General features: G+C 37.7%; 95 protein-coding genes and 4 pseudogenes (2 of these 99 cut by a window edge). 50 read left to right on the forward strand and 49 right to left on the reverse strand.

The genetic code is table 11. From position 1 onward, the window contains the following. Positions 1-561, forward strand: the end of a protein-coding gene (locus FJR11_RS18125) for a transglycosylase domain-containing protein (RefSeq protein WP_168506172.1). It extends 1,362 nt beyond the left edge of the window; 561 of the gene's 1,923 nt are visible here — the last part of the coding sequence; its start codon lies off the left edge, out of view; it ends in the stop codon at positions 559-561. A gap of 68 nt (positions 562-629) precedes the next feature. On the opposite strand, the gene FJR11_RS18130 is transcribed toward FJR11_RS18125, so the two are convergent. Next, a complete protein-coding gene (locus tag FJR11_RS18130) occupies positions 630-953 on the reverse strand; it encodes a DUF1825 family protein (protein ID WP_168506174.1) in 324 nt (107 codons plus the stop codon). A 218-nt stretch (positions 954-1,171) separates the two neighbouring features. Next, positions 1,172-2,086 (reverse strand): J domain-containing protein, encoded by a 915-nt coding sequence (locus FJR11_RS18135; RefSeq protein WP_168506176.1) that lies wholly within the window; start codon positions 2,084-2,086, stop codon positions 1,172-1,174. A gap of 492 nt (positions 2,087-2,578) precedes the next feature. Here FJR11_RS18135 and FJR11_RS18140 point away from each other — a divergent pair, with 492 nt between their 5' ends. Next, positions 2,579-2,950 (forward strand): NINE protein, encoded by a 372-nt coding sequence (locus FJR11_RS18140; protein ID WP_168506375.1) that lies wholly within the window; start codon positions 2,579-2,581, stop codon positions 2,948-2,950. Positions 2,951-2,976: 26 nt separating this feature from the next. Then, complete coding sequence (locus FJR11_RS18145) at positions 2,977-3,510, forward strand: ComEA family DNA-binding protein (RefSeq protein WP_168506178.1); 534 nt, start codon at positions 2,977-2,979, stop codon at positions 3,508-3,510. A gap of 40 nt (positions 3,511-3,550) precedes the next feature. On the opposite strand, the gene lepB is transcribed toward FJR11_RS18145, so the two are convergent. The 7 genes from lepB to FJR11_RS18180 form a co-directional block, all read right to left on the reverse strand. Further along, positions 3,551-4,123: a signal peptidase I gene (gene lepB, locus FJR11_RS18150; protein ID WP_168506180.1), complete on the reverse strand. Its 573-nt coding sequence runs from the start codon at positions 4,121-4,123 to the stop codon at positions 3,551-3,553. Positions 4,124-4,191: 68 nt separating this feature from the next. Further along, positions 4,192-4,686: a nucleotide exchange factor GrpE gene (locus FJR11_RS18155; RefSeq protein ID WP_168506182.1), complete on the reverse strand. Its 495-nt coding sequence runs from the start codon at positions 4,684-4,686 to the stop codon at positions 4,192-4,194. Between the two features lie 11 nt (positions 4,687-4,697). Continuing rightward, positions 4,698-4,883: a hypothetical protein gene (locus tag FJR11_RS18160; protein ID WP_168506184.1), complete on the reverse strand. Its 186-nt coding sequence runs from the start codon at positions 4,881-4,883 to the stop codon at positions 4,698-4,700. Then, positions 4,880-5,374 (reverse strand): LysM peptidoglycan-binding domain-containing protein, encoded by a 495-nt coding sequence (locus FJR11_RS18165; protein ID WP_168506186.1) that lies wholly within the window; start codon positions 5,372-5,374, stop codon positions 4,880-4,882. The genes FJR11_RS18160 and FJR11_RS18165 overlap by 4 nt, the downstream gene beginning before the upstream one ends. A 229-nt stretch (positions 5,375-5,603) precedes the next feature. Then, positions 5,604-5,768 carry a type II toxin-antitoxin system Phd/YefM family antitoxin gene (locus FJR11_RS18170; RefSeq protein WP_254444780.1) on the reverse strand — a complete coding sequence of 55 codons (165 nt, stop codon included), beginning with the start codon at positions 5,766-5,768 and terminating at the stop codon, positions 5,604-5,606. Between the two features lie 189 nt (positions 5,769-5,957). Then, positions 5,958-7,097, reverse strand: coding sequence for a hypothetical protein (locus FJR11_RS18175; RefSeq protein ID WP_168506188.1), 1,140 nt, complete (start codon positions 7,095-7,097; stop codon positions 5,958-5,960). Next, on the reverse strand, positions 7,090-8,028 hold the full coding sequence (locus FJR11_RS18180) for a hypothetical protein (RefSeq protein ID WP_168506190.1): 939 nt from the start codon (positions 8,026-8,028) through the stop codon (positions 7,090-7,092). The genes FJR11_RS18175 and FJR11_RS18180 overlap by 8 nt, the downstream gene beginning before the upstream one ends. 771 nt (positions 8,029-8,799) lie before the next feature. Between FJR11_RS18180 and psbB the strand changes: the two genes are divergently transcribed. The 5 genes from psbB (at position 8,800) to FJR11_RS18205 (ending at position 13,917) form a co-directional block, all read left to right on the forward strand. Beyond that, on the forward strand, positions 8,800-10,326 hold the full coding sequence (gene psbB / locus FJR11_RS18185; RefSeq protein WP_168506192.1) for a photosystem II chlorophyll-binding protein CP47: 1,527 nt from the start codon (positions 8,800-8,802) through the stop codon (positions 10,324-10,326). Between the two features lie 97 nt (positions 10,327-10,423). Beyond that, positions 10,424-10,537 (forward strand): photosystem II reaction center protein T, encoded by a 114-nt coding sequence (locus FJR11_RS18190; RefSeq protein WP_168506194.1) that lies wholly within the window; start codon positions 10,424-10,426, stop codon positions 10,535-10,537. Between the two features lie 270 nt (positions 10,538-10,807). Further along, the gene (locus FJR11_RS18195; protein WP_168506196.1) at positions 10,808-11,920 is read left to right on the forward strand and encodes a 30S ribosomal protein S1; all 1,113 of its coding nucleotides are present in this window, start codon (positions 10,808-10,810) and stop codon (positions 11,918-11,920) included. 129 nt (positions 11,921-12,049) lie between these two features. After that, the gene (locus FJR11_RS18200) at positions 12,050-12,784 is read left to right on the forward strand and encodes an HAD family hydrolase (RefSeq protein WP_168506199.1); all 735 of its coding nucleotides are present in this window, start codon (positions 12,050-12,052) and stop codon (positions 12,782-12,784) included. A gap of 125 nt (positions 12,785-12,909) precedes the next feature. Continuing rightward, positions 12,910-13,917 (forward strand): mechanosensitive ion channel family protein, encoded by a 1,008-nt coding sequence (locus tag FJR11_RS18205; RefSeq protein ID WP_168506201.1) that lies wholly within the window; start codon positions 12,910-12,912, stop codon positions 13,915-13,917. A 47-nt stretch (positions 13,918-13,964) separates the two neighbouring features. On the opposite strand, the gene FJR11_RS18210 is transcribed toward FJR11_RS18205, so the two are convergent. Further along, entirely contained in the window at positions 13,965-14,966 is a 1,002-nt protein-coding gene (locus FJR11_RS18210) for a hypothetical protein (protein ID WP_168506203.1), read from the reverse strand. Between the two features lie 39 nt (positions 14,967-15,005). Then, entirely contained in the window at positions 15,006-15,605 is a 600-nt protein-coding gene (locus FJR11_RS18215; RefSeq protein WP_168506205.1) for a glycosyltransferase family 39 protein, read from the reverse strand. Between the two features lie 104 nt (positions 15,606-15,709). Here FJR11_RS18215 and FJR11_RS18220 point away from each other — a divergent pair, with 104 nt between their 5' ends. Next, positions 15,710-16,465: a TspO/MBR family protein gene (locus tag FJR11_RS18220; protein ID WP_168506207.1), complete on the forward strand. Its 756-nt coding sequence runs from the start codon at positions 15,710-15,712 to the stop codon at positions 16,463-16,465. 148 nt (positions 16,466-16,613) lie between these two features. Here the strand turns inward: FJR11_RS18220 and FJR11_RS18225 are convergent, their stop codons facing one another. The 10 genes from FJR11_RS18225 to FJR11_RS18265 all read right to left on the reverse strand — a co-directional run bounded on the left by FJR11_RS18225 (position 16,614) and on the right by FJR11_RS18265 (position 29,071). Then, positions 16,614-17,675 carry an MAE_28990/MAE_18760 family HEPN-like nuclease gene (locus tag FJR11_RS18225; RefSeq protein WP_168506209.1) on the reverse strand — a complete coding sequence of 354 codons (1,062 nt, stop codon included), beginning with the start codon at positions 17,673-17,675 and terminating at the stop codon, positions 16,614-16,616. A gap of 19 nt (positions 17,676-17,694) precedes the next feature. After that, the gene (locus FJR11_RS18230) at positions 17,695-18,885 is read right to left on the reverse strand and encodes a DUF262 domain-containing protein (protein WP_168506211.1); all 1,191 of its coding nucleotides are present in this window, start codon (positions 18,883-18,885) and stop codon (positions 17,695-17,697) included. Positions 18,886-19,003: 118 nt separating this feature from the next. Beyond that, the gene (locus FJR11_RS18235; RefSeq protein WP_168506213.1) at positions 19,004-19,228 is read right to left on the reverse strand and encodes a hypothetical protein; all 225 of its coding nucleotides are present in this window, start codon (positions 19,226-19,228) and stop codon (positions 19,004-19,006) included. After that, positions 19,225-19,401 carry a hypothetical protein gene (locus FJR11_RS23915; protein ID WP_371416113.1) on the reverse strand — a complete coding sequence of 59 codons (177 nt, stop codon included), beginning with the start codon at positions 19,399-19,401 and terminating at the stop codon, positions 19,225-19,227. Before FJR11_RS23915 ends, FJR11_RS18235 begins: the two co-directional genes overlap by 4 nt. A gap of 150 nt (positions 19,402-19,551) precedes the next feature. Further along, on the reverse strand, positions 19,552-22,023 hold the full coding sequence (locus FJR11_RS18240) for an ATP-dependent Clp protease ATP-binding subunit (RefSeq protein WP_168506377.1): 2,472 nt from the start codon (positions 22,021-22,023) through the stop codon (positions 19,552-19,554). Positions 22,024-22,595: 572 nt separating this feature from the next. Next, positions 22,596-24,602, reverse strand: a complete 2,007-nt coding sequence (locus FJR11_RS18245) for a lipoxygenase family protein (RefSeq protein ID WP_174763108.1) — start codon at positions 24,600-24,602, stop codon at positions 22,596-22,598. Positions 24,603-24,665: 63 nt separating this feature from the next. Further along, entirely contained in the window at positions 24,666-26,036 is a 1,371-nt protein-coding gene (locus tag FJR11_RS18250; protein ID WP_168506215.1) for a cytochrome P450, read from the reverse strand. 122 nt (positions 26,037-26,158) lie between these two features. Continuing rightward, positions 26,159-26,557: a hypothetical protein gene (locus FJR11_RS18255; RefSeq protein WP_168506217.1), complete on the reverse strand. Its 399-nt coding sequence runs from the start codon at positions 26,555-26,557 to the stop codon at positions 26,159-26,161. Positions 26,558-27,094: 537 nt separating this feature from the next. Beyond that, on the reverse strand, positions 27,095-28,033 hold the full coding sequence (locus tag FJR11_RS18260) for a heme o synthase (RefSeq protein ID WP_168506219.1): 939 nt from the start codon (positions 28,031-28,033) through the stop codon (positions 27,095-27,097). A gap of 111 nt (positions 28,034-28,144) precedes the next feature. Beyond that, complete coding sequence (locus FJR11_RS18265; protein WP_168506221.1) at positions 28,145-29,071, reverse strand: heme A synthase; 927 nt, start codon at positions 29,069-29,071, stop codon at positions 28,145-28,147. A 416-nt stretch (positions 29,072-29,487) separates the two neighbouring features. Between FJR11_RS18265 and FJR11_RS18270 the strand changes: the two genes are divergently transcribed. From FJR11_RS18270 to FJR11_RS18285, 4 genes are all read left to right on the forward strand, one after another. Next, positions 29,488-30,459: a cytochrome c oxidase subunit II gene (locus FJR11_RS18270; protein ID WP_168506223.1), complete on the forward strand. Its 972-nt coding sequence runs from the start codon at positions 29,488-29,490 to the stop codon at positions 30,457-30,459. 199 nt (positions 30,460-30,658) lie between these two features. Further along, positions 30,659-32,332 (forward strand): cytochrome c oxidase subunit I, encoded by a 1,674-nt coding sequence (ctaD, locus tag FJR11_RS18275; protein WP_168506225.1) that lies wholly within the window; start codon positions 30,659-30,661, stop codon positions 32,330-32,332. 129 nt (positions 32,333-32,461) lie between these two features. Then, the gene (locus tag FJR11_RS18280; protein ID WP_168506381.1) at positions 32,462-33,076 is read left to right on the forward strand and encodes a heme-copper oxidase subunit III; all 615 of its coding nucleotides are present in this window, start codon (positions 32,462-32,464) and stop codon (positions 33,074-33,076) included. A gap of 205 nt (positions 33,077-33,281) precedes the next feature. Beyond that, entirely contained in the window at positions 33,282-36,953 is a 3,672-nt protein-coding gene (locus FJR11_RS18285) for an Eco57I restriction-modification methylase domain-containing protein (RefSeq protein WP_168506227.1), read from the forward strand. 139 nt (positions 36,954-37,092) lie between these two features. Here FJR11_RS18285 and FJR11_RS18290 read toward each other — a convergent pair whose 3' ends face one another. The 6 genes and pseudogenes from FJR11_RS18290 to FJR11_RS23920 form a co-directional block, all read right to left on the reverse strand. Then, positions 37,093-38,712, reverse strand: coding sequence for an HlyD family efflux transporter periplasmic adaptor subunit (locus FJR11_RS18290; RefSeq protein ID WP_168506230.1), 1,620 nt, complete (start codon positions 38,710-38,712; stop codon positions 37,093-37,095). Between the two features lie 106 nt (positions 38,713-38,818). Next, positions 38,819-41,812, reverse strand: coding sequence for a peptidase domain-containing ABC transporter (locus tag FJR11_RS18295; RefSeq protein WP_168506232.1), 2,994 nt, complete (start codon positions 41,810-41,812; stop codon positions 38,819-38,821). A 56-nt stretch (positions 41,813-41,868) separates the two neighbouring features. Next, complete coding sequence (locus FJR11_RS18300; RefSeq protein WP_168506233.1) at positions 41,869-42,573, reverse strand: peptidylprolyl isomerase; 705 nt, start codon at positions 42,571-42,573, stop codon at positions 41,869-41,871. A 648-nt stretch (positions 42,574-43,221) separates the two neighbouring features. Then, positions 43,222-44,004, reverse strand: coding sequence for a COP23 domain-containing protein (locus FJR11_RS18305; RefSeq protein WP_168506235.1), 783 nt, complete (start codon positions 44,002-44,004; stop codon positions 43,222-43,224). A 684-nt stretch (positions 44,005-44,688) separates the two neighbouring features. Continuing rightward, a pseudogene (locus FJR11_RS18310) lies at positions 44,689-44,889 on the reverse strand (Photosystem Q(B) protein 1); the annotation flags it as partial. Beyond that, entirely contained in the window at positions 44,864-45,025 is a 162-nt protein-coding gene (locus FJR11_RS23920; RefSeq protein WP_371417580.1) for a hypothetical protein, read from the reverse strand. The gene FJR11_RS23920 and the pseudogene FJR11_RS18310, both read right to left, overlap by 26 nt. A gap of 549 nt (positions 45,026-45,574) precedes the next feature. On the opposite strand from FJR11_RS23920, the gene petC reads away from it, so the two are divergent. The 7 genes from petC (at position 45,575) to FJR11_RS18345 (ending at position 51,792) form a co-directional block, all read left to right on the forward strand. After that, entirely contained in the window at positions 45,575-46,108 is a 534-nt protein-coding gene (gene petC / locus FJR11_RS18315) for a cytochrome b6-f complex iron-sulfur subunit (protein ID WP_168506237.1), read from the forward strand. Between the two features lie 225 nt (positions 46,109-46,333). Further along, the gene (locus FJR11_RS18320; RefSeq protein ID WP_168506240.1) at positions 46,334-46,702 is read left to right on the forward strand and encodes a DsrE family protein; all 369 of its coding nucleotides are present in this window, start codon (positions 46,334-46,336) and stop codon (positions 46,700-46,702) included. Between the two features lie 80 nt (positions 46,703-46,782). Then, positions 46,783-47,289, forward strand: a complete 507-nt coding sequence (locus FJR11_RS18325) for a rhodanese-like domain-containing protein (RefSeq protein ID WP_168506242.1) — start codon at positions 46,783-46,785, stop codon at positions 47,287-47,289. Positions 47,290-47,494: 205 nt separating this feature from the next. Beyond that, positions 47,495-48,295: a type 1 glutamine amidotransferase gene (locus tag FJR11_RS18330; protein WP_174763109.1), complete on the forward strand. Its 801-nt coding sequence runs from the start codon at positions 47,495-47,497 to the stop codon at positions 48,293-48,295. 179 nt (positions 48,296-48,474) lie between these two features. Continuing rightward, positions 48,475-49,014: a GAF domain-containing protein gene (locus FJR11_RS18335; RefSeq protein WP_168506244.1), complete on the forward strand. Its 540-nt coding sequence runs from the start codon at positions 48,475-48,477 to the stop codon at positions 49,012-49,014. Between the two features lie 18 nt (positions 49,015-49,032). Then, entirely contained in the window at positions 49,033-50,217 is a 1,185-nt protein-coding gene (locus FJR11_RS18340; protein ID WP_168506246.1) for a class I SAM-dependent methyltransferase, read from the forward strand. A gap of 696 nt (positions 50,218-50,913) precedes the next feature. Then, positions 50,914-51,792, forward strand: a complete 879-nt coding sequence (locus tag FJR11_RS18345) for an NAD(P)-dependent oxidoreductase (RefSeq protein ID WP_168506248.1) — start codon at positions 50,914-50,916, stop codon at positions 51,790-51,792. Positions 51,793-51,854: 62 nt separating this feature from the next. Here the strand turns inward: FJR11_RS18345 and FJR11_RS18350 are convergent, their stop codons facing one another. The 4 genes and pseudogenes from FJR11_RS18350 to nagA form a co-directional block, all read right to left on the reverse strand. Beyond that, positions 51,855-52,037 carry a hypothetical protein gene (locus FJR11_RS18350; RefSeq protein ID WP_174763110.1) on the reverse strand — a complete coding sequence of 61 codons (183 nt, stop codon included), beginning with the start codon at positions 52,035-52,037 and terminating at the stop codon, positions 51,855-51,857. A 177-nt stretch (positions 52,038-52,214) separates the two neighbouring features. Further along, positions 52,215-53,790: pseudogene (locus FJR11_RS18355) on the reverse strand (group II intron reverse transcriptase/maturase). A gap of 550 nt (positions 53,791-54,340) precedes the next feature. Then, positions 54,341-54,595 (reverse strand): annotated as a pseudogene (locus FJR11_RS18360) (single-stranded DNA-binding protein); the annotation flags it as partial. Between the two features lie 389 nt (positions 54,596-54,984). Beyond that, positions 54,985-56,148, reverse strand: coding sequence for an N-acetylglucosamine-6-phosphate deacetylase (nagA, locus tag FJR11_RS18365; protein WP_254444781.1), 1,164 nt, complete (start codon positions 56,146-56,148; stop codon positions 54,985-54,987). A gap of 153 nt (positions 56,149-56,301) precedes the next feature. On the opposite strand from nagA, the gene purE reads away from it, so the two are divergent. The 3 genes from purE to sppA are packed head-to-tail and all read left to right on the forward strand — an operon-like array spanning position 56,302 to position 59,748. Next, positions 56,302-56,814: a 5-(carboxyamino)imidazole ribonucleotide mutase gene (purE, locus tag FJR11_RS18375; protein WP_168506253.1), complete on the forward strand. Its 513-nt coding sequence runs from the start codon at positions 56,302-56,304 to the stop codon at positions 56,812-56,814. 27 nt (positions 56,815-56,841) lie between these two features. Continuing rightward, entirely contained in the window at positions 56,842-57,897 is a 1,056-nt protein-coding gene (fni, locus tag FJR11_RS18380) for a type 2 isopentenyl-diphosphate Delta-isomerase (RefSeq protein WP_168506255.1), read from the forward strand. Between the two features lie 33 nt (positions 57,898-57,930). After that, positions 57,931-59,748 (forward strand): signal peptide peptidase SppA, encoded by a 1,818-nt coding sequence (sppA, locus tag FJR11_RS18385; RefSeq protein WP_168506257.1) that lies wholly within the window; start codon positions 57,931-57,933, stop codon positions 59,746-59,748. Between the two features lie 352 nt (positions 59,749-60,100). Here sppA and FJR11_RS18390 read toward each other — a convergent pair whose 3' ends face one another. Both FJR11_RS18390 and FJR11_RS18395 read right to left on the reverse strand, forming a co-directional pair. After that, on the reverse strand, positions 60,101-60,835 hold the full coding sequence (locus FJR11_RS18390) for a GDYXXLXY domain-containing protein (RefSeq protein WP_168506260.1): 735 nt from the start codon (positions 60,833-60,835) through the stop codon (positions 60,101-60,103). A gap of 832 nt (positions 60,836-61,667) precedes the next feature. After that, positions 61,668-63,119 (reverse strand): annotated as a pseudogene (locus FJR11_RS18395) (DUF2157 domain-containing protein); the annotation flags it as partial. A gap of 232 nt (positions 63,120-63,351) precedes the next feature. Between FJR11_RS18395 and FJR11_RS18400 the strand changes: the two are divergent. Further along, a complete protein-coding gene (locus tag FJR11_RS18400; RefSeq protein WP_168506261.1) occupies positions 63,352-64,305 on the forward strand; it encodes an RsmB/NOP family class I SAM-dependent RNA methyltransferase in 954 nt (317 codons plus the stop codon). A 63-nt stretch (positions 64,306-64,368) separates the two neighbouring features. On the opposite strand, the gene FJR11_RS18405 is transcribed toward FJR11_RS18400, so the two are convergent. From FJR11_RS18405 to bchD, 4 genes are all read right to left on the reverse strand, one after another. Next, entirely contained in the window at positions 64,369-66,471 is a 2,103-nt protein-coding gene (locus tag FJR11_RS18405; RefSeq protein ID WP_217358243.1) for an RNA-directed DNA polymerase, read from the reverse strand. A 49-nt stretch (positions 66,472-66,520) separates the two neighbouring features. Beyond that, on the reverse strand, positions 66,521-66,883 hold the full coding sequence (locus FJR11_RS18410; protein ID WP_168506263.1) for an aspartyl protease: 363 nt from the start codon (positions 66,881-66,883) through the stop codon (positions 66,521-66,523). Beyond that, on the reverse strand, positions 66,880-67,197 hold the full coding sequence (locus FJR11_RS18415; RefSeq protein WP_168506265.1) for a hypothetical protein: 318 nt from the start codon (positions 67,195-67,197) through the stop codon (positions 66,880-66,882). The genes FJR11_RS18410 and FJR11_RS18415 overlap by 4 nt, the downstream gene beginning before the upstream one ends. Positions 67,198-67,358: 161 nt before the next feature. Continuing rightward, a complete protein-coding gene (gene bchD / locus FJR11_RS18420; RefSeq protein WP_168506267.1) occupies positions 67,359-69,383 on the reverse strand; it encodes a magnesium chelatase ATPase subunit D in 2,025 nt (674 codons plus the stop codon). Between the two features lie 222 nt (positions 69,384-69,605). On the opposite strand from bchD, the gene FJR11_RS18425 reads away from it, so the two are divergent. The 5 genes from FJR11_RS18425 to FJR11_RS18445 all read left to right on the forward strand — a co-directional run bounded on the left by FJR11_RS18425 (position 69,606) and on the right by FJR11_RS18445 (position 76,444). Then, on the forward strand, positions 69,606-71,450 hold the full coding sequence (locus FJR11_RS18425) for a CHASE2 domain-containing protein (RefSeq protein ID WP_168506269.1): 1,845 nt from the start codon (positions 69,606-69,608) through the stop codon (positions 71,448-71,450). A 74-nt stretch (positions 71,451-71,524) separates the two neighbouring features. Further along, the gene (locus tag FJR11_RS18430; RefSeq protein WP_168506271.1) at positions 71,525-72,145 is read left to right on the forward strand and encodes a DUF3859 domain-containing protein; all 621 of its coding nucleotides are present in this window, start codon (positions 71,525-71,527) and stop codon (positions 72,143-72,145) included. A 2-nt stretch (positions 72,146-72,147) separates the two neighbouring features. After that, a complete protein-coding gene (locus FJR11_RS18435; protein WP_168506273.1) occupies positions 72,148-73,851 on the forward strand; it encodes an asparagine synthetase B in 1,704 nt (567 codons plus the stop codon). Further along, the gene (locus tag FJR11_RS18440) at positions 73,821-75,029 is read left to right on the forward strand and encodes a decarboxylase (RefSeq protein ID WP_254444782.1); all 1,209 of its coding nucleotides are present in this window, start codon (positions 73,821-73,823) and stop codon (positions 75,027-75,029) included. The genes FJR11_RS18435 and FJR11_RS18440 overlap by 31 nt, the downstream gene beginning before the upstream one ends. A gap of 110 nt (positions 75,030-75,139) precedes the next feature. Beyond that, positions 75,140-76,444 carry a hypothetical protein gene (locus FJR11_RS18445; protein ID WP_168506277.1) on the forward strand — a complete coding sequence of 435 codons (1,305 nt, stop codon included), beginning with the start codon at positions 75,140-75,142 and terminating at the stop codon, positions 76,442-76,444. A gap of 5 nt (positions 76,445-76,449) precedes the next feature. Here the strand turns inward: FJR11_RS18445 and FJR11_RS18450 are convergent, their stop codons facing one another. From FJR11_RS18450 to FJR11_RS18465, 4 genes are all read right to left on the reverse strand, one after another. Then, positions 76,450-78,168, reverse strand: coding sequence for an asparagine synthetase B (locus tag FJR11_RS18450; RefSeq protein WP_168506279.1), 1,719 nt, complete (start codon positions 78,166-78,168; stop codon positions 76,450-76,452). Between the two features lie 80 nt (positions 78,169-78,248). Next, complete coding sequence (locus FJR11_RS18455; protein ID WP_168506281.1) at positions 78,249-78,848, reverse strand: superoxide dismutase; 600 nt, start codon at positions 78,846-78,848, stop codon at positions 78,249-78,251. Between the two features lie 382 nt (positions 78,849-79,230). Then, on the reverse strand, positions 79,231-80,850 hold the full coding sequence (locus tag FJR11_RS18460) for a bifunctional pantoate--beta-alanine ligase/(d)CMP kinase (protein ID WP_168506283.1): 1,620 nt from the start codon (positions 80,848-80,850) through the stop codon (positions 79,231-79,233). 148 nt (positions 80,851-80,998) lie between these two features. Continuing rightward, a complete protein-coding gene (locus FJR11_RS18465; RefSeq protein WP_168506285.1) occupies positions 80,999-82,114 on the reverse strand; it encodes a septal ring lytic transglycosylase RlpA family protein in 1,116 nt (371 codons plus the stop codon). A 766-nt stretch (positions 82,115-82,880) separates the two neighbouring features. On the opposite strand from FJR11_RS18465, the gene glsA reads away from it, so the two are divergent. Both glsA and FJR11_RS18475 read left to right on the forward strand, forming a co-directional pair. After that, positions 82,881-83,840, forward strand: a complete 960-nt coding sequence (gene glsA, locus FJR11_RS18470) for a glutaminase A (RefSeq protein WP_168506287.1) — start codon at positions 82,881-82,883, stop codon at positions 83,838-83,840. 37 nt (positions 83,841-83,877) lie between these two features. Then, positions 83,878-85,302: a WGR domain-containing protein gene (locus FJR11_RS18475; protein WP_168506289.1), complete on the forward strand. Its 1,425-nt coding sequence runs from the start codon at positions 83,878-83,880 to the stop codon at positions 85,300-85,302. 75 nt (positions 85,303-85,377) lie between these two features. On the opposite strand, the gene FJR11_RS18480 is transcribed toward FJR11_RS18475, so the two are convergent. Next, complete coding sequence (locus FJR11_RS18480; protein WP_168506291.1) at positions 85,378-86,262, reverse strand: ParA family protein; 885 nt, start codon at positions 86,260-86,262, stop codon at positions 85,378-85,380. A gap of 369 nt (positions 86,263-86,631) precedes the next feature. Between FJR11_RS18480 and FJR11_RS18485 the strand changes: the two genes are divergently transcribed. Both FJR11_RS18485 and FJR11_RS18490 read left to right on the forward strand, forming a co-directional pair. Next, positions 86,632-88,005 carry an AAA family ATPase gene (locus FJR11_RS18485; RefSeq protein WP_168506293.1) on the forward strand — a complete coding sequence of 458 codons (1,374 nt, stop codon included), beginning with the start codon at positions 86,632-86,634 and terminating at the stop codon, positions 88,003-88,005. Between the two features lie 2 nt (positions 88,006-88,007). Then, positions 88,008-88,745 (forward strand): hypothetical protein, encoded by a 738-nt coding sequence (locus FJR11_RS18490; protein WP_168506295.1) that lies wholly within the window; start codon positions 88,008-88,010, stop codon positions 88,743-88,745. An 80-nt stretch (positions 88,746-88,825) separates the two neighbouring features. Here FJR11_RS18490 and FJR11_RS18495 read toward each other — a convergent pair whose 3' ends face one another. Further along, positions 88,826-90,832 carry an ATP-binding protein gene (locus FJR11_RS18495; RefSeq protein WP_168506297.1) on the reverse strand — a complete coding sequence of 669 codons (2,007 nt, stop codon included), beginning with the start codon at positions 90,830-90,832 and terminating at the stop codon, positions 88,826-88,828. A gap of 419 nt (positions 90,833-91,251) precedes the next feature. Here FJR11_RS18495 and FJR11_RS18500 point away from each other — a divergent pair, with 419 nt between their 5' ends. Continuing rightward, entirely contained in the window at positions 91,252-92,469 is a 1,218-nt protein-coding gene (locus FJR11_RS18500) for a glycosyltransferase family 4 protein (RefSeq protein WP_168506299.1), read from the forward strand. A gap of 337 nt (positions 92,470-92,806) precedes the next feature. Here FJR11_RS18500 and FJR11_RS18505 read toward each other — a convergent pair whose 3' ends face one another. Both FJR11_RS18505 and FJR11_RS18510 read right to left on the reverse strand, forming a co-directional pair. Beyond that, entirely contained in the window at positions 92,807-93,532 is a 726-nt protein-coding gene (locus FJR11_RS18505; RefSeq protein WP_174763111.1) for a biotin/lipoate A/B protein ligase family protein, read from the reverse strand. 17 nt (positions 93,533-93,549) lie between these two features. Continuing rightward, entirely contained in the window at positions 93,550-94,029 is a 480-nt protein-coding gene (locus FJR11_RS18510) for a YbjN domain-containing protein (protein WP_168506301.1), read from the reverse strand. Between the two features lie 665 nt (positions 94,030-94,694). Here FJR11_RS18510 and FJR11_RS18515 point away from each other — a divergent pair. Next, entirely contained in the window at positions 94,695-95,075 is a 381-nt protein-coding gene (locus FJR11_RS18515) for a hypothetical protein (protein WP_168506303.1), read from the forward strand. A 792-nt stretch (positions 95,076-95,867) separates the two neighbouring features. Here the strand turns inward: FJR11_RS18515 and purH are convergent. Then, a complete protein-coding gene (purH, locus tag FJR11_RS18520; RefSeq protein ID WP_168506305.1) occupies positions 95,868-97,391 on the reverse strand; it encodes a bifunctional phosphoribosylaminoimidazolecarboxamide formyltransferase/IMP cyclohydrolase in 1,524 nt (507 codons plus the stop codon). Positions 97,392-97,676: 285 nt separating this feature from the next. Here purH and FJR11_RS18525 point away from each other — a divergent pair, with 285 nt between their 5' ends. Continuing rightward, complete coding sequence (locus FJR11_RS18525; RefSeq protein ID WP_168506307.1) at positions 97,677-97,865, forward strand: hypothetical protein; 189 nt, start codon at positions 97,677-97,679, stop codon at positions 97,863-97,865. Positions 97,866-98,087: 222 nt separating this feature from the next. Here FJR11_RS18525 and FJR11_RS18530 read toward each other — a convergent pair whose 3' ends face one another. Next, complete coding sequence (locus FJR11_RS18530; protein WP_168506309.1) at positions 98,088-98,780, reverse strand: GUN4 domain-containing protein; 693 nt, start codon at positions 98,778-98,780, stop codon at positions 98,088-98,090. Positions 98,781-99,002: 222 nt separating this feature from the next. Here FJR11_RS18530 and FJR11_RS18535 point away from each other — a divergent pair, with 222 nt between their 5' ends. The 5 genes from FJR11_RS18535 (at position 99,003) to FJR11_RS18555 (ending at position 104,656) form a co-directional block, all read left to right on the forward strand. Further along, positions 99,003-100,622, forward strand: a complete 1,620-nt coding sequence (locus FJR11_RS18535) for an RluA family pseudouridine synthase (RefSeq protein WP_168506311.1) — start codon at positions 99,003-99,005, stop codon at positions 100,620-100,622. 102 nt (positions 100,623-100,724) lie between these two features. Next, positions 100,725-101,306 carry a TetR/AcrR family transcriptional regulator gene (locus FJR11_RS18540; RefSeq protein ID WP_168506313.1) on the forward strand — a complete coding sequence of 194 codons (582 nt, stop codon included), beginning with the start codon at positions 100,725-100,727 and terminating at the stop codon, positions 101,304-101,306. Positions 101,307-101,366: 60 nt separating this feature from the next. Next, positions 101,367-102,656 carry an ABC exporter membrane fusion protein gene (locus FJR11_RS18545; protein ID WP_168506315.1) on the forward strand — a complete coding sequence of 430 codons (1,290 nt, stop codon included), beginning with the start codon at positions 101,367-101,369 and terminating at the stop codon, positions 102,654-102,656. 34 nt (positions 102,657-102,690) lie between these two features. Next, positions 102,691-103,872 (forward strand): ABC transporter permease DevC, encoded by a 1,182-nt coding sequence (gene devC / locus FJR11_RS18550; RefSeq protein WP_168506317.1) that lies wholly within the window; start codon positions 102,691-102,693, stop codon positions 103,870-103,872. A gap of 34 nt (positions 103,873-103,906) precedes the next feature. After that, positions 103,907-104,656 carry a DevA family ABC transporter ATP-binding protein gene (locus tag FJR11_RS18555; protein WP_168506319.1) on the forward strand — a complete coding sequence of 250 codons (750 nt, stop codon included), beginning with the start codon at positions 103,907-103,909 and terminating at the stop codon, positions 104,654-104,656. Here FJR11_RS18555 and FJR11_RS18560 read toward each other — a convergent pair. After that, positions 104,653-104,895: a hypothetical protein gene (locus FJR11_RS18560; protein WP_254444783.1), complete on the reverse strand. Its 243-nt coding sequence runs from the start codon at positions 104,893-104,895 to the stop codon at positions 104,653-104,655. The genes FJR11_RS18555 and FJR11_RS18560 overlap by 4 nt on opposite strands. A gap of 428 nt (positions 104,896-105,323) precedes the next feature. On the opposite strand from FJR11_RS18560, the gene FJR11_RS18565 reads away from it, so the two are divergent. The 9 genes from FJR11_RS18565 (at position 105,324) to FJR11_RS18605 (ending at position 114,444) form a co-directional block, all read left to right on the forward strand. Next, positions 105,324-105,977 carry a MotA/TolQ/ExbB proton channel family protein gene (locus tag FJR11_RS18565; RefSeq protein ID WP_168506321.1) on the forward strand — a complete coding sequence of 218 codons (654 nt, stop codon included), beginning with the start codon at positions 105,324-105,326 and terminating at the stop codon, positions 105,975-105,977. Beyond that, on the forward strand, positions 105,961-106,365 hold the full coding sequence (locus tag FJR11_RS18570) for a biopolymer transporter ExbD (RefSeq protein ID WP_168506323.1): 405 nt from the start codon (positions 105,961-105,963) through the stop codon (positions 106,363-106,365). The genes FJR11_RS18565 and FJR11_RS18570 overlap by 17 nt, the downstream gene beginning before the upstream one ends. A 118-nt stretch (positions 106,366-106,483) precedes the next feature. Then, the gene (locus FJR11_RS18575; protein WP_168506325.1) at positions 106,484-106,690 is read left to right on the forward strand and encodes a glycogen debranching protein; all 207 of its coding nucleotides are present in this window, start codon (positions 106,484-106,486) and stop codon (positions 106,688-106,690) included. Positions 106,691-106,740: 50 nt separating this feature from the next. Further along, the gene (locus tag FJR11_RS18580; RefSeq protein ID WP_168506326.1) at positions 106,741-107,178 is read left to right on the forward strand and encodes an NADAR family protein; all 438 of its coding nucleotides are present in this window, start codon (positions 106,741-106,743) and stop codon (positions 107,176-107,178) included. Between the two features lie 288 nt (positions 107,179-107,466). Then, positions 107,467-108,555 carry a tetratricopeptide repeat protein gene (locus FJR11_RS18585; protein ID WP_168506328.1) on the forward strand — a complete coding sequence of 363 codons (1,089 nt, stop codon included), beginning with the start codon at positions 107,467-107,469 and terminating at the stop codon, positions 108,553-108,555. Between the two features lie 219 nt (positions 108,556-108,774). Beyond that, positions 108,775-109,461 (forward strand): uracil-DNA glycosylase family protein, encoded by a 687-nt coding sequence (locus FJR11_RS18590; protein WP_168506330.1) that lies wholly within the window; start codon positions 108,775-108,777, stop codon positions 109,459-109,461. A gap of 116 nt (positions 109,462-109,577) precedes the next feature. Beyond that, the gene (locus tag FJR11_RS18595) at positions 109,578-110,435 is read left to right on the forward strand and encodes a Tab2/Atab2 family RNA-binding protein (protein WP_371417583.1); all 858 of its coding nucleotides are present in this window, start codon (positions 109,578-109,580) and stop codon (positions 110,433-110,435) included. Positions 110,436-110,525: 90 nt separating this feature from the next. Beyond that, entirely contained in the window at positions 110,526-111,839 is a 1,314-nt protein-coding gene (locus tag FJR11_RS18600) for a TldD/PmbA family protein (RefSeq protein WP_168506334.1), read from the forward strand. A 7-nt stretch (positions 111,840-111,846) separates the two neighbouring features. Then, positions 111,847-114,444, forward strand: a complete 2,598-nt coding sequence (locus FJR11_RS18605) for a chloride channel protein (protein ID WP_168506336.1) — start codon at positions 111,847-111,849, stop codon at positions 114,442-114,444. A 92-nt stretch (positions 114,445-114,536) separates the two neighbouring features. Here the strand turns inward: FJR11_RS18605 and FJR11_RS18610 are convergent, their stop codons facing one another. Continuing rightward, positions 114,537-115,343 carry the 3' portion of a GAF domain-containing sensor histidine kinase gene (locus FJR11_RS18610; RefSeq protein ID WP_168506338.1) on the reverse strand. 699 nt of this gene lie beyond the right edge of the window, so the window shows 807 of its 1,506 coding nt (coding positions 700-1,506); its start codon lies off the right edge, out of view; it ends in the stop codon at positions 114,537-114,539.

The following is a 115,343-nucleotide window of genomic DNA, read 5'->3' on the forward strand; positions in this document are numbered from 1 at the left end:
GTGGGGATGAATAAGGTCATTGAAACCTGCCGGACTTTAGGAATTATGAGTCCTATGGAACCTGTTACCTCTTTACCTTTGGGCGCTATTGGTGTCACTCCCCTAGAAATGGCCAGTGCCTATGCTACCTTTGCTAATTATGGCTGGCAGTCACCATCTACTGTAATTGTGAGAATTACAGATAGCGCTGGTAATGTGATTTTGGACAATACACCCAAACCTAAACAAGTTCTTGACCCTTGGGCATCAGCAGCGACTATTGATATCATGACTTCAGTAATGACTGAAGGTACAGGAAAAGGTGCTGCCATAAATCGCCCCAGTGCGGGTAAAACAGGAACTACATCCTCAGAAAAGGATATTTGGTTTGTCGGTACTGTACCACAACTAACTACTGCTGTTTGGGTGGGCAGGGATGACAGTAAACAATTGGCTAGTGGGGCAACCGGTGGCGGCATGGTAGCTCCCGTTTGGCGAGATTTTATGACCAAAGCCCTCAAGGATGTACCTGTAGAAAAGTTTAAGTCACCTTCTCAGTTCCCACGTCCTAAATCAAATTAATTGGTTAGTTGTCCGTTGTCAGTGGGAAAATTATTTCTCCCACTGCCTCGCCTGTTCCCTGTTCCCTGTCATTTTGTTTTTTCCAATTCCGCTTTCATCCTTTCTAATGTCACATTCATTTGCTCAAACATTTGTTGTGGAGTTACACCAAACTGACCTAGTTGAGTTTTTAGTTGCTGTATGGTCATTTGCGCCATAAAATCCTCTGATAGCTCAAAACGCTTCATAAAGACGCGATATCTGTCCATCATGGATTCCATTTGCTCAATAAACAGTTTCTTGCCCTCGCGGTCAAATTTGCCGTAGTTGTTGCCAAGCTGAATCAGTGCTTGATAATCTTCAAACAACTGTTTAGCTTCTTGCTGCACTATTTCAGAGTCGAAGAATCCCATTTTGCTTCTCTTTAACTGAGTGCTATGACTTCAGTAGCTTCAAATTTTGCCTATATTCCTATTTTAGTGTAGAAGATTCATCTAAAAAAACTACTTCGGTTAAAGTAGGGTTTTTTACCGAAATTTCACCACTTGACCTCATGTATAGTAGCTAACGGGGAATAGGTAATAGTTCTTTATTAGTAATTGTTTTTGAATTATAAATTATTTAAGTCCGTTTATTTGGATAAAAACTTACTTAATAAGGAAGCAATATTTAATGCCTTTACCACTGATTGAGGAGTATTTGTTTCATTTACTTGAATTTGCAAGAGGGAAGCGTATTTTAAAGCCAGTGGTTGTTGAGGATTAATTTTTAATGCTTGACGAATATAAACTTTGGCCATACCTATAAATTTTTGTTGAAAATGTACTACTCCTAGTAGTGCATAGTAGTCACTGTTAGCTGAGTTTAGCTTAATAGCATCTCGTAATTCTTGTACGGCTAAGTTCCATTGTTCTTGATTAGAATATTCTACGGCTCTTTCATAATGACGTTGGGCATAGTTTATTGGGTCTGGGTTGAGAATTGTGTTTGAAGATAAGGTTTTTTCAACTGTTTTCGTTTCTTGTTGGGAAATGATAGGTTTAGGTTCATTAGTTAGTGGTCGTTTTGATTGTTGGGATGACAAGTAAACTATATTTAAGGCATTTAACTGCTGTGTTACCTGATATGATTGAGAGACTGATTGATATTGAGCAGTTGAGTATGATCTAACTGCGTCTTCATAAAATAATTCGGCTTCTTGAGCAGACATTGTTGCTATGACCTGAATTATAGATACTTGGATGCCAACAGCTTTATATGAATCTAAAATTTTTGCTTCTGAACGCAGTATTGCTATGGTATTCAGGCGTTTTTTTGTATGTTTGAGTTGTTCATAAGCTGGGTTAATTAATTGTGTAAATACTGCACTAGCTAATTCTTGATCTGGTTTATTATTATTGATATAGTTATCAGGATGTAGCTGCTTTGCTAAAACATAATATCGTTTACTGATTTGACGCTCATCAGCATTTACAGAAACCCCTAGCATAGCATAAGGATCAATAAGCAGGTTTAGCCATTCTGTTGGTAGGGAGTTCTGTGACATTGTAGTATTATTCGCAAGTAAAGCCTTTGTTGGTAGTGGAGATCAAAACAGGTTTGAGTATTGTGACGATATTTGTGAAGTATTGATAATGTCCTAATGTTGTTTATATACGTAAATAAACTAAGTTAGCAACTGGTGATTAAGATGTTTTAATTAATTCTACTGTATTAGTTATATATACGATATGAATTATATGTTTTACTGTGTTTACTTTTATGAAGTTGCTATAATGACTGTTTGGTATTAAAAACTGTCAAATTAGCAGGATGAAAATCATATTTGATTTCTGAGAAAAACAAATGTAAAAAAATTAGGAGTCACCGAGTCATAATAATTGTAAAATCAGGAATTAACAGATTGGAGATTTTCTCAAAATGATCAAACATGATAGTAAAAGTTTTATCTACCTCTTTTCTTTACCTGTTGACTGTTACATAGATTAACGAGTTAGTTTACGAATCAAATATTAGTCCTATAGCTATAGATAAAATGATGTTAACTAAGCGAAAAAGCCGCAGTATTGCTGCTATTTTAGCATTTTCTGGGACACTGACGATTTCAGGTTTACATAAATTTTACTTGGGGCAGCCACTTTGGGGAATCCTGTATGTTTTGTTATCTTGGACACCTATTCCCAAGGTAGCTAGTGCTATAGAAGGGGTTTGGTATTTAACTCAAGATGAAGAAACTTTTGATCGGTATTTTAATTTGGGTGAGTCAGTAGCTCAGGTATCTCCTCAAGTTGGCAATCAAGTAGAATCAGTAGCTAATGCCTTACGTGAGTTAGAAGCATTGCGTCAAGATGGATTAATTTCTGAATATGAATTTGAGCAAAAACGCCGTCAGATGTTAGATCGGATTTAGGCACAAGGTAAAAAATTGGTTTGAGTATGAATAAATGGCTACCTTTAAATCTGAAATTACAAAAGCTCCGCGCTAAGTTACTGAATGACCCTTATTATCGTTTACAATCGGGGGAAGAAGTGCAAATGGCGGCTGAATTGGGTTTGGGCATTGATGCTAATCAAGCGACTGTGGATGATTGGCTGCGTTTACCTGGCTTATCAATTCACCAAGGGCGATCGCTTGTGGAACTTTCCCGCGCGGGTCTGGTATTCTACTGTATTGAAGATGTAGCTGCGGCTTTAGGTTTGCCAGTACAGCGATTAGAACCCCTAAAACCCCTATTAAATTTTAATTATTATGACAATAACTCCCTGGATAAACCCCAGCCGATTAACCCTAATACAGCTTCGGTAGAGAGTTTGTCGAAAATTCCTTTTATAGATTTATCCCTGGCACAGACAGTTGTAGAAAATCGTTTGGCTGCTGGTCCTTACCGAAATTTGGCCGATTTCCAGCAACGGTTAAAATTACCAGGGGATGCGATCGCTCAATTAATGTATTATTTGCGGTTTTTGTAGGGGCGCAGTTTCTGCGCCCAGTTTCTGCGCCCAGTTTCTGCTAAATTAAGCCGATGCGGTCAAGAGGCCAGAAACGAAATGTGGCACGACCGATGAGATTTTCACTAGGGACAAAACCCCAATAGCGAGAGTCATTACTATCATTGCGGTTATCTCCCATGACGAAAAATGCGCCTTCTGGGACTTTGATTTCTGGAAATGGGCTATTTGGTTTTTCAGCGATATAGTCTTCTGTTAAGGCTTCACCGTTGAGGTAAACTTTGCCTTGGGTAATGCTAATTACTGCCCCTGGTTTACCAATTACCCGTTTAATAAAGGCTTGATTTTGAGGATATCCCCGCCGTTGTAATTCTGGTGGTGACTGAAAAACTACGATATCGCCAGTTTTGGGAGGATGAAGCCGATAAGAGACTTTTTCTATAACTAAGCGATCGCCTGTGTGTAAGGTAGGATACATTGATTCGGAAGGAATTAAGCGTGGTTCAGCAATAAAAGTCCGAATCAGGAGTGCTAAACAGAGGGCAATAGTTATTAAAACTAAATTTTCCTGCCAACCACTCCATATTTTTGTTTGTGGAGAAGTTTCTTTTATATCACTTTCGTGAGGAGTCATAGTCAAGAGTATAAGGGGTGTAGGGGTGTATGGGAAGAATTTACCAATTACCAATTACCAATTACCAATTACCCATTACCATCATCTGATTTAGCGGTAATCACTTCTGTGGGACGGAGGACTTTTTCACCCCAATGAAATCCGCGACGGACAATTTTAGTAATTGCTTGATCTGGGATATCTGTTCTTTCTTCCCGATCAATGACACGACATAAATTAAAATCTGGTTCTGTGCCTTCCTGTAATTCTATAGGTAAAAGTTGACGCTTTCCTAATACACTGAGAAATTTCCGATTAACTACAGATAAGGATCTGGGTAAACCTTCTATAAATTCTGGACTAGGATGGGGATTATTTTCTAGATAGTCTAATAAAGCTTCTAAGGCATCAGCAACCTCTAAAAGTTCTAAAAATAAATCTTCTGTTTGGGCTGTGCTTTGGGTTTGCTGTTCTTTCAAAGATTGCTGTAATACCAGATTATCTTTTTGAAGAACGCCGAGTTTTTGTACGAGCAATTCTCGTAATTCTAAGCTAATCAGATAGTTGGGGGATAAGTCAGACACGGGAAATCTCTTTAGATAACATAATTAATCAAGATTTTTTTAGCCCAAGTGTTGATTTGGGGATGAGGATAATTACTCAAAAGCTGACATAGACTGAGGGCTGTTTCCGCAGTGATTACCGCTTTCCTCAGTTGTGTTTTTTGGGCGAAATTTTCAGCTTTCTGACTAGCTTGCTTGAAGCTGTCAACTATGCTCATGGGGTTTTATTTTTACAGGTACTAGGAATTTTTAACACCTGATCTATATCTAACTTATTTTCCCGTTTTTGTAATTCAGAGTTAGCGGCAACTATTAATTGCCAATCAGTAGGTTTACTACAAAATTTTGCGGCAATACTACTGAGAGTATCTCCTGATTTAACAGTATAAGTAACTAGTGATGGGGCTGGTTTGGAGACGACAGGAGTAATTATCTGTGGAGTGGGGTTGGGATTAGTAGAAGCTGTAGGATTAGGGACAGTTGCGGTATATATAGCTGTTTGTAGAGCAAAAAAACTACCTCCCGCACCGATGGTAATGCCTATCATCAACATTAAGATAGCGATTCCTGTTGTCCAAGATTTTGGCCGCTGGGGTAATTCTTCTAAGGAGCGAATTAGATAAATATCTGTGTCACAATTAGGACAGGTATTACCCTCAATTCCTTGATACCCGCAAACAGGACAATCAATTTTAGTTTTGGTGTTCATCGTCTAAGTCCCGTGATCATTCTATACTGTGATACTCCATTCAGGAGATATTATTAGTATTAATAGCAAATTGTAATTCTTGACTCAAGTTTTGTAACCGTTCTTGCTAAAGTTGGGGAATCATCGAACCGCAACAATTGATCAAGCTCTCGCAGCTACGCAATAAATACTCTGCATCTAAGACCCAAGCACAAATAATCCTGCCATGCAGCTTCTGTAAATGTGAGTTTCATTCTTCAATTAAGGCTTGCCATGATGAAAATTCGTCTAGGGAAATTAAAATAGCCTTGTTGCCCTTATCATTACAAATAATAGTTGGTTCTACATCTGCAATCACGTGATCTATCAAACCATCTAAGTCATGACTTGCTTGTTGAGTAGTTATTGCATCCATTTTATCCTCCTTTATTTGTTAAGTAATTAGTTAAATTCTAACTTATAAATTTTATGATTAAAGTAAAATTAAGAAAGAGATATTTCGAGAATTTGTATCTCAACTTAATCTTTTATCTTAGAGGAATTGGTAGATCGTTTTACTCTACAGCTTATGTTAAATATTTATCAATAGATGGAATTTTAAATCCTACTCATTTTGAGCATCTTGAGTACACCCATAGTATTTAAAATTGGTGATTTTCTCATTTTCGATTTCCTTTAACAAAATTTGTTTTATCTCCGACTTGATAGTTCCTTTTGGAGAAATGTCAAAAGACATATTTCTAATATTTACTTCCATTTCTGCATCATCATTTTTTGTCCGTCCATAATCTGGAAATCCTACTGATATTACACATTCTCCAATGAGTCCTTTGACATTAAATTTAAATTTAGAATCTACGTTATAAAGATGAAGAAAATCATAATAGCTTTTATTGTCAAAAAAGAAAGTTTGATGTAAAGCATTACCATTTAATTTTAGGTCATCAATTTTTCGTTCCATCCACTCAATACCTTGTGGAAGAGGATTACTTGTATCTGGAGAAAATTCAATATCTACGATATCAACAAAATCAAGCATTATCGACTTAGAATTCTCCGTTAAGGAAAGAAGATATTTAATCCTACCCGAATTTGAAAATCTCGAAAAGAGAATTTTTTCAATTTTTTTTGATTGATCTATGTGACCTTTATCTTTGAAATGTTTTACTAAACTACTAGAAACCTTTGACGCAACATACTTAGTTTCATTTGCAGTGTGTGTCACGACTATTTTAATATCTCCTTCTTCTTCCATCCTCTTTAACTCTAAACTACCTGAAAATGTACTTTTATTAGTAGCCCAGTTTTTCGACATATCTTCCCGTTCAACTGAAAAATCCATCCTTATGCAGTCTGGATCACCATTAACTGGAACAAAAGTTGGACTTCCAACAACTTTATAGTTAGAAAATTCTAAATCCAAAACAGAATTAATATTCAGTCTTTCTGGAACGCTATCAAATAATGTATCTTTTGACTGCCACTCAATTGTTTGGGTAATAATTTTTGGGTTATCTTCTTTTGAATTTTGACATTCTCTTAGATAATCAAATTCACTTGGGCTGAGGATTGTAGATGACAAGATTGGTATAGTATCTTGTTTCTCTGTGTTATGCGTAAATACTCCACGATTTCTAAGCACGTCTTTAAGGTCACTTTTTCCTACAAATGACTGCTCCATAAACCCACGAAGAAGTTCTCCATAAGGCAAAATCTGATCTATATCTTCAGGTTCTTTATTCATTGCTCGTATTCCTAAAGTCTGTTCGATAACTAGAAACTCTAACTGTTTCAGTAAATTTTTTATCCCTAAAGCTAGATTTTGCCTCATTCACCTGATTTTCGTGCTGGATTCGATCATAATTTGGAAATAGAATCAGCGTGTCCTTTGCAAAATTTGATGTAATTTCATAAGATAGTCCCATCAACCTCTTTAAATGATCTTGTTGAAAATCATCTGTTACAGCTACAACAAACGTCTTGCTATCATCTTTATTACTAAGCTTCAGCGGCAGTACACCAGAATTAACAAACTCTACAGGAAGGATTTTACCTGACGATTGTTTATTAATAGGATTATAGTTTTTACCAGTATTAGGATAAAAGAATTCAATTTCTGAGTTCGGTTTATTGCTTGATAAATATTTAATAACATCATAAATAAAACTTATGCACTTGTTATCTACCACATAAATTGAATTATATTTATAATCTTCAATACCGCGGACACCGGCAACTCTTTGAAGTATATCCCCTGTTCCTGAGGCATCATTACTTAACCAAAAAAGGACTCCGATTTCTCTAGCATTATCTATGCCCGAAAATTGACTACTAGAGGACTGACGAATTTCTGATCCTTTGAAGCACTCCATTGTTTTAGCCAAATCTAAAAAATGCTCTTTAAATTTGCTGTTGGGATTTTTAGGGTATGGATCTAGTGTGTATTTGACCGAAATGACTAGGTGGTCAAGTGTTCTATTGGAAAGTTGAGATTCGTAGGAAAATAAATAATCTATACCATGAGTGGTTCGAGGTCTTTCTCCATTTTTATGACGCTGACCTTTCATACAGGGAAGGGTCAAGTTGCGTTGTGAGTCTCCCCAACCTATCAATTCAAGGAATTCTCTAACGATTTCTTCTCCTATTTCACCAATTCTTCTAGACCACTCTCCCATAATAATATATATTCCTTAATACACGTATGAAGTTCTAGTTAAGTAGCATAACCATTTATTGTCTTGCAACTCTCTGTTGATAAATTTAACGGATTTCGGTGATGAAAGAAAGTATCATAAACGATTTGACAGTACCATAATATCCAGACAATATCAATAAATTTTCTGGCTACCGTCAATATCTCAGTTATATATAGAATTTTCCAAATGACTACCTAACTTCATACCCAAATTAAAGGCTTTTGTGTCCATTCCTCCCCAATCGCCAGAATTTCTATGCGTAAACTCAGTCTCAAATAAAACCTGTAGTTTCTCTATAAGCGATAGCGTTCGCGGAGCGTTCCGGAGGGTACTAGCGCTGCTGCAAGCAGTTCGCCTGATAAAACCCCAATTTAGTTTTATCCTGGAATAGTGGACTTGAAAAAACTTCAGCTTTGCCGATAGATCAAGTTATAACCAGCATTTCTGGGGACTGATAGCGATATTCGAGCCACAAACTACGTAACCCCAGCGATGGAAACGCTTGCAAAGCGTTCCATCAATAGTTACACTTTTTAAAATATTCTCATTTTTGTTTAGCAATTACTCAAACACTCAAACAGCTAGTTCTTGACAAAAGAACTGAATCTATGGTAGTGCGTCGGTATTGCCAAACTCAAAATCAGCAATAAAAAAACTCAGAGATTGTTCAGATTGGCGGTTTCCGTCTTTTTTGAACCTCAGTAAGAAAATTGCTTTGTAAACATAACTATCTAGGAGGCTTGTTAGTCAATGGGACTACCTTGGTACCGAGTACATACAGTCGTACTGAATGATCCAGGTCGGCTGATTTCTGTACACTTAATGCACACAGCTTTAGTAGCTGGCTGGGCAGGTTCAATGGCACTGTACGAACTAGCCATTTATAACCCTAGTGATCCAGTTCTTAACCCCATGTGGCGACAAGGGATGTTCGTACTTCCCTTCATGGCACGTTTAGGCGTGACCGAATCTTGGGGCGGTTGGAGCGTAACTGGTGGCACAGCAGTAGACCCCGGTTTCTGGTCATTTGAAGGCGTTGCTGCTGCTCACATTGTTCTTTCTGGTTTATTATTCTTGGCTGCCGTTTGGCACTGGGTTTTCTGGGATTTGGAACTCTTTAGAGATCCTCGCACTGGTGAACCTGCACTAGACTTACCAAAAATGTTTGGTATTCACCTGTTCTTATCCGGTTTACTTTGTTTTGGTTTTGGTGCTTTCCACCAGACTGGACTATTTGGTCCAGGAATGTGGGTATCTGATGCCTATGGTATCACTGGCAGTATTCAGCCAGTAGCACCAGAATGGGGTCCGGCTGGGTTTAACCCCTTTAACCCCGGTGGTGTTGTTGCTCACCATATTGCGGCTGGTGTAGTCGGTATTATCGCGGGTTTATTCCACCTGACAGTTAGACCTCCAGAAAGGCTCTACAAAGCCCTCCGGATGGGGAATATTGAAACCGTACTTTCTAGCAGTATTGCTGCTGTCTTCTTCGCTGCTTTCGTAGTGGCTGGAACTATGTGGTACGGTAACGCTACGACCCCAATTGAACTCTTTGGCCCTACCCGCTACCAGTGGGATCAAGGCTACTTCCGTCAAGAAATTCAGCGTCGTGTGCAAACCAGTGTTGCCGAAGGTGCAACTCTTACTGAAGCCTGGGCGAAGATTCCTGAAAAGCTGGCTTTCTACGATTACGTTGGTAATAGCCCCGCTAAAGGTGGTCTATTCCGTACAGGTGCAATGGTGAATGGTGATGGTATTGCTGAATCTTGGCAAGGTCACGCTGTGTTCACAGATGCCGAAGGACGGGAATTAACAGTTCGTCGTCTGCCTAACTTCTTTGAAACCTTCCCAGTAATTTTGACCGATAAAGATGGTGTTGTTCGTGCTGACATCCCCTTCCGTCGGGCAGAATCTAAATATAGCTTTGAACAAACTGGCGTTACTGTCAGCTTCTACGGTGGTAATCTGAATGGTAAAACCTTTACAGATCCCGCTGATGTCAAGAAGTATGCCCGCAAAGCTCAAGGTGGGGAAATCTTTGAATTTGACAGAGAAACTTTGAAATCTGACGGTGTATTCCGGACTTCTCCCAGAGGTTGGTTTACCTTTGGTCATGCTGTATTCGCTTTATTATTCTTCTTTGGTCACCTGTGGCATGGTTCACGGACAATTTACCGTGATGTATTTGCCGGTGTGGAAATTGAAGAAGAACAAGTTGAATGGGGTCTGTTCCAGAAGCTGGGTGACAAGACAACTCGCCGGAGAACGGAAGCTTAAAACTTGGATGAGGTGTGAAGTAGATTTTTCTACTTCATGCTTTTTCCCCGGCTTGGTAAACTAAAATTACTGGCTCAATAGGCAGGATCTGAAAAATATGGAAAGTGTTGCTTACATCTTGATTTTAACCCTAGCAATAGGTGTTCTCTTTTTTGCGATCGCCTTCCGCGAACCCCCTCGGTTTGAGAAAAAAGAAGAAAAGAACAATTAGGTTGTTAAAACCAGAATTTTAAAGGGTGATCAACCCTATATCCGTTGCTACTAAATTAGTAGCAACGGATTAAAATTTTTGAATGGACAACTGACAATTGACTAAATTGTGCGATATAATTTTCTATCTGGAAGTTGATATGTGTTAAGACTAGCAATTCTAAGCTAGGATGAGACAGGAATATAAGTGTAGACTGAAGTTCAACTGCTTAGATATACACTGAATTTATGACAAAACCTTTACGGAGACTAGACCCAGGAATACATTAGCATGGTCAATCAGAACTTAACCGCTACAGAAATTGGATTTACCCACGAAGATTTCGCTGCTCTACTTGATAAGTACGACTATCACTTCAGCCCTGGTGATGTCGTACCGGGTACAGTTTTCAGTATAGAGCCGCGCGGCGCTCTGATTGACATAGGTGCGAAAACCGCAGCATATATACCCATACAAGAAATGTCTATTAACCGGGTCGATGCCCCGGAAGAAGTCTTACAATCAAACGAAACACGGGAATTTTTCATCCTTACCGATGAAAATGAAGATGGTCAGCTCACCCTTTCAATTCGTCGGATTGAGTATATGCGGGCTTGGGAGCGAGTGCGGCAGTTGCAAGCAGAAGATGCTACTGTCCGTTCTGGCGTTTTCGCAACCAACCGTGGTGGTGCATTAGTGCGAATTGAAGGATTACGCGGCTTTATCCCCGGTTCTCATATTAGCACTCGCAAACCCAAGGAAGATTTGGTAGGCGAAGAACTGCCTTTGAAATTCTTAGAAGTAGATGAAGAGCGTAACCGCTTAGTTCTCTCCCATCGTCGAGCGCTGGTTGAGCGCAAGATGAACCGTTTGGAAGTTGGCGAAGTGGTCATTGGTACTGTTCGCGGTATCAAACCTTATGGTGCTTTCATTGATATTGGTGGCGTGAGCGGACTGCTACACATTTCTGAGATTTCCCACGAGCATATTGACACTCCTCATAGTGTGTTCAATGTTAATGATGAAGTGAAAGTAATGATCATTGACTTGGATGCAGAAAGGGGACGGATTTCGCTGTCTACCAAACAGTTAGAACCCGAACCCGGTGACATGATCAAAAACCGTGATTTGGTTTACGATAAGGCCGAAGAAATGGCAGCTAAGTATCGGGAACAATTGCTTGCCAAACAGCAAGGTATTACTATACCTGCGGAAGTAGCACCTGTGGAAGCTGTAGATGAAGAAGCCATAGCTGAAGAAATTGCATCTGTGGAAGCTGTAGCTGAAGAAGTTGCATCAGTTGAAGCTGTAACTGAAGAAATTACACCTGTGGAAGCTGTAGCTGAGGAAGAAATTCCCGCAGCAACAGAGATTTCAGAAGAGATCCCAGCAGCTATTGAGTAATAGATTTATAGTTGTAATTACCGACAACTTAGATCATGAAAGTAATGAATTAAGAGGGTTTTCCCCTCTTTTTTTATGGCAGTTGGGTATTCAATTTGCCTATTCTCTGTTCCCTAACAACTGAAAAATATGGTAACTATTAAATGTAAAAACATTGCGTTTTCTCATATTAAAGCAATTTTATTTGATAAAAACGGTACTTTAGAAGATTCCGAGTCATATTTAAGAACTTTAGGACAAAAAGCAACGCGGATAATAGACGCGCAAATTCCCGGTATTGGTGAACCTTTATTAATGGCTTTTGGTATTAATGGTGACTTCTTAGATCCAGCGGGTTTAATATCAGTAGCGAGTCGTAAAGAAACGGAAGTTGCAGCAGCGGCCTATATTGCAGAAACCGGGAGAGGATGGTTTGAGTCTTTGAAAATTGCCCGTCAAGCTTTAGAAGAAGCTGATCAATATGTTAACAAAACCCCTTCACCTTTATTTGTGGGTAGTTTGGAGGTATTAAAGTCTTTGTCAGCAGCGGGATTAAAATTGGGGATTCTGTCAGCAGCAACTACTGAAGATGTCGAGAAATTTGTGATTAATCACCAATTAAGCGATTATTTGCAACTGGAAAAGGGAGTTGATGAGGGTCCAAGTAAACCAGATCCGGCACTATTTTTAGAAGCTTGTCAAGCTTTGGGAGTAGCACCAGGGGCAACTTTAATGGTAGGTGATTCTGTGGGTGATATGCAAATGGCACGTGATGCTAAAGCCGCTGGCTGTATTGGTATTACTTGGATTGGGAGGGCAGATAATGTTAAAGGTGCAGATGTGGTGATTAATCAACTTGATGACATTCAGATTGTTGAGAATTGAATGATTTTTTGCTTTTATTTATTGACGCACTAATTCAGAAACTTTTTGGCAATTAACAAGTTAAAATTTAGTAACTATAACTAAATTTGATATCCTAATTTGAAATCTTCAATTCTAAATTAACTATGATTCAATGGATTATACCGCTTGGATTTGTTCTAGCTGGCTTACTGGCTGGGATAATTGGTGAAAAAGTTATTTTCACAAAATTGAAAGTATTTGTTGCTAATAAACGAATTCCTGGTAGTGAAATTATATTTCAATCACTGCACAGAATGACCTTTATTTGGTTTCTTTTGGCAGGGTTTTTCTGGGCTATTCTCAGTTCCCCTATTCAGCCAAATATCACTTATGTGCTACAAAAAATTCTGACTGTAGTTTTACTGTATTCGGTAACGTTAGTCTTGGCTAGATTGACAGCCGGTTTTGTAAATTTATTCGTTCGCAGAACCGAAGGAGTTTCTACATCTCTAGTTTCTAATTTAGCTAAAGCTGCTGTTTTGGTTTTGGGAACATTAATTCTTCTCCAAACTGTGGGTATTGAAGTTACACCCATTGTGACAACTTTAGGAATTGGAGGTTTAGCAGTAGGTTTAGCACTGCAAGATACATTAGCTAATTTATTTTCTGGTTTTTATTTAATTATTTCTAAGCAGGTAAGAACTGGAGACTATATAAAATTAGATGATGGTTATCAAGGTTATGTCACAGATATTACCTGGCGTAATACTACTATCAAGGAAATTTCTAACAATGTAATTATTGTCCCTAATTCTAAGTTGGCTTCGTCAATTTTTACTAATTATCATCTCCCTGCTAAGGAAATTACCTTAACAATGAATGTGGGTGTCGGCTACGATAGTGATTTGGAATTAGTGGAAAAAGTAACTGTAGAAGTTGCAAAGGAAGTCATGCGGGAAATTGCACCAGAATTAATTGCAAATGAACCGTATATGAGATTTCATACTTTTAATGATTGCAGTATTGATTTTACTCTTTATATGCGTGTCAGTGAATTTTTTGACCAACGAATTGGTAAACATCTATTTGTGAAAAAATTACACAAACGCTTTCAGAGAGAAGGAATTCAAATTCCCTTTCCTATCAGAGATATTTATGTACACGAAAGCTAAATGAATTAGTCTGAACCTTTGTATCCTTAAGAGATAAGTAGAACTACTTATTTTCTTTCAATTACTTGAATCAATTTCCAGTCTCTAAAAGTACCAATTTGACGTTCATTAGTTAAGAAACCTATTTCTACTTCAGGGCTAACCCAAGCATAATTATTAATAGGAACATCTGCAAGTTTTTGAAATCTTTTTCCCAAACTAGGAGTTTCAAAAGTAAGTAACAAAAGAGCTTTATCACCACCTGTTGTCATTGTTTCAGTTTTCTGTACCACAAAATTAATAGATTGATTTTTGAGTACGTCAGCAATTTCTGATTTTTTTACAAACAATTTTACATCAGGACTGTAATTACTTAATAAACCATTACTACCAGCTACAGCTATAGCAAACCATGCAGGTAATAACCAACCTGCTAACCAATAATTAGCTGTTAAAAACTTCTGCCCAAAACGATGATAAGCAAGCCAAATTATTGGTAAACTTAACCAACCTAATCCTAAGAATAACCCGATTGATGAATAAGTTTTAATATCTGCACTAACACTAATCTGTATAATCCCTGTATTCAGAATTATACCTGCTAGAAAAACAACAGCACCTAAGCTGCCAAATATATAGCTTAAATTCCGAGGTAAGAAAAAATATTTTGTCTTCTGAAAATGTTGATTATAAATTTCACCTAACCAATCTAATCCTATTCCTGCTAAAATAGCCATCCAAGGACAAAGCATGAGTGAATAGTGAGGTAAACGAGTAGAAGTCATACTAATTTCTAGAAAGATAATTAGAGGACAAACAACTAATATCAAACCATTTTTAATAAAAGAACGACGACAAACTAACAGTAACCCAAAAATACTAAATAAAGGCCAAGGAAACGTCTTAATAGGTAGATTCCATAAATAATAAAAAGGTGAATTTCCATTTCGCTGTTCTGTGGCTATTTTAGTTACAAAACCAAAAAACTGTTCAAAAACTATTGAACCGTAACGTTGCCAACTTAGCCAAAACCATGTAATAACGGGGATAAAGCCGATAACAAAACCCATATACAACAGAGGATTATGAAGATGACGATGACGGGGATTTTACCCAATCAAATAAGGTAATAAACCAATAAATGGGACAAATATTAATTGACCTTTGATTAAAAATCCTATCCCAAAAGTTAAACCTGTTGCCAAACCCAAATAAGAACGATATTTAGGATATAATTCTGATTTCAGTAAACAGTAAATCCCAAAAAGAGCAATACAAATAGTAATAATATCTGGAGCAACTAACCTACTAACTTGTAACCACAGAAAAGATACAGATAAAATTGCCGAAGCTAACCAAGCTATGCGTTTATTTAATAACATTGCTGCTATTTCATAAACTAGGAAAATGCTGAGAATAGAAGCAAATTGGGAAGGGATTCGAGATGTTATCTCACTAATACCAAATATCTTGTAAATAGATGCTAAAATCCAATAGAACCCTGGTGTTTTTTCGTAAGCAAGTTCTGACCAAGATTGGGGAGTTAACCAATCTCCAGACTCTAGCATCCAGCGAGTGCGGATAGCATAGGTGGTTTCATCATGAGCAATGAGACTATGCTGACCATGATTAAATAATAGTAATGGTACTATCCAAATAATTAATCCTAAAACATACCATCTTTTTGGCAAATGAAGTAATTTTATCACTGTAAACTTTAGCTTCCTGTTATCAGAGTATTTGTTTTTTATGATGATAATATCATATAATAACTGATTATGACTAATTACAAACTACTCGCTATCTGTTAATTATGAATCAATCCAATAATAGTGGCATCCTTGAACAGTTTGTCAACACAGTGATGGGGGTAAAAACTGAGAATCAACAACATTCCCTAAATACATCAGCAGCGGATATACAAGAATTAGATATCAATGCAGTTTTAGTTTATAAATTAGGAACTATTCTGCAAATAGGAGTGATGATTCTTGTATTGCTGGGAATGGAAAAATTAATCATGTTGATTGATCAAAATTCTGCTTTTCCTAGTTGGTTTAGCACTTTAGTCACGGCATTATTTTTTGGTCTATTAAGTATCCGTTCCCGCATTTTTTCTCTTTTAGATAATACCCGTTCTCGGACAACGTATGATCAGGTAATTAGACCAAGATGGTCTCCTCCACCTTTAGCATTTCCCATTGTTTGGATGTTCATTGCTGTATTGCGGGTAATTTCTTCTGTGTTAGTTTGGCAAGAAATGAATCACCAATTTTTGGTATTGCCTTTAATTCTGTTTGTGGTACATCTGGCTTTAGGAGATACTTGGAATACGATCTTTACCGTAGAACGGAGATTAGGTGCTGCTGTTCCTGTGGTGATTTTAGGACCTTGGTTATCGGCTATAGTCGTAACGGCAATTTATTGGCAAACTGTTCCTTTAGCGGGAATGATTTTATCTTTTTCTTGTGTATGGTTAACTGTTGCTAGTGCATTGGTGTTCAGAATTTGGCAGTTAAATGGATCTGAGCCTTTGTATCCTTTGAAGTTGGCTGTTGTGGAGAAATAAATACTCAAAATTCACCTTAACAGGAAAGCAAAGACCGCATTTAATATCCATGAAAAACGGTAGGGAAAAATTAATTCTCTACCACTGAAATTCAGGAATTTAAACGCCTAATATAGTGCTGTAATATTCGGTAAGCTTCGCTAAAGCATTATTTCTTGATTATGTAAAATATTTGATTATCTTTGATTTTAGGCTCAACGCTTACAGCAATATTTGTTTTTTCTAAAACTGTAAGTTCTTGATATGATTCGTTCTTTAATTGAATTGTTAGAATAGGCTTTTTATAAAATTGCCCTTCTTTAGTTTCAACAATTAGCATATCTCCAACTTTTATCGTATAATTTTCAATTTCAAATGCTAATACTTTATTACTAAAAATTTTAATCACATTTTCTATTTTTTGAAAAGTATGTATTGATTCTTGCTTGATAAGTTGTTCAACTAATATTTCAAAAATGGCTTGACAATATTTCTCTAGAAATTGAATATAAGGTTCTAATGCAGAAATACCTAAAATATCTAAAACTTCCGAACCATGAGCGATTTGGTTTCTTCTTTCCACTAAGTCATTAATTTTATTATATAAATCATCCTTACTTGTTTGAGAAATAGTAGGTTTATCTAAACCAATTTCATTATTAAGGTCTTCATTTTTTGATAATTCATTGTTAAAATCTAAGGTTAAATATTTGAATAGCTCTGCAATTTTATTATGTTTTAAATTACCTGATAAAAGAACAAATGCTTCTGTGTTAATTTGATAGTTGCTAGGATTAACGATACATTCATTTAGCTTCTTTAATACCTCCTCTTTTGTAAGATGCTGATATTTAGCACTTTCCCTAGTTGTAATAGTATTAGTTAATTTTAAAGAAAGTTCAAAATGATTATCTCTAATCTTTTTATCCAGTTGATTATATTCAGGTACTACTCTAGACAGGGAATCAAGATATTCTTTAATCCATATTTCTACATATTTTTCTAGCAGTCCATAAAGTGAGATAATAGAAGCTTTATATTCAAATATTCGTTTATCTGTTCTAAAACTTCTGTCGTGATCTTTTAGAGTATTTAGTAATTTTCTGATTTGTTCCTTATCGGTTTCTAGAACAGAATAAGCAGCTACATCATTTACATATTGAATATGTTTTAAATATTCTTTTATTTGATTTAATTCTCTTTTGAAGTTTTCCAATGATTGTATATTCATAATTTCTATCAATAATTAATTAAATATAGTTCTGTAAGAAATTATGAAAATAGATCATGCGTGCTTCCACATCTTTTTTATTATTGTATCTACCATCAAATAGCAATCTATTATTTTCTTCTTTGATGTTTAGTGATTCTTGCTCTGAATATAAATTATTTTTAATAGCATCTTTATTTATCAGTAAACTCTCCTTATAAGCAATATTGTTTGCAAACACCTGCATTATTGGATCATATATAGTTTTTAATGGCTTTGTTCTCTCACGCTCTCCTTTTGGAGGTATAAAAGCTAAATCTCCTAATATAGTATATATCAACTGAATAGTTTCGTTAAACAGGGTTTCAAGATATTTAATTGTTTCATCTGAATAATTATTTGCTTGTTTTAAGTATTCATCTAAAAATTTATCCACAGGAGATTTTAAATTATCTATATGACGATAAGCAAAGAATCGCAAAACTAATTCTACATCTTCCATTTTGCGATAAGATTCACTTTTAAGTAATTTTTCTTCTCCTTCGCTTTCTAAAGGTAATTTCCACATTTTACGAAAATAGTCATTTTGAGCAAGTTTTATACATACTTGGTTGAATTTACCATTGTGTAAGGCATTTCTTGTTTCTTGTGGAGTTAATTTATCTCCTCCACTATTCAATCTTTCAAAAACTATATGTTTTACATATTCAGCTTCTCTTTCATTTTTAGCTGTTTCTTGTAATAAGACAATAGATGATAAATAGCGTCTATCTATTCCTCTTCTAACTTGCCCAGGCAAATTTTGATAATTTCGCCCATTAAGTTCCTGCCAATATTCTAGACCTTCTAGGTTAAATTTTCCTTTATAAAAATCATATATAGCCGTTAGTCTTTGTTCTCCATCTATTACTTCATAAGTAGAATAATCTATTTCATACAGAAATATAGGTGAAATTGGCACATTCATTATCAATGATTCTATTAAACGAGATTTCTGAGTATAATTCCATCTTTTCCTGCGCTGGTATTCAGGATTTAGGATATACCTTTTACTGTCAAGCATAGTTTCTATACTATCAATTGGATAACGAGCCTGTTCCGTTACAATTCTTATCTCTCCTTTATTGTATTTTTCGTTAATTTCATCATCGGAACGAGAGACTGGATAAATATCCAAGCTATTTTTATCAATAAATGTTTCACCTGAAATTAAGTGACTATTTGTGATCATATTTATTCTTCCTTATACTTTGTACTAATTAAATTTAGAACTTGAGAATTCTATAATTTTAGATTTTTTTGTAACCAAGTATCTCATATCCATCCACAAGTGCTTGGTTACTGAAGCATTATTCTTCACTTTCAATTAATCTTTTACCATTACTAAGACGCTGCAAAAACTCAGGAAAATTCATCAAATCATCAACAGATTCTGATGGTGGCATTTCTACCCAATTTGCTTCAGCATTTAACTTATCTACATAAATGTAGAATGCCTCTTGGTCATCTCGATGAGATAAAACATAAGCACGTAATTCCTTTGTACTCATACCTTGGAAGTTAGGCCGACTCATACCACATACCTCCATTTACCATTAGGATATATTTCTATCATATTTTCTTCACCCGCCAGGATAAATACATTACCTGTACGTTTATCAACTCGAACCAAGTTTATGGGTAAATATAGTTTAGTTAACCAACAACACAGAATAAATAACTGCGTTTTTTGCTCAGATGTAGGAATGACCCGTACTCCTCAATAAAACTCATTATAACGAATATATCACTCCTTCTCCTCTTTGCGCCTTTGCTCCTTAGCGTCTCTGCGCGAAACAAAAAAAACGGCAGAGAACCGAAATCCCCCACCGTTCAATTAACAATTACAAAAACCTAACTAAGACTCAACACCTTGGGGTAATAACTCCCGTGTTAGTTGAGAACTAACTTGAACAATGCCATTTTCATCAACATCAACAAGAGCAGTATCGCCATCTTTGATGCGTCCAGACAGAATTTCTTCCGCCAAACTATCTTCCAACAAGCGCATAATTGCCCGACGTAATGGCCTTGCACCGTAGCTAGGACTATAACCCTCAGTGATCAAGCGATCCTTGAAGCGGTCTGTGACTTCTAAGACAATGCCTTTTTCCGTCAACCTACCGAAGACTTCCTTGAGCATGATTTCGGCAATTTGGGTAACTTCCAGCTTATTCAACTGACGGAAGACGATAATTTCATCTAACCGGTTCAGGAACTCAGGACGGAAGTATTGCTTCAGTTCCTCATTCACCAAAGAGCGAATTCTGTTGTACTGTGTCTCAGTCGCATCTTCAGAGAACTCGAATCCGATACCGCTACCACCTTTTTCAATCACCTTAGAACCAATGTTGGAAGTCAAAATCAGCAAAGTGTTCTTAAAGTCCACCGTGCGACCTTTCGCGTCAGTTAAACGCCCATCTTCCAAAATTTGCAAGAGCATATTGAATACATCGGGGTGTGCTTTTTCGATTTCGTCGAATAGCACCACGGTGTAAGGACGACGACGGACAGCTTCAGTTAACTGACCACCTTCGTTGTAACCGACATAACCAGGAGGTGAACCGATCAATTTACTGACGGTGTGACGCTCCATGTATTCGGACATATCCAAGCGAATCATGGCTTCTTCTGAACCGAAGAAGTAGGACGCTAAGGATTTGGCTAATTCGGTTTTACCCACCCCAGTTGGCCCAGAGAAGACAAAACTAGCAATCGGTCTGTTGGGATTTTTCAAGCCAACGCGAGCGCGACGAATAGCTCTGGAAACAGCCTTCACAGCGTCTTCTTGACCGATCAGTCGCTGGTGTAAGGTGTCCTCCATGTGCAGCAACTTCTCGGACTCAGATTCGGTGAGTTTGTTCACCGGTACACCTGTCCAGGAAGCGACAATGTGAGCAATGTCTTCTTCTGTAACTACAGGCTCAACACCGTCACCACTAGCGCCATTACTCTTAGTTTGAGCAATAGTGCGGATTTCGGCTTTGATTTCCATTTCCCGATCACGCAGTTCTCCCGCCCGATCAAAGTCCTGGGAACGGACTGCATCATCTTTTTCTTTTAAGATTTGCCGTAGTTCCTTGTCTAACTCCTTCGCTGCTGGGGGCAGTTGGGAGTTAATCAAGCGCACCCTTGAACCCGCTTCATCCATCAAGTCAATGGCTTTATCTGGCAAAAAGCGATCGCTAATATAACGATCAGACAATTTCGCCGCCGCCACCAATGCTTCATCGGATATCTTCAGCTTGTGGTGTGCTTCATAGCGATCGCGCAAACCATATAAAATTTCTATTGTTTCATCAACAGAAGGTTCACCCACCATCACAGGCTGGAAGCGTCTTTCCAACGCTGCATCCCGTTCAATGTGCTTGCGGTACTCATCCAAAGTAGTCGCACCGATACATTGCAACTCACCCCGCGCCAAAGCTGGCTTGAGGATATTCGCCGCATCAATCGCCCCTTCGGCAGCACCCGCACCAATTAAGGTGTGAACTTCGTCAATTACTAGGATGACATTACCCGCAGAGCGGATTTCATCCATAATTTTTTTGAGTCGTTCTTCAAATTCACCCCGATATTTAGTTCCTGCTACCAGTAAACCAATATCGAGAGTGACTACACGCTTATCTTCTAAGATATCGGGGATATCCTTACTGGCGATCCGTGAAGCTAAACCTTCAGCGATGGCTGTTTTACCAACACCTGGTTCACCAATCAAAACTGGATTGTTTTTCGTCCGGCGACCCAAAATTTGGATAACTCGCTCAATTTCCTTGGCGCGTCCCACCACAGGATCAAGCTTGTTATCTATGGCCATTTGGGTCAGATTCGATCCAAACTCATCAAGAGTTGGGGTTTTAGTGCGACCAGAGGGGCCACCCGGCGTAACTTCCGCCGTTTCTCCCAACATCCGAATCACTTGGGTTCTCACCTTGGTCAAATCTACACCGAGGTTTTCTAGCACCCTGGCTGCGACACCTTCCCCTTCGCGGATCAGTCCCAACAGCAGATGCTCGGTACCAATGTAGTTATGCCCCAATTGGCGTGCTTCTTCCAAGGATAGTTCTAAAACCCGTTTTGCCCGTGGCGTAAACGGAATTTCCACGGCTACAAAGCCTGAACCCCGTCCTATGATTTTTTCAACTTCAATGCGAGCATCTTTGAGATTAACTCCCATTGATTTCAGCACCTTGGCGGCTACTCCTGTGCCTTCGCCAATCAAACCCAAGAGGATTTGCTCAGTTCCGACAAAGTTGTGACCTAAACGGCGGGCCTCTTCTTGGGCCAGCATGATTACCTTAATGGCTTTTTCTGTGAAGCGCTCAAACATGGCATTTTTCCTATCACCTGCGTCGTGCCGGTATGCTGATTTTAGCACAGGCTAAAATTTTGGGTATCTGTATAAACAATTTAGATATCCAATTACCATGACACAAATTGATAGGTTAATGAGTAGCTATTAATGAATTTCTATGTAGCTAGTGTACTGAGGAGAGTGATTTTACCAGCATTTTAGGGACTAAATCCAAACAATATACTATTGATGTTGAGATTTTGGTTAATACTCCCAAACAAAACTTAATATCATAAAAAAGATGTCAATGTCAATCTATTTGCCGAAGTGATAAGATTTTAATATCAATAAAAAAAATAATTGAAAATATTTTGATGGATTATCTACACAAAAAATTTATTTTATTTTCACAAATGTGGTTTATGGTGGTCAGCTTTTTAAACCTTTTGTTTTAAATTGTCAAAGCGAGAGCTATATACTGATATTGAGTGTCAATTCGCTTACAAAGCTGTCGTGCATCTAAATGAAGCTTTTTTCGTCTAAATGTTTTACACTTAGCCTTTTAGTCAGGACAAATAAATGCGCGACAGCCGTTATACTCGTGCTATTCAGACGTTAATCAACGCTCTGATGTTGCCAATCTCATAATTAAGATCAGCAAATTCTTTTTTATAACGCGCCAATATTGTTCTCAATTCTTGAGGAATATCATCATCTTCATTCTTGAGAATATAGCCGTATTTAATTGCAGTCAGAACATTGACCATATAGATCAGATTAGTAGATTCTAAGATATTAGGAGCGATCGCTGGATCATCTTCACTACCAAAACTACCGCCGCGTAATGCCAGCGAATTATAGAAAATTTCTCCACCTTCATCAGCTTGAGCATCATTTACCCAAGAATGCCACAAAGTAATGTGGAAAATCACATAACGGCACAACTGTTTTAAGTTGTCAATATCCGTCTCCTGGGGTTGATCAGAAGTAGTAACAGGACGAGTAGCCTTGACTGTACCATTAACCGTAACTCTAGGGATATCAGAATTATCAAGCTCATTGTGATCATACCAATCGTAGTCACTATCAGCAGCAGATCCGCAGGGTTGATGTGGTTGATAAGCAACACTATGTTGGACGAGATCATCAGATAAACGGTGAATTTCTACCCATTCTTTGACAATTTCATCTTGATAATTTGCAAAAAAGGCATCAAGATATTCGGTTAACACCTGCCAATACAGATTAGCGATCTTAGCAAAGGTATGAGATTCACATAAAGGTTGACGGGGTTTCCAACCTTTCCAATCATAAGTAGCCATACTTTCTTTGCAGATTTGTACTACCGAGTCCGGAGTTAATGGTCCATTGGTAGTTACTAAACCAATTGTCGGTGATACTAATACTTCATCAGCCCGTTGATTAATATTAACCAGACTTTTCACATGAGGAGCTAAGATCAGCCGAACAGGATTTTTGCGTAAGTTGCGGAAAGCAGCAATTGTATATTGCTCCATTTGTAAATGAGCCTTAATATAATGCTCAATCATTTCTGCTGCAAAGAAACTGTTAGTCCGAAAAATGCGTTTAGCTTGTAACCATTTTTCCCCATCTTTAGGGTTATAGGTAACAGGATCTTTCAGAGGAGAATGGGGAGATAAAGAATCAGGATAACGACTTTGCACCGTAATTGCCGTAACCACCAAATTATTATCTTTCAGTTCAAAAAATGCTTCCACATTATTCAGATCGTGGTCATTATCCTTTTCATAATTATCCCAATTAAATGCTGCCTTAAACTGATTTGGATTCTGCTTATTCCGTTTCAGCAAACAGGGATTCATCCCACTAAGCACCCGCAACACAAAATATTCATCACTTCTGGTATAACCCGGATTTTTCCGATCTAATTTAATTGTTAAATTAGGAGGATAAGCCGCTTGAATTTCTGGTAAACTTGGCTGATCTGGATGAAGAGTATTGGTAATAACGTGCTTGGCTTTAATAGGAACTAAACCACTAGCAGCATCATAACCTTGGAGAGTCCGACCGACAGAATAATCGTCCGGTGTTCCTTCTAATTCACTAAAAAACAGCCGCGCAAAGTGGCTATCTGGTTTATAAAGCCAGTAAGGAACGGTGCAAGTCCCGAAGTCGTATACTTTTTGAGTTACATTGTCATCACCTTTGATAGTGTAAGCAATGCGATAGGTAGAAACTGGCTGATTATCACTATCAAAACTAATGCGATTTTCTAACAATCTTAATTCTAAATCTGGCTGATCTAGAAAGCCTGCTTTATCTGGATCATAGTAAATTGTAAACTGACCATTGTAGTCAGTTGCACCCCGACCTAAATAGTCTCCAGGTGTACCGATGTCTCTGTCCCACAGTTCTAATTGAATATTGTGTAGGGGCTTATTGGTATCACCAAAAACTAACTTACCAGTGGCTTTATGTAACTGATCAAGGGGTTTGTCAAATTCCTGTTCATGAATTTGGACAATGCTTTTTTTAGCTTTCTTTTCAGTTTTACTTTTTCCTAAATCGCTGTCGGCTAATTTAATTCCGAAAACTTGCTTAATTTCATCAAGAATGGTTTTCAACTTGGACATGATAACTCCTGAAAATATTGATAAGTTTGCTAAAAGCTGTAAAGATATCTGGGAAATATCTGATTACTTGTCATAACCAATGACAAAACGTTCTGGGATATAACCTTGATATTCAACTTTGCCTTCATCACCGGCAAGTAATTTGATGCCTGGACGTAATAGAATTTGTTTGATTACTTCAGGAACAATCACTCCACCAAGGTGTTCACCCAAACAGGTATGACTACCATAGCCAAAGTGCATATAGTTATATTTTGGACGTTCAATGGAAAATTCATCAGGATTAGTAACAACTGCTCCATCAAACATTGCTGAACCTACGCCGGCTAAAACAATGCTTTTAGCAGGGATGTGAGTTTCTCTGGGAGTTCCTGCGGCCAAGGTGTAATCTGCTTCACAAAAACGCACCAGAAAAGGGCTAAAGGGGTTAAAACGAATTGCTTCCCAAACGTATTTATCAAAGGTTTGATTATCGTCAGCTTGGGCTGCTGCTAAGGCTTTTGCGAAGATTTCTGGACGTTTGAGAATTTGTTCTACACCTTGAGTAATCACCTGACCTGTACCTTCAATACTACCCACTAACAAAATGATCATGTGGCTGATGATCTTGGTTTCATCAAAGGGAATATCACTGGCAAATTTTGTGTTTGCTAACCGAGTAAAAATGTCTGCTGGTGCGGCAGATTTGTCATTGTTAGAATTTTGATTACTTGTTTGATTGCTGGGACTAAAAATTGATTTTAACCAGCCTTGGAATATTTCTCCTGATGATAAATCATCTATGCTTTTAGGTGACTCTTGAGCAATTTGGGCTTTTTTCTGTTCCAGAAGTTGACCCAAGTAAACACGCATTTCTTGTCCGGCTTGAACCGAAGCTTCGTGGACTTTAGCATCGTTGGTCAAATTTCTAAACATATCGTCTTGGGTGGATTTTGCCCAGCGATACATAGTTTCTAAATCAGGACCAGGAAACCCAAAATAGTCGCCGCAAATTTTGATAGGAACATATTTTCCTAACTCACGAACAACTTCGATTTTACCGGTTTTTGCGGATTCATCTAAACGTGATTTGGCAATTTCACCGGCTCTTTTTCTGACAAGTGGTAAATCTTCCAATTGCAACATTGATCTCATAATTGACTTTTCTTGCCAATTATGTTCTGTGTTATCTCTAGCCAGCATACAAGGTCCGAAAACAGGGTCCATTTTGGGAGCAAAGGTTCTGACTGAGAAGTGTTCGGAGCGAGATAAAACCTCTTGTACGTCTGGAAATAAACTTACCAGTGTAAATCTAGGTGTGATAAAAATGGGTCGTTTTTCTCTGAGTTCTTTAAATAAACCCTGCCAATCTGTCCAAACTCCTTGATTGACTACTTTAACTCTATCGGCAATGTTTTCCGCCGGAATGCTATTGTACCTTTCTAAATAGGACATAAGACTTCTTTGTTTTTTTGTGTTATTTCTGGAATCAACTACTATTAGCTTTCTGGATGAACTTAAATAAATATCAATTACTGAGTTTGTAGACCTGATTTGACAACGCAGTTAATTTTTACCTAAGAAACAGAATCTACATCATGAATTGTTCCCACAATGATTTTCCAGCGCTCGTCTACTTTACGCATGGTATAAGTAAATCCAAAGCTAGTTAGTAGTTTATTATCTTTGGTGTAGCGGGTGGCAACTGCACTAACTACGGCTAGATTATCACTGAGTAATTTAACTTTAAGAGGACCAGTTTCACTTCTACCATAGTTTTGTTTTTTTAAATCACCTACGATTTTTGTAAAAACAATCCACAGTTTGAAGCCATTGGTAATAGTGACTGCTGTTTCTGGTGTAATTAGTATTGATGGATAGTGATAAAATGGATCTAATATACTAGGCTTAAGCTTGGCAAATGCCTCGTTGTATTCGGCAATTGTTTCTATTACCTTTTTCGTTTCATCTTGCATAGAAATATCCTCTGGAACTGATTTTTGACATAGTGTAAGCACGCGCTAACTTTTGCTAAGTTCAATCACAGCAAATTGATAGTACACAATGGCGATTTTATCGAACAGAATTCAGGAGTCAGAATTCTTAAATGTTTTCTGTGCCAGTGGTGGATGAATAAACGGCGTTTTTGCACCCCCACCAAATATACGATTTGGTGGTCTTTAATCAGTCGCAGGTCTGTACCTTGCTTCCCGCAAGGTATCCTCGACGGATTGATTCTGACTCCTGGCTACTGACTCCTTCTTCAAATTGGTATTTTCAAGATCTTTGGTTAAGTAGAACTAAATACAATCTGATGGATACAATACATCAACAAACACCAGTTTTTTCTAAAAAAAAGTTAAATTATGTGAATTTACTTAAATATGAACTTTAATTACAGAATAGGGACAAAAACCACCATTCTATGATTTTGCCCTCTGTGCCTAAAAAATAATCAGATCCCTGACTTCTCAAAGAAGTCAGGGATCTTTATCTCTATCTCCTGAGTATTATTACCAGTGCAATTGGTTAAGCAAATGATGAGTAATTGGTAAACTATCCACCACCATTGCCAAACACAACAGCATCATGTAGGAAATGGAATACAAAAATAATTCCCGTGCTATGGTTTTATCTTCGGGATTTTGCAACAACCGCCAAGACTTATGCACAAATACCCCACCTAAAGTCAAGGCAATAACAGCATAGACAATCCCGCTGGCGTGTAATGGATAAAACAGAAAGATAGTAGCAGTGACAGTAATTACCGTATAAAACCAAATTTGTCTTACAGTTGCTTTATCACCCGCTACCACAGGTAACATTGGTATACCTACCTTAGCATAATCATCACTAATCATTAAAGCCAAAGCCCAAAAATGGGGAGGTGTCCACAAAAAGACAATGGCAAAAATTAGCCATGCAGACCAGCTTAAAGTGTCTGTCACCGCTGCCCAACCGACTAAAGCGGGAATTGCCCCTGCTGCACCACCAATAACGATATTTTGAGTGCTATGGCGTTTGAGCCAGTGAGTATAGACTAAAACATAGAAAATGATGCCAGAAAAGGCTAAAAATGCGGCTAGAAGATTGGCAAAAACGGTGAGGAGTGTAAAAGAAAGTACAGCCAGAGCGATCGCAAAAAGTAAAGCATCACGGGGTTGGATCTTCCCAGCCGGAATGGGACGGTTGCGTGTCCGCTCCATATCATAATCTATATCTCTGTCATAGATACAGTTAATAGTTTGGGCGCTGGCTGCTGCTAAAGTTCCGCCAATCATTGTAATAATTAACAACCAGGGATCTACCTCACCTTTGGCAGCTATCCACATACTCCCAGCAGTAGTAATTAAGAGCAGGGGAATAATCCGGGGTTTGGTTAGCTGGTAGTAACTTTGAACGACTTGGAGAAATGTGTCGTGGTGACGACGAGAGACATTAGTCTCAATCATGTTGGGTCTTTTTCCTTATTTTTCAAGAACTGGTCAGCAAACCGCTGTAAGTAGGAGTCAGGAGTCAGGAGTCAGGAGTCAGGAGGAAGAGGAAGAAGGAGTAAAACTGGCTTACTGTATTTGTGACTTAGGAAGTACACCATCCCGCAGTGATAAGACTGTAAATACTACCAAAGTACCCAATAAAGTCGCACCGATAGCTTGGTGAGAAACAGTGAGAGGTTCAACTTGTAAATGTAAACGGAAAGTAGCCACACCCAAAAGGAGTTGTAAAATCAACAAGCCACCAGCCAGATTTGCCAGTTTTCGCAAAGCCGGATGCAGTGCTGGTGTCCGCCAAGAAATTAAAACAACTGCTAAAGTAGCTATGGTTGGCGGTACTAACCCAAAAATATGACTGTACATGACATCACAAAGTTGTTCCCCTGCCAAACATTGGTGTAAAGCCCAGCGAGATCCCACTAAAGCACCTAATAAACTTTGCAAGTAGACAAAAATGGCAGCAATTAAACCCACCCAAGGCAACTTTCCTACCGTTCCCGTTCCTTGATAGGGAGTTAAACTTGTACCGATAATTAACAACGTAGTGAAAAATAGTAACGCTGTTCCTAAATGGGCGGTAACGATATCAAACCGCAACAATTGAGTTACAGTCAGTCCTCCCAAAATCCCTTGGAAGACAATTAAAAACAGGGCAAATGTGGATGCCCAAGGTAGCCACTTGGGTAAGGAAAGACGATGCCACCAGGATAAACCGCAAAGAGCGATCGCACTAAAGCCAATTAAAGCTGCATCCAGGCGATGAAACCACTCCAAAAACACTTGGAAATTCATTTGCTTGGCTGGAACTAACTCCCCATAGCACAAAGGCCAATCAGGGCAAGCAAGTCCAGCATTCATGACGCGGGTAGCACTGCCTATAGCCATCAAAATTAAGGTGGCTACGCATATCTTCCATACCAAGCGACGAATCATCTCCTGGGGTTGTTGTGCTACTGTGGCCGCTTTATTTTGTTGTTCTAGGACAAATTCGTTCATTAACAATACCTTCGGACCGCTTGTGCTGGAAATTGAAAATTTTCTATTTTGATTTAGTACCAACTTCTACTCACCCTAACCTATAGGTCAGAATATAGAAATCAGCTTTCCCTTATACTTTGGATCACTTTAGCTAGTTTTAGCTGTAAGATTTCGTGCTGTTTTGTAGCTGGGAATAATTGAACAATGATAATTAATGGAAATTTCCACAAATTTTTTGCCTAATTGTCATCTAACCTGGGCAATACAACTTATCTCCCTTGTACTCAAAATTGTGATCTTAATCAAAAAAATTAATAAAGATTTCAGACCAACGGATACTATATCTCATAGCCTGCACTACCTTAGTAGGTGGAGTTACTTTAATAAGTGAAGTAACTTGCAGGTAAAGTAGTCAATTCATCACCAAATCAGCCGTGAAAATTCCAAATGCAATCTGGACATTACTCATTGGCATTGTCCTCACCCTCACCAGTCTCTGGTACGGTCAAAATCATAGTCTGTTACCTGTAGCGGCCTCCGATGAAGCCCCCTTGGTAGATGGTCTATTCAACACGATGATGACTGTTTCTACGGGCATATTTTTGATCGTTGAAGGTGTATTAATTTATGCCGTCGTTAGATATCGTCGCCGGGCTGGTGACAATGAAGATGGGCCAGCAATTGAAGGTAATGTGCCTCTAGAGATACTCTGGACGGCGATCCCCGCAATTATCGTTATCGGTATTTCTCTCTACAGTTTTGATGTATATAACAACATGGGCGGTTTTGATCCCCATTCGGCTCATGCTGCACCTGCACCAATGACGGAAAGTGCCATGAATATGCCGGGAATGGCAATGGCTGTAAGTTTCAGCGATAAAGAACCACCTGTACAGGTATCACAGTTAGATAAAAAGTCTGATGCAGTTAGCAAACCAGCAGAATTAACCATTAACGTCTCTGGAATGCAATATGCTTGGTTATTTACCTATCCAGATAATGACGTAACAACGGGTGAATTGCATTTACCCATTGGCAAAACGGTGGAAATCAACATGACAGCCAGTGATGTCATCCACGCCTTTTGGATTCCAGAATTTCGGGTGAAACAGGATGCCATTCCTGGTAGAGAAACCCATTTGCGTTTTACCCCCAGAAAAGCGGGTGATTATGACCTAATTTGTGCTGAACTGTGTGGCCCTTACCACGGGGTGATGAAAAGCCAAGTAGTTGTGGAGACACAGGAAGCTTTTGATAGTTGGATGCAAGAACAGCTACTTGCTAGTAAAGATATTCCCAATCAAGCGGTAGCGATGAATTCCATGGCCATGACTGCTGATGAATTTCTCTCTCCTTACACTCAGGATATGGGCATTCACTCAGAAATTCTGCATCAAATTAAGTAGTTTAGGAATTACAACAGTTGCAGCAGTTACAAAAAAAGATTTTGAACCTTTAAGTTATACATTCATGCAGGCAGGGGAAGCAGGGGAGGTAGGGGAAGCAGGGGGAGAAATTTCTGTCTTCTTTCTTCCTTCTCAACTCCCGACTCCCGACTCCTGACTCCTGACTCCTGACTCCTGACTCCTGACTCCTTTTTAAAATATGACACAAGCACAGTTACAAGAAACGGATAATAGCCCCAAACCTACGGAAGAACACCAGGAAAGGCATTGGTATGACTTTTTTGGTTTTAGTACAGACCATAAGGTGATTGGGATTCAATATCTAGTCACTTCCTTTGTTTTTTACTGCATTGGCGGCGTAATGGCTGATTTAGTGCGGACAGAATTACGGACTCCAGAGGTGGATTTTGTCACGCCTGAAGTTTACAACAGCCTGTTTACCCTCCATGCAACAATCATGATTTTCTTGTGGATTGTACCCACGGGGGCAGGATTTGCCAACTATTTGATCCCGCTGATGATTGGGGCGAGAGATATGGCATTCCCGCGCCTCAATGCTGTGGCTTTTTGGATGGTTCCCCCGGCAGGTGTGTTACTGGTTGCTAGTTTAGCGGTAGGTGATGCCCCTGATGCTGGTTGGACTTCCTACCCGCCTCTGAGTTTGGTAACAGGCCAGGTGGGTGAGGGGATTTGGATTATGAGTGTCTTGCTTTTGGGGACTTCTTCGATTTTGGGGGCGATTAATTTTCTCGTCACCATTTGGAAGATGCGTGTTCCTAGTATGGGCATCTATCAAATGCCCTTGTTTTGCTGGGCAATGGTGGCAACTTCGGCTTTGGTGCTGGTATCTACTCCAGTATTAGCTGCGGCTTTGATTTTGTTGGGTTTTGATTTGTTGGCAGGAACAAACTTCTTTAACCCTTCTGGGGGCGGAGATCCTGTTGTTTACCAGCATATGTTCTGGTTCTATTCTCACCCGGCGGTTTATATTATGATTTTGCCTTTCTTTGGGGCAATTTCGGAAATTCTGCCAATTCATGCCCGGAAACCGATTTTTGGCTATAAAGCGATCGCTTTTTCATCCCTAGCTATCAGCTTTTTAGGGTTAATCGTTTGGGCGCACCATATGTTTACCAGTGGTGTCCCCCCTTGGTTGCGGATGTTTTTCATGATCACCACCATGATCATTGCTGTTCCCACTGGAATTAAAATTTTCGGTTGGTTAGCAACTCTCTGGGGTGGCAAAATCCGCTTCACTAGTGCCATGTTATTTGCTATCGGCTTTTTAGCAACTTTTGTGATTGGTGGTATTAGTGGGGTAATGTTGGCCGCTGTTCCTTTTGATATTCACGTTCACGATACTTACTTTGTGGTGGCACATCTCCACTATGTTTTGTTTGGTGGAAGTGTGTTAGGGATTTTTGCGGCTATTTACCACTGGTTCCCGAAAATGACGGGACGGAAACTGAACGAATTTTGGGGTCAAGTGCATTTTGCCTTAACCATGATTGGTTTAAATATGACTTTCTTACCCATGCACAAGCTGGGATTGATGGGCATGAACCGCCGGATTGCTGAATATGATCCCAAATTCACGACTTTAAATGAAATCTGTACCTACGGATCTTATATATTGGCGGTTTCGACGTTACCATTTATCATCAATGCGGTTTGGTGTTGGTTCTATGGGGAAAAAGCGGGAAATAATCCTTGGCAAGCGCTGACTCTGGAATGGATGACTTCTTCTCCTCCCAGTATTGAGAATTTTGAAACTCTTCCGGTTTTGACTACTGGCCCCTACGATTACGGGGTGAGTCAGGAAAGGATTGAAACTGAAGCTGTGTTAACTCCCCAAACTGAATCAGCACTTTAAAATCTGGTGTTGCTGAAATAAGGGAATTTTTCTCTCGCAGAGGCGCAGAGGCACGGAGAGTAAGAGATGGAATTTTTTACTTTTTCGGCAGCACCAAAAACTTTTGACCAATTACCAATTTTAAAATTTATGCAAGGTCAAATTATTGACACGGCGAAAACTGAATTAAGTCACCATGCGGGCGTTTCTCATCATGAGGAACATCCAGATCATCGTTTGACTGGTCTATTTATGTTCCTTGTGGCTGAAGGGATGATTTTTATGGGTTTGTTTGGTGCATACCTGACTTACCGTTCTACTATTCCGGTCTGGCCGCCGGTAGGGACACCGGATTTGGAATTGTTGTTACCCACTGTGAATACTTCTATTTTGATAGCCAGCAGTTTTGTCATGCACAATGCTGATACGGCTATTAAAAAGAATGATACGAAAGGAATGCGGATTTGGTTAGCAATTACCGCAGTTATGGGGGCGATTTTTTTGGCAGGTCAGGTTTATGAATATACTCATTTGGAGTTTGGTCTGACTACCAATTTATTCGCTAGTACGTTTTATGTGTTGACTGGGTTTCACGGTTTGCACGTTACTATCGGCGTTTTAGCAATTTTAGCAGTTTTGTGGCGATCGCGTACTCCCGGACACTACAGCAATGAAAAACGATTCGGGATTGAAGCAGCGGAAATTTACTGGCATTTTGTAGACGTAATTTGGATTATTTTATTCGGATTACTCTATTTACTCTAGGTATTTATTACTTGGTTGTTCACTCCACTCGAATAACCTACAGTCCCCCTTTTTGGGGGTTTTTTTGTTTGTACTGATTATTCTTTATGGTATAAGTAAGTAGGTTGGGTTAAGCGACAGCGCAACCCAACATGATCAAAATTATCAAATATTTTGTTGGGTTTCCTTGCGTCAACCCAACCTACAATATAAAGATTTAAAATAAATGAATTTACATAAAATGCAGCCCAGAGAATCATTAAATAAAGCCTTTCTCAAGGTTAAACCTAATAGAAATGAGATTGAGGATTTTAAAAAGAATCTGCAAGGTCTAATTGACAAAATTAATGAAGCTGAATCGGAGGAGTTTCATAAAAACCTAATTGGCGATTTTTTGAAGAACACATATTATGGTGCAAATCATTTTATTAATACTAAGGGACGAAATGATCTTGTTATTCATAATGGTAAAGATGCTAAAACCAGTGTTGGTGTAATTTTAGAATTTAAAAAACCAACGAATAAAAGCGAAATGCTCAAAACTGATAATTTGAATACTAAAGCTTTTCAAGAATTGGTTTTATATTTTCTCAGAGAACGTTTAACAGAGAAAAATATAGAAATTAAATATTTAATAGCTACTAATATTTATGAATGGTTTATTTTTGATGCAAATGATTTTGAAAAAGCATTTATTGAAAATAAAACTCTGGTTAAGCAATTTACGGATTTTGCAGAAGGAAGATTAACAAGTAAAAAAACAGATTTCTTTTATAAGGAAATTGCTCAACCTGCTATTGCGGAAATTCAAGAGCAAATTCCCTTTACATATTTTGATATTCGAGAACATCAGGAATATTTACAACTTGGAGAAAATCCCCATGATCATAAATTAATTCCACTGTTTAAGTTATTTTCTCCAGAACATTTATTAAAATTACCTTTTGCTAATGATAGCAATACCCTTGACAAAGATTTTTATAGCGAATTATTACATATTATCGGTTTAACTGAAATTAAAGACGGTGGTAAAAAACTCATTCAACGCAAAAAGGAAAATGAGAGAAATCCAGGTTCACTAATTGAAAATGCAATTATCCAACTTGATAGTTTAGATAAAATTTCTCAACTGGAAAAACCCGAACAATTTGGAGAAACTTATCCAGAACAACTTTTTAACGTTGGTTTAGCATTAGCAATTACTTGGGTAAATAGAATCCTGTTTCTGAAATTATTAGAAGCACAATTAATCAAATATAATAAAAATGATCTGTCTTTCGGATTTTTGAATTTAGAGAAAGTCCAAAATTATCATGATCTTAACAGTCTTTTCTTCAGCGTATTAGCTCGCAAACAAAACGAAAGAAACGAAACTGTAAAAAAGATATTCTCTCATGTTCCTTATTTGAATAGTTCTTTATTTGAACCTACAGATATGGAACAACCAACTATTTTTATTCAGAATCTTAGAAATGAGAACCTAGAAATTTTCCCCGCGACTGTCTTAAAAGACAACAACGGAAAAAAACGCATTGGTGAAATTAATGCTTTAGAATATCTATTTGAATTTCTCAACGCTTATGATTTTAGTAGTGAAAATGGGGAAGAAATTCAAGAGGAGAATAAAAGGTTAATTAATGCGTCTGTACTGGGTTTGATTTTCGAGAAAATTAACGGTTATAAAGATGGTTCTTTCTTTACTCCCGGTTTTATTACTATGTATATGTGTCGGGAAACAATTAGAAGAGCGGTTATACAGAAGTTTAATGAAGTTAAAGGTTGGAATTGTGAAAGTATTGATGATTTATATGAAAAGATAGAAGATAGAAAAGAAGCTAATACAATTATCAATAGTTTGAAAATATGTGATCCTGCTGTGGGTTCAGGACATTTTCTAGTTTCGGCTTTGAATGAAATTATTGCGATTAAAAGCGAATTGAAGATTTTACTTGATAGGGAAGGTAAAAGATTAAAAGAATATGATATTGAAGTTGTCAATGATGAATTGATTGTGATTGATGATGAAAAGTTATTATTTGAATATAATCCTAAAAGCAAGGAAAGTCAACGAGTTCAAGAAACTCTCTTTCATGAAAAACAAACGATTATTGAAAACTGTTTATTTGGTGTAGATATAAATCCCAACTCTGTCAAAATATGTCGGTTGCGGTTATGGATTGAACTGTTGAAAAATGCTTATTATAGAACCTCTCCCCTAACCCCTCTCCTAGGAGGAGAGGGGGAAATGAGAGAATTGGAGACTTTACCGAATATTGATATTAATATTAAAGAGGGTAATTCTTTAATTAGTCAGTTTTCTTTAGATGCTGATTTGAGAACGGCTTTAAATAGAAATAAATACAGTATAGAAAGTTATAGAAATGCTGTCCAAACTTACCGCAATGCGGAAAATAAAGAGCAAAAGCGGGAAATGGAAAGATTGATTAATGATATTAAAGGTAATTTTAAAACAACATTACAAGCAAGTGATCCAAATAAAACTAAGTTAAGAAAATTAGAGGGTGAACTTTTTAATTTAGAGAATCAAATTTTGTTGTTTGAGGAAACTAAAGCTGAGAAAAAGACGCGGGAGAAAAAAATCGCTAAGTTAAATAATGAGATTGATAAGTTACGGGTTGAGATTGAAGAAATAGAAGGTGGTAAGATTTATGAAAATGCTTTAGAATGGCGTTTTGAGTTTCCTGAAGTTTTGAATAATGAGGGTGTGTTTGTCGGTTTTGATGTAGTAATTGGAAATCCTCCTTATGTACCATCTAAAAATTTATCTGAAAGAGAAAAAGCAATTTATTATGAAAAGTATAAAACTACAGAATATCAAATCAATACTTTTGGAATATTTAGCGAACTGGGAATAAATCTTTTAAAATTTAAAGGAAAACTTTGCTTGATAATTCCAAATTATTGGTTAGCAACTAAATATGATCAAAAGCTGAGAGAATTTCTATTTAAAGAGAATCAAACAACAGATATTATCAATATATATAGTATTTTTGAAAGTGCAGTAGTTGAAACATTATTATTGTTCTCAAATAAAGAATCAAATAATCAAGAAATACGTATCCGTAGTATTGATCGTGATCTTTCTACAATTGATAAGCGATTAGATGCAGTTATGTTTTCTAATTGGAGCTACGATGAAAAAATAGTTATTTCAAATTTAGATCCAGAACTAACCTTATCATTTGAAGACAAAATTAAAATAAATGCAGAAAGCTTGATAGGAAATTTATTTGATTTAAAGTTTGGAGCAAAATTATATGAGGTAGGAAAAGGAAATCCTTCACAAAGTAAAAATGATGCTAAGAATAAAATTTATGAATCTGAATTAAAAATAGAAGAAAGCTATATTAGACTACTAAGAGCAAGAAATATTCAAAAATATAGACTTAAAATTGATGATTATTATGTAAAGTATGGGGAAAATTTAGCTGCTCCACGTTCAATATCAATATTTGAAGGGAAAAGAATCCTAATTCAAAGAATTGTTTCCAAAAAAACATTAGATGCAACTTATACAGATGAAACTATGATCTGTAATACAGATGTGATTACATTAAAACCTAAAAATAACACAATAAATGTTAAATTCTATTTAGCAATTATTTGTTCTAAACTTTGTGCATCTGTATTAAAGTCCCAAAATGTGAATTTAGACAGAACCGCTTTTCCGAAAATTAATACAGAAACTTTATCAACTTTTCCAGTTCCTGAATATAAGCCTGAATATATAAATATTGTTTACCTCGTTGATCAAATCCTCACTTCTAAAAAAGCAGATCCAAAAGCAGATACAACCGCATTAGAAACAGAAATAGATCAGCTAGTGTATCAACTTTACGAAGTAACAGCAGAAGAGATTAAAATTATAGAAGGATAAATATCCCAAATTCTCACTCTCTGTGCCTCTGCGTCTCTGCGAGATAAAAATTCATATCCGTTGCTACTAGCAGCAGCAATAGGTAGGGGTTTAGCACTGCTAAACCCCTACACATCTAGGTTAAGTCTTTGAAAAATCCCTAACGAACCTCATTCAAACTCTCAATTTGCTTCGTAAACATTTCCGTAAATAAACTCATGACTGTGCGTTCTTCCCGGACTTTAATATTAGCAGTAATAGACATCCCCGACTGTAAGGATATTTTTCTCTCTTGATTGGTGAGACTTAATTGTTGTCTATCTAATTTGATTCTGGCTGGAAATCTATAAAATTGATGATTTTGATCGGGAGGTAAAGCATCTGAACCGATATCAATTACCTTACCCTTGATATCGCCAAATTCACTAAAGGGAAAAGAGTCAATTCTCACATCTACATTCATACCTTTCCTGACAAAACCAATATCTTTATTAGTGATGAAAACTTCTGCTATAAGGCTATCTTTGGGAACAATTTGCAGTAATTTTTGGGTGGAATTGGCAACAAAACCCGGATTTTTAGCCTGAAGATCAAAAATAACACCGGCTACGGGGGCGCGGAGTTCTTGATATCTAATGTTTAATTGGGTTTGGGATATTTTGCTATTGATATCTGCTAAACGTTGTTCATTGTCTAAAATGACTTTCATAAATTGACTATCAATTTCAGCAATGCGTTGTTTATTAGCACCTATTTTTTCTAGAATACCTTTATCAGAACTAGCAACTGTATTGGTTAATTGCTCTTTTCCTTTATCAATATCAAATTCTAAACGTTTTGCTTCTTCCTGTAATTGTGATATTTCTGCTACGAGAGTTTGTACCTGTTGTTGTTGATTAAGATATTGCAGTTTAGAAATTCCACCTTCTTCAGCTAAGGTTTTGAGACTAGCTAAAATCTGGCTTTGAATTGCCAAACCATTTTTAGTATCTTGGAGTTTTAATTTAGTTTGAGAGAGTTGTTTTCTGGTTTTTTCAACTTCTAAATCTGCGGCTTTGGAACGTGATCTTAATTCTGTTTTCGCAACGTCAAGTAGTTGTTGTTCATCAATTCCTATCCCGGCAATTCCCGGTGTACTTCTTAATTGAGAACGTAATAAATCATTTTCTGCTACTAAGGAAGCACGACTTTTAAGCAGAAAAGCTGATTCTCCTGGTAGTCTACTCCTTAAGAATTCTATTTCAGCATCTATTCCTGTACTTGCTCCCATTAAGCGACGGTAAATATTGTTTTCGTTAATTAAAGCTATCCGAATTTTACTCAATGAATTCAATTCTGCTAAAGTAGCAATGGAATCAAAAGTTAATAATAAATCCCCTGGTTTTACCTCGTCTCCATCTTTCACATAAAGTGATTTCACAACTCCATTAATAGGAGCTTGTACGTCTTTGACTGTTCCTTCTGGTTTTAATTGACCTGTGGACGGAATTACTTGCTCAATTTTTGCTAAACAAGCCCAAGTAATCCCAAAACAAGCTAATCCCATAAGAGTAATCATGATGGTTCGTGACCAAATTGGAGATTGACGTAAAACTACAGATTGCTCGGAGTTATCGAAATTAAAATCAATTTTGGGCTGTTTGGGAGCGGCTTTGGGGGCTGGTTTGAGGGGTGTTAATACTTGTGTATCTCTATTTAATCCCTTGCCATTACCATTACCATTACCATTTCCGTTTCCGTTGCCATTTCCGTTGGTGTAATTACCATTAAGTTGAGTCATAATAATTTCGGATTTTAGATTGAATATTTTAGTGGTGTCTAATTTTATCTTTAATCAGTTATCAGTGGAATTTTATTTACACAACTGACAACTGATAACTGACAAGTTACAAGCTGATTTCTTGTTGTTGATAAAGGTAGAAATAATGACCTTTAGCCGCCATAAGTTCTTGATGATTACCTTGTTCTATCATTCTACTGTTATCCATGACGACGATAGTATCCGCATTACTAATAGTATTTAAACGGTGAGTAATAAAGAAGACGGTGCTACCTTTAAAAGCGCGAGCTAAGTTAAGGCAAATTTGTCTTTCGGTGGGATAATCTAGGGCGCTGGTGGCTTCGTCTAAAACCAATAATTTAGGTCTTTGTAAGACGGAACGAGCGATCGCAATTCTCTGTCTTTGTCCACCGGAAAGGGCTGATCCTCTTTCACCAACTCGCGTATTATAACCATTAGGCAAGCTCATAATAAATTCATGAGCAACGGCAATTTGAGCAGCTTCAATAACTTCCTCCGTTGTAGCATCAGGATTAGTTAAAGCAATGTTTTCTAGAACTGTGCCATCAAATAAGAGAGTATCTTGGGGAACTACACCAATTTGTCGTCGGAGAGAATAAAGTTCTACTTTGGCAATGTCGTAACCATCAACTAAAATTCTGCCAGATTCTGTATCATAAAGTCTGAGCAGTAATTTCATCATTGTACTTTTGCCAGAACCACTTTGTCCGACAATGCCCACAAATTTACCTGCGGGAAATTCGACGCTCACATTACTAAGTTGTAGTGGTCCACTAGCAGCAAATCGGAAGGAAACATTGTCATATTTAACAGCACCAACAATGGCAGGAAGAGGAATATTATTTTTGTCTATTTCTGCTTCTTGGGGTGTATCCACAATATCACTTAATCGCTCTAAAGATAAACCAGTTTCTTGGAAGTTTTGCCAGATTTGTGCCAAGCGTAAGATTGGAGTAGTAACGTAACTAGAAATAATTCTAAAAGCGATTAATTCTCCTAATGTTAATTCTCCTTTCAAAACTAAATAAGCTCCCACCCATAAAACTAATAAGCTGCTAAGTTTGCTCAGAAACTGACTTGTGGAATTAGCTAATGTGGAAGTGATAACAGTTTTGAAGCCAGCGGCGACAAATTTAGCATATTTCTTTTGCCAAGAAAAGCGGGTTCGCAATTCAATATTTTGGGCTTTGACTGTTTGAATACCTGACATTACCTCAACCAAATAAGATTGAGTTTCGGCATTACGTTCAGCTTTACCTCTTAATTGTCTGCTTACGGTTGGGGCAGCAATTAATGTAATTAACACAAATAGAGGAATTGTCCCTAATCCTACTAGAGTTAGTTGCCAACTGTAAAACAGCATGACAACTATATAGACTACGGAAAATAGGGCATCTAAGCCCACTGTTAACGCTGTACCCGTGAGAAATTGACGAATATTTTCTAATTCGTTAATTCTTGTTGATAGTTCACCAACTGGCCTTTTATCAAAATAGCGCAGTGGTAAGCGGAGTAAGTGGTCAATAATTTGTGACCCTAAACTCATATCAATGCGGTTGGTGGTATCTACAAACAAGTAAGTCCGCAATGTAGTTAATACGGCTTCAAATACACCAACGGCTAATAGTAATACCCCTAAAACATTTAGGGTACTAATACTATTTTGGACGATGACTTTATCAATAATTAGCTGAATAACTAGGGGATTGGCTAGGGCAGCTAATTGCACAAAGAAGGAAGCAATAAATACTTCTATCAGCACCCGACGGTAACGCGATAGATAGGGAACAAACCACGCTAAACCAAATCTTTCTTTAGGTGTTTCTTTAGTTGCACTAAGCAACAACACCCTAATTTGTGGTTGTAAGTTAGTTTCATCGGTTTCTAGTTCTTCCACCAATTTATCAATTTGGCAGTTGATAATACCTTGAGATGGTACACCTAAAACGACTTTTTTCCCGTCTACTGCATAGAGAACAGCAAAGTTATCACGATAATGAATTAATGCTGGGGTGGGTATGCGGTTGATAGAAACAGCGGGAACGTCAACTAGTTGGGATTTAAGTCCAATTAATTCTGATAAATAAGCGCAAAGTTGAAAAGATACACTACCTTGGCGTTTAATTTGATCATGTAAAATCCGCCGGACTACTTCTTTCCGAAAGGGAATTTCTAAATGCTTAGATAGCATTTGAAAACAAGCCAGACTGGAATCTAATTCTCCTTGTCCACGAAAAAATGGATAGTTTGGATTTTTTGATGACTTGTTTGATGTAGCTGGGGGAATAAATTCTGGTTCTGGTGCGTAGGGAATTTCTAAGGTTACTGTGCTATCTGATATATTTTCTAATATTTCTGACTGTGTGGGAAAAGGATTAAGCAATGATAAATCAGTAGGAGTGATACCCAATAACCGGAGAGGAACATTTCCTTTAACTTCAATTACTTCCGTTACTATGCGAGAACCAGGCATTAAATTAGTTAAAGAATTACTACCACTGACAAACCAAATCCGATTGCTTTCTAATTCCTGTAAGGAAGTTTTTCCTGGTGATAAATAATGAACTTTTGACCCTAATAAGACTTGTTGAGTAATGTCTTTGAGATTGTGATTTACTAAAGCTTGTTGGGCTATCTGTGAACTCAAAACATCAAATACTTCAATTACGTGACTTTGGTGTTGACGAGCTTGAGCAAAGGCTGAATTTTGAGCAATAAATTGTAAATAATCTGCGGCTTTCCAGGTTAAACAGATTACTTCTGTTGAAGCAATGGCTGTTTCACAAGGAATCTGACGCAACCAACCAATTTCGCCAATTATTGCCCCTGGTTGTAGCAATTTTAAAGTAATTGGTAATTGGGTTTGGGCATCATATCCTAAGAGTCTGACATTACCTTGATACAGAATAGCTATCCGTTCTGGTAGTTGTTCTTTTCCAATAATTTTCTGACCAATATGATAGCGTAAAGGTTGTAATATTTGTGATGATAAGAGGTTGCTAATTTCCTCAGTTGATAATTGATCAAACCCTTCAATAGTGGCAATGAAATCTTCAAATGTACTCTTCGTATAAGTCATGTTTACTGAAGTTAGTTATTTTACTTTATATTTACTAAAAGTTTGATAATGGCGATTTAAGATGTCTGAATTTGCCATGTTTGTTCTTTCATTTGTCCTTGTAACCACTGATTAAATCTTTCATTCAACAACCGTTGACGCATAGAACGATCTAGTTGGGCTGGTAGTAACTTTTCTAATCGGACAATTACAAACAAATTATTGATTTGAGTTGGTGGTGATAGTTGCTGTGGTTGGCTTTTGGAAAGGATATTTACTAATGTTGGATGGAGTGATTGTAAATCTATGGGACCAACTAAGCCATCAGTTTGAGCTTCTGGGCCTTGGGCGTACTCCCGCGCTAAGGCAGCAAAAGACTGTTCACCCTCTTGGATACGGAAGTAAATTTCTTGAGCAATGCCAATTTCCGTGGTAGTAATCAGAGAGTAAATCACCCTATCCAACTGGCCTTTCCGTTGGAAGAAATAAGAGTTTAAATCCCCTCCCCATGTTGTTTCTTTGAACTTTTCCAGTTTAATAGAGCGGGTGGCCATCATCTTTAATTGCTGGAAACTTTCTCCCTGTTGTTCTATTCCCTGATATTGTTGGGCTAATTGTTCACAGGCCAGTTTTTCTTCTTCTGGAGTACAGACAATTTCTGCTGTTGCTTGATCAAGGATAATTTCCTTGATTAATAGTGGTAATAGCTGGTATTGGGACAATAATGATAAAACTTCGGAAGGCTGAAGGGTGCGATCGCCCAATTGTAGAACTTGATTCATATTGTTTGTGATCAGATTTGCCACCATTGTTAACTTCTTTTGAAAAGATAATAGAACCAGATTTTAACCACGTTATCTTTAGGTTAAGATTGTGGAATTCATTGCAACTTTACTTTGCTTTGATTTAAGTGTGTATATACATATCCTTAATTTTTCCAAAATCAGAAGTTAATTTTGTAAAGTTCATGTGAAGTTACTGAGTCGGAGTGCTGATATTTGCATATTATTGTACTAAAATACCATGAATTGATAAATTTGTCATATCAACCTCACTTATACTCCGTCCAGCTTTGTCAATCTTCACTATTGCATAGTTTTACTCAGCTAAGTCGCTGATTAGGTAATAGATGACAGGTGATGAAAAATAGGGAATAGGATGTAATTACGAATCATCAGCCTGAATTAGATAACCAAGAACTTCAGGGTTATTGACTTACTAACTAATCTTGAAAAATCAATCTAATCTGAAAAATAATTACAACACCTAATAGTTGAATACAGGATAAAAATTATTAAAGGTAAATTTAATTTCTCTAAAAAGGTAAATATAGTCACAAAAATACTGGCGAGTTGAGGAGTCAGAAGTTACAGGATTGCACATAAAATCCCCTGATCCTCTCTGTCTCCTCACCGATAAAATGATCTTAATTAACGAAATTTGCCAGGATTTAGACGGCTGGGAGCTTGGCGTTGAATATTACGTCCAATTCCTACTCCATTCTTTAAACTTCTACCAGTACCACCATCTTGAGGATCAAGATATGGTTTTAAATTAATCCCATTCTTGGAAGAACTAACTTGATTTTTACCGCCTAGAAGCGTTTGTCCCAGGCTGTATAAGCTATCTCTATTACCTCTGTTACGATTAGTGTAGGTATTAACAGCAATAGTTTGTTGTCCACTATCAGCAGTAGTTAGGTTTTGGAATACACTATTACGGATTGTATAGGGATCTTTGCCACGGGGTACTGTCAAGACAATTCGACAACTGGGTTGAGCTTCCGTTGTGACACAAATAATATTTTCGTTATTTTCTACAGCTATTTGCAGTTCTTGTAAGCCATCAGGGCGATATAATTCTAAACGGGTGGCAATCGCTTCACAACGTTTTTGGGCATCCCAACCACCCCCTAAGTTTTGAGGTGCAGCCCAAGCAAAATATTGTCCTGGTTGACTTTGGGGCTGATACATGACTGTAAACTGTCCATTGTTAGATTGACAACTAAACCTGGCGCTACTGTTAACTGTGGTGGAAGTCGGTATGGTGGTTGATGAACCAGAGGGAACTGTAGTTGAGCCTGATGGAACTGTAGTGGATGAACCTGATGGAACTGTAGGAACAACAACTTGAGCAAAAGCTACAGTATTACCAAAAAATAAAGAACAGCCAAGACTACTCAACAATAAAAACCGCAGCGATTGTAATGACATAAATATAACCTCTGATAGAAACAGGTAGATAGCTGATATTTCTATTGACGGAGAATATATATTTTTGATTCATTAACAATACCTATTTTTTTGTTTTGAGTATACATAGGAGAAACCGCTACAAGCTACGAAGGATTATCAGCAGCTTACAGCGGTTTCTTGATTAGGTTGTAGTTCAATACAAAAATATAGAGGTGGACTTGACAAGCAATCAATTAAATCCGATCTCAAATTGCGCTTCCTTGATTTCTAATTCTTGGTTGCACTTCTGGCTGTAAGTTTCAACACCTCCAATAACAACTTGGTGAGATTCAGGCGAAAACACTTTAACAGGAAGCAAAAACCTAAAATTGATTGCCGGGACACTAGAGCAGGAGGCACAAACTCTAATGAGAAAGTTTTGATTTAAGGTTTGACTTTTAACCTTTTTGTACCATGCCCTTAATCTAGCATGAGTTTTTTTATTTGTGTTGTCTGTTTACTAAACTTGAAATTCATTAATATATTGCAACAATTCGGAAATCTTTCTCAGAAAAATATCGCCATCTTTGGTTTTGATCTATAACTAATAATTTAGATAAATATATGCTTAACAAGTTATAAAAAAAGCAACCCAAAGCATTTTTAAATTGGGTTGCTTACACTGTTTTTGAGGAAATTAAAACGAACTGAATTCAGAGCCAATTAACCGTGAATAGGAGGAGCAACCAAGGCTACAGGTTGAATATCCGCAGCAGCTAAATCTAAGGGGAAGTTGTGAACGTTGCGTTCGTGCATTGTTTCCATTCCTAAGTTAGCGCGGTTAATAACATCAGCCCAAGTATTAATTACACGACCTTGAGCATTAAGAACGGAATTATTAAAGTTTAAACCATTTGAAACAAATGGTTGCAGTTAAAAGTGCGGGAATCATCAGTACACCAAACCAACCAATGTACATCCGGTTGTTAGTGCTGGTAATCCAATTGCAGAAATTCTCCCAAAGATTGTCACTTTGGCGTTGTTGCAGAGAAATAGTCATAATATTTAATTCCGAGGTTAATCGTTGTTCAAGGCAAGTTAACCTTATTTCATTATTTAACTACATGGTTATATACTTTGTCGAGTAGATTCTCATATTATTTTAAAATTATTTTTATAGACAGTGAGATTGAGGGATAACAATGGGGATATAACCTTTACTGGGCTTGGCTTTCAGTTTAATGACTACTAAAAAGATGAGAATTCATTTTAGCCTTTGTGCTTAGAAATTCCGTCCATATCTATGCCTGTTCTTTAGCTATTCCCTACCTTATGAGTGGTTTCATTAGTCAAATCGGACTGCTATAAATAATGATTATGAATAAAATCAGGCTTGATAGTTCAAGTCCAGACCTAAAAGCCATTCCCGCTTATAGCAGGAGCATACTTGTACCTGGACAGAACCTTTAATCATTTTTGAGAAAGATTTTATTTATTGCTTAATTATATTGTCAAATAGTAATATAATGAAAATGTAAAGGGTGCTGACTGAAGCAAAACATTAACCAAAGCACTCAATAACTATAGTGGAGATTAGAAGTATAAAATTATGCCAAATACTCTTCCTCTAGAAACTCCCTCAATGTCGAGGCGACAATTACTCAACTTTCTTACAGGTGCAGTGGTGGCCACTACAGCCAGCAGCGTGTTATATCCTGCGGCTAAATTCTTTATTGCTCCTACAGAAGGAAGTGAAGATGGTTCTATCCTTGCCAAAGATATTCAGGGAAATCTCATTCCTTCTAGCCAGATTTTGGCTGAACCCGTGGGAACTCGTGCCTTAGTTGCAGGTTTAGCGGCAGAACCTACTTACCTCACAATACAGTCAGATGGCACTCTCCATCCTTGGGGAATTGTTGATAATTGCACCCATTTGGGTTGTACCTTTCCTTGGAATCCCAATGACAATCAATTTCAATGTCCCTGTCACGGTTCTCGCTATGATGCTGATGGCAGAGTAGTACGGGGTCCTGCACCTCTTCCCCTCAAGCTTGTTAGTGTGAACTTGGAAGGAGAGTATATCCGAATTTCACCCTGGACAGAAATTGATCCTCGGACTGGGCAAAAACCCTGGTGGGTTTAGTAATTATTGTTCAACAATAAATTAAGTTGATTTTCAATAATACGGGGGTAAAAATCATGTAAATTACAGTTGCTAGTCAAAATAAAAGTGAATAACACAATAAGATTCGAGAACTTTAATTAGCTATCAGCTAGTAAACTGATTCTGGGTTTAATGCCCTTTGTTAACAACCCGCTGACGGCTTTTTTAATTAGCAATCAAAATTTATGAACTAGGTATTGACTAATGGAAACCACAATCAAAGATGGAGTGTTTATCCACATCAGTAGAGGTGCAGAAGACTCCCACCGGGTTTTGATGGCATTAACCTTAGCTGAAAAAATGTCCGAAAATAAAGATGTTTTAGTTTTCTTGGACATCAAAGGTGTAGAAGTGCCTCTCAAAAATGGAAAAGCGATTGAATTTAGTGAGTTTGAATCAGCAGACATCCTCTTAACCAAACTGATAAAAAAAGGCGTTATAATCTGCGTTTGTCCCATGTGTTTAAAAGCTGCCAACCACCAACTAGAAGATTTGATGGAGGGTGTACAAATAGCTGAAAAAGAAGCTTTCTTTAATTTTACTCAAGGACGCATTTTGTCTTTAAATTATTAATACAACTACCCATTTTTATCACTGAAAACGGATGAAAATAATGGAACTTTCCCAGAAAAATCTTCAGTAAATAATCACTCATGAAAATCCAACGTTTTTTAACTGTAATTTTATCGAGTTTCTGCATATTTATTTATGCCTTTCTTGGTGTTAGCTATGACTCATCAGCCGTAGCATTGCCTTTATCACTAACGCAGAAAATGGCAGTAGTAGATACTTCCAATGCTCAAGAGCAAAAAATAGTGGATAATTATCTCAAATCCATACCTGGAAACTATTACACCGTAGGAAAAGTGGAAGAGTTGCAACAGTTGTTGAAACAAGATAATATTTTTCTGGTGGATGTCAGAGAGCCTTCTGAGTATATATTGGGTCATATTGGTAATGCTATCAATATTCCTCTACGGACATTGGTGCAAAACCTCGACAAGATTCCGAAAAAACAGCCTGTAGTAGTTTACTGTTCCGCTGGTTATCGTTCCGCAATGGCGGTTATGTCTTTACACTTGTTGGGCTATGAGAATGTGCGAGGTTTCCCACCTAGTATGAATGGTTGGAAAGCAGCTAATACAGCATTGCCAAAATAACTATAGCAGGGAACAGGGAACAGGGAACAGAGTTGAAAGTCCTTTGGTGTATGGTTTTTTAGGTAAATTCTGTATCTCATTCAAGTGCATATTGCTATAACCATTAAAAATTCCTAAAAAGCCTGTTGGATCTGCTTTTTAAATGATTAGTTTTTAACTTATTCCTTACTAACGTTATAGTAGAGGTTTTATAAGTTATAAACCGATGGAAATTATTATTGGTTGGCTATATCCCAAGTTGATGAGTACCTATGGCGATCGCGGAAATGTGATCACTATTCAACGCCGCGCTCAATGGCGGGGGTATAATGTCAATGTATTACCTTTAGACCAAGACTCCTCCGCAGAAGATATAAAATCAGTAGATGTGATTGTTGGTGGGGGCGCACAGGATCGTCAGCAAGAAATTGTCATGCGGGATTTACAAGGTGCAAAAGCTGAGGCAATGCGAGATAAAATCGAACATGGCACGCCGGGCGTTTTTACCTGTGGTTCTCCTCAACTTCTCGGAAATTATTATGAACCAGCCTTTGGACAAAGAATTGAAGGTTTAGGAATTTTAGATTTAGTTTCTATTCATCCTGGTGAAAATACTAAAAGATGTATTGGTAACTTAGTCATAGAAGTTACGGCTTCACGGTTAGCGCAAGAACTAGAAGCCATGACAGGGACAAAACCTTATTTAGTCGGGTTTGAAAATCACGGTGGCCGGACGACATTAGGGAAAGTGGAAGCTTTAGGGCGTGTGGTGTATGGCTTGGGGAATAATGGAGAAGATGGCACGGAAGGAGCGTTTTATCAAAATGCGATCGCTACCTATTCCCACGGGCCATTATTACCAAAAAATCCTTTCGTTGCCGATTGGTTGATTCAAACCGCATTAAGGTTGAAATATCAGCAAGAAATCAAACTTTCACCTTTAGACGATACCTTGGCAATGCAAGGACGGGAAGCAATGTTAAAACGCTTAAAAGTGAAGCCACCCAGTGTGGCTGGAGTTAGTTAGAAAAATAGGTAAGAGGTAAGAGGTAAAAGTTTAATCATGCAATTACCAATTACCAATTACCAATTACCAGGCTAATAAACTACATTATTTCTTTATTAAATAAGAGCAATTTTACTGAAAATGTCTGATAAGTTACTATAGAAATCCGAAATTGTTTAGTTAGTCATTATTTTAAATCTGTGCAACTTCCTTCTTTTCCAGAATTTGAAAATCGCTCAAGTCACCACCCCAATCAGGGTTTGCAAAAATTACTTAATCGTCTTGTCATCAAAATGCAACGGGATGAATTGATCAGACAAACGACAAATCAACTGCGAGAATCACTCCAGGTTGATCGGGTAGTCCTGTATTATTTCTATGAACAATGGCAAGGACAGGTAACATTTGAATCATTGAGTGCTGATGAATATTCAATTCTCGGTTCTACGGGCGCAAGCGATTGTTTTAACCATGAGTATGCTGCTTTGTATTTAGAAGGACGAGTCAGAGCGATCGCTGATATAGAATTAGAACCAATTCAGGATTGTCACCGTGATTTTCTTCGCAGTATCCAAGTTCGCGCTAACTTAGTAGTACCAATTTTGATACCGAGAGGATTATGGGGACTATTGGTAGCGCATCACTGTCAACATCCCCGTAATTGGACTTTAGCAGATATTGAATTGATGCAAACAGGAGCGCGAACTTTAGCCACAGACTCTAATATTTTAGAGAGTTAACAATCAATTGCCAATTTTATGGATTCCTATTCCCCACTGTGTCAAATTATAGCCCATCACATTCTTACCAGTTCTCAAAAACGAATTACCTTTGCAGAATACATGGATATGGTGTTATATCATCCAGAACATGGTTATTATTCTAGCGATGCTGTCAAAATCGGATTTCGGGGGAGTGATTTTTTCACATCTGCGAGTCTGGGATCTGACTTTGGGGAATTACTAACAAAGCAATTTTACCAAATGTGGGAAATTTTAGATAAACCTAACCCTTTTTCTTTGGTAGAAATGGGAGCAGGACAAGGTATATTAGCATCTCATATTCTCAATTATATAAAGCAAGAATACCCAGATTTTTTTACCGCAGTTAAATATATTATTGTTGAAAAATCACAAAGTTTAAAACAAGAACAACAACAACGGTTACAAGATTTTGCTGTAGATTGGTGTAACTTAGAAGAAATTCCCCCCAAATCCCTTACTGGCTGCTGTTTTTCTAATGAATTAGTGGATGCTTTTCCAGTCCATCAATTTATTGTAGAAGCAGGGGAATTGCGAGAAATTTATGTCACGATTCAACAACAATCTGAGGAAGAAAATTCTGAGTTACCTATATTTATTGAAATAACAGGAGAACCATCAACACCACAATTAGGAGAATATTTTAAGTTAGTGGGCATTGATTTAAGCCAAAATACTTATGAAAATGGCTATCGCAGTGAAATTAATTTAGCAGCTTTGAATTGGTTGGGTATAGTGGCAGACTGCTTGCAACGCGGCTATGTGTTAACAATTGATTATGGCTACCCCGCTCATCGTTATTATAACCCCAGGCGATCGCAGGGAACTCTCCAGTGCTACTACCAGCATCGTCATCATGATAATCCTTATATCAATATTGGGCAACAAGATATCACCGCCCATGTTGACTTTACAGCCTTATCATCTTGGGGTGAACGGTGCGGACTCAAAAACATGGGTTGGACGCAGCAAGGTTTATTTTTGATGGCATTGGGAATAGGTGAAAGGTTAGCTGCACTCTCCTCTCAACAGCAACCAATATCACAGTTGCTACAACGACGGGAGGGATTACACCAACTAATTAACCCAGGGGGATTGGGCAATTTTGGAGTTTTAGTCCAAAGCCAGGGACTAACTGAACAAGAAGCATCACAACCACTTCAGGGATTAGTCGTACCTTAAGCATTCAGCTATCAGGTATCAGCAATCAGCTAAGAATAGGAAGTGTTTATTTCCTTAAATTTACAACCAGGTAATTAGTTTTAATTCGCTGTATTTCACAGAAAGCTGATAACTGATGGCTGACTGCTGAATGCTTATGTCGTACCAGAGTAGAGATCAAAGAGAAAGCTTAAAAATCTCTTTAACAATCCTGTATCAGCCTTGTTTGCACTAGCATAACAGAGATGATATAGCAGGAGTCAGGAGTCAGGAGTCAGGAGTCAGGAGTCAGGAGTCAGGAGGAAGAAACAGTAATCTCTCTTGTCGTCTGAGTTTCATTATCAATTGATATCCTAACTACCTTCTCTGTTGTTATATTAAAGTCAAAAATCTGCAAAGAGGAATAATTATGACTGCTCATGATCTGTTAGTGCTAGTAACTCTACTTTCCCCCGGACTCTTACTTTCTGTCATCATTATGGTGACTTTTGCCGCAGGAGGCTAGTACCGCTGTCTCGGAATTAAAAATTAACAATTAAAAATTAAAAAAGCAAATTACACAAGCTTTTTAGAAATTTTTAATTGTTAGTTAGAGCGATGGGAATTGGGAATTGAAAGGACTGGGTAATAAATTTTTTCCCATTACCAATTACCAATTACCCATTACCACTGACAACTGACAACTGACCACTGACCACTGACAAAGGAACGTAAAACATGAAGGTGGCATTTCTGGGAACTGGATTGATGGGACTACCGATGGCTCAAAGGTTATTAGCTGCCGATATAGAGCTAATTGCCTATAATCGCACCCCAGAAAAATTAGAACCGCTACGGAAAGCAGGGGCGCAAATTGTGACAAAACCCCGTGAAGCCATCCGCGCTGCTGACTGTATAGTGCTAATGCTTTCTAACGCCGCAGCTATTTATCATGTACTTCTGACCGATACTTCTTGGCATACTTTATCAGGACGCAGCATCATTCAAATGGGGACAATTAATCCCTTAGAAAGCCAAGAAATCAGAGATACAGTAGTTGCGGCTGGGGGTGAATATATAGAAGCTCCTGTCCTCGGTAGTATTCCCGAAGCTCAAACTGGCAAGTTAATTGTCATGGTAGGTGGAGAGGAAGAACAGTATCAACGACACTTAAAATTACTGCAACATTTTGGAGAAAATCCTGTATACATAGGACCTGTGGGTTCTGCCTCCAATCTGACTCTGGCACTCAATCAACTCATTGCTTCTCTGACAACTAGCTTTGCTCTGAGTCTAGCGTATATCCAGTTGCAAGGCATTGATGTGGATTTGTTTATGCAAGTTCTGCGTGAAAGTAAACTTTATGCTCCCACATTTGATCAAAATTTGCGGCGGATGTTAGATGGCAATTATACTAACGCCAACTTACCGACAAAACAACTGATCAAAGAAATAGATTTATTTATCTCTGAAGCGAAATCCTTGGGTTTGAATCTCAACAGCATTGAAGGTGTAAGGCAAATCTTACACGCAACTATGAAAATGTCCTATCCAGAAGATGATTATTCATCCGTATTTCCAGCAATTCGGGAATGGGGTGAAGTCAGTGGAGGTTGAAAAAGATTGTAAAGACGTTCCATGGAACGTCTCTACAAATAACGTCTCTACAAAGGTGATGACTAAAACGGGATGTCATCTGGATCTGGTTCTGGCGTAACTCCTACAGGTGATGGAGACTGCACAGGTGCCGGTTGGTATGTCGGCTGAGGGGCTGTTACCTGGGGCATTGGTGCTGATGTCGGATAGTTTGATTCATAATTAGTCTGGCTGTAGGTTGGTGGCGCTACGGGAGTTTCATTCACTGGTGTAGTTCTTGTAGCTGCTGGTGCTGAACTGGTATAAGTACCTTGTCCGATGGCGTGAATCTTTTGGACTGTTAATTCTGCGCGTTTTGGTTGAGTCGAGGGGGAATATTATTTCCCGCCCCTCTCAGTTAGATCCGGGCGTGCGACTTTCACCGCACCCGGCTCCCGATGTTCTTAGCTTTCGCGTTTGCTCATGTGTATGTAATCGTGGCAGATGAAAGTGAATGGCTAGAAGGTTTTTAGATTTACCATTTTTGTGGTTTCCATCAACATGATGAAGATGTACCTTCTCATCACTGAGCATTTTTAATCCACAATGTCCACATCTATGGTTTTGCCGTTTGAGGGCTTTAGAGGTATGGTTGTCATAGAGCTTGCTGTTACGCTCGCTCCAATAACTCAAATCTCCGTCGTAGGGTGATTTCTCACCTCTGACATTGATGTGTTTGTTTTCGGAGTAAGGAACTGACGGGAATGCCTTATCTATTAATTGCCTACAGGTATGGCGATTCTGTTTCGTTTCCTTGTTGAATACCTTGAATGCTCTGTGATTGATGTGCCATAAGGAAAACTTCGACCCATCCATCTTGCAGAAGCGGTGGTAATTTCTCCAACCTCTGACTACAGGGGCTAATTTCTCAGCCTTCGTGGTAGCACCATAATTCGAGTTGTTGACGATGTGTTTTACTTTCTTGCGAAAAGCCTTGTAGTTATCCACTGAGGGAGTACATCTAAACTTTCCATTTTTCTGGACTTTGAAGTTCCAGCCCAGGAAGTCAAATCCATCTGTCGCGGCGGTTAGCTTTGTCTTTTTCTCACTGACTTTCATCCCCCGCTCTGCTAGGAACTGGCTGATTTTGTCAAGTATTTCTGTGGCATCGTCTTGAGGTCTAAGTATTATCACCATGTCATCGGCGTAGCGAATTGATGGCTCAATAATATATTCCTTAGGGGTTTTGTCCGTAATTCTTCGTCTAGAATCCTTGTGGTATCTATGAATACTTTCAATCCCGTTTAAGGCGATGTTAGCTAATAGTGGACTTACCACACCACCTTGAGGTGTTCCTTGTTCGGGAAATTCTGGATTGACTCCGGCTTTGAGACATCGGAAGATTCCTTGTCTTATGCTGTAAGGGGCTATGAGTCTATCCATAATGGCAGTGTGGTTTATCCTGTCAAAGCATTTTTCGATATCGAGTTCTATGACTCGCTTATCTATTCCTTTTAGCGTAGAACGTAGGTTAATGAACAAGATTTTCTGGGCATCATGTGCCGAGCGTCCAGTTCTAAATCCGTAGCTGTAGGCATGGAAGGTTGCTTCGTGCGCTGGTTCTAATGCGTATTTAATAAGACATTGGTATGCCCTGTCTGCAATAGTGGGGACTTTGAGAATTCGGTTTTTACCATCCTTTTTGGGAATGGGTATTTCACGCAATCCCTGGTGTTTCCAGTCGTTGCATTCGGTTCTAAGTTTTTCACTTAGTTCAAACCTTTGCTCGAATGAGAGCGCGGTTTTTCCGTCTATTCCCGCTGTCTTTTTCCCAGCATTTAGCTGTGTTACTTGACGGATAGCCAGTAATCTTGCTGCGGTTGATTTCAGAATCAGCTTTTGTAGGGACTTAGCTTTGCGCTTGTCGCCAACTTGAACAGCTTTGTACACGCGTTTTTGTAGGCGGAATAAGTTACGACGGAATTGCTTCCAAGGTAACGTTTTCCAGGATTCACTAGAGTTTTCTCTGTGTCTAATCATGCTCTGCGACCATTTGTGTATTCTGAACACCTTGCGAAAATTACTTCGCATCCTACCCGAATTGAGGGAGTTCCGCTGCTCGTCCAGCCTACTTATAGGGTTCGACCGCCCTTAGACCCTCAATCCGTTTTTATTCGTTCCCTCGGTTGATTGTTAATTCCTTTAGGTGTAGCCAATTCAACCACTGGATTCCCTGGACTCTAACCGCTATTCAAAGAAGATGCGGCGGGAATTAACTCCAGTAAAGTCAGGATTTTGGTGTTGTGTCCTGCTCAGGATTAGGTTGCTTTTTAAGGCTCTGTTTCACCATAGGAAATCCCCGTTAGCACCAGTGTCACCCCACAACGGATGTCTGATTGCGCCCTGTTCCCAGCTTCGACCTCCCGAAACCGAGTCGGGTCATCGTGGGCAGTTAGGGAGTCATACCTGAGTCTGGTAGATGGGACTTGCACCCATATCAGACCGAGAGTTCAACCTAATCTATTGCTAGATGGGGTTGGTTAGCTTATGTACGGATTGATTACCGTGATTCAGCTAACAACGAATCGCACTCCTTAAATCCTTCGGGGCGATCAATTGTATTCATACCTAAGCGCCCTTCAATAATAACGAGATCGCCCTGATGATAACTTTGGTGAATCTCTTTGGCTAAATTTCCCCAACCTACGACTTTTAAAGGATGGGAAGGATCTTCTGGCTTTGTTCCCGCTACATGAACGATCATTTCTGTAACTTCTAATCCATCTGGGGTATGACGCAGTTGGGGATTATCGTAAATTTCGGCCATCAAAATACAACTGTTCATCAATTTCTCCTGATTTTTAATACTTTTTCTCGCGGTGAATTTAACTGCACGAGAAAAGTCAAGCATATTAGTTAAAACAATGATCAGTATCATCATTGTCTTTCTATATTACACTTGACTAGAACGAGCATTATGTTTTGTCTGTATAGAACAATTGTACTATGTTTTTGAGAAAATCACAGTTAAGACTGTGATTTATTCGATTGATGTGATAATCCTAAAAATCCTAAAAATCCTAAAAATCATAGTTTAGACAGTTACAGCGGTTTCCGCTCTTATGAGGTACATCATAGCCCCCTCATCGCACCCCCCTCAATCCCCCCGCAGCGGGGGGAAGAAAAGGATAAACTTTGGATATTTGAGGGGGTTGGGGGTGGGGTTCTTGTACCTCATAACACCGGGAAGTGCTGTAACCGTTTCCAAGTCAGTTCTTTACCAATTTCATCCCAGTTCCAGCGCAATAAATGGGCAGGTTGATTAGGGGCAAATGTTGGTAAATTAATAGCTTGTCTAGGTGCGTCCGTAGCCAGGCTAATGGCGGTTTCTACATCACAAATTCCCCATTTGACCAGATTTTGCACTCCCACTAATAAGGGTAGGGTTGTTCCCGTTAAAGTGCCATCTTGTAATCTGGCTGTACCATTGATAATTTCAATTTGTCGGGTATCCCAAGGATAAATCCCATCAGGTAATCCTAATGGTGCAAGGGCATCACTAACAATGAATAAGTTTTCACTGGCACGGAGAAGAATTTTTAAGATTATGGGGTCAAGGTGCTGACCATCGGCAATAAAGCCACAGAAAACACGCGGATCGGTCATTGCTGCGCCTAATAACCCCGGTTCGCGGTGGTGGAGGGGGGGCATGGCGTTGAAGGCGTGGGTTATCATTGTAGCGCCTTGGGTGAAGGCTTGTTGGGCTTCAGATGCGATCGCCTGTGAATGTCCTAAACTGACGGTAATTCCCAAGGAACGCAAATATGGGATCACTTTCCCTGTGGTGTCTAATTCTGGTGCAAGGGTGATGAGTTTAACAAAATGGGCATAATCTCCTAATACCCGTTTAACTTGATCAATGGTAAGGGGGAGAAGATATTCCGCTGGATGTGCGCCGCGTTTGTAGTAGTTTAAAAATGGGCCTTCTAAATGGACTCCCAGGATTTGTGCGGAAGTTTGAGAACTGGGGGTATAATTAGCGAGAATGGCAAGCGATCGCTGAATATTTTCGATAGAAGTTGTAACTAGGGTTGGTAAATAACCATCAACTCCGGCTTCCCATAAAAATGAAGAGATATTTGGTAGCATAGAGGAATTTTCTGATGTTAATTCAGGAAATGCCAAACCTAGTCCACCATTAATTTGTAAGTCCACACCACCTAAAGAAATCCAGTCCCCAGCCACATCTAAAACTTGTAAGTTTTGTGGTGTAACTTTTTCCCATGCTGTATTCATGGACATAATTTGCTCAATTATGCCTGCTTGGTTAACTAAGATTCTTTGTAAATCTTGATAACCGGGGACTTTTGCGTTGATAATATCTACATTTGCCAGCATGGGTGTTATTTTTGTCAGTTGTCAGTTGTCAGTTGTCAGTTGTCAGTTGTCAGTTGTCAGTTGTCAGTTGTCGGTTGTCGGTTGTCAGTTCTTTCCCAGTCCCCAGTCCCCAGTCCCCAGTCCCCAGTCCCCAGTCCCCAATCCCTAAATTATATGAGTCTCGAAATTGGTATTATCATGGGTAGCGATTCCGATTTGCCTACCATGAAAGATGCGATCGCTATTTGTGAAGAATTCGGTATTGTAGTTGAAGTTGCCATTGTCTCTGCCCATCGTACCCCAGAACGGATGTTTGAGTATGCTAAAACTGCACATCAACGCGGTATTAAGGTGATTATTGCCGGGGCTGGTGGTGCGGCTCATCTTCCTGGTATGGTAGCATCTTTAACCCCTTTACCTGTGATTGGTGTTCCCGTCGCTACCCGGAATTTACAAGGTGTGGATTCTTTATATTCTATAGTACAAATGCCAGCGGGAATACCTGTAGCTACTGTTGCCATTGGTAATGCTAAAAATGCCGGACTTTTAGCTGTACAAATTCTCGCTACTGGCCAACCAGAATTACTGGAAAAAGTTCAAGCTTATCGCCAAAGTCTTTGTGATATGGTCATGGAAAAGCAAGCTAAACTAGATCAGCTTGGGTATGAACAATATTTGCAACAATAGATATTAACATAATTCCATATATAAGCAGTGAACCTTCCTATTAACACCCCAGCCCAAACCCAAAATCGCAAAGCAGATCATATCCGCATCTGTTTAGAAGATAATGTTCAGTCTCCAGCCATTACTACTGGCTTAGAAAAATATCGCTTTACCCATTCTTGTTTACCAGAACTTGATGGTAAAGATATTGACGTGAGTACGACTTTTCTAGGAAAACATCTGAATGCACCTTTGTTAATTTCCTCCATGACAGGAGGTACAGAACAAGCGGGAATTATTAACCGTCGGTTAGCAGAAGTTGCCCAAAAATACAAATTAGCAATGGGTGTAGGATCTGTAAGGGTAGCAGTAGAAAAACCTGAAGTTGCGGATACTTTCGCTGTGCGTAAATATGCGCCGGATATTCTCCTCTTTGCTAACTTAGGCGCGGTGCAGCTTAATTATGAATATGGCGTTGATGAATGTTTACGAATTATTGATCTTACCGAAGCTGATGCCCTGATCTTACATATTAACCCCTTGCAAGAGTTTATTCAACCCAGGGGTGATACTAATTTTCATGGATTGCTTGACAAAATCTCTAATTTATGCAGTAAATTGCCAATACCTGTCATTGCGAAAGAAGTAGGTAATGGCATTTCGGCGACAATGGCAGGAAAATTGATAGATGCTGGAGTGCAAGTTATTGACGTGGCTGGTGCGGGGGGTACGTCTTGGGCTTTAGTGGAAAGCGAGCGGGCGGAAACTGCCTTACAGCGGCGTTTGGGGCAAACATTTGGAGATTGGGGGATACCTACAGCCGACTGTATTACCAGTATTCGGGCGCATGATCCCTATATTCCGTTAATTGCTTCTGGGGGCTTACGCAATGGTTTAGATGTAGCCAAAGCGATCGCTCTAGGGGCTGATATTGCCGGTTTAGCAATGCCCTTCCTTAAGGCAGCGGCAGTATCGGAAGCGGCTATAGTAGAATTAACAGAGATATTAATTGCCGAAATCACCACCGTATTATTTTGCACTGCTAACAGCAACTTGTATAAATTGAAGCAATCTAACAGTTTACAATTAATAATTGACAACTGACAACTGACAACTGACAACTGACAAAAATAACTAATGACTAATTTTCTTAAACAAACCTTTGCAAGTTTAATTGGTAGTTTACTGGGACTGACTATTTTTTCTGGAGTCAGTACACTGGGATTATTATTACTATTGATTGCGGTTGCTAGTTCCCAAAATGCGGGACCAAAAGTTAAAGATAAGTCAGTGTTAGTTTTTGACTTGTCTATGAAAATCACCGATAGTGAACCTAATTCTAGTCAATTACTCCAAAAAACTCTGAGTGGTGTTGATGAAAATAGTATTACACTCCGTCAAGTTGTAGAAACTTTAGACAAAGCCGGACGTGATCAACGCATTGTGGGTATTTATCTAGATGGAACTAATGCTAATAGTGCAGTTGGCTATGCTTCTTTGAAGGAAATTCGTCAAGCATTGGAAAAATTTCGCAAAACTGGGAAGAAAATTATTGCCTATAGTACAGATTGGAGTGAACGGGAATACTATCTAAGTTCTGTAGCGAATCAAATCGTAGTTAACCCTATGGGAGCAATGGAAATGAACGGTTTAAGTTCACAACCAATGTTCTTAGCGGGAGCATTTGAAAAATACGGCGTTGGTGTGCAGATTGTGCGGGTGGGTAAATTTAAGGGTGCAGTAGAACCGTTAATTCTGAATAAACTCAGCCCAGAGAACCGGCAACAAACACAGAAATTATTAGATGATGTTTGGGGAGAATGGCGAACATCTGTAGGTAAAAGCCGAAATATTCAACCGCAAAAGTTACAAGTTATTGCCAATAGTCAAGCAATTTTAGAAGCCACAGAAGCTAAATCTAATGGTTTAGTAGATACGATTGCTTACCAAGATCAAGTATTCACCGACTTGCAAAAATTAACTGGTAATAATAAAAAAGATAAAACATTCACAAAAATTAGTCTAGGTGATTATGCAGAAGTTCCTGGAAAATCGCTAGATTCAGACAATAAAATTGCCATTGTTTATGCAGAAGGGGAAATAGTCAATGGTAGCGGTGATAGTGGCGAAGTGGGAGGTGATCGCTATGCTAAAATATTCTCAAAAATCAGGCAAAATGATCAGGTAAAAGCCGTAGTTTTAAGAATTAATAGCCCTGGTGGAAGTGCTACCGCAGCGGAAATTATGCAGCGAGAAATTAAATTAACTCGTCAAGTTAAACCCGTGATTGTCTCCATGGGTGATATGGCTGCTTCTGGTGGTTATTGGATTGCTAGTGATTCCAACCGCATTTTTGCTCAACCTAACACAATTACAGGTTCTATTGGTGTATTTGGGGTATTATTTAATGGTCAAAAATTGGGCAATAATAATGGCATAACTTGGGATTCTGTGAAAACATCCAAATTTGCAGATCAACAAACTATTTCCCGTCCTAAATCACCCCAAGAATTAGCAGTTTATCAACGCAGTGTTGACCGCATTTATAATCTATTTTTGCAAAAAGTTTCCCAAGGACGGAAATTACCAACTGCAAAAGTCGCAGAAATTGCCCAAGGACGAGTTTGGTCAGGGACAGCAGCCAAACAAATCGGTTTAGTTGATGAAATTGGTGGGTTAAATGTAGCTATTGAATATGCTGCTAAACAAGCAAAATTAGGTGCTGATTGGGAATTACAAGAATATCCCCAAATGAGTACCTTCTCAGAACGGTTATTTGGGAAAAAGTTAGAGGAAACAAAAGCCAAATTAGGTATAGAAACAACTCAAACAAAAAACCCCAATCCCCTCATCAATGAGTTAGGGAAATTCCAACAGGAAATCAATGTTTTAGAAAAAATGAATGATCCCCAAGGAATTTATACCCGCTTACCTATTAACTTCAAGATTGAATAAAAAATAATTAATTAATAATTATCTCACCCTCTCGGTAGGGGCAAACCCCCTGTGGTTGCCCCAAATACCGGGGTAGGCACGGGGACGCGGGGTAGGCGGGGTAGGCACGGGGGCGCTACCCCTACATTAAATATCAGAATCAGGATTTACAGCAGTTTCCGGTGTTATGAGGTAGATATCCAATATCCAGCGGGCAAGATGCCCGCACTACAAGAGTTTCATGATTCAGGTTTGTACCTCATAAGAGCGAAATCTGCTGTATGATTGTTGTTGGGGTGATGAAATTTGGGAGTTTTTTCTATCATCCTATAAATCCTTAAATCTTGTAAATCCTGATTCTGACAAATTAATACTACTGAAAACGATAATTGCGATAGCCACGTTCACCGGAGGAATCTCTTATGGATAAACCCGTAGGAACAGCATTACCTTGAGGATCTACTTTTACCCTAACTAATATTGGTTGTTGTCTACCATTTCTATTTTCCTGAATTTGGGAAATATCATTATTAATTTGCTGTCTTTGTTCTTCAGGAATGAAATAGGTTTCCAAACCATAATTAATCAAGCCGTCTTGATAATTACCCTTTAAAGCTACCTGATTATTAGCTAAAGAAACAGGACGATTACTACTTATTCGTATAGGTTGCCAAGATTGAAGTTCATTCCGATTAAAAGATTGTCGTTCTTGCAAAATTAAATATAAGATACTTCCTTGGGAAATTTGTCTACCTCTACGGGAATTTCTTCGCAACCAATCATTCCAACCCGGTAATCTTCTCAAAGTTTCGGGACGAGAAATATTATAATCCAAGTTTAATGAAGAACCCCGGACAACATCATTAGGATTTATCGGTACAGTTTGCAAAATTACTGTCTTACCAGTCATATCTGTATACATGGCTTGGGAAGGTACAGCCAGAATTAAACCGACTTGCACCAATAAAGGGGCAATTAATCGCCAAATCGGTAAAGGTTTATTAGCCTTCTGTTCTGTAGCCGTAAGATAATCCCGAAAAGTTAAATTTTCAGAAAATTGCATTTCTGGAGTTGAGGTTTTTTTTGATTCAGGGAAGTCATTTTTCATGGGATTAATTTAGTAATTGGTAATAGATAATAGGAAAAAATACTTTTCCCATTACTGCTAATTTTTAGATAGGAATTTATTCGCAGAGATTTATATAGGAAGAATTCAGGAGTCACTGAGTCAGGAGAAAGAAAGTAAGAGTCAAAATCTAATTTTGTGCGAGTAATGTAGCAATATCCGACAGAATATCCCCTATTAATTTGTTTTAACTGCTGAATTCTTCTTGATGAATATGTCTTCATTCTGATTGAAAATCATCCTATTAATCACCCCTGTTGTCATCTCTATTATCGCTATTGCCTCCTCTACTACTTCTATAATCACTCCCACTATTACTTCTGTTATCACCTCTATTATCGCTATTGCCTCCTTTACTACTTCTATAATCACTCCCACTATTACTTCTGTTATCACCTCTATTATCGTTATTGCCTCCACTACTACTTCTATAATTACTCCCACTATTACTTCTGTTATCGTTATTGCCTCCACTACTACTTCTATAATCACTCCCACTATTGCTTCTGTTATCGCTATTGCCTCCTTTACTACTTCTATAATCACTCCCACTATTACTTCTGTTATCGCTATTGCCTCCACTACTACTTCTATAATCACTCCCACTATTGCTTCTGTTATCGCTATTGCCTCCACTACTAGTTTTATTACCGCTATTCCCACTATTCCCACTATTCCCACTATTCCCGGTATTCCCACTATTCCCGCTATTCCCGGTATTGCCGCTATTCCCGCTATTCCCACTACCACCGCTATTGCCACTACCACCGCTATTGCCACTACCACCACCTTTATTGCCTCCGCTATTACCCCCACTATTGCTAGTTTTAGATGTAGTAAAGCGACGTTCAAACCAAAGTCCGGCAGCAATGAGGGAATAACCGCAAGTACCAAATACTAAAGCCCGGAAAAGAACATCAGTATTATACTCTAAAACCCGGCTGATAATTTGCAGAGTGAATAATAGCATACCACACCAAAAAGAGGTTCTTCTGCGTAATTTCAAACCTTCTTGAATTAATCCCCAGGCTAATATTGCCAACAAAACATTGAAGATAAAAATGCCTAGTTCAGTAATTCTGGTGATAGCTTGATGCCAAAAGGGAGTAATGAAAATGAACCCCAAAAAAGTAGTAATAATGCCAATTCTGAAAAATACTTCCCGGCGGAGTGGACTGTTGCTTTGACGAATCAGAAACAACCATTGCAACACGGCTAAACCACTGAGAATCCCTAAATCAATAATTGGCAAAGACGGCGATACATTCGATAAATTATTGGATTGATAGTAGGGAGTTAGTAATGATAAATTTCCACTATAATCTCCAGATTCCCATTGCGAACGGAAAGACAAAAGATAAAAAACTACACCAAAACAGATCAAGCCTAAATTGCGTGCCAGGGGTTGAAATAACCGATAATTAACTGTAGGAAAAAGTAAATCGTCATAACTCCAAAGTAAGGCAGGTGGTAAGGCTAAAGCAAAGGAGGCTATCCAAGAAACCACATCAGAAAATGTCAACAGTGGTAAAGGTCTGAGGTTATATTGCAAAGATAGGATAAATGCCATTACCCCCAGTCCAAAAATCCATCGGGATCTGCAAATATAAGCTAGAGGGACAAATAGCAACCATGATAATAAGGGCATATGGCGCACAGCTAAACGCGCCCAAGTCACTTCCCCAGATTCAAATCCCAAATTACCAAGTCCTATCCAATAACCGATTTGAATGAGGACAATGGCCATAATTCCCAAGGAATTGAGGGAAAGACTATAAGCCATGACTAACACCCCAAACCCCCAAGCTAAAAATAACTCGGAAGCTGAACCGCTAATATTGAATATTTGCCCCATTAACATGAGGGTTGCCCCTAAAATAAAAGCACTGAGAATTAACAATGCTTCTCCGATTGCCCGTTTACCCTCTTGTGATTTTTTACCTTGATTGGTAATCAGTGTGGGTTCTCTCCAGGTTAAAAACCCAGTAATGGCTGTGGAGAGAAACAAACTCATTAATAAGATAAACTTGACTTCCCGTGACCAACCCTGCCAATTTGCGCCTACAAGGGTCATTAAGCCTAACCCTAACAGTAAACCGCCGATGACAATGGCAATGACACCAAAACCATCACGGGTAGATTCTTCTATCTTATTAAATTGATGCCGTTTGGCTATTTGGTCATACTGGGAAGAACTAATAATTCCTTCGTCTCGCCAACGTTGTGATTCTTGGCGGAGTTTTTGCTGAAAATTGTTAAATATCATGACCTCTCCGGTAAATAAGTGTAATACCAAATCTAAAATCTTAATTTGGCATGAGTTTGAGAAGCATTAAAACAAGGTTGGCCTCTAGCCAAAAGCCAGAAGCCATATCGGAAGCACTTTGCAAACGCCATCTGAATATCGGTCAATGTCTTTTTAGTATGCAGCCAAATATATTGATTGCATTGTTCTCATGTAACAGTTTCTGTTCTGATTTAATTTTGTAGAAATTAATATGGAAAAACCTTCTAATTTATTGCTTAAAGTTACCCGGCGGTTATTTACAAATGTAGATGAACAAACAAAGTTTGTAGATGCTTTGGTTCATCCCCAACCTTTTGCACCTGCTATTCTTTGGTGTCAAGATAAACCCGATGTTTCGCCTTTTAATGTGCAAACGCCAACACATTGGCAACCGCATTTTGTAGACCGTTTATCTTTAGGAGAAAAACCTGGTAAGCATCCTCTGCATGAACAAGGATCTTTTTATTGTTTAGATTTTTCTTCGGTCTTTTCTGCTTCGGTTTTGTTGGCAATTCCTGAATCAATATCTGTAGTTTTTGATATGTGTGCTGCCCCTGGTGGTAAAAGTGTGTTTGCTTGGAGGGCTTTAAAACCTGATTTGCTAATTACTAATGAGGTGATTGGTAAGCGGTTGGGGATGTTAATTTCTAATTTAAAACGTTGCCAAATTAAACCCAGTGGGGTAGTAAATAGGGATTCTAGTATTTTTGCAGAATTGTTGCCAGCTTCGAGTAATTTGGTGATAGTTGATGCCCCTTGTACTGGGCAATCTTTACTAGCTAAGAATGAGAAAGCACCGGGATGTTTTCACTCAACTTCAATTAATAAAAGTGCCAATCGGCAAAAGCGCATTATTGCTAATTCTGCCCAAGTTGTTGCCCCTCAAGGTTATTTAGCTTATATGACTTGTACTTATTCTGTTGAGGAAAATGAGCAGGTTTGTGAATGGTTTTTGGAACGGTTTCCGCATTTTCAAGCGGTGGAAGTTGATCATTTATCTACTTTTCAATCTCGTTTAACTACTATTCCTTGTTATCGGATGTTTCCGCAATATCGGTTGGGTGCTGGTGCTTTTACGGTGTTGTTTAAAAATACGGCGGAAGGGGATGTGAAGGGGGTTGATTTAGATTCTATGTCTGCTATGTGGAGATATCAAAATATGTAATATTCTTTTGGGATGGAATTTTGAGGCTACACAAAGCCCATCTGTGTGGGCTGATTATCACACTTACAAATAAGATAAAAAATTAAACTGGCAAATTTCTTCTAAAGCTTTTTGCTGTTTTCTAATCAGTTGTCCTAATTCGGGAATACTAATTTTAATTCTTAAATTTCCATATTTATCATATGGATGAGCCTCTGTTTTTTGGTTTCTTTTTTCATTAATTTGTGTGAAATACATATTAGTAATTGGAAAATAGTCTTTAATACATCCAGAATTCAAATTTACCCCATAATCAGGTGCAGGTTTACATATTTTTAATATTTCACAAATTTTATCGTAAAGTAAATTATTGAAAGAATTAAGGTTTAATAATGATTTAGAAGAATCTATATTTCTATATTCAAAAAATATCTGAAAAGATATATTTAGCTCTTGATATATCTCGTTATCAGTCCAAATTTTTTTATTAAAAAAGTTTTCAGGAGCTAAAATTGAAAACTCATTTTTGAGGTGATGCTTTATATAATCAGTCATATCTTTAGAAAAGATATACCTGATATATTCGTTAAATTCAGATCTATCAAAATTGATTGATGTAGTCATAATCTGGAAGAATCCCAAATTTAATCCATGCAAAGCAACTAAAGAATCTTTATCTTTTAGGAGAGATTGAACAAGAGATCCCAAATAGATTGGTTCTTGAGAAATTCTAAATTTAAAATTATTGGCTTCTCGATTTAAGAAATAATTATCTGATTGAAATAATAAAATAAGTTCAATTTTATTATTTTTATAAAGCCAATAAAACATAAAATATCTAACTAACCAATGTCTGTCACTTCCTAAAAAATATCTTTGATACACATCTTCCATAAATTCTATATCTGGAAAGAATTTAAATATTAAAGCAACTACATGATGAAATAATAAATTCTGGTTACGCAAAATTTCAATCAGCCAATTTCTGACTTGATGATCTTCTGAAAAGTGTTCTCTGAGATAAAATAAAATTTCTTCAATATGAATATATAAAAATTCCCATTTATTCAAAATAATGGATTTTATATCTTCATCTTTATTGAGTTTATATAAAGAAAATTTGATTAGAGTTTTATCCAAATATTCTTCTTTTTCACTTTTTTCATTAAAGCACTCTATAAATCTTTCTTTCAACCTTCGATGAGTTTTAGATTTAAGAGATCCTTTTGCCTTTTTATATTCCTTAGTAATCGCTGAAAATTTGTTTTTCTGGCTTTTTAAAATTTTATCTAAATTATTTATTTCATTAAAGGTAATCTTGGTTGGTTGAGGAATTAACCCTAAATCTCTTGCTAGTAAATCTAGATGAGCTATTGCCTTTTGAGCAGAAATTTTATCTTTTGAGAAAATCCTTATATCATCTACGTATCTAATATATTGAATATTTAGTATTTTTCTATTTTTAAGCATCTCTAAATCGACAAAATGAAAAAGATATAAATCGGCTAGAAGTGCAGATCCAATCGGTCCTTGGGGTATTCCATGCTTACTCCTAAATGTTTTATGGTTTGAATCACTTGTAAAAGCTTCAAGTAACTTCATTAAAAGTGCGATTAATTTACTATCAACTTGAAAATTATTCTCTAATATTTGTTGCAAAATATAATGATCTATAGTATCAAAAAAAGAGGCAATATCAAAGTCAGATAAAAACTTATAACCTTCTTTATAATATTTTTTTGTGTTCTCCTCAAATTTATTCCATTGCTGTTTCCAAGGCTTAAATAGAAAAATTCTATCATTTTTATTTTCTTTTGAAGTATTATATACATTGCCAAAAATAATACTATTGTAGTAAGGTGCTATCTCATCATAAACAACATCTGCTATCGTATTAATAATAGCTTGATAAACTAATAAGTCTTTAAATTTTAATAAAGATAAAGGTCTAAAAAGATTATTCTTTTTAGGTATAAAAATTTTGTATGAACTTTCTGGCTTGAAGATGTTTTGTTCTATTTCATTCAAAAGTATTGAAATATTTTCTTCTAAGAAAAAACCAAATATTTTAATATCTTCAAAATAAAGCTCTTTGTATGGATTTCTAGATGCTGTTTGTAACCGTTGATAGGCTAAATAAAAATTTTCTAATGTTAAAAAATTATCAAACTGTTTTTCCAAAGACATATTCCCTTTGTCTCCTTCGTGCCTTCGTGGTTTATTTACTAAAAATCATTTATCCCAAGGTCAAAATACCCTGTTGAAAATTCACCACCAAAGGCAAAAACTCCAACCAACGTGAACCCAATAAAATCTCCGTCAACTGATCTCCAGCATAAACAGGAATTTCATACTCTTGATTATTTAATATCACCTTACCTAAATAAATATCAAAAATTTTTATTCCCTGTGCAGTTCGCATTCTTTGTTCACTAATAAATTCCCAATTCAAAGCATCTAAATCTTGTTTATTAATAGCCATAAAGCCTGTAAAACCTGTATCTAACAAGGTATCTACAGGCAGATTTAAACCATCAGCAGTAATTAACTCAACTTCAAAAAATAGCTGCCCCTCATCACCAAAATAACCATGTATCATATTCTCCCGGTTACTCCAGTTTCATTGATTCTAAATAGAAAGTGTATCACATGAGGATGTTTGTCTCTAGCTTGTTTACTAGCAACTTCCATATCTTGATCAACAAAATAATCACCACTATCTGGTTCTACGGCAATATACCAATTATAATGTTCTTGAATTAACTCAGGACGCACACGCTCAAAAATTGCCCGACAACGTTTGTGAAATGCTTCTCTTTCCGCTTCACGTTTAGCTAATTCTTCTGGTGATAAAGTTAATTCAGGGAAAATTCTTCCTCTTCTTGCTGGTTGTTTTGGTGTTAGCTGATTCATGTTTAGAAACTCCATTTTTACTATTTTAGTATGAGTCATAAATTAATTATCCACAAAATCAATGATCTAGTTTCTTAGTGGTGTGTTCAGTGGGTAGGGGTTTTGCACTGCTAAACCCCTACATTTTTGGGATATTTTTTAGTTAGAAATCCCAAAATACCTCACTTTGCTTTCATGTCTGCGATCGCTCCCCTAGTCATAGCCGCGATCGCTTTATCAGTCGCTTTCGGTAAGTGATAATATTTACCTCCGGCTGTTTTTGACAATTCCTTTGCAAAGCCAGTTGATACAAACTTACTCTCCGTATCAATTACCAATAACTGCATCCCGGAAGCCCTAATTCTGCAAGCAATATCTAATAATTCGGCTTTGATATCTGGCTTTTCTCCTGGTTCCATCGGTTCTCCTAAAGAACGAGCCAAAGGAATATTACCGCGACCATCAGTAATTGCCACGATTACAACCTGTCCGATATCTCCACCCATTTGGGCATTTATCCCCACCCGCACCGCTTGAGTTAAACCATGTGCTAAGGGTGAACCACCACCGCAAGGTAATCTTTCTAAGCGATTTTTAGCTAAAGCAATGGAACGGGTAGGAGGTAATAGAACTTCTGCTTGTTCTCCTCGGAAGGGTATCAAAGATACTTGATCACGATTTTGATATGCTTCTGTTAACAATTGCATGACTGCACCTTTAGCAGATTGCATCCGATTTAAAGCCATTGAACCAGAAGCATCCACAACAAAGACCACTAAAGCACCAGCTTTTCTCACCAACCGCTTAGAACGGATATCTCCCTGTTCAACAATGACCTTTTTATCAGGTTGTCTAGCTCGACGTGCTTTTTGATACGGGGCTGCGGCTCGCAATGTGGCATCTACGGCGATGCGTCGCGCCTTACCTTTGGGAATCATCGGCTTAATATACCGTCCCCTATCGTCTGAGAAGATAATACTGCGACTGCCAGATTTACCTTGCTTTTGTGCCATTTGCGTAAAATAAAGCACTTCTGGGTCGAGAATTACCCCTTCTGGATCAAAGATAAATTCTTCGGGAATATCTGGGGGTTCTTGCTGTTCTTGATCTTCTTCTTTTTCCTCTTCCTGTTCTTCCTCTTGTTCTTCTTCTTGTTCCGACTCGTCTTGACTTTCTTGTGGTGGTGGGGGAGGTGGTGGTGGTTGCTGTTCGTCTGGTGGAGTTTGAATAATTGTGGTTCGGGGAACTATCACCAATTCCACCGCACGACGTAAATCTTCGGCATTGACGGTATTGCGTCCTTCTAAGGCTGCTGCGGCTTTGGCTACGCGCACTGCAAATAGTTCAGCGCGGTGTCCCTCCACACCTCCGCGAATGGCTTCATTGACGAGGTAGGTAATTTGTTCTTGGCTAATGGTGACTTCTTTTAACCATTCCCGTGCCAGGATGATTTGGGTTTTGAGTGAGTCTATGTCTTCGCTGTATTGTTGGAGGAATTCTGAGGGAGATTTAGAATAGGAGATCGCTTGTTCGACTGCTTGTACTCTTTGATCTATACCCAGAACTCCGTCTGCTGATAGGGCGATCGCTATTCTATCAAGTAAATGTTCTCTGAGCGCCCCTTCTTCTGGGTTGTAAGTGGCAATAAACAAGGTTTTACAAGGATGTTGAAAACTGATCCCTTCCCGTTCAATTTGGTTACGTCCGTCCGATAATACCGATAAAAGTTGGTTACTAATTTGGTCATCTAATAAATTGATTTCATCCACATACAGCACACCCCGGTTGGCTGTAGCGAGTAACCCCGGTTGAAAAATTGTATCACCTTGTTTAACCGACTGTTCCACGTCCACAGAACCTAAAAGCCGGTCTTCCGTAATCCCCAAAGGAATTTGCAAAAAAGGTGCAGGGATAATTGCTGTTTCTATCTCCTGTCTTGCTTCTGCTAAGAGTTTATCATCCCATTCTTCTGGGTGGTTGGGGTCACAGTTGCTAACGGAATCTTTAACAACTTCAATGGGTGGTAATAAAGCGTGAATAGCACGCGCCATCACAGATTTAGCCGTACCGCGACGACCTGCAATTACCACACCCCCCAAAGCGGGATCTACTGCTGTCAATAGCAAGGCTATCTTAATTGCTTCTTGACCGACTACAGCAGTCAGGGGAAAAGCAGTCATTGTCGGGGCAATAGTAGGCGCAGGCATTGTTTTTTTAATAGTTATTATCGTTTTATCATAGCAATTTCTGGCACATTTTAGAATAAGTTCCCAAAGGAGCAAGATATATAACTATGATTCAAGTTAAACGCTTCACCTTAGAAAAATATCACAAACTCACAGAATTAGGTTTTTTCGTGTAGTCTTCAAGGCTTATAATTTATATATTGAATCTCAGCAATATATCTGTACAAGTTTAATTTTATAAAAATGAATGTTACTCCCTGGATAAAATATCTAAAACGCCCTATTCTAGAAAAGCATTTACTGTTACCTGGTGTATTGACTGCACTGTTATCAATGGGATTATGGCAAGTAGGTGCTTGGCAACCCTTAGAGTTAATAGGATTTAATTTATTATTCAAAACACGCAACTATTTACCTCATGGGGATTGGGATTCGCGGATTGTTGTCATTGGCATTGATGATCATACATTATCAAAGTATGGAGAGTTTCCACTATCACGCAATCGCTATACTCAATTATTAGAAACTTTAGAACCTTCTCCTCCCTCCACAATTGGTTTTGATATTTTATTTACTGAACCGACTAGTGCAGATGCAAAACTAGCTGAAGCCATGGAAATAAATGGACAAATTGTCTTAGCAATTGCACCTGGTTTACATTCACAAACTCTGCTTCCTGTTCCCATTCTAGATCGTGTTACTGCTAAAGGACACATAGTTAGTAATGCCGATGTAGATGGGGTAACTCGTCAATTATCCCTCTATATTAATCAAGTTCCTGCCCTCAGTATTAGATTATTGGAGGCATACAACAATAGCTTACAGCAGACTTTTACTACAGATAATAATTCCCGAAAACCACCAATTTTATTACCACCTCCAAAACCTGGAAAAAAAATTCAATCTGTGTGGATTAATTGGATAGCACCAATTCAGAAACTCCCTACTTATTCTTTTGTAGATGTTATCGGAAAAAAGGTAAATCCAGCTAATTTAAAAAATAAAATTGTCTTAATTGGGTTAACTGCTACTGGTGCAAATGACCCATTAAAAACTCCTTTTGAGAAAGCACAACCCACGGCTGGTATTTATCTCCATGCTGCTGCTATTGATAATCTTCTTAATAACCGATTTCTCAAAAAATTATCCTGGACATGGGAACTATTCTTATTGTTTTGTATTGGTATTAGTTCCAGCTTTATCCTCACTCCTTTACAATTCAAGCAACGAACTATACTGTTAGGATTAATGCCTTTTACTTGGTTTACTTTATCAGTTTTAGTATTAATAACCTCTAATTTTTGGTTGCCAATTGCTGCTCCCATTGGTACAATGTTTTTAGCTGGGTTAACTGTGCAGTGGCAAGAACAAAAAGAAAAACAACAATTAATGAGTTTATTTGCTCGTCATGTTTCCTCAGAAACAGCAGATTTAATTTGGCAAAATCGAAACCAAATTTTTCAAAATGGCCAATTAGATGCTCAAGAAATGATCGCAACTGTTTTATTTACTGATATTCGCAGCTTTACTACTATTTCTGAAGGCATGAAACCCAAAGATTTACTTGATTGGTTAAACTCCTATTTAGGTGCTATGGCTGAGTGTATTCAAAAACATCATGGAGTAATTGATAAATATATTGGAGATGCGGTAATGGCTGTTTTTGGTATTCCCTTTCCCCACACTGAAACCGCAGAAATTAAACAAGATGCTATTAATGCTGTGTCGGCAGCAATTTCTATGCAAGAAAGATTGATAATATTAAATCAGGAATTAGAACGATTGGGTAAACCTGCTATTCATATCGGTATTGGTATTCATACAGGTTTAGTAGTTGCTGGTAGTATTGGTGGATATCAAAGATTGAATTATTCTGTATTAGGAGATGCTGTGAATATTGCGGCTCGGTTGGAACAACTTAATAAAAATGTTAAAGAGGAAAATCCTTATAGTATCTTAATTAGTGAAACTACATTTCAACTAGTTAAACAGCATTTTCATACTCAAAAATTAGAGCAGTTACAGCTACGAGGACGACAACAATTAACTTTGATTTATTCTATTACTGGAGTTAGAAAAGAAAATTAAAATTCTATATTTCTTATATTGAGTTAAAATATAAATAATGACCAAAATGCGTTAATTAAAAGTGATTATAAATCATGAACCAGCGACTAACCCAAGAACAATTAAACCAAATAATTGCTGAAGTTCAAGGACTGCAATTACGTCAAGAAGCCGAACTTAATCAACAACAGGTTAGGGAAATTTTACAAGATTTGCATTTACCACCTGAATTATTAGATGAAGCTTTAATTCAAGTTCAGCGTAAACAAGCTTTAGAAGTTCAACAACGCCGCAATAAACTGATTGCTTTTGGTGTAGCTGCGACTATAATAATAGGAATAGGATTAACTGTATTTTTTAACAAGCAACAAAGTTCTTTATTAGCTAATATTTCTGCACAACAGGACAGAATTACTCTAGAATCAAATAATGGGAATTTAAAAAATATCTCCCGTCAAACTAATTCAGAACTTTTTTATCGGGTGACTTTAAAAGATGCACCTATCGGCAAAAAACTCAATCTTTCTTGTAATTGGATTGACCCCAGTGGTCAAATTGTCAAGCAAAATAATTATCAAACCCGTGAAGTTAAAACTTCTGTTTGGGATACTTTTTGTCGTTATACTATTAATCCTACGGCGAATGTGGGTAATTGGAAAGTGGAAATGTTTCTTGACAATCGGAAAATTAGTGAAGAATCTTTTGTGGTGCAATAGTTATGTTTCCTTTTCATTTTATTGGTTATTGGGGTAAGGATAAAAAAGAGGTTTTCACGCAGAGATGCAGAGGCACAGAGAGAGGGTTTGAGGGAGAAAATTTTTTTTGGAATGTTGTTTATGTTGGTTGTGATTCTGTACCTGTGTTACCGCAAAATACGATTGCGGGTATTTCTGCTGGGGGATTTTCTGATGCTTTTGATGTTTGGGTGAGGTTAGAAGAGGATAAGTTGATTTTGGGGAGGGAAGCTTTTGGACGAGTTTCTTTATTTTGGACTCAGCAAGGTGGGGTGATTTGGTTTGCTTCTCAATTACAATTACTTTTAGAAGTTATGGAAAAACCAGAAGTTAATATTTATGGTTTATATGGTTATAGTTGTTTTTCCTATGTTCCTAATCCTCTAACTCCGGTAAATGAAGTGTTTTCTGTAGCTGCGGGAACTGAGATTGTTTGGGAAAATATCGGTTCTCCTCAATTTCGGACTATTTATCAATGGTGTGAATCAACGTCACAAATTCAAGATGAAAATACCGCAGTTTCTCAATTACAAGTTTTACTAAAAAATTCTCTTCAAAAACAAATTGCTGATTTAAAAGATGAACCTGTGGGGGTTTTTCTGTCTGGGGGTTTAGATTCTTCCATTGTTGCGGCTTTGTTGGTACAAGCTGGGGTGAAAGTTCGTGCTTATACTTTGGATTTTGGGAATGTGGGAATTCCTGAATATCCCTATGCTGAACAAGTAGCAGCATTTTTAAATATTCCTTTAGTTAAAGTTGATGCCAGTCCTGCTAAGATTAAACAGGCTCTAATTCCTACTATCAAAGCTTTAGATTCGCCTTTTGGTGACGGTGTAACTGTTCCTTTATATCTTCTCAATCAAGTTGCTAGTCAAGAAACACAAGTAATTTTTAATGGTGAAGGTGGTGATCAATTATTTGCCGGTTGGACTAATAAACCTTTAATTGCTGCGGGTATTTATCAAGGGGAACATCCTCATAAAGAAGAAAGTTTTATTCACCAATATCTGCGGACTTTTCACCGTCTTTGGGGTTATGAATCTAGTCTGTATCAGCCGGAAATATATGCCCAGATTCAAGGTTTAAATGCTCAAGAATGGCTGTTAGATGCTCTTGATGCTAGTTTTTGTCCTTCATTATTACATCGCCTCCGGCGTGCCAGTTTGATGTTAAAAGGAGCGCAAAATATTCATCCTCGTGCAACTGCGTTGGGTTTTGCTCATGGGTTGGTTGTGCGATCGCCTTTTTGTGATTTACTGTTAGCAGAATGGACTTTTCAGCTATCGGGTGAACTGTGTCTACATGGTGCTTGTGAGAAGTATATTCTCAAACGGGCTGTAGAAAATTTGCTACCGTCAGAAATTGTTTGGCGACAAAAACGCGGTATGGGTGTTCCCTTAACCTCTTGGTGTTTAAATGATTATTGGCATGATATCGGTAATTGGTTAAATCCGGGTATACTAAGTTCGGATAACTGCTTTTTTCCTGATATTGCGTCACAAATTGTTACAGGTGAATTAGGGGGTGCAATTCAAGGACGACGAATAGGTGAAAGTTTGTGGTTATTGATAATGTGGCAACTTTGGCGTTATCATGTTTTTGGTTCTAAATTAGGCAAAAAGTCTTTATATCATCCATTTATTTTACCTCGATGGTTATGGAAAAAGTACCAGCAATTCCCAATTTAGAATTAGAACTTGCACAAGAATTATTGCAAGTTTATGGTTCTCCTTTATATGTTTATAATGGCGATATTTTACGCCAAACTATTGCCAGGATTACAAAAGCTATTAGTTATCCTCAGACAAAGTTTCATTTTGCTAGTGTTACCAATGGCAATATTGCTTTATTGAAAATATTTAAAGCCGCTGGTTGGGGACTTCATGCTAATACTCCTGGTGATATTTATTTGGGTTTAAATGCAGGTTTTGATCCCAGTGATATTGTTTATAGTGGTAGTAATTTGCATCGAGAGGAAATGGCACAGGTTCTTGATTGGGGTGTGACTACTCTCAATTTGGATAGTATTTCTCAGTTGCATTTGTGTTGTGAGGTTTTTTTATTTCGCGCAAAGACGCAAAGAAGCAAAGGCGCAAAGTTAAATATCGGTTTGCGGTTGAATGTGTCGGAGGATAGTCGTATTGGTGTTAGTTCGGTTGATTTTGATGAGGCTGTTTCTATTGCTTCTGCTGCGGGGTTGAAGGTAAGGGGTTTACATTTTTATCGCGGTACGGGAACTAATGCAACGACCGCTTTTACTGATGTTATTGATTCGGTTTTAGAGATTGCAAAAAAGTTACCAGATTGGCAATATTTAGATTTTGGGGGTGGTTTTGGTTATCCATATCATCACAATAGTGCAGCTTTTGATTGGGAGATTTTTGGTAATGAGTTAAGTACGAGAATTGGCAGTTTAGGAAGAAATATTAATTTGGTAATTGAGCCAGGACGTGCTGCTGTAGCTGGTTGTGCTACTATGTTGGCTAAGGTTGTTTCTGTGAAATGGCAAGGAAAAAAACAAGTTATTGGTGTTGATTCTACTGTTGCTAATATTTCTATTCCTGCTGTACATGGAGGTTATCGAGAAATTGTAACTTGGAAAAATCCAACTTCTGAAAAGTATTTAACTGATGTTTGTGGAAATACAACTTACTCACGGGATTATTTAGGGAAAAGTTGTCAACTTCCTGCTTTAGAAGTTGGGGATATTATTAATATTTTAGATGTTGGTGCTTATGGTTATGCAATGTCTTCACATTTTTTACATCGTCCCAAACCAGCGGAAGTATTACTAGAAAATACCACACATCGTTTAATTCGTAAACGGGAAGATTATAGTGTTTTACTTGATAATCAAATATTCTAAAAGGAAAGATCCCTGACTTCTACGATTAATTATTAATTTAATGACAAAATCAAAAAAGAAGTCGGGGATCTGAGATAACAATTTTTAACCAACTCAAAACTAATAAAACTATGAAATGTATTAAATGCGGAACTGATAATAATTTAAAAGACAGAACAGCAAATCAAGGAAGATGTACTAAATGTAATCATCCTTTTGCTTTTGAACCCACAAGTATGGGAACTGTAAAAATTACAGATCCTATGTTTGCTAAAATCATTAATGATATTTCTGCTAATAACACTTTATTTTTTACACCCAAACAACTGCTTTACTTTTTAGATAGTCGTTTGAGAAATAAATCATTTAATCCATTAGGATTTGCTGGAGTTTACATTTTCTTTAATGTTTGGGTAACAGGCTTTTTTGGTGGTATGTTCAGTGGAATACTGGGATTTAATTCTTTTTTAACTGCAAATGTAATTTATCAAATTTGCGTAGTAATTTATTTATTTAATAATACGAAATCTGTTAAACTCAATCATGCTAGTCGCAAAGACAGTGCTAAATCTTTACAAAGACTAGGAATTTTGATTTTAGTTGCTGGAATACCAGTAAGTTTGTTTGTATTTCAGTCGTTCATTCTATTTGTTAGTTTTGTCAGTATAGGAATGTATTCCCTATTTTTGGGAACTCAACAATTAGGAAAAGTTGGCAAATTAATACAAGAATTTTTAATTTCTCAAACCCGATTACAAGAATGGTTAAACCGCTGGGAACAAATCAATAATGTCCCTGAAAAAATTCTTCCTTCCCCACGACAAGAAATAGCACCAGCTAGAATAAATCCTGATGTCACTGCTTATAGCTTTGATAGATTAGTAGTTTGTGATAGTGCTACTATTGCCCAATTCTTAATTGCTAATAATTTCCACTTTGAAAATAATTGTGCAATTCTCAGCATTACTGGTTATCCCCAAAGTATTTTCAATACAACAATGGAAATGCTTCGCAGAAACCCAGATTTAAAAGTTTTTACAATCCATGATTGTAGTCCTAAAGGTGTGAGTTTAGTTAATCATCTTCGCACCAGTGAACGGTGGTTTCTCAATAGCAATGTGAAAATTATTGACATTGGACTTTTACCCAGACAAATCATAGCTACTAAGCGAGGAATGTTTATCCAATCTTCTCCAGATTTAGCAACCGCAGCTAAACAATTACCTGGAGAAATTCGTCAAAGTTTAACTGCTGAAGAATTGGCTTGGTTAGATGCTGGTAATTTTGTTGAGTTGGAATCTTTTACTCCACAAAGGTTAATTCAAGTTCTGCGAAGTGGTATTTCTGGAAGTTCTAATTTGGAAAGTGATGATAATAGTTTGATTTTAATTGGTGATTCAGGAAATGATATTTATATGGTGGAAAGTTTTGGTTAATTTACTCACTTTCTATTTACCTGTAACCAAATTTCCAAACTTACCAATAACCACAGTTTAACACCATATCTTCCCCAAACATCCCCTTTAAAATCTAACCACTCACGCAATATATCCTGATTAATATAAGCTGCAATCTCACTATTTCTATTTAATAACAATTTTCTTGCTTTCCGTTGCCAATATTTCCGAAATCCTAATTGTACAGGAACCATCATCCCACTTTTAGGACGATGAATAATAGTATCTGGTAAAATATCACTAATGGCTTTTTTCAAAACTGCTTTTTCTTCCACTCCCGAAAGTTTATATTCTGGAGGAATTTGCATACTTAATTCAACTACACGCTGATCAAATAATGGTGATAAACCCTGTAAATCTGCTGCTTGAGTTAAATTATTCACCTTGGTCAAAATTTGATCAGCACCTTTAAATTTAATATTCAATGCCATTAATCTATTCAAATAATTGACATCGGCATTTAAATCATCATAAAATACAGAAGATTCATTTTTCAACCTTTGCAAAATTTCCGGTTTTAAAAGTTGCGGTAAATCTAAAGCGCATTTTTGAAAAGAAATTAAAAATGCTTGTAAAGAATTTTGATTATTAATAGCACCATATAAACTATTAATTAACATGGGTTGATTTTTGGGACCACCAAAACAAGGATCTCCACCTTCTCCATTGAGTGTAACCTGTACATTTTCCCGCGCTATTCTGCCTATTAATAAGTTGGGAACTGTCAAAGGATCACCAATAGGATCATCTAAATAAGCCATTGTTTCTGGAAGACGTTCCCACATATCCCGAAAGGTAATTTCTAAGATGTGATGTTGAGTTTGACAATGTTCTGCAACTAAATTAGAAAATTCTAATTCGTTCGCAGTTTCCGCACCAAAATGAATAGAATAGGTGTGAATTGGTGCAGAATGTAATTTTGCTGCTAATGCGGTAATGCTACTAGAATCTAAACCACCAGATAGGAAAATCCCCACAGGTTGATTTTCGGGTAAATATTCTTTAACAACTTGTTCAAGTAAAGAACGGAGTTTTTCACCATACCATTCTAAAGGTTGATTTATGTCTATAATTTGTTCTTTTAATTGCCAATAATGATAAACTTGTTGTGATGGCATTTGTAGCCAAGTACCGGGACGAATTTCCTTGATATCTTGCCAAAGTGTCCTTTCTCCCGGCACAAAAGCACAACAAAGATAATCCCGTAATGCAACTAAATCTAAATTATCAGAACGATAGGGTGCAAGAGTTCTTAATGTTGGAGATATCCAATGAGTTATACCAGTTGTAGTATAATATAAAGTCTTGCCACCTATGGCATCTCTAATTAAATATAATTCCTGTTTTTGACAATCCCAAACTACTAACCCAAACATTCCCAGTAAAAGGGTTAAACATTCAGAATTGGATTTTTCCCAAAGTTGCACAAATATTTGTTGATTACTGCAATTATCATTAATCTCAATTCCTAATTTTTGTAGTAATTCCCCTCGATTACTTAACCAAATATCTCCAACTACTATAAATCTTTGATTATCACTTATGGCAAATTTATCTGGTGTGGAAATAACTGCAAATTGCTGATCTTGCCAAATTACATCTTCTCTTAAATTATCGAGTTTTCCGTAAGCTACGCACCAGCTAGACTTAAATTTAATATTTGCAATGGCAGACTGAGGACTTTTAAAAAAATTAAATAACATTGGATTGGGTATTGGATAAGGGGTAATAAGTAAAAATATTAGCAATTACCAATCACCCTTTACCAATTACCCATTAAAATCTAAGCGGCAAAATTTGCAGCAACAAAATCCCAGTTCACCAAATTATCTAAGAAATTCTTGATGAATGCAGGACGAGCATTTTTGAAGTCAATGTAATATGCGTGTTCCCAAACGTCAATGGTCAGCAGTGCTTTTTTACCATGTGCGAGGGGATTTTCTGCGTTAGGGGTTTTCATTACCTTGAGTGTACCACCATCATCAACCAACCAAGCCCAACCACTACCAAATTGAGTTGCCGCAGCGGTAGAAAATTCCTCTTTGAATTTCTCAAAGCTACCAAAATCCTTTTCAATCTTAGCAGCTAATGCGCCTGTAGGTGCGCCGCCACCTGCTGGTTTCAAGCAATTCCAGAAGAAAGAGTGATTCCAAACTTGAGCCGCATTGTTGAAGATTCCAGCCTTAGCAGAGTCACCAAAAGCAATTTTAATAACTTCTTCCAAAGACTTGTTAGCTAATTCTGTACCATCAACCAACTTATTCAAATTATCTACATAAGCTTTATGATGCTTACCATAGTGATATTCAAAGGTTTCAGCCTTCATGCCATGAGACTCTAAAGCGTCCGTTGCAAAAGGTAAGGGGGGTTGAGTAAATGCCATTTTATGAAATCCTCTCTTTACTGTTTTCTAGTTGAAAGCTATTGCCAGAGTTAGGCAAATTACAGGTTTCGTCTTCAGAAGTTTTATACAAAACTTAACATTGTTATTCTACTACCAAAGTGAAAATTCCCAGCAATTAGTTTATAAATAAAGCAAATTTCCCCTATTTAGACCAAACTCTTAACTCCTCTCTGCCGCCTCTGCGCCTCTGCGTGAGAAAAAAGCCCAACCTAAAATATATAATTATCAACCCAGACTAATATCCATCTGAAGATAGATGAATCAATCTGCAAATAGTTTAGGATGTAGTTCAAAGCACCAAAATTTAATAATGGTGAGTTAGTCCGCACTCACCACCATTTTCAACTCAAAAAATCCCGAATTACCAATGGGATAGCCGCTGATTGTAATGGCTAATAATCTGTGCCGCAACTTCAGAAGCAGTTAAACCATCGGTTTGTAATTCAATGGCATCAGCCGCTTTTTGCAAAGGGGAAACCTTCCGAGTGCTATCTTTCAAGTCTCTTTCCGCAATGTCCCGTTCCAGTTGCTCTAAACTAACTTGAGGTTGATTTTGTGTTTGAAAGTCTTGCAGACGACGACGCGCTCTTTCACCCACAGAAGCGGTCAAAAAGATTTTAATTTCCGCATCGGGGAAAACATGAGTGCCAATGTCTCGGCCTTCTGCCACTAAACCGCCGCGTTGACCCCAACTTTGTTGTTGTTGAACCAATGCTTGCCGCACGGCACTTTGGGCAGCGATCGCTGATACTTGAGAAGTTACCTCAACAGTGCGGATTTTTTGGGTAACATCTATATCATTAATCTGGACTTTGACGGGAGATTGCAGACTTTGGCTAGGAGTAAGTTCAATTTTACACCGAGTTGCTAATTCAGCCACAGCACAATCATCATCAATGGCAATCCCCTGTTCCAGCACTAGCCAAGTAATCGCCCGGTACATAGCACCCGTATCTAAATAGACTAAACCTAATTGCTGTGCCACCTGGCGAGCGACGGTAGATTTACCAGCACCAGCAGGACCATCAATAGCGATGATCGGTTGGCGTAGCCCGTCGTTGCTATCGCGCAAAATCGTATTATCAATTAACCGTGTAGAACCCAGACGAGCAGCGATCGCCAACATTCCTTCATCCTCAACTTTTTCTAAAAACATCAACGTAGTCGGTTCCACCAATTCAATATATTCCAAGCTGATATTGCTAACTTTTGCGATTTCTTGCCGCGCCAATGCTATGAGTTCACTGCTGTGACGAACGCCAGCCCGAAACGCCGCTTCAGCTTGCCGTAAACCTTTGAATAGCACTGTTGCTTGCTCTTTTTCTGTGGCAGTCAAATATTGATTACGAGAACTTAAAGCCAAGCCGGACACTTCCCGCACTGTGGGACAAGCAACAATTTCTACTGGCAAATTTAAATCGGCTACTAACCGTTTAATAATTGCTAGTTGTTGACCATCCTTTTGTCCGAAGTAAGCTCGGTCAGGTTGTACCAAGTTTAAAAGCTTAGTGACAATAGTTGCCACACCAGTAAAATGACCTGGCCGAAAATTACCACACAAGCTAGATATCATATCAGATGGAGGGATCACTTGTGTCACCTGAGTTTCTGCTATATTCTTCCGAGGTACGCCGATTTCTTCCGGAGTTGGGGCAAAAATCACATCAACTCCCCCTTGTTCACAAAATTGTCGGTCTTGTTCTAGAGTCCGGGGATAGCGTTGATAGTCCTCATTGGGGCCAAATTGCAGGGGATTGACAAAAATACTGACAATTACCGTCGAATTTTCCTGTCTAGCCCGTTTAATTAAGCTGAGATGACCTTGATGTAACCCCCCCATAGTTGGCACTAAACCAACTGCTGTGGGATACCAACTGGTTTGTTCATCAAGTCCGAGATCCTCTGGTGGCCGGAGATGGCTTTGCCAGCGGCATTGGTTTAAATAGCAGCGTAAGGCTGCAACTGTTGTCAGCACACGCACAAAATACCCCTAGTTCCTTTCGATCCTTTCCCCCGTTAGTGTATATCTGATAGCGCAGCATGGCGCAAGGGATAATTGGGGGATAAGATCAATGAACCAGGGGAATTTATCAGTGAAAAGGGAAAAAGGTCAGGAAGTAGGAAGCGGGTTATCTTCCTAAAACCTCAAGATTTACTGGAGCAACGCCACTGCTGATCATGCCTAATAGCCGAGCAGCACCAGCAGAAAGGTCAATAATTCGACCACCAATATATGGCCCTCTGTCATTAATTCGCACGACCACAGAGCGACCATTGCGGGTGTTAGTTACACGGATTTTTGTTCCCAGAGGTAAACTCCGGTGAGCAGCAGTTAAGGCTTCGGGATTATATCTTTCACCACTGGCTGTTTTGCTGCTAGAGCCATCATAACCGTACCAAGAAGCCATGCCCTGAAAGTTCAGCCTTACACCACCAAAGGCAATTTGTTGCGGTAGGTTGGGTGTGGAGACTGATTTACCAATCGGTAAGTTGGCAATTTTGTTAATGGGAGATGCGTTACCTATGAGTCTCCGCAGTCTATTAGTTGCTTGTAAGGCATCTTCAGCCAGATTTTTGGTGGTATCTGCTAGTCGCGTACCTTTATTCACTTCTACCAGTTCTTGACCGTCAATTTTAATGGTGTAGCGCTCGCCTGACGGTTGTTGACTTAAGAAGCCTGGTTTTTGGGCTTTATTGTTAATTGGAGAATTATCTCCTGTTTTCCAACTGACGGTAATCTTGCTTGCGTCTACATTGTTCTCGATGAGTTCATTAATTCTAGCTGCTATGACACTAGCTTTCTGAACTGGGTCGTTGTTAACCGAGTTAACTTGTTTACTAATCTTGATTGTATTACCAGTATTGCTAAAACTGGCAAATTTGGTTGAGTTGGTAGCAGTCCGAGGGTAAGAATTTAAATCCTCAGCATTGCCAATGATGCCAACTTTTGTGTTGTTGTGAGTAACTGGGGTAGAACCCAGAAAGGTGAGAACGGGAATATCCCGAACATAAAGAGTTGCTGCCTGTAAGCCTCGAACACTGTGAGGATAAATTCTGGTAATCACAGTATCTGAGGTTTGGTTTTCTGCTGGGGATTGGTACTCTCCTACTTTGACGGCATCATTTGGCAGTGATGCTTGGCTAGTGGGAAAAATTTTCTCACTGGTTTGAGTCCGACCAACTGAGGGTAGACCGAAAACAGATAGAAATACAGCGACAGTAGTCCACAAATGTCTTTGATTCATGCGTCCGATTTTTAAAGCGACTGTAGAACTTAAGTTTTCTGATTAGTGGGTTTTTCACTGGTGATAGTGATACTCCCTGGAAACCCGAACCCGTTCCGTTTTCACTTTGTGTTTTGTAACTGGAATAGACTAGCATGAATTTTTGGGGTTGGGGATCAGGGTTTTAGCGGAAGTCAGAATTAACTGACAAAATTTATCGTCAGGTTTGGGCTTTGAAAGCGGTTGCAATTGCGGATTTTGGCTATGTAACGTTTTGTTGAAAATTTTTATATTTTTTTATGAAAAGCTCATGTTGAGCGATCGCTGTAGACATTGCCAATTCCAGAATTACTACCTAATATTCATCTCCAGTAGTTGCAAATTTTTAAAGTATAAAAATATTGTTAAGGGTTTAAGAAAATTTACCCTGTGATGATCATTCTTACAAAAGATATATTCTTTTAAACATAATCCAGACAAAGGTTTGTCCTCGCAAATACTTATTTGCCTCTCTACAGATATTGTCTTTAGTTTACAATAGTAATAAGTAAATATTTGTAATTATTTAAAAAATATGGGTCTAAAAAATGACATTTGTGCTTAAGTGATAGAACTGCTTCATCTCCACTAAGTATTTATTCTCATCCTCAGATCAATAATTAATGGGACAATGAACAAGGGTCGCAAGCGCGTATACACGAACAAATTAAAGTATATAAAAATACATACTTACTTGTTATCCACAGTATTAAATCAGTAGTCAATTTTATATCAAGTCATCAACCCCATGTCTAATCCAGAAAATCCAGAAATATTACCACCAGCACTTTTAGACATTCTCAGAGAATTACATTCCCAGTATAAATCCCTGAAAGATGGTGTAGTAGCCAACTATATTCCCGAACTTGCTAAAGTAAATCCCGACTTATTTAGTATTTGTATTGTTACCACAGATGGTCAAATTTACGAAGTTGGGGATTTTGAACAACTGTTTACTATCCAGTCAATTTCTAAAGTCTTTGTCTATGGACAAGCATTAGCGGATCATGGCAGAGATTATATTCTAACTAGAGTCGGGGTAGAACCGACGGGAGACGCATTTAACGCCATTGTTCTTGATGAACAGTCTAAACGCCCTTACAATCCCATGGTAAATGCCGGAGCTATAGCCACTACCAGTTTAATTAAAGGCAATGGAGCAACAGAAAGATTAAATAGATTATTGGAAATGTATCGGCGTTATATTGGTAGAGATATATTTGTAGATATTTCTGTATTTACATCAGAGCGTAGTACCGGACATCGCAACCGTGCCAATGCCCATTTAATGTTAAATTTTGGCATGATTGACCAAAATATTGAAGAATCACTAGATTTATATTTCCAACAATGTTCTGCAATGGTAAATTGTCGAGACTTGGCAGTTATGGCAGCTACTCTCGCCAATAAAGGAATTAACCCAATTACAAAAGAACAAGCAGTAGATACTCATTACATTAAAGATATATTAAGTGTCATGTACACTTGCGGAATGTATAACTTTGCCGGTGAATGGGCATATAAAGTGGGAATTCCGGCAAAAAGTGGCGTTTCTGGGGGAATTATCGCCGTTGTTCCTGGACAAATGGGCATTGGTGTCTTTTCACCGCTGCTAGATCCACGGGGTAATAGTGTGCGCGGTGTGAAAGTGTGTGAAGAACTATCACAACGGTTGGGGCTACATCTGTTTGATTGTGTAAAGTGTTAATATATACTGAATTAAGTTCATTACATCATCAAGTGTCATGGCTGAAGAAAAGACCTATTTAGAACTTTCCCAAGGTGATAGCGGCTCTCATAAATTCTATGAAGTTGTTCTTAATGATACTGAATTGACTATCCGTTATGGTCGAATTGGGGACACAGGACAAACCCAAAGCAAAACTTACCCCACTTCAGAAAAAGCACAAGCAGAAGCGCAGAAAAAAATTAAGGAAAAGCTGAAAAAAGGCTATGAACAAGCGGTTATGGGAGTGCGACAAAAACGCTCCATTACCCGTCGTCAAGTCAATAGCACTATTTCAACCGCAAAACAATCGCCAATTATTTGGAAATTTAACGCTAATTCTGCGGCTTTTGGGATTTTTGTAGACGGTGAACGTTGTTGGCTAGGAAACCAAGCTGGACAAGTATTTACACTGAATCATGCAGGTAAAGTTATCAATCAATTTAAACTTTCCGAAGGGGTAAAATGTTTAGTTGCTGATGATATTTGGATTTATGCTGGTTGTGATGATGGCAATGTCTACGACTTGACAGGAAAGTTACCACGAGTTGCTTACCAAATTGATGAAAATGTCGATATTTTCTGGTTAGATATTCATGATGGTTTGCTGGGAGTATCTGACGCTAAAGGTGGTGTCACGACGATTGGGCATGATGATGAATTGCAGTGGACTCGTTTAAGTCAAGGTTCTGCCGGTTGGATGGTTCGCTGTGACCAAGAAGGAATTTATCATGGTCATAGTGCAGGTGTAACCATGTATGATCACAAAGAAGGCAGAATGCTTTGGCATCAAAAAACTGCTGGTTCTGTCTTATTTGGTTGGCAAGAAGCATCTGTAGTTTATGCTGGTACTGGCGATCAAAAGGTTTATTCCTTTAGTAAAAAAGGTGAACCCGGTGCAGTTTATAAATGTGATGCTGCTGTGTACTCCTGTGCTACAGCATTAGATGGTAAATATGTTTTTGCGGGTGATAATAGTTCTTCCATTTACTGTTTTAACCAAACAGGGGAAAGGTTATGGAAGCTAGGAACTGGTTGCGGTTCGGCTTTATCTATGCAATTTTTTGATAACCGCATATATATAGTGACAACTGATGGTTCTTTAGCTTGTATTGATGCCAGTGAAGCGGCTATTACTGCTGCTGAAATAGGGACAATTCCCGAAGCTACTATTATTAAAGCACCAAAAGGAGAGGGGGCTGCACCTTCCACCGTTCTGGAGACTACCACAGATACAAGTGCAGGTGTGATTGTTGAATGTTTCCGTCAGGGGAGTAAGTTAAGAATGCGGGTTGTTTCTCCTAACTATCACTCTGACTGGAAAGTGCAGTTTCCGAGAGATATTCGGGAAGAAGGACAACGTTATTGGGTTCAAGAAGTGCGAGAGTCTGCGAATGGAGGCTTTTACCGTGTCTATGGTGATATTAAAAAGTTAGTGGAATAGATAATGTAGAGACGTTCCATGGAACGTCTCTACAAAGATTCTAAAAAATGCAGATTTCAATTCAGTTTTGTGATTTTACAATTTCTGCAATAATTCCTGAGTTAATTGCATAAAGGCTTTAGAACCGGCTGTATTCGGACTTAGTAAAGAAACTGGCATAAAACTATCAACAGCTTTAGCAACATTCACATCAACTGGTATTTGGGCTTTACAGATTTTATCTACGCCAAAATCTTCAACAACTCGGTGCATTACCTGTTTATAATATCTGCCATTGAGAAGATTTGCGCTGGACATACTAAAGACAATTCCCAACATTTTAATATCTATTTTGGCTTCGTGTTCGTGACTGTCTTTTAATTGGCCAATACGTCTTTCTAAAAGTTGAATTCCGACTACAGACAAAGGTTCTGGTCTAGCTGGGAGAATGTAGAAATCACTACTAGCCAAAGCACTGCGAGTCATGAGATTATAACCGGGAGCGCAATCTAAAAGAATAAAATCATATTCATCTCGCACAGGTTTTAAAATATCTCTAATTAAGACTCTTTCAAAGCGATTCCAGATAGTTTCAAAATCCTGTTCTCCTAATGCCATTGATTGATTATGCAGCATTTCGGAAACCACAAATTCATCATATAAGTCAATATCTCCTGGCAATAAATCTAATCCGGGCAGATTACACACTTGAGGTTGAATGATGTCATGAATAGTCAGTTTTGCCTCTGGTTCAGGGTTGATAATTTGATCTAGCAAATATCTAAATGTCTTTCGTTGTTTGCGACGTTTGGCAAAGTCTACTGGTGACATTAAACTCAGTGTGGCACTAATTTGACTATCTAAATCTAAAACAAGTACCTTTTTGCCGTGATTTTTGGCTAAACAGGTGGCTATATTGACGGTAAGGGTGGTTTTACCGACTCCACCTTTCATGTTTGCGGTTGCAATTACATATCCCATTTTTAATTCCTCTACTGACGCTTTTCCATTGAGGTAGCGTACATATTATCCAATAGATTTTAACTTTGGTTAATTTAGCCTTTTGGGGGATGTGGAAAAGTTTTTTTACTTATGATATTTTGCACCAATGGACAAAAGCCGCAAAATTAATTGCCAACAACAAGCATAAACCTATTGAAACTGGCTAAAGCCCAAAATACTGCGATCATATTCTGCTGGCTTTTATAAGTATATTTACTATATATATCTTACTTGCATAAATGATATGTATTGATTAATTCTAATAATGTTCATACTTGTTACTATGTCATAATTATGCAAGTAAAATATTTTCATAGATGCGTACTACTTGATGAGAGGTAAAAAACATTGCTTTTTAAGCCGGAATTGTGCCGTAATGAAAGTGAAGTTGAGAGCAAACTCATAGTTCAATATTTGCTACCACAGCTAGGGTATACCCCAGATACGTGGCATCAAGAAGTTGCTATGGGTAGCATTCGCTTGGATTTTTTGGCATTTGCAGCACAGTCTATTCCCTTTGTGTTGAATGCTGACTCACCCCTGAGTGTAGTCCTGGAGGCAAAAAGTCCCAAGCAAAATTTAAATCATCACGTTCTCAGACTTAGGCATTATCTAACGAGTTTGAATGTGCGCTATGGTTTATTAACTAATGGTAAAGAAATTAGAATTTATCAAAAGTTACGAGATGATGTTAAGTTGGTTTTTCAATGTGATGGTAATGATGTTGAAACAAAGATAGAGGAAATTGGGGGGTTAATTGGTAGGGAGAGTTTGAAAAATAGGCAGGTTAAGGAAAAGTTATCAGTTCAACTATCGGATTTAGAAACGAAGAAGGAGCATTCTATGAAAACAATTGCAATTTATCATCACAAGGGTGGAGTAGGTAAAACAACAGTTGCTGTGAATTTAGCAGCAGCTTTAAGTAATCAAGGTAAAAAAGTTCTCTTGATTGATATTGATGCTCAAGCCAATACCACCTTTGCTACAGGTTTGATAAAGTTTGAATTTGAAGATGATGATGATTTGAAAGATCGCAATGTTTTTCATTTGCTAATTGCAGGTGAAGAAAAATCATTTTCTATACCTGATATTATTCGTAAATCAAATGGGTTTAATTCAACAGAAATAGATGTTATTCCTTCCCACATTACTTTAATTGAACGTCAACCACGTTTAGCTGTATCTTCTGCAAGCATAACTAGATTAGCTAAAAAATTAGCATTGGTTCAGGATAGTTATGATATTACTATAATTGATACTCCTCCTTCATTAGATTTATATGCTACAGCTTCTTTAACTGCTGCTGATTACCTAATTATTCCTTCAGACTTGAAGCCATTTTCTAACCAAGGTTTGTTAAGTGTGAAAAACTTCATCAAAAGAGAAATTAATGAAAATAGGGAAAATATGGGAAAACCACCTATTCAAATTATGGGTGTTCTGCCATCAAAAATTTCCAGTAATACTCAATATCTCAGGCATTCATTCCCACGCCATAGAGATTTAATCCCAGAACGCTATGAACTACCATTAATGGATAACATGATTACAGAAAGAGCAGCGTTGTCACATTGTATTAACAAAAATTTAATTGTAGGCAATCTAGAAATACCTGATCCTAAATCAATTTTTGATTTTGCTAAATATGAATCATCGGCCAGTGCGTCAGCTTTTGAATTTGAGTCTTTAGCTTTAGAAGTAGTTAGAAAAATGGAGATATAATCATGACTAAATTTTTAATTGTAGAAATTGAAGGTGTAACTTCAAGCGTTCCTCGTTCTAATTTTGAAGACACTGATTTAGATATTTTTGCTGATTTAATATTAGAGTCTGGAGGAATATTAAAACCATTGGTACTCAAAAAAATTGGTTTTGAAAAATATGAAGTAATTGATGGACATTTTGAATATTATGCTGCTGTTAGAGCTAGAGAAAAAAATCCTAATAGGGGAGAAATTGTTAATGCCTTTATTATCCCTGCTGAAAAAGAAGATGCAGTGTTAAATCAAGTTGCATTTCTTCAAAAGGTTGATACTCCTGACAACCAAGTTAAACCACCCAATAAAGAAACTGAAATTGCTAAATTACTTGATCAAAATAAACAAATGAATGCCAAAATAAACCAACTATTTTCGCAATTAGAAGCTGTTAATAAATCGCTCAATCAAATTAGTGTATCTATTGGAAAATTTGCAACCTTCGATAGCCAAAATATAAACATTGATCAGAATGTAGAAACTCTTAATCAAAAAGTTGATCAAATTGCCACATATGTTGAGAAAATTCAGGAGAGTCAAAATCTGTCAATAAATACGAATAGCTTTACAATAGCTGTTAAAGAAAATCTTGACAGTATGACTAAAGATCAACTATTAGAACTTGCAAAACAAAAAAATATCAAGGTAGCAAAGGGAAAGAGAAAAGCTGAAATTATCAACGCTATTAAAAGTCAAGTAACCTGACGATTTCTAAATAACCTTCTCTTTTTTTGCGTCTTTGCCCGAAACATCCCCTCCCGCAATTGACGCAAAATTATATAAAATCAAGTTGTCTTCCTTGCTAAACAAACTAATTGAGACTCTAAAGGTGCTTTAGGATCAATAATTCTTAGCTTCTTTTCCCAACATAATTGTTGAATTAACGCTTCTATCTTAGATTCACTTAATTCAGGAAAACAATAGTTAGTTTTTTGGATAATAACTTGTGTACTTAAACAAATCTGACTCTTAACTAAATAAAAAATATAATTTTGGTATTCTTTCAATAATTGATTACTATTTCTTTGATCATCATCATCATTATTATTAACTAATCCTAACTTTTGCAATAAAACACAACTGTTCAAAATATTAGATTTAGACATCAGATAACGTAAATTTTTTAAATCAATTACCTTACCAGCAATTACTAAATCTCCTTCACAAGCACTTTGAACTAAATTATTATATGTAGCTAAATAGTGAATAGAAGTTAAATCAGGAATAATATGATAGTGAAAAGAATTCATAAAAATCTTACGATAAATTTTATACCCTTCATCATCTTCATTCCCTAGGGATTCTGCGCGAATTAAATACAATTTTAATGACTGATTTTTTTTCAATGTTTTTTGACAAGCTTCCATAATATGAAGAAAACTGGTAAGATGGGGATCTTCCATCCATACTAAACCTAGTATTGCTGATTTATTTATTAATTTATAACTTAAAGAATAGCTAGAATACTTACTTCCAATAAATAACGTATTCATAATTTCATCTACCTGTAATACCATGAGAATTTCTTCTAAACTCTTCATTAATTCTGGAGAGGATAATTGACGCATTTTAGTAATGCTTTGCTGGGTTTTGGCAAATTCCTCATGCCATTTTATTTGGAGATGAGATGCCAGTTTTAAATAGTTGTAATCTTTATTTTCATGACGTTGTGGAAATACAAAATCTCCTTTTTCACCACCTTTAGTTAACCATTTTTTATAGGCTTCTAGTGTATCTCTAGCATAGATAAATAAGTCTCTAGGATTAGTTTTACCTTGAGGGAATTCTCGCTCTAATATTTGACGATTTAAAGGATAAATAGGAGAAGGTATTTGTAAAATTTCTTGATTATGTAATAATTTTAGTCTTGACTCTAGCAGTAATTCAGTTTTAGCTAAACTAATATCTTTTAAAAAAACTGTCTCATCAATATTATGTTTATCAAGTTGAGAAATTTTAGTTTCATTATCTTGCCATGTATGATTATTAATATTAAAAAGCATAAGCAAATTGATATTTTCTTCTCGAATTTTAGTATTGACTGTAAATAATGCCGGAAAATCTAGAGTTCCATTTGGTAATTTACCAATACTTGTTAGCTGATCAAAATAAAGTACAATAGGTTGATGATTCCCAACTATTCTACTTAGATTAACTAAGGTTTCCCTAGCTACAGTTTCTGTTTTAATAGATTTTTCTATCCCTAAAGCTTCCAAGGATTCTTGACTTAAATCATCTCCACGTAAATATTCACAAGCTAAAGGATAAAGTTCGGAATTAGTTAAATCATAAAGTATGCTAAAAAAAGTATCATCATCATAAATTTTAACTCCTTTATATAAATCCTTTAATTTATTAATAAATTTTTTCCTATCACTTCTCAAAAAATCAAATACATCATATTTAATATCTGGTTTTAAATTAGATAACCATTGTAATAACTGGGATTCTTTTTGATTATTTGATATTGCCATCAAAGAATCAACTGTATAGCGTAAAATATGCTGCCATATCACTTCTCGTACCCGAAAAGGAGGAATATACACAAACAATGCTTTATAATGAAAATGTTGATTTAGTCTTGATAATAAATAACTTTTATTAGAACCATCTTCACCATTAATTAACACAGTGGATGTACAATTATTTTTAATAACTTCATTGAATTTTCTGTCAATTTTAATAAATGCCTCTTGATAAATATAATCAACGACAAGTTCTTTTTCATTAATTAAGTTAATTTGATCAAAAGGATTGGGATTTCTTAACACAATTGCAGCAAAACTTGCCATAATATTTGTTCCTAATTTACCGAGTTTTATCTAGGAAAGTGGTTACTTTAACCTTGATTTTCTATTTTATTAACCTATTCTTAAATATAAGAATTAAATTAATAAGAGATAGAAATTAAGTATAAAATACCACAGTATTTACAAATCTGCCTTAATGATTATACTGCATTTACATTCTGGGTCATTCCTCACCAATTATTACGGGTATAGTATAAGATACTATTATTGAATGTAGCAATTATCTATCTAGCAAATTTTTATATTTTTCTGCGTGTTTAAATGCGTTTAAAAAATAATTAGCTTAATACATAAAGATTCATGTATTTGTTCAGAAAAATTTTATACAGATAGTAAATAAATTCCCCCATAGGGCGAGATTTATATGTATCATCTTTGAGAAGACCAGATAAATCAGACTTATGAATATATTAATGCTATCTTCCACATTTCCCTACCCACCCACCAGAGGAGGAACGGAAATCAGGACTTTTTATTTACTCAAGTACCTGCGTCAACGTCATCATATTACCCTAGTAACCCAGCGTGATACCTATGTCACAGATACAGAAATTGCCGAATTACGTAATTATGTTGATGATTTAATAATTTTTCCGCGTCCTCTTCCTAATAGTAACTTCTCAGGAATCCTCCAAAAAATTCAGCGATTTGGTACATTCTTAATCCAAGGAACTTCCCCCAATGTCCTGAACCGCTATTCAGTAGAAATGCAGCAATGGATTGATAAATTTGTCGAATCGGGTAAATGTGATGTGATTACCTGTGAACATAGCGTCAACGAAATTTATATCCGTCCCCACTTCAAAAACCAGGTAAAAACCATAGTAGATGTTCACAGTTCCGTTTATGCAACTTGTCTGAATCAATTAGCAACAGGTACAGCCGAAAACAAACTGCGAGATAGTTTATATTTACCCCTGTTACGTCGCTATGAAAAAGGATATTGTCCTAAATTTTCTGACATTGTTGTCACCACAGAAGAAGATAAACTGCAATTTCAACAATTTAGCAATAAACAAGAAATTCCCGTCATTCCCAATGGTGTAGATTTAGAATTATTCCCCATGCGTAATCATGATCCAGGGGGATACAGACTGATTTTTATTGGCGCAATGGATTATATAGCCAACATAGATGCAGCGAGATTTTTCAGTAAAGAGATATTACCAGAAATTCAAAAAAGATATCCCGAAACTATTTTTGATATCGTTGGTTCTCGTCCAACCCCCGAAGTTTTAGAACTGCAAAATCAACCAGGTGTTAACGTAACTGGTAGAGTCCCTTCCATGGTCGAATATCTGCACAAATCTACAGTTTGTGTCATCCCTATGCGAACAGGATTTGGGATTAAAAATAAAACCCTAGAAGCCATGGCCGCAGGAGTCCCAGTAGTAGGAAGCGACCGTGGTTTAGAAGGACTAGCAGTAGACGGTAAAACAACACCATTACGCGCACTGCGGGCAAATAAACCCACAGAATACGTCACTGCAATTTCCCAACTATTTGAAAACCCAGAACTACGACTTCAACTTTCTGATCATGCTAGACAACTAATAGAAAGTGAATTTACATGGGAAATTGCTGGTCAACATTATGAAAAAGTTTGTTTAGGAAAATAGGATTTCCCTACCTTTTAAACTGGCAAATTATTAACTTATCAGCAATAAAATCATGAATAATTACCTCCACTGTCCACGCACTTGTCTACTCCAACAATCAGTAAATAACGATCAAACTAAAGAACAGGGATTATGTGATTTCTGCTGGGAAGAATATTGTTTTTGTTGGTCAGAATATTGTTTAAACGAATGGTATGAACTACAAATAAAACATGACAAACTAAAAAGTAAACATCATACCAAAGACAAAAACTAAAATAGACTTAATTTCTCTCTCCGTGCCTCTGCGTCTCTGCGTGAGAAAAAAATTATAGGGTAGGCTTCTAGCCTGCCCCAATCAACAATATGCCAAAATCGCATCCCACTCATCTGCCGACAGAGGTATTACCTCCATTTCCATAGCAAAACAATCACAAGCTGAGGCTATCAAAGCATTAATTATTGTTTCTTGATTAATAGTTTCAGGAAATTGAACAGAACGAAAAGACTCCTGATTAAATACCTTAGCAAACAAATCCGCATCTGGATTTAACCGCATAGAACCATGTTGCAGAACTGCCTCACCTCTGCGTAATTGGGCGCTACCAATCAGTTTAGAACCATCTGCTAAAACTAAATCTGCACCTGTGGCCGTCCCAAAACAATTAGGATTATGAATATAACCGCGTCCAGCTTGGCCATAGTACAACTCGACACCGAGCGATCGCCATCCTTGAATCAAAAACTCACAAATCTTTGCATACACAGCCAGACGATTTCCCCTCAGTCCAGACGTGACCACAGAGTAAGTTAAATCACCTTGATGTAAAACCGCCCTCCCACCAGTAGGACGGCGTACCAAAGTCAATTTTTCACCTTCCCAAGTTAAATTTTCCCAAAATTCGGGATATTGACGTTGATGATAACCCAGGGAAATTGCGGATGGCGACCAAGTATAAAAACGTAAAGTTGGTGGATGTTTTCCCGACTCATGCTGTGCTAATAACCAGCGGTCTATAGCCATCTGGACATGACCAGAAGCTGTTAAAGTTGGAATAAGTCGCCACACCTGCCCATCCCCCAAGCTAAAATTATTGAAACTTAAACTGCCGCAAACTCAGATTGCAGATATTCATCATTATCATCAGCGATAGTTGCGACGATAGTAATAATGCGGGAAACTTCCCCCGGAGATAATTCTGCTAGAGTGCGTGTAGAAATCACCACCACTTGATTGTCAATAATGCCAAAACGGGCTTCAAAGGTACTCACACAGTTTAACTCTAATAGATATCGAGTTAATCTAGCTTCATTTTGAACAGGTAACTTCAGTACCGCAGCCCAGACAGTGATTGTATCTTCATCAGTAGTTCCCGTCAACTGCACAAATACTTCCACACTGCCATATTGAAATTTCCACAGATATCCACCCTCAGCACCATGACTAACCATGGCACTTTGATCTTGTGCTAGGGTATCAATCACATTTTCAATGACTTCCACATGGTTTGGGGCTGTGGTTTCTTGCACAAGTTCTTCCAGCAAGTCATCTGGGGATTGGGTTTCTAGGTAGCTTGCCATACAAATTTTTTTCTAATAATATAGTCACTGCTTTAATCTACTATCATGCTACCAAAAATGCCAGAATCTACTTTGCCTGTTGTCCAAAGTTGAGATGTGAGAATTTGAGAAAGTATTGACGAAGATCACAGCCATGTTGATTCCCATGACATAGCCTAAAGTTATTAGCCCATATATCAAATTTTGTCAAATTCACAATTATTTTTTCCCGGTTTCCAGCAGTTACGTCCAGAACCATTAGATGTAAGTTATATTTATCCTTACTGAGTGTCAACATCAGCTAAAGATTTTAAAATTTACTGTCTACCGTGTCTCATTCATGAAACATAAACAAAAGCATCTTTCGTTGACTGTACATCCGAAAATGCCTTTTGTCGGTTACATAAACTACCAAATTACTGGTTTAGTTAGATCAAGATGTAAAAATGACTGAAGAGGAACAATTTACTGATTTACGGCATCAAGAGATACGGAACTATGAGTTAAATATCGCATTGCTTAGGGTACAGCGATTGATCAAAACTCAAGTTGACAAATTGGGGTGATATCTGCTAAAAGGTTCTAGAATCTCAAATCTCACCGAAAAAAACCCAAAAATTTTCTGAGATTTTTCCGGATTAGCAAAAAAATCTGCGATTATTGTTACACTGAATTTAATAAGCACTATGAATATCAAACTTGATCACAGCACCCCATGTCATTTAACTTCTTTCTTTGCCCTACTCATGAAAGAAGGTCTTTCCCCCAATCAAATCGTCCTAGGCATTGTTCAATTAGCCACCCAAACTCATGAGTTAGATGGCATGATGGCATCAGCAGATTGTTTACGTTTACTATTGGTACTAATGCCAGCAGAAACCTGTGCTAAAGGCGTTTCCGAATATATCTCATCTTTAGCCGCAGAAGGCATTACCACCTTAATGTTATTAGATGCTCTCAGCCTAGCTTGCTACGTTTGTGGACAATCAGATGAAGCTAATCTAGTTCACTTGACTTACAAGAGACTACAAGCCGATGCTATTATCTCCCAAATGCTTCGTGATTAAGAACTAAATTATTAACTTTTCATACTTTTTTCACAATCAAACGATTTCCAAGTTAATTTGTACTCGTACATTTCAACATTGTGCGGAATATATCCGTTTGTTCATTAGGCAATCGGTCAAATACTATATATTTTGTTTGCGATTCTTAGCCAGCGGCTGTTACTTGAATGTCGCAATATTTTCCTGAGTTTGACAGCAGCACATCTATTGCTTGTCCTTGGGTTTAGAAGTCTCTAGTGCTGGAGTAATCCAGACATCAACAACTTCTCAACTTGCTCATTCACCCTGTTGATATTCCATTAAAGCTGTAAACTAAAATAGTTGTCTGCCAAATTGCCAAAACACTAGATCATTACCGGAACATTTCTGGAATTCTATATTGTGCCAATGAAGCGAGCATTTGGTTTCCAGGAGTTAGAAGTCGGAATAATCTAGAACCTGAAAAAGCATTTAAGGCAAAATAATGTAGAGACGTTTCATGGAACGTCTCTACAACCGTGTTTTATGAAATATTTGCTATAGGGAAATTTTTGACATTAAAAAGCGCCTGGGAGTGTTGCCGTGTTTCCACCCCAGACGCTTTTTAAACTTGCTCCTCACACACAAATATAATTTATCACTCTTTTAATTAAATGGCAAGTACCTGAGACAACAATTTTGGAAATTGTTTGAAAGAGGGAACAGGGCGCAGAGGGCAGGGGGCAGGGCGCAGGGGGAAACAATTTTCCCAATTGACCAATCACCAATTACCAATTACCAATTACCAATCAGCAATCACCAATCACCAATTACCTAATGTAAAAAGTGCCTAACACCAGTGACAACCATGAGTAAACCGAGTTCATTAGCGGCTTTGACAGAGTCTTTATCTTTGAGACTTCCCCCTGGTTGGACAATGGCAGTAATTCCGGCGGCTGCGGCTGCTCTGACGGTATCATCGAAGGGGAAGAAGCCGTCACTAGCGAGAAATGCTCCTTGGGCTTTTTCTCCAGCTTGTTCGAGAGCGATTTTTGTCGAACCGACGCGGTTCATTTGTCCCGCACCGACACCCAAGGTTGTGCGATCGCTCGCTATGACGATAGCATTGGATTTAACGTGTTTGCAAACTTTCCAAGCAAACAGCAACTCAGCTAACTCGCTGGGAGTGGGTTGACGTTCGGTGACAACTTGCCATTGACTAGGATCAGCAATGATATCATCAGCAGATTGGACTAAAAACCCACCAGCGATGGCTTTCACAGTGTCTTTTGGTCCAGTCAGCAAATCTGGTAAAATCAAAACTCGGACATTGCCCTTTTTCGTTAGAATTTCTTGAGCTGCTTCGTCACAACCAGGGGCAACCACGCACTCTAAAAATGTCTTTGTTAATTCCGTCGCTGTGGCTGCATCAATAGGACGGTTTAAAGCCACAATTCCCCCAAAAGCTGAGGTGGAATCAGCCTTAAAGGCTTTTTGATAAGCGTCGAAAATGTTGGCTGCTTCCGCAGTTCCACAGGGATTAGTATGTTTGATAATTGTCGCTGCGGGACTATCTGTAAATTCAGCAATTATCCGCCGTGCAGCTTCCAAATCTACCAAATTATTGTAGCTGAGTTCCTTACCTTGGAGTTTGGTAGCCGCAGCCCAACCAGTGGCTTCACTTCCCGTTTGATACCAGGCTGCGGGTTGGTGGGGATTTTCCCCATAACGCAAAGATTGGAGTTGTGTACCAGAAATAGCAAATTCTTCGGTTTGTGTGCCAGCTAAATAGGCAGCAATGGCATTATCATAACTAGCAGTGTGCAAAAATCCCTTTAAAGCAGATTTTTGGCGAAAATCTAAAGACGCTGACCCATTTTGGCGCAATTCTTGTAAATACTCAGCATATTGGGCAGGATCACATAATACCGTCAAATGGGCATAGTTTTTGGACGAAGCCCTTAACATTGCGGGGCCACCAATATCAATTTGTTCCACCGCGTCAGCTAGGGTAACTCCTGGTTTAGCAATAGTTTCCGCAAAAGGATAAAGATTCACAACTACCAAATCAATGGCTCGAATTTGGTTATCTGCCAAATCCGTTATATCTTGTTCCACATCTCGCCGTGCTAAAATACCACCATGAATGCGGGGATGAAGAGTTTTCACCCGACCGCCTAAAATTTCCGGTGAACCTGTATAATCAGAAACCTTGGTAACTGGTATGCCAGCATCTTTCAGGGTTTTGGCTGTTCCCCCACTGCTGATGATATCAAAGCCAAATTCCTCAACCAAACTCCGGGCTAAATCAATTACACCAGTTTTATTAGATACACTCAGCAGGGCTAAACGCGCCATAATTCCCCAGATTCCTTTGAACTAAATTGTTTTCTGTGAAGAACATTCTACCGAAAGGGTGGATAGAATGATAATTAGCTGCGGGAGTATTGGCAAAATAAGACATTGTGGAATTGAAGTAGAACGAAGATATGGCTACGCCACACAAGCTATCAAAATCTCAAACTTTGCACCTTTGCTCCTGTGCCTGTGGTGATCGTGTACCTCACTTCTTGTGTTAATGTTTAACTTCGGAGGTTGAAAGAATTCCCTAAACTTTCCGTAGAAATGTAAGGAATATCTGTCATGAAAGAATACATGAGTGCTTTAGAAGGGTTAGTTGAGCAATTAACACTAGCTGCAATTTTAGAGATGTTGGAGCGAATATGTCATAAAAAAGCGGAAAATTTGAGAACTCACTGGAATGATGAAGAAACCGCAAAGCTATGGGATAAAGCAGCTAGACAGATTGAAAATATCAATGTTGATATTTAAATGTTACAAAAATAAATTACTTCTCGTTTATGGTTATTTTCATTAATTGAAAATAACCTATTTTTAATTTTGCAGATAACTTACTTACCCCAAAAAACCAGCTAATAATAGTGGTAATAGTATCAGAGCCGACCCAATTAGAACCAGGGTGGCCGGATCAATTTTAATGTGGTTTCTTTGTGGATCACGCATTTGACAGAGTTACAAAAAATAATTATTTCATTATCTGATATTAGCAACCGATTGACAATGATCTATGCGAATAAATATTTTGTGATAACAACCTACTGCTTGTCCAAACCAAAGCCTATCTAAACTACCTACACAAGATTTTCCTAAAGATGTTCCCACGGGTTTAGGAAAATGTCCTTTTGGAGTATCTATGGATAATTGTAAATTAGATTCTGTATTTTTTATGCCTTCTTGTTTCCACCCTATTCTTTGTTGAAATTTCTGCTCTACTTCATAATCAAAATTAATTTTTCCATTATTTAATTGTTGCCAAATTTCAGTTTGGACAATAAAACCAAATCTATTTTGACTAGCATTCAACCATAATTTATCTATCTTCTGCAAAGCATCACAAGGAAAAGTTTCTATGGCTCTTGTACTTAACCATTTCTTCTTTTCCCTGTGAGTAATTTTCAACATCAGCGATTGTGTTTCCTCCCCAGCATCTTCCCAGTTTTTAACTTGTAAAGTTTTGCTTAATTGATGATAGTTTTCTTGACGATGTTGAGGATGCCAATAAATCCAATCTTGAATTTGATATGATGATAAAAATGATAAAAATGGAATTAAGCAGATTATTAGTAAAATAAAATACTTGCTCACAGAAGCAAGGATCTTATGGATTTTTTTTCGATAACGTTGATGATTAGTTGATACATAAATAAACTGTGAAATTTTTTTCATATCCTCATCTATAAAAAAGTACATAAGGATGAATGGTAAAAACAAAAATCCCAAGGTGGTGATAAGATTACCAATAGGATTATTGATAATTTCTGGAGTCAGAAAAATCAGAGGTATTGTAAAATAAATTAACATCCATATTAAAAAAATCTTTCCAGTGAGGATAAGAAATTTAGACAAAAATTTGCTAATTGTAAAATCATCTATCATACTCTATATTTTATGCTTTTCCTACATCCACTTTCAGACTTTATCAACTCCAATTCTATTATTTTAGCTTTAGAACCAAACTATTACTACGAAGGAAAATGTCCCGAAACTGGTGAAATTCTCAGATTACCCCGCACCCGTTTAGCCGAAGCTATAGCTAATAGTCTAATGCAACAACTTGAGAAAAATCACCTGTATTCCCATGAGGGAAAAATGTATGGTATTTTGTTAGTTGAATTACCCAATGGTGAACAACGAGTTATTAAAGCATTTTCTGGTTTATTAAATAGTAATAGTATGGTGGAAGGTTGGGTTCCTCCGATTCCTGGCAGACAGGAAGTAGCTTTATTGGAAAGCCAGATTCTAACGAAGTTAGAAGCAATTAAACAGGAAATAATTACCCTGGGGCAACTACCAGAAAGACAAGAATATCAAACCCTGTCCGCTGAATATACCCAAAAGTTACAACATATCATTTTACACCATGATCATAGTAAACTGCAACGACAGGAACAACGGCAAGAATTTTATCAAACTCTCACAGACGAATCTTTAAAAATTGCCTTGGCAAAACTGGAAGCAGAAAGCCGTCAACAGGGAATTGACCGCCGAAATATTAAACGTTGCCAAAATGAAAGTTTACAGCCATTACAGCAAATCATCACCGCCGCAGATAAGAAAATTACGGAACTAAAACAACAGCGGAAACAATTGTCTCGGCAATTACAAACAGAAATGCACGCTGCTTATAGCTTAACTAATTTTTATGGGAAATCTTTATCTTTACAGCAATTATTACCAGCAGGAACACCAACTGGCACAGGAGAATGTTGCGCTCCTAAATTATTACATTACGCAGCAAGTCATCAACTAAAACCTTTAGCAATGGCTGAATTCTGGTGGGGTAATTCCTCTGGAGAAAATAAAATACAGGGAGAATTTTATGGTGCTTGTCTAGAAAGATGTCAGCCATTAATGGGATTTTTACTATCAGGATTAAAACCACATAATCTGGAGATAATTTATGAGGATGAATGGCTAATTGCTGTGAATAAATCATCAGGATTATTGTCTGTACCTGGCCGTTATTTTCATAATCAAGATAGTGTAATTAGTCGTTTACGTCATCTATATAATCAAGAATTAATAGCTGTACATCGTTTAGATCAAGATACTTCAGGGATTTTATTAATAGCTAAAGATTCAGTTACCTCTGCTCAATTAAGTCAACAATTCCAACAAAGACAAGTTCATAAAGTTTATGAAGCTGTGCTTGCAGGTTCTCTGGATATTCAAGAAGGTGAAGTTAATTTACCTTTGTGGGGAAACCCTGACAATCGCCCTTATCAACAAGTAGATTTTGAGAGGGGTAAACCTAGTTTAACTTACTTCCGCGTCTTGGACAGGCAAGGAAAGTATACACGAGTAGAATTTATACCTCTTACCGGACGCACTCATCAATTACGGGTTCATGCTGCCGATACCAGAGGATTAGGAATGACGATTTTAGGAGATAAACTCTATGGTGATCATGCTGATACCAATAGATTATATCTGCACGGGAGGGAGTTGAGTTTTCAGCATCCCCATGTAGAAAAAATTTTACATTTACAGGTAAAAACACCGTTTTAACTAGGACATCTAATTTGTAAAGATATATTGACAAACATTGGAGGATGAACTTATTATTTAATATAACAAGCGTTCGATATAAAACCGATAACGAGCCATGCTATGCCGAAAATTGTTGATCATGAACAATACCGCAAAGAATTACTCGGTAAATGTTTCGATTTATTTGCTGCAAAAGGCTATGCGTCCATTACTATGCGGCAAATTGCTGCGGGTTTAAAGGTATCCACTGGGACGCTGTATCATTACTTTCCCAACAAACAAGCTTTGTTTGAGCAATTTGTCGAAGAAATTAGTCAGCAGGATGTAATTACAGCTTTAACAGAATTTGGAGGCAAAAATAACTTATCGGAATTAATGACAGCTTTGGGAGAATACCTCGTCAAAAATGAGGATTATTTAATTAAATGGACTTATGTTTGGGTGGATTTTTGTCAACATCAAGATTCAAAAATAATGCTGAATAATAGCATTGTTTTTAAACGTGCTAATCAACGATGTCAGCAAGTAGCCTGTGATTTATTAGGTGTTAAAGATGTGGTATTAGCATCATTCGTTTTAAGTTTTATCAATGGTGTCGTGTTGGAAAAATTATGGGGAAATAACAACATTAATTTTCCTGAACAATGCCAGCTTTTGGGTGAAATGGTGACAGCATATTTACAGTCAAAAAGCCAAGGTTGAAATTAATAATTAATCACAAACAAATGCAAATAAATTTATTTTTTTATTTGGAGAAATTAGATGAATTATAAACTGTTGTTTAAACCCGCAAATCAAGGGTTAATTGCTTCAATAATTGGGGCTACTGCGATTACAGTAGGAATTGCCATGTATGGAATTTCTAATTTTGGGCAAATGGGTAAAACTTCTGTAAAAGAATCAGAACCAATTGTCCCTATTCCCAAAATAGTTACTGCTTTAGGACGAATAGAACCAGAAACAGAAGTAATTAAGTTATCTGCACCTTTAGCATTAGATGGCGATCGCATTGCTGAAGTATTAGTTAAAGAAGGTGATAAAGTCAATGCAGGACGGGTAATTGCTATTTTACAATCCCGTGATTTGTTAAAAAATTCTGTCATTCAAGCCCAGAAACAAGTAAGAGTTGCCCAAGCTAAATTACAACAAATTAAAGCTGGAGCTAAATTAGGAGAAATTCAAGAACAAGCAGCAATTGTTGGTAGAATTAAAGCCCAATATACAGGAGATCAACAAGCCCAAGCGGAAAATATTGCCCGGATATCAGCCCAATGGGAAGGTGATAGAATTGCCCAAACAGCAACTATTAATAAATTAACCGCAGAACTCAAAAATGCAGAATCGGAATATCAACGTTATGAAAAATTATTTTCTGAAGGGGCAATTTCTAATTCTGTAATTGATAGTAAACGTTTAAATGTAGAAACTGCCAAACAAACATTAAGTGAATCCCAAGCTATTCTCAACCGGATTAATACTACAGCCAATAAACAATTAGCAGAAGCTAGAATTGCCCTCAATCGCATTAATACTACTAGCAATCAACAAATTAGTGAAGCCCAAGCTAAACTTAATAGTATTGCCGAAGTTCGTCCTGTGGATATGAATTTAGCACAAACAGAAGTTGAAAGTGCGATCGCTAATCTCAAACGGGCAGAAACTGAACTAGAAGCAGCTTATATTCGCGTCCCCATGAGCGGACAAATTCTCAAAATTCATACCCACGTCGGCGAAAAAATTGATAAAGAAGGTATTGCTGACTTTGCTCAAACTAACAAAATGATGGCAGTAGCAGAAGTTTATCAAACCGATATTAGCAAAATAAAATTAGGACAAAAAGCCATAATTACCAGTCAAGGATTTACCGGAGAATTACAAGGTATGGTTGTACAAATTGGCTTACAAGTCAAGCGCCAAAATGTTTTTAGTGATCAACCAGGAGAAAATTTAGACAGTCGCATTGTCGAAGTAAAAATTCGCCTGACTCCTGAAGATAGTAAAAAAGTTTCTGGCTTAACTAATTTACAAGTACAAACAGCAATTCAATTGTAATTACTTTCCCATAGAGGTGCAGAAAATAAAACTAATGATTAATAAAATATTTCGGAAAACGCCCCTAGCTTGGCGGCAGTTAATGAAAGAAAAAACGCGGCTAGTGATTGCAGTATCGGGAATTGCTTTTGCTGATATCCTAATATTTATTCAGATGGGTTTTGAAAGTGCATTATTTGATTCTGCTATTCAACCTCATCGGAATTTACAAGCAGATTTGGTATTAATTAATCCTCAATTTCAAACCCTATTTTCAGTCAAAAGCTTTTCTAGAGAAAGACTTTATCAAGCATTAAGTTATAACGGTGTAAAATCAGTTAATTCTATTTACATTAGTACGGGACAATGGCGCAATCCTCAAACAAAAATGGATCGATCTATTTTAGTTTGGGGTGTAGATCCATCTGCACCTGGGTTAAAATTTCCTGAAGTTCAAGCTAAGAAAAATGATCTGAAACAATTGAATCAAGTTGTATTTGATGAAGCCAGTCGTCCAGAATATGGAGAAATTGGCAAAGATTTTCGCGCAAATGGGAAATTCAACGCTGAATTAAGCGGCAAAAATGTCAGTGTTAAGGGTTTATTTCAAAATGGTGCTTCCTTTGCTGCGGATGGGAATGTAGTCGTTAGTGATTCTACTTTTTTGCAATTATTTCCTACTCGTAAAGCTGATCAAATTGAAGTTGGGTTAATTACTCTTCTACCCGGTGCTGATATTGAAAAAGTTAGAAAACAACTGCAAATAGGATTAAATCCAGATCCTAAAAATCCCTTTGTTGAAGTTGGTACTCCCGAAACATTTGCCCAAAAAGAAAGAACTTATTGGGCTAATGGTACAGGAATTGGTTTTATTTTTAGTTTGGGTGTGATAGTCGGTTTCATAGTTGGTATTGTCATTGTTTATCAAGTTCTTTATTCTGATGTTTCTGATCATTTACCAGAATATGCCACTCTCAAAGCAATGGGTTATACCGATAATTATCTATTACGAGTTTTATTACAAGAAGCATTGTTATTAGCAGCTTTGGGTTATTTACCTGCATTTTTTCTATCTTTTGGATTATATCAATTAACTTTTGCGGCAACTCTTTTACCCATAGGTATGAAGGTAGATCGGGCAATTAATGTTTTTATCTTAACGGTAATTATGTGTACTATTTCTGGAGCAATTGCTATGCAAAAACTCCGTTCTGCTGATCCTGCCGATATTTTTTAACCTTCTTCTGTTTCATGCAAAGGCACAAAAAACTATGTCATTAGACTTTACAACTATTGCTGTTTCCGCTAATTCTGTTTTAGAACCAATTATTTCTGTTGCTAATCTCAATCATTATTTCGGTAAAGGGGCGCTGCAAAAACAAGTATTATTTGATATTAATTTAGAGATTAATGCAGGAGAGATTGTCATTATGACTGGTCCCTCTGGTTCGGGCAAAACTACCCTATTATCATTAATGGGGGGTTTACGTTCTGCCCAAAATGGCAGTTTGCAAGTATTAGGACAGGAAGTATCTGGCGCAAATAAAGGACAATTAACTAAATTGCGTCGTCAAATTGGTTATATTTTTCAAGCCCATAATTTAATGAGTTTTCTCACAGCCAAAGAAAATGTGCGGATGTCTTTGGAACTGCATGAAAATTACCTCAAAGGCGATATTAATGCCAAATCTATAGCAATGTTAGAACACGTCGGGTTAGGAGAACATATTAATTCCTATCCAGAGAATTTATCAGGAGGACAAAAACAACGGGTAGCAATTGCCCGCGCTTTAGTTAGTCATCCAAAAATAGTATTAGCAGATGAACCCACGGCTTCATTAGATAAACAATCTGGACGTGATGTGGTGGAATTAATGCAAATGTTGGCAAAAGAACAAAACTGTACTATCTTGCTAGTCACCCATGATAACCGCATTCTGGATATAGCTGATCGGATTGTTTACATGGAAGATGGACAATTGAAAAGTGATGGAGTAGATATTGGAGTCAAAGTAAATTAATCCTCACTATCATATTGCAATTTCTCAATTTTCCCTTGATTGTTTTTGAGATTTTCGTATTCTTCTATCTCTTCAGTAAACTCCTCAATTTGGCTTTGTAGAGATTCTAAATAAGCTTCATAGCATATTTGTTTATTTTCATCTTCTGGCACTAGTTTACTTTTAAGTTGAGCTATTGCTAACTCAAATTTCTTCATTTCTGCCTTAGTAATACTGTACTGCCATTCATTGAAAATCATAATGTTTAACCTATAACTCATTTATTCAAGAATGACATTACCTAACCATTAAAATTAATTAAGTAATGCCAATTTATTCCTGATAATAGAACAACAAAATTGTTGTGTTAAGTAGAACGGCTTGAATAATTCAAAGTTTGTAGTGAGGAATTTATTCCTCATTTGAGGGCTGAAGCCCTCACTACGAAATCATCTCCAAATTTTTTACATTACTTAATCTACTTTGATTTATTTTCGTCTACTTACTTAATATATAATCTAACAATAAATCCAAAATTAATCTCTACCAAAAAACTCGCAGCCATTAACCCAGCAATACAGATGAGATTGTAAAATAACGCACTCCAACCCCAGACATTCCCTACCGATACTTGTTTATTAGCAACAATCTGTTAATCTAGCTGTGTGCAAGATTAATAAAATAGTCAATGGAAATTAGTAATTTATTTAAAGCCGGTGGCGTAGTCATGTGGCCACTGATGTTTTTTTCCGTCTTAGCAGTGTCCCTAATTATCGAACGAATTATCTTTTGGGCAAAAATCAGTAATCGTCAAAACCGCATTATCCAAAGTGTCCTCAAACTCTATCGTCAAGGTGATGTAGTTAGCACCTTAACAGCACTTCATAACAACACTGATTTACCCATGGCGCGGATTTTTTTAGCAGCTTTGGAATTAGAAGAACCCAACCCAGAAGAATTCCGTTTAGCTTTAGAAAGTGAAGCCCAGGCGGAAATTCCTTTATTAAAAAGGTTTCAGAACATTTTTGATACAATTATTGGTTTAGCCCCCTTATTAGGGCTGCTAGGTACAGTATTGGGGTTAATTGCCTCCTTTGCATCATTAAATATTGGCGATGTCGGTGGCACAAAAACCGCTGGTGTCACATCTGGGATTAGTGAAGCCTTAGTATCCACAGCAACAGGATTAGTTGTCGCTATTATTACGCTGCTTTTTGCCAATAGCTTTCGCGGAATGTATTTGCGGCAAATTGCTTGGATTCAAGAATATGGCGGCCAGTTAGAATTAGTTTATCGTCGTCGTTATGAAAGAGGGGATAAATCCTATGCGTCTACCAGATGAACCTGATTTACCAGCCCAGATTAATATTGTGCCGATGATTGATGTCATCTTTGCCATTTTGACATTTTTCATCATGTCCACCTTATTTTTAAATCGTTCCGAAGGATTGCCAGTTAACTTACCCAAAGCCGGCACAGCAAAAGCCCAATCATCAGCCGCACCAATTACTGTGACAGTAGACTCTGTAGGCAAACTCAGCTTAAACCGCCAACCAGTCACCCTCGATACTTTACCGACAGAGGTACAGCAATTAATGGGAAAAAATACTGAGGTAGTAGTGATTATTAACGCCGATCAAAGTGCGGCTCATGGGCAAGTAGTGATGGTTATGGATCGGGTGCGTCAGGTAAAAGGAGCAAAATTAGCGATAGCTACTCAAAAACCTTAACTGCCTAGTTGTTGGTTGTCAGTCGTGTTCTGCTTGCGTACATGAATCAAATATGATGGCTATAGTATTCTAAAATTAGAGTTAGTTGTTTTCACACCACATTTTTAGGAGATAATCTATGACTATTTGGGTAAATGAGCAAATTGATCCTTCTGGGATGATTCACGCCTGTATTGCCTGTTGTGATGAGTCTCAGGCGAAAGATTGTCATGAATCATACAAGAATAATTTGACCGAAACACAAAAAGCAGACGGCTGGATTGCACAATTAAGAACAGTTCAGTCTTGGGATGATGTCCCAGTTAATGCCTTAAAACTCAGTTAATCAGTTGTTAGTTGTCTAATTACCAATTACCATAAACTTTAAGATTAATTATGACAATCTACTTTTATAGTACCCGTGAGGAATATGGCTGTTTCTCTAACTTCTCATCTCATGGATTTGTTTTAGATGAATTATATTGGTCTACTAGCGAACATTACTTTCAAGCCCAAAAATTTCTTGGTACACCTCATTTAGAAAAACTGCGCTTAGTCAAAACACCAAAAGAAGCTGCCAAAATGGGCAGACAAAGAACACTTCCTTTACGTCCAGATTGGGAAGAAGTGAAAGATAATATTATGAGAAATGCGGTATTATGCAAATTTTCTACCCATGCAGATATTAAAGAAATTCTCCTATCTACAGACAAGGAAGAATTAGTAGAAAATTCACCTATTGATTACTATTGGGGTTGTGGTGCAGATGGTAGTGGTAAAAATATGCTAGGTATAATTTTGATGGCAGTACGGGAACAGCTAAAATCAATTTAAATCCTCTTAAATCAAAAGATATTCATGGCAATGCCAATATTTTATACAAGAGCTTGTCGGTATATAAATTTTCCTTAACCAAATAGTATTCCTACCCGTCTTTCTCCCTATTCCCTATTCATACAAGTAATTATGGCTACGTCACACCAAGTTATCAAAAATTAAACCGGATTCATGTATATACTGATGAATATTATAAATAATTGAAAAAATAATTACATATATAGAGGTATAACTTCTAATTGTGGGAATGCTAAAATATAGAGATTAGAAAAGAGGAATAAGTAAATGTTACAATATCCGAGGAGTAATATCTCAGAAGAAAATATTTACATAGAAATACCGTCAGCATATTTACCAATAGTAAATAATGATACTATAAAATATGAATTTAGTTCAGATGCAGTCACAGAAGCATCATCCCTAGAAGATATCCAAACACAACTATCAGCAGCATCTCAATTTATACATCAAGGCATTAGAGAACAAAAATCTGGTGAATTTCATCTAGCCATGAAGTCGTTGAAAAATGCACTCAGGCTATTAGAATCAATTAAAAATATAGAAAAACAATCCCAGGTACTAGCTTTTTTAGGGTTAGTAGCCTACAGTATGGCAGACTATGAAAACACTATCTACTATTGTCAGAAGTGTTTATTATTAATTAAAGAATATCCCGATCAGAAGATAGAAATGCAAGCTCTTTCCTGCTTGGGTAATGCTTACCGACATCTAAATGAATACGAAAAAGCTATTGATTGTCTGAATAAAGATTTACAAATTACCCAATATTTACAAGATCAGCGCAGTCAAGTAGCCGCACTGAATAATTTAGGATTAGTGTATAGAGCTTGTGGTAATTTTAAACAAGCAATTCAGTATTATTTACAAAGCCTGACAATTTTACAAGCACTCCAAGACAAGTGGGGAGAAGAAAAAGTCCTGAAAAATTTAGGTAATGCTTACTACGCACTAGAAAATTACCCACAAGCGATCGCTTTTTATGAAAAGTTTGTTATTTTAGCACGTTCCCTGAATAATCATCGTGCTGCTTCCCAGGTACTGAAAAATCTTGGTAATGCTTGCTATACTTTAGGAGATTATTTCAAAGCCATTCAGTATTATCAAGAAAGATTGCAACTAGCTAGAGAAATTAAAGACAAGCAAAGTGAAGAACAGTCATTAAATACATTAGCCGTAGCCTATGAAGCCATAGGTGAATATACTGAAGCAATTTTGTACTATGAACAACAATTAATCCTAGCTCAATCAATTCAAGATACTCGCAGTATTGAAAAAGCCTGTGCAAGCTTGAGAGCTACTTGCTACGCTTTGGGTGATTATGCCAAAGCTATGCAATACGAGCAAAACCCTTAGCAAGAGGGAATAAAACCTATTGATTGGGTTAAAAGCTATTTCATAGCGCACCGTGGCGTATACCTGCGGTAGCTATGCTAGAGCCATGTTTTACAATAACTGGATGTTTTCATCCCACTAATAACCGCGATAAGTCCATTAATTGATAGGATGAGATTCACACAACTAACAATCTTCCTCCTCAATATACTGGAGTTGCCAGTTACCATCACAAATTCCATGCAGCACGAAACTCAACTTAGTCTCTTTGATAACTCTAGCTTGAACCAACGAGAGCTAATTCCTAGCAGTAGCAAAATTCCCATTGCTCCCGGAACTTATGAGAATATAGGAGAATTAGAAAAACACTGTAATAACTGTCACCGTTGTGCATTAGAGCAAAACCGGACTCATGCAGTAGTTGGACGTGGTAATCTCCAAGCCGAAATTATGATTATTGGGGAAGCACCGGGAAAAAACGAAGACGAAACAGGTTTACCATTTGTAGGTAGATCAGGACAATTACTAGAAAATATCTTAGCATCAGTAAATTTAAGTACAGAAACAGATATATATATTGCGAATATTTGTAAGTGTAGACCACCGGAGAACCGTGTACCTACCAATGAAGAAGCAGCGGCTTGTAAACCATATTTATTCGAGCAAATTCGCCTAGTTGACCCAAAAATTATCTTATTAACAGGTGCAACCTCCGTCAAAGGTGTAATTGGCGATAAACGGCCGATTACGAAAATTCGTGGTCAATGGCTAGAGTGGGAAGGACGTTTATGTATGCCTATTTTCCATCCCTCCTATTTATTGCGTAACCCTTCACGGGAACAAGGAAAGCCGAAGTGGTTAATGTGGCAAGATATACAGGTAGTGCGTGCCAAGTTTGATGAACTCAAGAACCAAGGCAAAAACTAAAGCATTGCAGAATCAATTACCAATTATCAATGCTGCTGTAACTTGGTAAAGTTAAAAAATCACAAAATATCAAGTCATCAGATTTTTACCGCTAAAACATGGGCAGTCCAAGAAAAATGAACTGGGAACTCGATTTTTACTCCCGTCCGATTTTGGACGAAAATCAAAAAAAAGTGTGGGAAATGTTGGTGTGCGAAAGTCCCGAAGATATCCGCACCCAGACAGATTCTCTGTTTCGCTATGCTAAATATTGCCCCAGTACCCAGGTAAATTCGGGTTGGTTGCGAACAGCAATCCAGGAAGCGATAGAAGAAGCCGGTGCAGCACCTACCAAAATCCGCTTTTTCCGTCGGCAAATGAACAACATGATTACAAAATCCTGTGAGGATGTGGGGATACCCGCTGTACCAAGTCGGCGGACTTTGCTTCTCAATCAGTGGATACAGCAACGCATGAAGGAAGTCTATCCCCAAGAACCGGGATATCAAGGATTGACCAATCCCTCCGTGCGTTTAGATAGACCTTTACCCCAGCGTTTACCAGATGCTTTGGAAGGAAAACAATGGGCTTTTGTTACCTTAGAGGCTAGTGATTTTGCGGATATGCCCGATTGGGAAATTGGCTTTGGTGAAGCTTTCCCCCTGGAATTGGCGCAATTGTCCCCAGAAACTCGGATTCCAGGAATTTTGATTTTCTCTCCCAGGGCTTTACCGATAGCGGGTTGGATGTCTGGTTTAGAAATGGCTTATTTGCACTTTGACACCAAGCAAGGAAACCGCTTGATTTTAGAAACTGGGGCAACGGAAAGTTGGGTTGTGGCTAATATCCGCACTCCCGAACTTCTCGCAGAGGCCCAAGGTTTTGCGGTAGCCAAGGAACAAGCCAATGGAGTACATTTTATTGGTGTCCAGTCCGATGCCCAATCCCAAGCTTTTGCAGGATTTTGGCTGTTGCAGGAAATCAATTTGCCATAAAAAACTGTAACTGTTGATGACACGCTAATGGGATAATAGACTGCGTCTATTAAGCGATTTATATCCAAAATCCATAATTCATAAAGGGACATGGGTTCTGAAAATTTGTTACAAGATACACTGGCGGAACAACTGCTAGAACTTGCCCTCAAGTCTGGTGCTGAGGCGGCGGAAGTGTATCAATCACGATCGCTTTCTCGACCAGTTTTTTTTGAAGCCAACCGTCTCAAACAACTAGAAACTAGCCAAGCTGAGGGGACAGCCCTGCGGCTATGGCGGGATGGTTGTCCCGGTTTGACGGTGGCCTATGGCGATGTTGATCCTCAAGCAATGGTGGAGAAATCTTTGGCACTGAGTCAATTAAATCCACCGGAAACAGTTGAATTAGGTAGTCCTTCGGGGCAATCTTACCCAGATTTAGGTACATCTGTATCTGTCGAGATGTTGATTAATTGGGGCAAAGAAGCGATCGCCCTAATTCGTGATGTCTATCCAGATATTCTGTGTCATAGTGACTGGGAATGTGATGTAGAAAACACCAGACTCATCAACAGCAACGGTTTAGATTCTCATTACACCGATACCACTCTTAGCTGCTATATGTCAGCGGAATGGGTCAGAGGTGATGATTTTCTCAGTGTTGCTGATGGCCAAACCCAACGCTATCAACTCAACCCAGAGAAAATAGCCAGCCAAATTTTACAGCGATTAAATTGGGCTAAAGAAAATATTCCTAGTCCCAGTGGTCGTTGTCCTGTATTGTTCACTTCTAAAGCAGCAGATATGTTGTGGGGAACTGTGCAATCAGCGTTGAATGGGAAACACATCTTGGAAAAAGCTTCCCCTTGGGTGGACAGATTGGGTAAACCAGTCATTGCCCCCACCCTTACCCTTTACCAAAATCCAGAAGCCGGTCCCTATAGCTGTCCCTTTGATGATGAAGGTCATCCTACCCAGTCATTAATATTTATCGAAAATGGGATTTTACGGAATTTTTATAGCGATCGCACCACCGGACGACAATTAAACACTGGTAGCACTGGCAATGGTTTTCGTCCCAGCTTAGGTAGTTATCCCACTCCTGGGTTATTTAATTTCCTGATTCAACCCGGTGATCTTTCTCTAGTAGACTTAATTAGAAAAATGGATAATGGCTTAATTATCGATCAAATGTTAGGTGGTTGTAGCGGACTATCGGGTGATTTTTCCGTCAATGTTGACTTAGGATATCGGGTGAAAAATGGTCAAATAATTGGCCGGGTTAAGGATACGATGGTCGCAGGAAATGTCTACACAGCCCTGAAGCAAGTAGTCCAACTAGGTGGCGATGCTGATTGGAATGGTTCTTGTTATACACCATCACTGATAGTGGAAGGACTATCCATCACGGGTAAAAATAATTAAAAATCCCATGCTAACCAATCACTTTCGGAACTTTTGGCAACCTAGAAGGGGTTTAGCTATAGCAGAAGCTTCTGTAATTGGGATAGTAGCCGCTTTATCTGCGGTATTACTCAAACAAGGTTCAGGGTGGTTGGGGACATGGCGAGTGCATACTACCCACATTTTTCCAGCCTGGATATCGCTGCCAGTTATTGGCATTAGTCTCGGATTTCTTTCTGGTTGGTTAGTCCAGCGATTAGCGCCGGAAGCGGCTGGTAGTGGGATTCCCCAAGTCAAAGCCTCTTTGGCAAACGTGCCAATCAAACTATCATTGCGAGTGGCTGTTGTCAAGTTAATTACTGCAATTATTGCCTTGGGTTCGGGGTTAACCTTGGGTAGACAAGGGCCTACAGTCCATGTTGGTGCAGCGTTAGCAGCAGGAATGAGTCGCTTAGTTCCTACCTCTCCAGATCACCGCCGACAGATGATTGCCGCGGGGGCTGGGGCTGGTTTAGCAGCGGCTTTTAATGCGCCTCTGTCCGGCGTACTATTTATTATTGAAGAGTTATTACAAGATTTATCAGGCTTAACTTTAGGAACGGCAATTATCGCTTCTTTTATTGGTGGTGTAATTTCCCGGTGGTTGGGTGGGGGTAGTCTCCAACTAGACTTGGAACTAATTAAGCACTCTAGCAGTTTTTCCCTATTGGAAATTCCCATCTTATTAATTTTGGGAGTTTTGACGGGTTTATTAGCGGCTTTATTTAATCGGGGATTAATTTTCAGTATTCAAGGTTATCGCCGCTTACATATTAGTTTACCTTTGCGGACAGCTTTAGCCGGTTTGGCTTCTGGTTTGATTATTGCCTCACTTCCTGAATACTTTCGAGATAATGCAGGTTTACGACAATATATGATTGCTAGTGAACCGAATATTCCTTTAGCAGCAATCACCTTTATTACCCAATTTATCTTAACCTTAATTGCCTTTGGTTCTGGCGCACCGGGGGGATTATTTGCACCAAGTTTAATTTTAGGTTCTTGTTTAGGACATATGATTGGCGTATGTGAATTGCAAGTATTTGGAGTGGGTTCACCGACTACCTACGCATTAGCCGGAATGGGGGGATTTTTCAGCGCCGTTTCCAAAGTTCCCATGACTGCAATTGTGATTATTTTTGAAATTACCACAGATTTTAATTTAGTATTACCTTTAATGGTGGTTTCTGTAACATCTTATCTAGTGGCGGAGAAAGTTGTTCCTGGTTCACTTTATGACAAACTTTTAAAATTAAATGGCATCACTCTCAAAAAAGAGAATCCAATTGAGGGCATATTAACACAGTTAACTGCTAAAAATGTTATGCAGCAACAGGTCGAAACCTTAGAAGCCGACATGACAGGAGATGAAGTTATCAAAGCCTTTTCCCGTTCTCATCATCGTGGTTTTCCCGTTGTAGACAATAATAAATTAGTAGGACTAATTTCCCAAACCGATTTACAGAAAGTCCGTAATCATCTCTCACCTCACGAAACTCTGTTAAAAGAGATGATGACACCCAAACCGGTGACAGTATCACCAACAGATAGATTAAGTCATGTTCTTTATTTATTAGACAGATATCAAATTAGCCGTTTACCTGTGGTAGATAGTAAAAAGTTAATTGGGATTATTACCCGTGCTGATATTATTCGGGCAGAAGCAGATCATCTGAATGGGGAAAATGGACTCACAGGCCCCCAACCAGAACCTTCTTATTTAGTTTACCAAACTCGTTCTCCGAGTATTGGTAGAGGTAGATTATTAGTCACCCTTGCCAACCCAGAAACCGCCCCCGCACTATTAGAAATGGCTGCTGCTATCGCCCGCGATCGCCATTATGAAATAGAATGTTTACAAATTATTCTCGTCTCCCGTCATAGTTCTCCAGCGGAAACCCCAGTCAACACAGCAAAAAGCCGCCGTTTACTCCGACAAGCGGAAACATTAAGCAAAAAATGGGATATTCCCATTCATACCCAGATTCGTGTCGCCCATGATATCGCCCAAGCTATTTTAGAAACTACCAAGGAACGATATATAGACTTAATTTTCATGGGTTGGAAGGGAAATACATCTACCCCTGGGAGGATTTTTGGAAGTGTAGTAGATACTATAATTCGTCAAGCCAACTGTGATGTTGTCTTGGTCAAATTAGGCAATAATTTCCATTCCTACCAGCAATTTAAACGCTGGTTAATACCCATGGCTGGGGGGCCAAATGCACCTATTGCCATTAAATTATTACCTGCTTTAGTAACTTTGGAAAACGACATAGAAATCCGCTTAACTCAGGTAGTTAAACATGGGGAAGTTGCACCAGATATGACGGTTTTAGAGGAATCTACTCGCCAATTAATGCGTCACCGCAATTTACAAAGTAATGTTGTCGCTGCATCTTTGCAAGCGGAATCCGTTATAGCGGGAGTCATTGAATTAGTCAAAACTGAAAGTTTCGACGTTGTAGTTTTGGGCGCTTCCCGTGAGGGATTATTACAACAAGCAATTCAAGGTAACATTCCCGAAGCGATCGCTTCTGGTGTTGATAGTACCGTAATTTTAGTTAGAAGCGCAATTAGGGAATAATTTCGTCTCAACTATGATTTGTGTAATTTACCTGATTTCCATGATTTCCATGAGTTTTTGACTACCTTTAATCAGATTGATCATAAAAATCATCATTCAGACGTAGAAGAAGTGGCAAATCTGAGAGGCAAAGATAGCACATAACGGTATCCTGATTCTCGTGAACCTTGAATAGAAATTTCTCCACTATGTAATTTTGCTAAATGACAACTTAACAAAATGCCTAGTCTTTCACGGGACATATTAGCAGATAACTTACTAGCTTTATCGAATAGAAAATTACCTAAAATATCTGAGGAAAAATCAAGGGAGTTTAGGGTATTTCTTGGCTGATTAGGATCATTTGTATATTCATCTACCACAGCTATAATTTCCGAAGAATTGAGGTAAAAATAAGAATCACAATCAGTAATCCCATCTCCTAACCAAGGATGGGATACCCACACAGTTACAGATAAAGTATCTTCCTTATAAGTAACGTGAATTCTAACTATACTACCCATAGTAGAAATTTGAATCACGCTAAAAATCAAGTGATACAAAATTTGCCGCACCTTATATTTATCTAAAGATAATAGGCGATTATGTCCTGGTTCTATAGATAGGCGAATATCTTGATCACGACGGATAGCTAAATCCTCTAAAGTATTGATAACCTGTTTACAGAGCATTTCAATATCTACAGGAGCTAAATTTATCACATGAGAATTTTCATTAGTTGCGTCTAATTCAGTAATTTCATTAACTAAAGAAAGTAAATACCTGCCACTGTGTTGGACGATTTCTAGATATTCTTTCTGTTTAGTTGTCAAAGGGCCATAAATTTCCCTTTCGAGAACACCAGTCATACCTAATATAGATGTTAAAGGTGTCCGTAACTCTTGAGTTAGCTGGTTTAA

Origin of the sequence: Anabaena sp. UHCC 0187 (assembly GCF_009712035.1) — a bacterium.
Lineage (GTDB): Bacteria > Cyanobacteriota > Cyanobacteriia > Cyanobacteriales > Nostocaceae > Dolichospermum.

Bases quoted from the DNA above. Each gene is read 5' to 3' on its own strand.
- FJR11_RS18130 (WP_168506174.1), bottom strand. From the start codon at position 953: ATGGGATTCTTCGACTCTGAAATAGTGCAGCAAGAAGCTAAACAGTTG.
- FJR11_RS18135 (WP_168506176.1), bottom strand. From the start codon at position 2,086: ATGTCACAGAACTCCCTACCAACAGAATGGCTAAACCTGCTTATTGAT.
- FJR11_RS18140 (WP_168506375.1), top strand. From the start codon at position 2,579: ATGTTAACTAAGCGAAAAAGCCGCAGTATTGCTGCTATTTTAGCATTT.
- FJR11_RS18145 (WP_168506178.1), top strand. From the start codon at position 2,977: ATGAATAAATGGCTACCTTTAAATCTGAAATTACAAAAGCTCCGCGCT.
- lepB (WP_168506180.1), bottom strand. From the start codon at position 4,123: ATGACTCCTCACGAAAGTGATATAAAAGAAACTTCTCCACAAACAAAA.
- FJR11_RS18160 (WP_168506184.1), bottom strand. From the start codon at position 4,883: ATGAGCATAGTTGACAGCTTCAAGCAAGCTAGTCAGAAAGCTGAAAAT.
- FJR11_RS18165 (WP_168506186.1), bottom strand. From the start codon at position 5,374: ATGAACACCAAAACTAAAATTGATTGTCCTGTTTGCGGGTATCAAGGA.
- FJR11_RS18170 (WP_254444780.1), bottom strand. From the start codon at position 5,768: ATGGATGCAATAACTACTCAACAAGCAAGTCATGACTTAGATGGTTTG.
- FJR11_RS18175 (WP_168506188.1), bottom strand. From the start codon at position 7,097: ATGAATAAAGAACCTGAAGATATAGATCAGATTTTGCCTTATGGAGAA.
- FJR11_RS18180 (WP_168506190.1), bottom strand. From the start codon at position 8,028: ATGGGAGAGTGGTCTAGAAGAATTGGTGAAATAGGAGAAGAAATCGTT.
- psbB (WP_168506192.1), top strand. From the start codon at position 8,800: ATGGGACTACCTTGGTACCGAGTACATACAGTCGTACTGAATGATCCA.
- FJR11_RS18190 (WP_168506194.1), top strand. From the start codon at position 10,424: ATGGAAAGTGTTGCTTACATCTTGATTTTAACCCTAGCAATAGGTGTT.
- FJR11_RS18195 (WP_168506196.1), top strand. From the start codon at position 10,808: ATGGTCAATCAGAACTTAACCGCTACAGAAATTGGATTTACCCACGAA.
- FJR11_RS18200 (WP_168506199.1), top strand. From the start codon at position 12,050: ATGGTAACTATTAAATGTAAAAACATTGCGTTTTCTCATATTAAAGCA.
- FJR11_RS18205 (WP_168506201.1), top strand. From the start codon at position 12,910: ATGATTCAATGGATTATACCGCTTGGATTTGTTCTAGCTGGCTTACTG.
- FJR11_RS18210 (WP_168506203.1), bottom strand. From the start codon at position 14,966: ATGGGTTTTGTTATCGGCTTTATCCCCGTTATTACATGGTTTTGGCTA.
- FJR11_RS18220 (WP_168506207.1), top strand. From the start codon at position 15,710: ATGAATCAATCCAATAATAGTGGCATCCTTGAACAGTTTGTCAACACA.
- FJR11_RS18225 (WP_168506209.1), bottom strand. From the start codon at position 17,675: ATGAATATACAATCATTGGAAAACTTCAAAAGAGAATTAAATCAAATA.
- FJR11_RS18230 (WP_168506211.1), bottom strand. From the start codon at position 18,885: ATGATCACAAATAGTCACTTAATTTCAGGTGAAACATTTATTGATAAA.
- FJR11_RS18235 (WP_168506213.1), bottom strand. From the start codon at position 19,228: ATGAGTCGGCCTAACTTCCAAGGTATGAGTACAAAGGAATTACGTGCT.
- FJR11_RS18240 (WP_168506377.1), bottom strand. From the start codon at position 22,023: ATGTTTGAGCGCTTCACAGAAAAAGCCATTAAGGTAATCATGCTGGCC.
- FJR11_RS18245 (WP_174763108.1), bottom strand. From the start codon at position 24,602: ATGTCCAAGTTGAAAACCATTCTTGATGAAATTAAGCAAGTTTTCGGA.
- FJR11_RS18250 (WP_168506215.1), bottom strand. From the start codon at position 26,036: ATGTCCTATTTAGAAAGGTACAATAGCATTCCGGCGGAAAACATTGCC.
- FJR11_RS18255 (WP_168506217.1), bottom strand. From the start codon at position 26,557: ATGCAAGATGAAACGAAAAAGGTAATAGAAACAATTGCCGAATACAAC.
- FJR11_RS18260 (WP_168506219.1), bottom strand. From the start codon at position 28,033: ATGATTGAGACTAATGTCTCTCGTCGTCACCACGACACATTTCTCCAA.
- FJR11_RS18265 (WP_168506221.1), bottom strand. From the start codon at position 29,071: ATGAACGAATTTGTCCTAGAACAACAAAATAAAGCGGCCACAGTAGCA.
- ctaD (WP_168506225.1), top strand. From the start codon at position 30,659: ATGACACAAGCACAGTTACAAGAAACGGATAATAGCCCCAAACCTACG.
- FJR11_RS18280 (WP_168506381.1), top strand. From the start codon at position 32,462: ATGCAAGGTCAAATTATTGACACGGCGAAAACTGAATTAAGTCACCAT.
- FJR11_RS18285 (WP_168506227.1), top strand. From the start codon at position 33,282: ATGAATTTACATAAAATGCAGCCCAGAGAATCATTAAATAAAGCCTTT.
- FJR11_RS18290 (WP_168506230.1), bottom strand. From the start codon at position 38,712: ATGACTCAACTTAATGGTAATTACACCAACGGAAATGGCAACGGAAAC.
- FJR11_RS18295 (WP_168506232.1), bottom strand. From the start codon at position 41,812: ATGACTTATACGAAGAGTACATTTGAAGATTTCATTGCCACTATTGAA.
- FJR11_RS18300 (WP_168506233.1), bottom strand. From the start codon at position 42,573: ATGAATCAAGTTCTACAATTGGGCGATCGCACCCTTCAGCCTTCCGAA.
- FJR11_RS18305 (WP_168506235.1), bottom strand. From the start codon at position 44,004: ATGTCATTACAATCGCTGCGGTTTTTATTGTTGAGTAGTCTTGGCTGT.
- FJR11_RS23920 (WP_371417580.1), bottom strand. From the start codon at position 45,025: ATGACTATTTCTCTGCAACAACGCCAAAGTGACAATCTTTGGGAGAAT.
- petC (WP_168506237.1), top strand. From the start codon at position 45,575: ATGCCAAATACTCTTCCTCTAGAAACTCCCTCAATGTCGAGGCGACAA.
- FJR11_RS18320 (WP_168506240.1), top strand. From the start codon at position 46,334: ATGGAAACCACAATCAAAGATGGAGTGTTTATCCACATCAGTAGAGGT.
- FJR11_RS18325 (WP_168506242.1), top strand. From the start codon at position 46,783: ATGAAAATCCAACGTTTTTTAACTGTAATTTTATCGAGTTTCTGCATA.
- FJR11_RS18330 (WP_174763109.1), top strand. From the start codon at position 47,495: ATGGAAATTATTATTGGTTGGCTATATCCCAAGTTGATGAGTACCTAT.
- FJR11_RS18340 (WP_168506246.1), top strand. From the start codon at position 49,033: ATGGATTCCTATTCCCCACTGTGTCAAATTATAGCCCATCACATTCTT.
- FJR11_RS18345 (WP_168506248.1), top strand. From the start codon at position 50,914: ATGAAGGTGGCATTTCTGGGAACTGGATTGATGGGACTACCGATGGCT.
- nagA (WP_254444781.1), bottom strand. From the start codon at position 56,148: ATGCTGGCAAATGTAGATATTATCAACGCAAAAGTCCCCGGTTATCAA.
- purE (WP_168506253.1), top strand. From the start codon at position 56,302: ATGAGTCTCGAAATTGGTATTATCATGGGTAGCGATTCCGATTTGCCT.
- sppA (WP_168506257.1), top strand. From the start codon at position 57,931: ATGACTAATTTTCTTAAACAAACCTTTGCAAGTTTAATTGGTAGTTTA.
- FJR11_RS18390 (WP_168506260.1), bottom strand. From the start codon at position 60,835: ATGAAAAATGACTTCCCTGAATCAAAAAAAACCTCAACTCCAGAAATG.
- FJR11_RS18400 (WP_168506261.1), top strand. From the start codon at position 63,352: ATGGAAAAACCTTCTAATTTATTGCTTAAAGTTACCCGGCGGTTATTT.
- FJR11_RS18405 (WP_217358243.1), bottom strand. From the start codon at position 66,471: ATGTCTTTGGAAAAACAGTTTGATAATTTTTTAACATTAGAAAATTTT.
- FJR11_RS18410 (WP_168506263.1), bottom strand. From the start codon at position 66,883: ATGATACATGGTTATTTTGGTGATGAGGGGCAGCTATTTTTTGAAGTT.
- FJR11_RS18415 (WP_168506265.1), bottom strand. From the start codon at position 67,197: ATGAATCAGCTAACACCAAAACAACCAGCAAGAAGAGGAAGAATTTTC.
- bchD (WP_168506267.1), bottom strand. From the start codon at position 69,383: ATGCCTGCGCCTACTATTGCCCCGACAATGACTGCTTTTCCCCTGACT.
- FJR11_RS18425 (WP_168506269.1), top strand. From the start codon at position 69,606: ATGAATGTTACTCCCTGGATAAAATATCTAAAACGCCCTATTCTAGAA.
- FJR11_RS18430 (WP_168506271.1), top strand. From the start codon at position 71,525: ATGAACCAGCGACTAACCCAAGAACAATTAAACCAAATAATTGCTGAA.
- FJR11_RS18435 (WP_168506273.1), top strand. From the start codon at position 72,148: ATGTTTCCTTTTCATTTTATTGGTTATTGGGGTAAGGATAAAAAAGAG.
- FJR11_RS18440 (WP_254444782.1), top strand. From the start codon at position 73,821: ATGGAAAAAGTACCAGCAATTCCCAATTTAGAATTAGAACTTGCACAA.
- FJR11_RS18445 (WP_168506277.1), top strand. From the start codon at position 75,140: ATGAAATGTATTAAATGCGGAACTGATAATAATTTAAAAGACAGAACA.
- FJR11_RS18450 (WP_168506279.1), bottom strand. From the start codon at position 78,168: ATGTTATTTAATTTTTTTAAAAGTCCTCAGTCTGCCATTGCAAATATT.
- FJR11_RS18455 (WP_168506281.1), bottom strand. From the start codon at position 78,848: ATGGCATTTACTCAACCCCCCTTACCTTTTGCAACGGACGCTTTAGAG.
- FJR11_RS18465 (WP_168506285.1), bottom strand. From the start codon at position 82,114: ATGAATCAAAGACATTTGTGGACTACTGTCGCTGTATTTCTATCTGTT.
- glsA (WP_168506287.1), top strand. From the start codon at position 82,881: ATGTCTAATCCAGAAAATCCAGAAATATTACCACCAGCACTTTTAGAC.
- FJR11_RS18475 (WP_168506289.1), top strand. From the start codon at position 83,878: ATGGCTGAAGAAAAGACCTATTTAGAACTTTCCCAAGGTGATAGCGGC.
- FJR11_RS18480 (WP_168506291.1), bottom strand. From the start codon at position 86,262: ATGGGATATGTAATTGCAACCGCAAACATGAAAGGTGGAGTCGGTAAA.
- FJR11_RS18490 (WP_168506295.1), top strand. From the start codon at position 88,008: ATGACTAAATTTTTAATTGTAGAAATTGAAGGTGTAACTTCAAGCGTT.
- FJR11_RS18495 (WP_168506297.1), bottom strand. From the start codon at position 90,832: ATGGCAAGTTTTGCTGCAATTGTGTTAAGAAATCCCAATCCTTTTGAT.
- FJR11_RS18500 (WP_168506299.1), top strand. From the start codon at position 91,252: ATGAATATATTAATGCTATCTTCCACATTTCCCTACCCACCCACCAGA.
- FJR11_RS18510 (WP_168506301.1), bottom strand. From the start codon at position 94,029: ATGGCAAGCTACCTAGAAACCCAATCCCCAGATGACTTGCTGGAAGAA.
- FJR11_RS18515 (WP_168506303.1), top strand. From the start codon at position 94,695: ATGAATATCAAACTTGATCACAGCACCCCATGTCATTTAACTTCTTTC.
- purH (WP_168506305.1), bottom strand. From the start codon at position 97,391: ATGGCGCGTTTAGCCCTGCTGAGTGTATCTAATAAAACTGGTGTAATT.
- FJR11_RS18525 (WP_168506307.1), top strand. From the start codon at position 97,677: ATGAAAGAATACATGAGTGCTTTAGAAGGGTTAGTTGAGCAATTAACA.
- FJR11_RS18530 (WP_168506309.1), bottom strand. From the start codon at position 98,780: ATGAAAAAAATTTCACAGTTTATTTATGTATCAACTAATCATCAACGT.
- FJR11_RS18535 (WP_168506311.1), top strand. From the start codon at position 99,003: ATGCTTTTCCTACATCCACTTTCAGACTTTATCAACTCCAATTCTATT.
- FJR11_RS18540 (WP_168506313.1), top strand. From the start codon at position 100,725: ATGCCGAAAATTGTTGATCATGAACAATACCGCAAAGAATTACTCGGT.
- FJR11_RS18545 (WP_168506315.1), top strand. From the start codon at position 101,367: ATGAATTATAAACTGTTGTTTAAACCCGCAAATCAAGGGTTAATTGCT.
- devC (WP_168506317.1), top strand. From the start codon at position 102,691: ATGATTAATAAAATATTTCGGAAAACGCCCCTAGCTTGGCGGCAGTTA.
- FJR11_RS18555 (WP_168506319.1), top strand. From the start codon at position 103,907: ATGTCATTAGACTTTACAACTATTGCTGTTTCCGCTAATTCTGTTTTA.
- FJR11_RS18560 (WP_254444783.1), bottom strand. From the start codon at position 104,895: ATGATTTTCAATGAATGGCAGTACAGTATTACTAAGGCAGAAATGAAG.
- FJR11_RS18565 (WP_168506321.1), top strand. From the start codon at position 105,324: ATGGAAATTAGTAATTTATTTAAAGCCGGTGGCGTAGTCATGTGGCCA.
- FJR11_RS18570 (WP_168506323.1), top strand. From the start codon at position 105,961: ATGCGTCTACCAGATGAACCTGATTTACCAGCCCAGATTAATATTGTG.
- FJR11_RS18575 (WP_168506325.1), top strand. From the start codon at position 106,484: ATGACTATTTGGGTAAATGAGCAAATTGATCCTTCTGGGATGATTCAC.
- FJR11_RS18580 (WP_168506326.1), top strand. From the start codon at position 106,741: ATGACAATCTACTTTTATAGTACCCGTGAGGAATATGGCTGTTTCTCT.
- FJR11_RS18585 (WP_168506328.1), top strand. From the start codon at position 107,467: ATGTTACAATATCCGAGGAGTAATATCTCAGAAGAAAATATTTACATA.
- FJR11_RS18590 (WP_168506330.1), top strand. From the start codon at position 108,775: ATGCAGCACGAAACTCAACTTAGTCTCTTTGATAACTCTAGCTTGAAC.
- FJR11_RS18595 (WP_371417583.1), top strand. From the start codon at position 109,578: ATGAACTGGGAACTCGATTTTTACTCCCGTCCGATTTTGGACGAAAAT.
- FJR11_RS18600 (WP_168506334.1), top strand. From the start codon at position 110,526: ATGGGTTCTGAAAATTTGTTACAAGATACACTGGCGGAACAACTGCTA.
- FJR11_RS18605 (WP_168506336.1), top strand. From the start codon at position 111,847: ATGCTAACCAATCACTTTCGGAACTTTTGGCAACCTAGAAGGGGTTTA.